This window comes from Paenibacillus antibioticophila, from assembly GCF_000455265.1.
Classification (GTDB): domain Bacteria; phylum Bacillota; class Bacilli; order Paenibacillales; family Paenibacillaceae; genus Fontibacillus; species Fontibacillus antibioticophila.
Window position 1 is genome coordinate 723,812 of the sequence record NZ_HG005139.1, and the last position, 101,319, is coordinate 825,130.

The 101,319-nt window shown below is 49.4% G+C and carries 96 protein-coding genes, 1 tRNA gene, 2 pseudogenes, 1 riboswitch and 1 other annotated feature; of the genes and pseudogenes, 73 read left to right on the forward strand and 26 right to left on the reverse strand.

The window, feature by feature from the left end; translation table 11 throughout:
• A partial coding sequence (locus TX85_RS27235) for a DegV family protein (protein ID WP_044477679.1) occupies positions 1-330 on the reverse strand: 330 nt, incomplete at its 3' end.
• A gap of 135 nt (positions 331-465) precedes the next feature.
• Here TX85_RS27235 and TX85_RS03125 point away from each other — a divergent pair.
• Positions 466-840 carry a DUF423 domain-containing protein gene (locus tag TX85_RS03125; RefSeq protein WP_044477680.1) on the forward strand — a complete coding sequence of 125 codons (375 nt, stop codon included), beginning with the start codon at positions 466-468 and terminating at the stop codon, positions 838-840.
• Positions 841-914: 74 nt separating this feature from the next.
• Here the strand turns inward: TX85_RS03125 and TX85_RS03130 are convergent, their stop codons facing one another.
• Positions 915-1,526 (reverse strand): hypothetical protein, encoded by a 612-nt coding sequence (locus TX85_RS03130; protein WP_044479762.1) that lies wholly within the window; start codon positions 1,524-1,526, stop codon positions 915-917.
• Positions 1,527-1,847: 321 nt separating this feature from the next.
• Between TX85_RS03130 and TX85_RS03135 the strand changes: the two genes are divergently transcribed.
• The 6 genes from TX85_RS03135 (at position 1,848) to sufB (ending at position 7,729) form a co-directional block, all read left to right on the forward strand.
• Positions 1,848-2,321: a Dps family protein gene (locus tag TX85_RS03135; protein ID WP_044479763.1), complete on the forward strand. Its 474-nt coding sequence runs from the start codon at positions 1,848-1,850 to the stop codon at positions 2,319-2,321.
• 245 nt (positions 2,322-2,566) lie between these two features.
• Positions 2,567-3,349: a Fe-S cluster assembly ATPase SufC gene (gene sufC, locus TX85_RS03140; RefSeq protein ID WP_044477681.1), complete on the forward strand. Its 783-nt coding sequence runs from the start codon at positions 2,567-2,569 to the stop codon at positions 3,347-3,349.
• A 20-nt stretch (positions 3,350-3,369) separates the two neighbouring features.
• Positions 3,370-4,671, forward strand: a complete 1,302-nt coding sequence (gene sufD, locus TX85_RS03145) for a Fe-S cluster assembly protein SufD (protein WP_044477682.1) — start codon at positions 3,370-3,372, stop codon at positions 4,669-4,671.
• Positions 4,668-5,882 carry a cysteine desulfurase gene (locus TX85_RS03150; RefSeq protein ID WP_044477683.1) on the forward strand — a complete coding sequence of 405 codons (1,215 nt, stop codon included), beginning with the start codon at positions 4,668-4,670 and terminating at the stop codon, positions 5,880-5,882. The genes sufD and TX85_RS03150 overlap by 4 nt, the downstream gene beginning before the upstream one ends.
• The gene (sufU, locus tag TX85_RS03155; RefSeq protein ID WP_044477684.1) at positions 5,882-6,304 is read left to right on the forward strand and encodes a Fe-S cluster assembly sulfur transfer protein SufU; all 423 of its coding nucleotides are present in this window, start codon (positions 5,882-5,884) and stop codon (positions 6,302-6,304) included. The genes TX85_RS03150 and sufU overlap by 1 nt, the downstream gene beginning before the upstream one ends.
• Before the next feature lie 27 nt (positions 6,305-6,331).
• A complete protein-coding gene (sufB, locus tag TX85_RS03160; RefSeq protein ID WP_044477685.1) occupies positions 6,332-7,729 on the forward strand; it encodes a Fe-S cluster assembly protein SufB in 1,398 nt (465 codons plus the stop codon).
• Between the two features lie 89 nt (positions 7,730-7,818).
• Here sufB and TX85_RS03165 read toward each other — a convergent pair whose 3' ends face one another.
• The gene (locus TX85_RS03165; protein ID WP_044477686.1) at positions 7,819-8,868 is read right to left on the reverse strand and encodes an HD-GYP domain-containing protein; all 1,050 of its coding nucleotides are present in this window, start codon (positions 8,866-8,868) and stop codon (positions 7,819-7,821) included.
• A gap of 260 nt (positions 8,869-9,128) precedes the next feature.
• Between TX85_RS03165 and TX85_RS03170 the strand changes: the two genes are divergently transcribed.
• From TX85_RS03170 to TX85_RS03230, 12 genes are all read left to right on the forward strand, one after another.
• Complete coding sequence (locus TX85_RS03170) at positions 9,129-10,574, forward strand: bifunctional metallophosphatase/5'-nucleotidase (protein ID WP_187375149.1); 1,446 nt, start codon at positions 9,129-9,131, stop codon at positions 10,572-10,574.
• 104 nt (positions 10,575-10,678) lie between these two features.
• Entirely contained in the window at positions 10,679-11,767 is a 1,089-nt protein-coding gene (locus TX85_RS03175; RefSeq protein ID WP_044477688.1) for an HD-GYP domain-containing protein, read from the forward strand.
• A gap of 93 nt (positions 11,768-11,860) precedes the next feature.
• On the forward strand, positions 11,861-12,997 hold the full coding sequence (yfkAB, locus tag TX85_RS03180; RefSeq protein WP_044479764.1) for a radical SAM/CxCxxxxC motif protein YfkAB: 1,137 nt from the start codon (positions 11,861-11,863) through the stop codon (positions 12,995-12,997).
• Positions 12,998-13,016: 19 nt separating this feature from the next.
• The gene (locus TX85_RS03185) at positions 13,017-14,390 is read left to right on the forward strand and encodes a hemolysin family protein (protein WP_044477689.1); all 1,374 of its coding nucleotides are present in this window, start codon (positions 13,017-13,019) and stop codon (positions 14,388-14,390) included.
• A 905-nt stretch (positions 14,391-15,295) separates the two neighbouring features.
• Positions 15,296-15,514 (forward strand): spore coat associated protein CotJA, encoded by a 219-nt coding sequence (locus TX85_RS25700; protein WP_071784154.1) that lies wholly within the window; start codon positions 15,296-15,298, stop codon positions 15,512-15,514.
• A gap of 3 nt (positions 15,515-15,517) precedes the next feature.
• Complete coding sequence (locus tag TX85_RS03195) at positions 15,518-15,793, forward strand: spore coat protein CotJB (RefSeq protein ID WP_044477691.1); 276 nt, start codon at positions 15,518-15,520, stop codon at positions 15,791-15,793.
• A 63-nt stretch (positions 15,794-15,856) separates the two neighbouring features.
• Positions 15,857-16,426 (forward strand): manganese catalase family protein, encoded by a 570-nt coding sequence (locus tag TX85_RS03200; RefSeq protein WP_044477692.1) that lies wholly within the window; start codon positions 15,857-15,859, stop codon positions 16,424-16,426.
• Positions 16,427-16,442: 16 nt separating this feature from the next.
• Positions 16,443-16,637 (forward strand): hypothetical protein, encoded by a 195-nt coding sequence (locus tag TX85_RS03205; RefSeq protein WP_044477693.1) that lies wholly within the window; start codon positions 16,443-16,445, stop codon positions 16,635-16,637.
• A gap of 341 nt (positions 16,638-16,978) precedes the next feature.
• Complete coding sequence (gene thiD / locus TX85_RS03210) at positions 16,979-17,794, forward strand: bifunctional hydroxymethylpyrimidine kinase/phosphomethylpyrimidine kinase (protein WP_044477694.1); 816 nt, start codon at positions 16,979-16,981, stop codon at positions 17,792-17,794.
• Positions 17,795-18,235: 441 nt separating this feature from the next.
• A riboswitch (cyclic di-AMP (ydaO/yuaA leader) is annotated at positions 18,236-18,448 on the forward strand.
• A gap of 132 nt (positions 18,449-18,580) precedes the next feature.
• Entirely contained in the window at positions 18,581-20,407 is a 1,827-nt protein-coding gene (locus tag TX85_RS03220) for an APC family permease (protein ID WP_044477696.1), read from the forward strand.
• Positions 20,408-20,424: 17 nt separating this feature from the next.
• Positions 20,425-20,970: a phosphodiesterase gene (yfcE, locus tag TX85_RS03225; protein ID WP_044477697.1), complete on the forward strand. Its 546-nt coding sequence runs from the start codon at positions 20,425-20,427 to the stop codon at positions 20,968-20,970.
• Between the two features lie 73 nt (positions 20,971-21,043).
• Positions 21,044-21,733 carry an HAD family hydrolase gene (locus TX85_RS03230; protein WP_044477698.1) on the forward strand — a complete coding sequence of 230 codons (690 nt, stop codon included), beginning with the start codon at positions 21,044-21,046 and terminating at the stop codon, positions 21,731-21,733.
• 26 nt (positions 21,734-21,759) lie between these two features.
• Here TX85_RS03230 and TX85_RS03235 read toward each other — a convergent pair whose 3' ends face one another.
• Genes TX85_RS03235 through TX85_RS03260 form a run of 6 tightly spaced genes read right to left on the reverse strand, consistent with a single transcriptional unit; the run spans position 21,760 to position 28,435 of the window.
• On the reverse strand, positions 21,760-22,869 hold the full coding sequence (locus TX85_RS03235) for a YheC/YheD family endospore coat-associated protein (RefSeq protein ID WP_044477699.1): 1,110 nt from the start codon (positions 22,867-22,869) through the stop codon (positions 21,760-21,762).
• Between the two features lie 3 nt (positions 22,870-22,872).
• Positions 22,873-23,397: an N-acetyltransferase gene (locus TX85_RS03240; RefSeq protein ID WP_044477700.1), complete on the reverse strand. Its 525-nt coding sequence runs from the start codon at positions 23,395-23,397 to the stop codon at positions 22,873-22,875.
• 20 nt (positions 23,398-23,417) lie between these two features.
• Entirely contained in the window at positions 23,418-24,533 is a 1,116-nt protein-coding gene (locus TX85_RS03245) for a YheC/YheD family endospore coat-associated protein (RefSeq protein WP_044477701.1), read from the reverse strand.
• On the reverse strand, positions 24,533-25,906 hold the full coding sequence (locus TX85_RS03250; protein ID WP_044477702.1) for a YheC/YheD family endospore coat-associated protein: 1,374 nt from the start codon (positions 25,904-25,906) through the stop codon (positions 24,533-24,535). The genes TX85_RS03245 and TX85_RS03250 overlap by 1 nt, the downstream gene beginning before the upstream one ends.
• 36 nt (positions 25,907-25,942) lie before the next feature.
• Positions 25,943-27,055 (reverse strand): YheC/YheD family endospore coat-associated protein, encoded by a 1,113-nt coding sequence (locus TX85_RS03255; protein WP_044477703.1) that lies wholly within the window; start codon positions 27,053-27,055, stop codon positions 25,943-25,945.
• 12 nt (positions 27,056-27,067) lie between these two features.
• Positions 27,068-28,435: a YheC/YheD family endospore coat-associated protein gene (locus tag TX85_RS03260; RefSeq protein ID WP_044477704.1), complete on the reverse strand. Its 1,368-nt coding sequence runs from the start codon at positions 28,433-28,435 to the stop codon at positions 27,068-27,070.
• Positions 28,436-28,587: 152 nt separating this feature from the next.
• Between TX85_RS03260 and TX85_RS03265 the strand changes: the two genes are divergently transcribed.
• From TX85_RS03265 to TX85_RS03280, 4 genes are all read left to right on the forward strand, one after another.
• Complete coding sequence (locus TX85_RS03265) at positions 28,588-29,751, forward strand: DUF445 family protein (RefSeq protein WP_044477705.1); 1,164 nt, start codon at positions 28,588-28,590, stop codon at positions 29,749-29,751.
• Positions 29,752-29,960: 209 nt separating this feature from the next.
• Positions 29,961-30,305, forward strand: coding sequence for a YlbF family regulator (locus tag TX85_RS03270; protein WP_044477706.1), 345 nt, complete (start codon positions 29,961-29,963; stop codon positions 30,303-30,305).
• A gap of 232 nt (positions 30,306-30,537) precedes the next feature.
• Positions 30,538-30,855 carry a hypothetical protein gene (locus tag TX85_RS03275; RefSeq protein WP_374705654.1) on the forward strand — a complete coding sequence of 106 codons (318 nt, stop codon included), beginning with the start codon at positions 30,538-30,540 and terminating at the stop codon, positions 30,853-30,855.
• Positions 30,856-31,027: 172 nt separating this feature from the next.
• Positions 31,028-32,365 carry a DRTGG domain-containing protein gene (locus tag TX85_RS03280; protein WP_044477707.1) on the forward strand — a complete coding sequence of 446 codons (1,338 nt, stop codon included), beginning with the start codon at positions 31,028-31,030 and terminating at the stop codon, positions 32,363-32,365.
• A gap of 9 nt (positions 32,366-32,374) precedes the next feature.
• On the opposite strand, the gene TX85_RS03285 is transcribed toward TX85_RS03280, so the two are convergent.
• The 3 genes from TX85_RS03285 to TX85_RS03295 form a co-directional block, all read right to left on the reverse strand.
• Positions 32,375-32,674 (reverse strand): YtpI family protein, encoded by a 300-nt coding sequence (locus TX85_RS03285; RefSeq protein ID WP_044477708.1) that lies wholly within the window; start codon positions 32,672-32,674, stop codon positions 32,375-32,377.
• Positions 32,675-32,814: 140 nt separating this feature from the next.
• Positions 32,815-33,324: a hypothetical protein gene (locus tag TX85_RS03290; RefSeq protein WP_044477709.1), complete on the reverse strand. Its 510-nt coding sequence runs from the start codon at positions 33,322-33,324 to the stop codon at positions 32,815-32,817.
• Complete coding sequence (locus TX85_RS03295; RefSeq protein WP_044477710.1) at positions 33,321-33,650, reverse strand: YtrH family sporulation protein; 330 nt, start codon at positions 33,648-33,650, stop codon at positions 33,321-33,323. Before TX85_RS03295 ends, TX85_RS03290 begins: the two co-directional genes overlap by 4 nt.
• Positions 33,651-33,816: 166 nt before the next feature.
• On the opposite strand from TX85_RS03295, the pseudogene TX85_RS03300 reads away from it, so the two are divergent.
• The 9 genes and pseudogenes from TX85_RS03300 to argS all read left to right on the forward strand — a co-directional run bounded on the left by TX85_RS03300 (position 33,817) and on the right by argS (position 45,022).
• Positions 33,817-37,423, forward strand: a pseudogene (locus TX85_RS03300) (DNA polymerase III subunit alpha).
• Positions 37,424-37,488: 65 nt separating this feature from the next.
• Positions 37,489-37,977 carry a phosphatidylglycerophosphatase A family protein gene (locus TX85_RS03305; protein ID WP_044477711.1) on the forward strand — a complete coding sequence of 163 codons (489 nt, stop codon included), beginning with the start codon at positions 37,489-37,491 and terminating at the stop codon, positions 37,975-37,977.
• A gap of 114 nt (positions 37,978-38,091) precedes the next feature.
• The gene (locus tag TX85_RS03310; RefSeq protein WP_044477712.1) at positions 38,092-38,280 is read left to right on the forward strand and encodes a hypothetical protein; all 189 of its coding nucleotides are present in this window, start codon (positions 38,092-38,094) and stop codon (positions 38,278-38,280) included.
• Positions 38,281-38,361: 81 nt separating this feature from the next.
• A complete protein-coding gene (accD, locus tag TX85_RS03315) occupies positions 38,362-39,255 on the forward strand; it encodes an acetyl-CoA carboxylase, carboxyltransferase subunit beta (protein ID WP_044477713.1) in 894 nt (297 codons plus the stop codon).
• A 1-nt stretch (position 39,256) separates the two neighbouring features.
• Positions 39,257-40,264 carry an acetyl-CoA carboxylase carboxyltransferase subunit alpha gene (locus tag TX85_RS03320; protein ID WP_044477714.1) on the forward strand — a complete coding sequence of 336 codons (1,008 nt, stop codon included), beginning with the start codon at positions 39,257-39,259 and terminating at the stop codon, positions 40,262-40,264.
• Positions 40,265-40,383: 119 nt separating this feature from the next.
• Entirely contained in the window at positions 40,384-41,805 is a 1,422-nt protein-coding gene (gene pyk / locus TX85_RS03325) for a pyruvate kinase (protein WP_044477715.1), read from the forward strand.
• A gap of 196 nt (positions 41,806-42,001) precedes the next feature.
• Positions 42,002-42,418 carry an acyl-CoA thioesterase gene (locus TX85_RS03330; RefSeq protein ID WP_044477716.1) on the forward strand — a complete coding sequence of 139 codons (417 nt, stop codon included), beginning with the start codon at positions 42,002-42,004 and terminating at the stop codon, positions 42,416-42,418.
• Between the two features lie 98 nt (positions 42,419-42,516).
• Positions 42,517-42,909: an FxsA family protein gene (locus TX85_RS03335; RefSeq protein ID WP_044477717.1), complete on the forward strand. Its 393-nt coding sequence runs from the start codon at positions 42,517-42,519 to the stop codon at positions 42,907-42,909.
• Positions 42,910-43,024: 115 nt separating this feature from the next.
• Positions 43,025-43,250 (forward strand) — a binding site (T-box leader).
• 44 nt (positions 43,251-43,294) lie between these two features.
• Positions 43,295-45,022, forward strand: a complete 1,728-nt coding sequence (gene argS / locus TX85_RS03340) for an arginine--tRNA ligase (RefSeq protein WP_044477718.1) — start codon at positions 43,295-43,297, stop codon at positions 45,020-45,022.
• Between the two features lie 18 nt (positions 45,023-45,040).
• Here argS and ytvI read toward each other — a convergent pair whose 3' ends face one another.
• A complete protein-coding gene (gene ytvI, locus TX85_RS03345) occupies positions 45,041-46,159 on the reverse strand; it encodes a sporulation integral membrane protein YtvI (RefSeq protein ID WP_044477719.1) in 1,119 nt (372 codons plus the stop codon).
• Positions 46,160-46,430: 271 nt separating this feature from the next.
• Here ytvI and TX85_RS03350 point away from each other — a divergent pair, with 271 nt between their 5' ends.
• From TX85_RS03350 to TX85_RS03365, 4 genes are all read left to right on the forward strand, one after another.
• Positions 46,431-47,543, forward strand: a complete 1,113-nt coding sequence (locus TX85_RS03350; protein ID WP_044477720.1) for a citrate/2-methylcitrate synthase — start codon at positions 46,431-46,433, stop codon at positions 47,541-47,543.
• A gap of 122 nt (positions 47,544-47,665) precedes the next feature.
• Entirely contained in the window at positions 47,666-48,961 is a 1,296-nt protein-coding gene (gene icd / locus TX85_RS03355; RefSeq protein ID WP_044477721.1) for an NADP-dependent isocitrate dehydrogenase, read from the forward strand.
• Between the two features lie 9 nt (positions 48,962-48,970).
• Positions 48,971-49,918, forward strand: a complete 948-nt coding sequence (mdh, locus tag TX85_RS03360) for a malate dehydrogenase (protein ID WP_044477722.1) — start codon at positions 48,971-48,973, stop codon at positions 49,916-49,918.
• A 132-nt stretch (positions 49,919-50,050) separates the two neighbouring features.
• A complete protein-coding gene (locus TX85_RS03365; RefSeq protein WP_044477723.1) occupies positions 50,051-50,482 on the forward strand; it encodes a hypothetical protein in 432 nt (143 codons plus the stop codon).
• An 89-nt stretch (positions 50,483-50,571) separates the two neighbouring features.
• Here TX85_RS03365 and TX85_RS03370 read toward each other — a convergent pair whose 3' ends face one another.
• A complete protein-coding gene (locus TX85_RS03370; protein ID WP_044477724.1) occupies positions 50,572-50,919 on the reverse strand; it encodes a helix-turn-helix domain-containing protein in 348 nt (115 codons plus the stop codon).
• 123 nt (positions 50,920-51,042) lie between these two features.
• Between TX85_RS03370 and TX85_RS03375 the strand changes: the two genes are divergently transcribed.
• The 12 genes from TX85_RS03375 to TX85_RS03430 all read left to right on the forward strand — a co-directional run bounded on the left by TX85_RS03375 (position 51,043) and on the right by TX85_RS03430 (position 65,022).
• A complete protein-coding gene (locus tag TX85_RS03375) occupies positions 51,043-51,927 on the forward strand; it encodes a glycosyltransferase (RefSeq protein WP_044477725.1) in 885 nt (294 codons plus the stop codon).
• A gap of 137 nt (positions 51,928-52,064) precedes the next feature.
• Entirely contained in the window at positions 52,065-52,934 is an 870-nt protein-coding gene (locus TX85_RS03380) for an SDR family oxidoreductase (protein ID WP_044477726.1), read from the forward strand.
• A 214-nt stretch (positions 52,935-53,148) separates the two neighbouring features.
• The gene (locus tag TX85_RS03385; RefSeq protein ID WP_044477727.1) at positions 53,149-54,723 is read left to right on the forward strand and encodes a fumarate hydratase; all 1,575 of its coding nucleotides are present in this window, start codon (positions 53,149-53,151) and stop codon (positions 54,721-54,723) included.
• Positions 54,724-54,727: 4 nt separating this feature from the next.
• Positions 54,728-56,536, forward strand: a complete 1,809-nt coding sequence (gene pnpS / locus TX85_RS03390; RefSeq protein WP_044477728.1) for a two-component system histidine kinase PnpS — start codon at positions 54,728-54,730, stop codon at positions 56,534-56,536.
• Between the two features lie 119 nt (positions 56,537-56,655).
• Complete coding sequence (locus tag TX85_RS03395) at positions 56,656-57,387, forward strand: response regulator transcription factor (RefSeq protein WP_044477729.1); 732 nt, start codon at positions 56,656-56,658, stop codon at positions 57,385-57,387.
• A gap of 114 nt (positions 57,388-57,501) precedes the next feature.
• Entirely contained in the window at positions 57,502-58,593 is a 1,092-nt protein-coding gene (locus TX85_RS03400; RefSeq protein WP_049894770.1) for a methyl-accepting chemotaxis protein, read from the forward strand.
• A 147-nt stretch (positions 58,594-58,740) separates the two neighbouring features.
• Positions 58,741-59,496 (forward strand): phosphate ABC transporter ATP-binding protein PstB, encoded by a 756-nt coding sequence (pstB, locus tag TX85_RS03405; RefSeq protein ID WP_044477730.1) that lies wholly within the window; start codon positions 58,741-58,743, stop codon positions 59,494-59,496.
• Positions 59,497-59,515: 19 nt separating this feature from the next.
• The gene (gene phoU / locus TX85_RS03410) at positions 59,516-60,175 is read left to right on the forward strand and encodes a phosphate signaling complex protein PhoU (protein ID WP_044477731.1); all 660 of its coding nucleotides are present in this window, start codon (positions 59,516-59,518) and stop codon (positions 60,173-60,175) included.
• Positions 60,176-60,314: 139 nt separating this feature from the next.
• Entirely contained in the window at positions 60,315-62,984 is a 2,670-nt protein-coding gene (polA, locus tag TX85_RS03415) for a DNA polymerase I (protein ID WP_044477732.1), read from the forward strand.
• A 42-nt stretch (positions 62,985-63,026) separates the two neighbouring features.
• The gene (gene mutM / locus TX85_RS03420; protein ID WP_044477733.1) at positions 63,027-63,863 is read left to right on the forward strand and encodes a DNA-formamidopyrimidine glycosylase; all 837 of its coding nucleotides are present in this window, start codon (positions 63,027-63,029) and stop codon (positions 63,861-63,863) included.
• A gap of 5 nt (positions 63,864-63,868) precedes the next feature.
• Positions 63,869-64,462, forward strand: a complete 594-nt coding sequence (gene coaE, locus TX85_RS03425) for a dephospho-CoA kinase (protein ID WP_044477734.1) — start codon at positions 63,869-63,871, stop codon at positions 64,460-64,462.
• Positions 64,459-65,022 carry a lytic transglycosylase domain-containing protein gene (locus TX85_RS03430; protein WP_044477735.1) on the forward strand — a complete coding sequence of 188 codons (564 nt, stop codon included), beginning with the start codon at positions 64,459-64,461 and terminating at the stop codon, positions 65,020-65,022. Before coaE ends, TX85_RS03430 begins: the two co-directional genes overlap by 4 nt.
• 82 nt (positions 65,023-65,104) lie before the next feature.
• On the opposite strand, the gene TX85_RS03435 is transcribed toward TX85_RS03430, so the two are convergent.
• Positions 65,105-65,323 (reverse strand): alpha/beta-type small acid-soluble spore protein, encoded by a 219-nt coding sequence (locus TX85_RS03435; protein WP_044477736.1) that lies wholly within the window; start codon positions 65,321-65,323, stop codon positions 65,105-65,107.
• Between the two features lie 101 nt (positions 65,324-65,424).
• Between TX85_RS03435 and nrdR the strand changes: the two genes are divergently transcribed.
• From nrdR to TX85_RS03470, 7 genes are all read left to right on the forward strand, one after another.
• Positions 65,425-65,895, forward strand: a complete 471-nt coding sequence (gene nrdR / locus TX85_RS03440; protein ID WP_044477737.1) for a transcriptional regulator NrdR — start codon at positions 65,425-65,427, stop codon at positions 65,893-65,895.
• Between the two features lie 29 nt (positions 65,896-65,924).
• Positions 65,925-66,134, forward strand: coding sequence for a hypothetical protein (locus tag TX85_RS03445; RefSeq protein WP_049894771.1), 210 nt, complete (start codon positions 65,925-65,927; stop codon positions 66,132-66,134).
• 225 nt (positions 66,135-66,359) lie between these two features.
• A complete protein-coding gene (locus TX85_RS03450) occupies positions 66,360-67,307 on the forward strand; it encodes a phosphate ABC transporter substrate-binding protein (RefSeq protein ID WP_392391808.1) in 948 nt (315 codons plus the stop codon).
• Positions 67,308-67,386: 79 nt separating this feature from the next.
• Positions 67,387-68,289, forward strand: coding sequence for a phosphate ABC transporter permease subunit PstC (gene pstC, locus TX85_RS03455; protein WP_044477739.1), 903 nt, complete (start codon positions 67,387-67,389; stop codon positions 68,287-68,289).
• Positions 68,286-69,173 (forward strand): phosphate ABC transporter permease PstA, encoded by an 888-nt coding sequence (gene pstA / locus TX85_RS03460; protein WP_044477740.1) that lies wholly within the window; start codon positions 68,286-68,288, stop codon positions 69,171-69,173. The genes pstC and pstA overlap by 4 nt, the downstream gene beginning before the upstream one ends.
• Positions 69,174-69,183: 10 nt before the next feature.
• Entirely contained in the window at positions 69,184-69,942 is a 759-nt protein-coding gene (gene pstB, locus TX85_RS03465) for a phosphate ABC transporter ATP-binding protein PstB (RefSeq protein WP_044477741.1), read from the forward strand.
• A 102-nt stretch (positions 69,943-70,044) separates the two neighbouring features.
• Positions 70,045-70,680 (forward strand): DedA family protein, encoded by a 636-nt coding sequence (locus TX85_RS03470; protein WP_044477742.1) that lies wholly within the window; start codon positions 70,045-70,047, stop codon positions 70,678-70,680.
• Positions 70,681-70,685: 5 nt separating this feature from the next.
• On the opposite strand, the gene TX85_RS03475 is transcribed toward TX85_RS03470, so the two are convergent.
• Complete coding sequence (locus TX85_RS03475) at positions 70,686-70,904, reverse strand: hypothetical protein (protein WP_049894772.1); 219 nt, start codon at positions 70,902-70,904, stop codon at positions 70,686-70,688.
• A 158-nt stretch (positions 70,905-71,062) separates the two neighbouring features.
• On the opposite strand from TX85_RS03475, the gene TX85_RS27240 reads away from it, so the two are divergent.
• Positions 71,063-71,167 carry a YjcZ family sporulation protein gene (locus TX85_RS27240; protein WP_212942489.1) on the forward strand — a complete coding sequence of 35 codons (105 nt, stop codon included), beginning with the start codon at positions 71,063-71,065 and terminating at the stop codon, positions 71,165-71,167.
• 366 nt (positions 71,168-71,533) lie between these two features.
• A complete protein-coding gene (locus TX85_RS03480; protein WP_044477743.1) occupies positions 71,534-72,883 on the forward strand; it encodes a lytic polysaccharide monooxygenase in 1,350 nt (449 codons plus the stop codon).
• Positions 72,884-73,067: 184 nt separating this feature from the next.
• On the opposite strand, the gene fabV is transcribed toward TX85_RS03480, so the two are convergent.
• Positions 73,068-74,261, reverse strand: a complete 1,194-nt coding sequence (gene fabV / locus TX85_RS03485; RefSeq protein ID WP_044477744.1) for an enoyl-ACP reductase FabV — start codon at positions 74,259-74,261, stop codon at positions 73,068-73,070.
• Positions 74,262-74,462: 201 nt separating this feature from the next.
• Between fabV and TX85_RS03490 the strand changes: the two genes are divergently transcribed.
• The 4 genes from TX85_RS03490 to TX85_RS03505 all read left to right on the forward strand — a co-directional run bounded on the left by TX85_RS03490 (position 74,463) and on the right by TX85_RS03505 (position 78,419).
• Positions 74,463-75,209, forward strand: a complete 747-nt coding sequence (locus TX85_RS03490; protein ID WP_044477745.1) for a DeoR/GlpR family DNA-binding transcription regulator — start codon at positions 74,463-74,465, stop codon at positions 75,207-75,209.
• A 2-nt stretch (positions 75,210-75,211) separates the two neighbouring features.
• On the forward strand, positions 75,212-76,123 hold the full coding sequence (gene pfkB, locus TX85_RS03495) for a 1-phosphofructokinase (protein WP_044477746.1): 912 nt from the start codon (positions 75,212-75,214) through the stop codon (positions 76,121-76,123).
• Positions 76,124-76,137: 14 nt separating this feature from the next.
• The gene (locus TX85_RS03500; RefSeq protein ID WP_044477747.1) at positions 76,138-78,183 is read left to right on the forward strand and encodes a PTS fructose transporter subunit IIABC; all 2,046 of its coding nucleotides are present in this window, start codon (positions 76,138-76,140) and stop codon (positions 78,181-78,183) included.
• A gap of 163 nt (positions 78,184-78,346) precedes the next feature.
• A tRNA-Ala gene (locus TX85_RS03505) sits at positions 78,347-78,419 on the forward strand.
• A gap of 317 nt (positions 78,420-78,736) precedes the next feature.
• Here the strand turns inward: TX85_RS03505 and TX85_RS03510 are convergent.
• A complete protein-coding gene (locus TX85_RS03510) occupies positions 78,737-79,447 on the reverse strand; it encodes a hypothetical protein (RefSeq protein ID WP_044477748.1) in 711 nt (236 codons plus the stop codon).
• Positions 79,448-79,974: 527 nt separating this feature from the next.
• On the opposite strand from TX85_RS03510, the gene TX85_RS03515 reads away from it, so the two are divergent.
• Complete coding sequence (locus TX85_RS03515) at positions 79,975-80,949, forward strand: NTTRR-F1 domain (protein WP_187375128.1); 975 nt, start codon at positions 79,975-79,977, stop codon at positions 80,947-80,949.
• Positions 80,950-81,270: 321 nt separating this feature from the next.
• Here the strand turns inward: TX85_RS03515 and TX85_RS26465 are convergent.
• Both TX85_RS26465 and TX85_RS03520 read right to left on the reverse strand, forming a co-directional pair.
• Positions 81,271-81,369, reverse strand: a pseudogene (locus TX85_RS26465) (IS5/IS1182 family transposase); the annotation flags it as partial.
• 20 nt (positions 81,370-81,389) lie between these two features.
• On the reverse strand, positions 81,390-82,055 hold the full coding sequence (locus TX85_RS03520; protein ID WP_044477749.1) for a Crp/Fnr family transcriptional regulator: 666 nt from the start codon (positions 82,053-82,055) through the stop codon (positions 81,390-81,392).
• Positions 82,056-82,167: 112 nt separating this feature from the next.
• On the opposite strand from TX85_RS03520, the gene TX85_RS03525 reads away from it, so the two are divergent.
• The 10 genes from TX85_RS03525 (at position 82,168) to TX85_RS03575 (ending at position 96,640) form a co-directional block, all read left to right on the forward strand.
• Positions 82,168-82,845 (forward strand): lactate utilization protein, encoded by a 678-nt coding sequence (locus TX85_RS03525; RefSeq protein WP_044477750.1) that lies wholly within the window; start codon positions 82,168-82,170, stop codon positions 82,843-82,845.
• Positions 82,846-83,807: 962 nt separating this feature from the next.
• Positions 83,808-87,704: an NTTRR-F1 domain gene (locus TX85_RS03530; RefSeq protein ID WP_044479770.1), complete on the forward strand. Its 3,897-nt coding sequence runs from the start codon at positions 83,808-83,810 to the stop codon at positions 87,702-87,704.
• 333 nt (positions 87,705-88,037) lie between these two features.
• The gene (locus TX85_RS03535; RefSeq protein WP_044477751.1) at positions 88,038-89,135 is read left to right on the forward strand and encodes a glycosyltransferase; all 1,098 of its coding nucleotides are present in this window, start codon (positions 88,038-88,040) and stop codon (positions 89,133-89,135) included.
• Positions 89,136-89,317: 182 nt separating this feature from the next.
• Entirely contained in the window at positions 89,318-91,990 is a 2,673-nt protein-coding gene (locus TX85_RS25200; RefSeq protein WP_049894774.1) for a MerR family transcriptional regulator, read from the forward strand.
• 49 nt (positions 91,991-92,039) lie between these two features.
• Complete coding sequence (locus TX85_RS03550) at positions 92,040-92,513, forward strand: GyrI-like domain-containing protein (RefSeq protein WP_044477754.1); 474 nt, start codon at positions 92,040-92,042, stop codon at positions 92,511-92,513.
• A 737-nt stretch (positions 92,514-93,250) separates the two neighbouring features.
• On the forward strand, positions 93,251-93,799 hold the full coding sequence (locus TX85_RS03555) for a hypothetical protein (RefSeq protein WP_233500595.1): 549 nt from the start codon (positions 93,251-93,253) through the stop codon (positions 93,797-93,799).
• Positions 93,800-93,942: 143 nt separating this feature from the next.
• Entirely contained in the window at positions 93,943-94,575 is a 633-nt protein-coding gene (hxlA, locus tag TX85_RS03560; RefSeq protein ID WP_044477755.1) for a 3-hexulose-6-phosphate synthase, read from the forward strand.
• Between the two features lie 5 nt (positions 94,576-94,580).
• Positions 94,581-95,144, forward strand: coding sequence for a 6-phospho-3-hexuloisomerase (gene hxlB, locus TX85_RS03565; protein WP_044477756.1), 564 nt, complete (start codon positions 94,581-94,583; stop codon positions 95,142-95,144).
• A 164-nt stretch (positions 95,145-95,308) separates the two neighbouring features.
• Positions 95,309-95,686, forward strand: coding sequence for a winged helix-turn-helix transcriptional regulator (locus tag TX85_RS03570; RefSeq protein ID WP_044477757.1), 378 nt, complete (start codon positions 95,309-95,311; stop codon positions 95,684-95,686).
• Between the two features lie 30 nt (positions 95,687-95,716).
• Positions 95,717-96,640 (forward strand): SDR family oxidoreductase, encoded by a 924-nt coding sequence (locus TX85_RS03575; protein ID WP_044479772.1) that lies wholly within the window; start codon positions 95,717-95,719, stop codon positions 96,638-96,640.
• Positions 96,641-96,727: 87 nt separating this feature from the next.
• Here TX85_RS03575 and TX85_RS03580 read toward each other — a convergent pair whose 3' ends face one another.
• Both TX85_RS03580 and TX85_RS03585 read right to left on the reverse strand, forming a co-directional pair.
• Positions 96,728-97,312 carry a winged helix-turn-helix transcriptional regulator gene (locus tag TX85_RS03580; protein ID WP_316244887.1) on the reverse strand — a complete coding sequence of 195 codons (585 nt, stop codon included), beginning with the start codon at positions 97,310-97,312 and terminating at the stop codon, positions 96,728-96,730.
• A complete protein-coding gene (locus TX85_RS03585; protein WP_044477759.1) occupies positions 97,288-97,650 on the reverse strand; it encodes a VOC family protein in 363 nt (120 codons plus the stop codon). The genes TX85_RS03580 and TX85_RS03585 overlap by 25 nt, the downstream gene beginning before the upstream one ends.
• 170 nt (positions 97,651-97,820) lie before the next feature.
• Between TX85_RS03585 and TX85_RS03590 the strand changes: the two genes are divergently transcribed.
• Positions 97,821-98,447 carry a GyrI-like domain-containing protein gene (locus TX85_RS03590; protein WP_044477760.1) on the forward strand — a complete coding sequence of 209 codons (627 nt, stop codon included), beginning with the start codon at positions 97,821-97,823 and terminating at the stop codon, positions 98,445-98,447.
• 6 nt (positions 98,448-98,453) lie between these two features.
• Here TX85_RS03590 and TX85_RS03595 read toward each other — a convergent pair whose 3' ends face one another.
• The 4 genes from TX85_RS03595 to TX85_RS27245 all read right to left on the reverse strand — a co-directional run.
• Positions 98,454-99,086, reverse strand: coding sequence for a hypothetical protein (locus TX85_RS03595; protein WP_044477761.1), 633 nt, complete (start codon positions 99,084-99,086; stop codon positions 98,454-98,456).
• On the reverse strand, positions 99,079-99,669 hold the full coding sequence (locus TX85_RS25205) for a TetR/AcrR family transcriptional regulator (protein WP_049894775.1): 591 nt from the start codon (positions 99,667-99,669) through the stop codon (positions 99,079-99,081). Before TX85_RS25205 ends, TX85_RS03595 begins: the two co-directional genes overlap by 8 nt.
• A 189-nt stretch (positions 99,670-99,858) precedes the next feature.
• Entirely contained in the window at positions 99,859-100,941 is a 1,083-nt protein-coding gene (locus tag TX85_RS03605; RefSeq protein WP_044477762.1) for a saccharopine dehydrogenase family protein, read from the reverse strand.
• 65 nt (positions 100,942-101,006) lie between these two features.
• Positions 101,007-101,319 (reverse strand): MarR family winged helix-turn-helix transcriptional regulator (locus tag TX85_RS27245; protein ID WP_044477763.1); only part of this gene is annotated, 313 nt, incomplete at its 5' end.

Sequence of the window (101,319 nt, forward strand, 5' to 3'; positions counted from 1 at the left end):
CCCTTCCGGGAATTCACCAGCCGCCAGCAGGGCATTCTGATAAGTCGAAGATAAATGCGAGGAAATACTCAGATAGACGACTTCTTCACCGCGTTCGATGTAAGGAGCAAACGCATCCATAAAATCCTTCGGTGACGGTGCAGTCGTCTTCGGCAGAGAACCTATGGCGTCAACCTTGCTATACAATTGCTCCGGATTGATGTCCAGTCCGTCCCTGTAGGTATGATCATCAAAAACAACATAGAGCGGAATAATGCCGATATGATGCTCGCTGGCCCAGCCTGCCGGCAAATCAGAGGTGCTGTCCGCAAAAATTTTGACTTTTGACATACGTCTCTCCTTGCTAACATATAATCCAAATTCTATTCTAACAAAAAAGAAACCGGTTTAACATCTTTAAAATTGTGTTAGAGTAAAAGGTGAATGCCAGAATCTCATACATATATTTAGGAGGTGCTTGAAAATATGGATCGGAAAATGGCGGCAATCGGTGCATTCCTCATGCTGCTCTCCGTCGCTCTCGGTGCCTTTGGCGCGCATGTGCTCGAGCCGATCATTGGAGCAGATGCAGTGGGAACTTTTGAGACCGGTGTACATTATCATATGATACACGGTATCGCGGTGATACTCGCAGCCGCAGCTTCGGGCCTGGGGGGAGACCACCATCGGCTGCGCTGGGCAGGCTGGTTATTCCTGATCGGAATCGTGCTTTTTTCCGGAAGCCTGTACCTTCTTTCAACGGCAGGGTGGAGCTGGCTAGGCCCGGTTACGCCGTTAGGCGGGGTAGCCTTCCTGGCAGGCTGGCTGATGCTTGCGCTTGGTGTGCTGAAGAAAAATTAATCAATAATAAGAATGCCCCGATATCCACATGGATGGAATATTGGGGCATTTCATATCTCGATACAATGAAGCTATTATTTGATATCGATAAAATCGATAATCTCATTTAATCTGAAGTTATACACGCGCTTCTCATCAACATGATATACATTGATTGTGGAAGTATCGGACATGTAATTCAAGATCCTGCAAGGAATGCTCATCCGTTCACCTTTCCGATGAACAAGCAGGCGGACCAGCCGATTTTCAATAATAAATTTTTGAATCCATAGTGTAAACTCTTCATTTTTGGCGAATTCGTCGAACGAGGTTTGCTTGCTGCTGTCCTGAGACAGCTCAGCCTTGACAGGATCGGAGCTTTTGCCGCTACTGGTTTTGGAGGAGGCATTAGCCTGTTCTTCATCTTTTGCTACATTCAATCTCTTGTACGATTTGGATATGATGGATTGCTTCTTCGTCGAGAGCAGGGATTCGATAATCGTTCCAAGCTCGATCCCTGAGTTGACTTTATAATCAATAATATGCCCGCTTTGATTGAGTGCCTGCAGCAGAAATTGCAGTGCTTTAGCGTTGGTCTCGCTGCGGACTAGAATTTCAACGTTGAACAAGAAGCCAAGATCTTCCTTTGTGCTTGCTGCCTTCGCTGTATTGCCTTCTTTTGAATTGTCATTCTTCTGATTTTCCATATTGCCCCCAGCATTCTTGATAGGTTTCGCATTCAATATCATAGCACCAGTGACAGGACATGCCTAGTCCTTCGACGATCAAATACAAAAAAATCAAGATGTTTCTTACTGTAAATAGTTTTGGGTGGATTACTCAACAATATTCGATTTGATTCAGCACCCTTCTTGCGATTTCATCTCAAGGATGTCGGATCGTATTTTTCTTTTCCAACGGAAATGGAGTATAATATTGACAAGGATACAGCTTGTTTAGGCTCAACCTTGTACGGGTATATTTACACTATTGAGCTCTTGATCATTATCGAAAGCGAGGGGTTTGAAATGGCTAAAGCCGATGCAAAATCTTCAAGCAAAACGAAACAATCAAGTCTGGAGCAAGTGCTTAATGAACAGGTGGCGAACCTGAATGTTCTTTATGTGAAGCTGCATAATTATCACTGGTATGTGAAGGGTGAGAACTTCTTCACCCTGCATGAGAAATTCGAAGAATTGTATAACGATGTTACTGAAAAAATGGACGCCGTTGCCGAGCGCTTGCTTACGATCAAGGGGAGTCCTTCGGCAACCCTTAAGGAATACCTGGAGCTTGCAACGATTCAGGAAGCAAGCGGTCAAGAAGACGCACGGACAATGGTGCAGCAGCTGATTGAAGATCTGGCTACTCTTTCAGAATCATTCCTTGAAGGGATTGAGCTTGCCGACAAGGAAGGCGATGAACCAACAGCAGACTTGCTGACTGGCTTCAAGGGCGACGTCGAAAAGCATATGTGGATGCTGAGATCTTATCTCGATTAACTGCAGAGTGAAGGACCTGAAGATGGCTTGGCCGATATGGTCAGGCCTCTTCTGTTAATCGACAAGATCCTCTGGGACTCTGTCTGGTTTCGTTGATTAAGCAGGTAAAGTAGGTTAGAATGTTATATGAGTAATTGATAATCAATGATAATCATCTAGAATTATTCTAATTTGATAATCATTATGTTATAATGGCATCAAATTGTAAAGGATAGCTCAAATGATGAATGAAGGGAGCAATAGGCATGGCAACGAGTTTTGTTGTAGAAGGATTGAAAGCAGAAATCGAGGGGAAAGAGATTCTGAAAGGGATCGACCTTGAAATAAAAGGTGGAGAGATTCATGCGATCATGGGGCCGAATGGAACAGGCAAGAGTACGCTGGCTTCTGCATTGATGGGTCATCCGAAGTATGAAGTAACCGATGGTAAGGTAACTATCGACGGTGAAGATGTGCTGGAGATGGGTGTCGATGAACGCGCATTGGCAGGATTATTCCTTGCTATGCAATATCCGAGCGAGATCGCGGGTGTAACCAATTCCGACTTCTTGCGCAGTGCGATCAATGCACGCCGCGGAGAAGGAAATGAAATTTCCCTGATCAAATTCATACGTCAAATGGAAACCAAGATGAAAGAGCTTGAGATCAATCCTGAGTTCGCTCATCGTTATTTGAATGAAGGCTTCTCCGGCGGGGAGAAGAAGCGGAACGAAATTCTTCAGATGATGATGCTTGATCCGAAGATCGTTATTCTTGACGAAATCGACTCCGGTCTTGATATCGATGCGCTCCGCATTGTTGCGAACGGTGTTAACGCCATGCGCAGCGAAGAACGCGGCTTCTTGATCATTACGCACTATCAACGTTTGCTTAACTATATTACTCCGGACTATGTCCATGTCATGATGCAAGGACGTATTGTGAAATCCGGCGGACCTGAACTTGCCGAACGTCTGGAACGTGACGGTTATGATTGGGTGAAGGAAGAACTCGGTATTGTGGATGAAACTGTAGGCCAAGAAGCCTAATCGGAAGGAGGAGAAGCAAAATGACGACACAAATCGTTCTTCCGGTCAATCCGGAACAACTGCGGAGCTCTTCTTCGGGCAGCGGTGAGCCGGCTTGGCTTACAGACAGCAGAGTAGATGCGCTGAAGCTTGCCGCCGATCTGGAATTGCCTACATTGGAAAAGACAAAGATTGAACGGTGGGACCTGAACCATTTTGGCTCATGGACCTCCTCCGCTCCCGCATTAAAGGAGCAGCTCCCGGAGCAGGTAGCATCATTCGTAAATCTGCAGGAGAACAGTAATTTGCTGGTTCAGCAAAATCATGCGATTGTATTTGCGCAGCTGAGCGCTGATTTAGCTGAAAAAGGCGTTATTTTTACAGACCTGCAGACAGCGGCGCGTGATCATGAAGATCTGGTGAAGCCCTATCTTCATTCGATCATTAAGCCGGAGGAGAACCGTCTAAGCGCTCTGCATAGCGCGCTTTGGAACGGCGGCGTATTCCTCTATGTACCCAAAAATGTGGAAGTCGATATTCCGCTGCAAAGTATTTTCCTGGTCGACAGTACAGAGACCGTATTCGCACCTCATGTGCTTATCGTGGCTGGGGAGAACAGCCGGGTAACTTACGTCGATAATTATATTTCCGGAGACTATAGCGAAAGCATTGTGCATAACGGTGCGGCTGAGGTCATCGCCAAGGATGGCGCCAAGGTGCAATTTGCAACGGTCCATCACCTGAATGCAACGACAACCGATTATACGATCCGCCGGGCTATGCTTGGAAACGATGCGAGCATCGAATGGATTGTAGGCGAAATGAATAGCGGGGACTCAGCCAGCGAGACCTTGACGATTCTGAAGGGCAATGGCTCGAATTCCGATGCGAAGGTCATTGCGGTTGGCTCCGGCTCCCAACGCTTGAACTATACCACCAAAGCAGTTCATTTTGGCAAAAGCTCGGAGAGTCAGATGATTACCCGTGCGGTCATGCGGGAGCAAGCTTCGGCCATCATCAACGGGATCACCAAGATCGAGAAGGGCGCAACCAAGGCGGATGGACAGCAGACTGAAAAAGTGCTGATGCTCAGCCCTAAAGCACGCGGGGATGCAAACCCGATCCTTCTCATTGACGAAGACGATGTAACGGCGGGGCACGCAGCATCGGTTGGACAGGTGAACCAGGAGCAGATTTATTACCTGATGTCGCGCGGTATTTCCCGTGAGCAGGCGGAACGCCTGATTATTTACGGCTTCCTGGCTCCGGTCGTATCGGATATTCCACTGGAGCAGCTGCAGCAGCAATTGCAGGGATTAGTGGAAAGGAAGTTAGGCCAATGAATGCGGAACTGATTAAATCCCAGTTTCCAATTTTGAATCAGGAAATAAACGGGCACCCGCTGGTCTATCTGGACAGCGCGGCAAGCTCCCAGAAGCCGAAGAAAGTACTTGAGGCTGTCCAAGCATATTATGAGCACGACAATGCCAATGTGCATCGCGGGGTTCATACGCTGGGCAGCCGGGCTACCGATGCTTATGAAGGGGCTAGAGAGCGTGTCGCCCGTTTTATTGGGGCGGCCAAGACGGAGGAGATTATTTTCATGCGCGGAACGACCACTGCGCTGAATCTGGTGGCCTCCTCCTATGGCCCGTCAGTGCTTGAAGCCGGAGATGAGATCGTAATCACTCCAATGGAGCACCACAGCAACCTGATTCCATGGCAGCAATTAGCCAAGCGAACTGGAGCTGTACTGAAATATATTCCGCTGCAGCCGGACGGTCATGTCGAGCTTGAGGATGTAGAGAAGGCTGTGACCTCCAAGACGAAGATTGTCTCAATGGCTTATGTGTCGAACGTGCTTGGCGTAGTGAACCCTGTCAAGGAGATTGCGGCTATTGTTCATCGCCACGGCGGTGTGATGGTCGTCGATGGCGCTCAAAGCACGCCTCATATGAAGGTGGACGTCCAGGATTTGGATTGTGATTTCTATGCCTTTTCCGGCCATAAAATGTGCGCGCCGACTGGAATTGGAGTACTATATGGAAAGAAGCATCTGCTGGAATCGATGGAGCCGATTGAATTCGGCGGCGAAATGATCGATGATGTCGGCCTCTATGATTCGACATGGAAGGAGCTGCCTTGGAAATTTGAAGGCGGGACGCCGATCATCGCCGGAGCGGTAGGTCTTGCCGCAGCTATCGATTTTCTGGAGGAAATCGGTCTGGATGAAATCCACCGTCATGAGACAAAGCTTGCTGCGTATGCCATCGGGCGATTGTCAGAGATTGATGGCTTGACGCTGTACGGTCCCCGGGAGCGTGAGGTTGGATTGCTGACATTCAATCTGCTCGACGTTCATCCGCACGATGTGGCTACTGTCCTTGATACGATGGGAATTGCAATCCGTGCAGGACATCATTGCTGCCAGCCCTTGATGCGTTGGCTGCAAGCAAGCTCAACGGCAAGAGCCAGCTTGTACATGTACAACACGGAGAAGGATATTGACCGGCTTGCGGAAGCTTTAATCCAAGCAAAGGAGTACTTCGCGTAATGCAACTGGATGATTTGTACCGCCGTGTTATTATGGATCATTATAAAAACCCGCGCAATCGCGGAAAGTTTGAAGAAGGAGCCTTGACAATCGATCTGAACAATCCGACCTGCGGGGACCGGATTTCGTTACAGCTTCAGGTTGAGGACCACGTCGTCAAGAACGCCAGATTCACAGGGGAAGGCTGCTCCATCAGCATGTCCTCAGCTTCGATGATGACAGAGGCGGTCAAGGGCCGTACTGTCGAAGAAGCATTGGAGCTGGCGGACCGGTTCTCTAGCTTAATGAAGGGCGAACCAGTTGAGTTTGATGATTATGAGGATATCGAAGCACTGTCAGGCGTGAATAAATTTCCGGCCCGGATCAAATGCGCCACCCTTGCGTGGAATGCACTCAAGAAGGGTATGGAACAGGAAAGCTAATCATTATTTTGAAGGAGGTAAGGCACCATGGCTAAAAAGGCCCCTGAGATGGAGGAGTATAAATATGGCTTCCGTGACGAACACAAGGCGGTGTTTCAAACCGGAAAAGGGTTGACCCGCGAAATCGTGACGGAGATTTCTCGCATCAAGAACGAACCGGAGTGGATGCTGAACTTCCGGCTGAAGTCCCTGGAGCAATTCGAAAAAATGCCGACACCGCGTTGGGGCGGGGATTTGGATGAGCTGGATTTCAATGATATTCAGTATTATGTAAGACCTTCCGAGAAGCAAGGCAAGACCTGGGAAGAGGTGCCTGCCGAGATCAAGGAGACCTTTGACAAACTGGGGATCCCGGAAGCGGAGCAGAAGTTCCTGGCCGGGGTATCCGCGCAGTATGAATCCGAGGTCGTCTATCACAGTATGCAGAAAAACCTGGAGGAGCAGGGCGTAATTTTCATGGATACGGATACGGCTCTGAGAGAGCATCCGGAGATTTTCCGCGAGTATTTCGCAACAGTTATCCCTCCTGCAGATAATAAATTCGCCGCACTGAACAGTGCCGTTTGGTCCGGAGGCAGCTTCATCTATGTGCCTAAGGGTGTTAAATGTGAAGTGCCGCTGCAAGCCTACTTCCGGATTAACTCCGAAAATATGGGACAATTCGAGCGCACATTGATCATCGCCGATGAGGACAGCTTCGTGCATTATGTAGAAGGCTGTACCGCTCCGATTTACAGCACGAACTCGCTGCACAGCGCGGTTGTAGAGATTATCTGCAAGAAGAACGCGCGTGTGCGCTACACGACGATCCAGAACTGGGCGCCGAACATTTACAACCTGGTTACCAAGCGTGCGGTTGCTGAAGAGAATGCGACGATGGAATGGGTTGATGGTAACATCGGCTCCAAGCTGACGATGAAGTATCCTGCTGTTATCCTGAAAGGACGCGGCGCGAAGGGCAGTGTGCTGTCCATCGCAGTAGCCGGTAAAGGCCAGCATCAGGATGCCGGAGCGAAGATGATTCACCTGGCGCCGGATACCACCTCCACGATCGTCTCCAAATCGATCAGTAAGCACGGTGGTAAGGTAACCTACCGCGGACTTGCTTCCTTCGGCCGTCAGGCGGAGGGTGCGAAATCCAACATCAAGTGCGATACGCTTATTCTGGATAACCAATCCACCTCCGATACGATTCCGTACAATGAAATCATGAATGATAACATTGTGCTGGAGCATGAAGCGACGGTATCCAAGGTGTCGGAGGAGCAGCTGTTCTATCTGATGAGCCGCGGGCTGTCCGAAGCAGAAGCAACCCAGATGATCGTCATGGGCTTCATCGAGCCGTTCACGAAAGAGCTACCAATGGAGTATGCGGTCGAAATGAATAGATTAATCAAATTTGAAATGGAGGGCTCTATCGGTTAATACCCGAATGCAGTCCGAAACTATAAAAAACGTGTCCTCCCCTTAACTCGACGGTTGAGATAAGCGGGGGACACGTTTTTATCATAGGACTACAGATACACTTCGGTAATCGCGATATCTCTCATCTTCGAGAGATCGACAAACCGGGAATCAGCCTTCACCAGCGGCCGGAAGAAGTCTGATTGATTGGTCATTACAATCGATCCGATCTCCCCGGAGCTGAGCAATACTTTCTTGCCGATAAAATTCGGTACTAGATGATTGATCAGAACTTGAGTCGGTTCCGGGCTAAGCTTGCCGAAGCTGAGCTCGTTAAGCTCTCTTAGCACCGTTAACAGTTCTTTCTTGGATTGATAGCTCCGGTTGGAGGTCATCGCTGAATATACGTCCGCAACCGCGGCGATCTTGGCAAAAGGGTGGATATCACTCCCGTGAAGACCTTTAGGGTAGCCTGAGCCGTCTTCCCGTTCGTGATGCTGCAAGGCGATGAGTGCCGAGAGCTCGTCTCCTGTAGAGTTCAGAATAATCTCATGACCGTAGGTGGTGTGAAGTTTAATCTCTTCAAATTCCTCCGGAGTAAGCTTGCCGGGCTTATGTAGAATGTCTTGCGGGATCTTGCATTTCCCGATATCGATCAAATAACCGGCTTTACCTGCCAGGTAAGCATCTTCTTGGGGGTAACCGAGCCAAATGGCAATATAATAAGAGAGCATTCCAACCTGAAGCGAATGATTATATGTATAGTTGTCGTTGTTGTCATTCAAGAGCAGCAAGAGTGAGACAACATCCTTCTGTGCAGCCAATTGATTAACGATAGGGTCGATTGTTCGATCCACCTGTTCGTTATCAAACGTTCCTTTGGTAAGCACATCCTCAAATAGCGATTCAAAGCTGTCAACGGCACTGTCAAAAAGCGCTTTCATTTTTTGGACCTGCGGTGGGAGTAATTCGGCCTTGGGAACTTGAACATTCACTTCATGCGGACGTATATCAATGTAATCAATGCCGTGCTGCATCAGTTTCACGATGGCTGAGCTGGATAATTCCTGATCTTTCTGGAGAATCAGGACGCCAAAATGATTGAAAACATCAGCTTCAAGCTGGTCGCCGGGTTGGATATCCATGATATGAACTCTCAAGGAAGATGACACCTCGTACTTTCCAATTTTCTTTATCATAACAGGGAGTTTCTGGATTTTCAATGAAATGTTCTTTTTAAAGGAATACCTTACATGTTTAGCCAAAGGAGAGAAGTATATAAATGCGAGTCTAAAAAATCTATAAAATAATTTATTCAAAAGACATTTTTTAAGTCTGAGGTATATAATATTTGTAGTATTCTGTAAATTGGCACTATGACAAAGTATGTTTTTTGCGACAACAAGGAGGAGTATTCATGCTGGAGGACTCGGAGCAGGATACATTACATATCGCTTATACGAATGACATTCACAGTCACTTCTCGGCGATGGAACGAATTGCTGAAATGGTGGAGCAACTGCGGGCGCAATACGGATCTTCATTGCTGTTGCTTGATATAGGGGACCATATGGACAGAGCAGCGGTGGAAACGGAAGGAACTTTGGGTCAAGCCAATGTAGACATGCTTAACCTGACGGGATATGACGCGATTACGATTGGTAATAATGAAGGTTTGACGTTTACTTTGGAAATGCTTCAGCAGGCCTATTCCGGTTTAATCTGTCCTGTTGTATGCGGTAATTTCCGGGAATATGCTACTGGCGAACCCCCGTCCTGGATGAATGAACGGCTTATTATTGAACGCGGAGGCATGAGGATCGGTCTAATCGGAGCTACGGCTGCTTACCCTCTTCTCTATAATCTGCTTGGCATTGAAGCCATGGACCCCATTGCAGCGATTGCTGCCGAAGTAAGACAAATGCGAAGCGAAGTGGACCTTATTATCGTGATGTCCCATCTGGGACTGCAGGTGGATGAAGAAATGGCGGCAAAGATTCCGGGGATCGATTTGATACTTGGCGGGCATACCCATCATTTGCTGGAGGTTCCGCTTGTTATCGGGGATACGACGATCTCTGCAGCAGGCAAATACGGACGGTATCTGGGGCTCATAACGATTACCCGGAGCAAGGCTACCGGAAAACCCGTTGTAACCGCAGGGCGTTGTATTCCCGTAAATGAGGGTGCCGGAAGTGAAGCTATCAGACAGGCGCTTGAAATTCATAGAGCGGCAGCAGACGAACGAATGAATACTGAGATTGCATATACGGACAGAAAGCTTGAATTGGATGAGAAGTATGAGTCGGAATCCCCGTTTGCTAATTTTCTCGCCCAGGCGGTCAGAAGACATACGGATACAGAAATTTCGTTGGTTAACAGCGGGCAACTGCTGGGGGAATTACCTCAGGGAGAGATTACATGGGGAATGCTGCATCAATTGTGTCCGTCTCCGATTAATCCTTGCCGCCTGCTCCTTACCGGGGAGGATATTCTATATACGCTGGAGCAGTCGCTGCTGCCGGAGTGGACTGGACGAGCCATTACGGGTTTTGGTTTTCGCGGAAAGGTACTGGGAGGAATTTGCGTTGATGGGATGGAGATTATATACGATCCGTCCAGGGCGCCTTACCAGCGGATCATTCAGGCTAGCATCCAGGGAGTTCCTCTTCGACAGGAGCAGACCTATACCGTAGGAACCTTGAGCATGTTTACCTTTGGCAATGGTTACGAGCGGATTAAAACGGGTAAAGACATCGTGTATATGCTTCCCGATTTTCTGCGGGATTTGCTTAGACATGAGCTTCAGATCCCGGGCGCCATCGAACAATGTCGATTAAATCGGTGGATACCGCTCGGAAAATAAATAAGTTCGTCGGATTTTATTTTAATACAGGATGATGTATTGTATAATTAATCGAATTTTTATTTTTACATTTTGTAATTTTGGAGAGACGGAAGTGGTTTTAGTTGCGCTTGTTACCAGTCAGTTCGTTACAACCCGGCATGCGCTTGGGAAAGAAGATATATAATGAAGAGGGAATTATCTTACTCTCGGAAAATGCAGAACTGAATGATGTAATTATTCGCCGAATGCAATTGCACGGGTTGGATTATGTTTATATCTCTGACCCTCGTACGGATGATGTTGTTGTTGAAGATATGATCGAGGAGAGTACGCGGCGCAAGGCTCTTCAGGATATTCGCGATACCTTCCGCAAGCTCTCGGAGCCTTCTGTCAAAGGGATGGTCTACCCTTATTTGGGGAAGACCTTTACCGGTTTGGTCGAAACTGTCATGGATGATCTTCGCGGCCGTGAGGATACCATGATTATGATGATGAACATCAATAGCATGGATCATTATTTGTTCCGCCATTCCCTGAATGTCTGTATCTATTCTTTAGTGCTTGGACTTGTGCAAGGATACACCAAGGATGAGCTTACCTTGCTAGGGCTAGGCGCTTTGCTTCATGATATCGGAAAGACAAAGATCCCTTTGTCTATATTGAATAAAACATCAGCTCTGACAGATGAAGAGTATAATGAAATCAAGAAGCATCCGGAATTGGGCTACAAGATTCTCAAGGATGAGCCCGGAATCTCTCTTAAATCTGCGCATTGTGCGTTTCAGCATCATGAGAGACTGAACGGGAGCGGTTATCCGCGCGGGCTGAGGGGCGACGAAATTTCGGACTTTGCCCGATTGATTGCGATTACGGATACCTATGATGCCATGACTACGCACCGGGTATATCGTTCCGCAATGCTTCCGCATGAGGCCCTCGAAGTACTGTATACAGGCTGTGGTACGCTGTACGAAAAATCAAAGCTGGAGCTTTTTCGGAATCATGTGGCTATTTATCCGCTTGGAATTACTGTGACCCTGAACACGGGAGAGACGGGAGTCGTGGTCAAAATTCATAACGAGTTTCCAAGCAGGCCTGTTGTTCGTATCCTGGCGGATGCGGACGGAGTAGAACTGAAGGCTCCTTATGATTTCGACTTGCTGGAAAGTATGACGACAATCATTAAAAAAGTTGATGAAATTGAGCTATAGTTTTATGCCGACGGATTCGCACTCTCTAAGGTGCGTTTCTTCTTTTTTTGGAGTATGAACTATTGGGGTAATGGAGGAGAATACAACATGAATATGAATCGATACGCAGGATTGGCAGCCGTTGATTCTGCAATCGGTCCCGGCCGAGACCCTTGGGATCCGATCCATTCATTAAGAGCCTATGGCAGGCACAAGCTTACCAGTGTAGAAATGACCGTAACCAATCTGTGCAATATGCGGTGTGAGCATTGTGCGGTTGGAGACAGTCTCGTGTTTAAAGAACCGGAGCATATTCCATTGGAGCTGATGCTGAATGCGCTGGATCAGGTTGAGCATTTGCAGACGATCAGCATTACGGGAGGAGAGCCTTCTTTCCGCCGAAAAACTGTGGAGGAGGTTATTCTTCCGCTTCTGAAATACGCCAAATCCAAGGGGATACGCTCACAAATGAATTCTAACCTGACGTTGGATTATGAGCGATATGAGCCGCTCCTGCCTTATCTTGATGTTATGCATATCTCATTCAATTACACGAGTGCCCGTGATTTTCATGAGGTGGGCTTTGCCCGGAACCCTCACCCTGTACATGAAGATGTCGCCTATAAAATGTATAATAAGATGATCGATAATACGCGCAAGCTAAGTGAAGCCGGGATGTTCATCTCGGCGGAGTCGATGATCAATTATCGCACCCATCGGAAGCTTCCGGAGATTCACCGACTCATTGTCGAGATGGGGTGTCAGCGGCATGAGGTACATCCTATGTATGCTGCTGATTTTGCGGAGAATCTGCCAAAGCTCAGCCTCGATGAAATTCGGTGCGCCATTACGGACTTGCTGGATGCAAGAGATCCGGAGCTGTGGATGCTGTTCGGTACCTTGCCTTTCTTCGCCTGCAATGACCAAGCATCCGATGCTGACCTGCTGAGAAGGCTCCGGACGGAGAAGAATGTTACGGTTCGCAACGATCCGGACGGACGCAATCGTGTCAATGTGAACATGTTTACGGGAGAGGTTTTTGTCACAGATTTCGCAGCGATTCCTTCCTTCGGCAACATTAAGGAGCGCCGGCTGGATGATATTTTCGATGACTGGCTTGACAAGCATCCGCTGAATCAACGGGTCAATTGCTATTGTGAGGCGGCTGGCTGCTGCGGGCCGAATCTTCTCGTTGCAGATATGTATTATAACAACGTAGATTTCAAGACACGCAAGGCGATTACTCTATAGAAAAGAGGTCCTCTTCAATATGCAATATGCCATAGCCAATGCTCATGCAGATTTCGAGATGGGGAGATTATTCCTCAACCTGCTAATCGTTTTTGTTCTGGTTATGCTAAATGGCTTTTTTGTAGCTGCCGAGTTCTCCCTTGTCAAAGTGCGCCAGTCCCGGCTGACACAGTTGGTGACGGAGGGGAATCGCAGGGCAGTGTATGCTTTGCGAGTCAATAAAAAGCTGGATGCCTACCTGTCAGCCACCCAGCTTGGCATTACTCTGGCTTCACTAGGACTTGGCTGGGTCGGCGAGCCTGCCGTATCCGAGCTGTTGATTGAGCCATTATTACATGAATTCGGCGTGAGTGATCCAACATTGATCTCTACGGTATCGGTTGCGCTGGGCTTTGCTATCATCACTTTTCTACATATTGTAATCGGCGAGCTTGCTCCAAAGTCTCTAGCGATCCAAAGGTCGGAGACGACTTCTTTGTGGCTATCCGCTCCGTTGCTTTATTTCTATAAGCTGTTCCTCCCGGTCATCTGGTTGCTTAATTCAGCCGCTAATGGCATTCTGCGGTTAATCGGGATTCAACCGGCCGGTGAGGGAGAAGCCGCACACTCCGAAGAAGAAATTCGGATTTTGATGGATCAGAGCGCTCGAAGCGGTGTCATAGATCAAGAGGAAATGAAGCTGATGGATAACATATTTGATTTCTCGGATATGCTGGCCCGGGAGGTTATGCTGCCAAGAACGGATATGGACTGCTTGTATACGAACCTGACCTGGGAAGAGAACTTGAAGATCGTATCGGATACCAAGCATTCCCGCTATCCGGTCGCAGTGGAGGACAAGGATCAGATTATCGGGTTCGTCCATATCACAGACCTGCTGCTTCCGGAGAATGGAAGACCGCTGAATCTGGCGGACATTGTCCGGCCCATTCTGAATGTGCCGGAATCCATGGAAGTTAGCCAAGTCCTTCGCCTGATGCAGAAGAAGCATTCCCAAGTAACGGTTGTCGTAGACGAATATGGGGGGACGGCCGGCCTTCTAACTGTCGAGGTTATTCTCGAAGAAATCGTCGGCAATCTCTACGATGAGTTCGATGTTGAACGTGAAGAGGTAGAAGTGATTGGGGAGGGGATTTATTCAGTCGATGGAAGAATGCTTCTTTCGGATGTGAATGAGCTTGCCCATATATCTATTGAAGATAATGAGGTGGATTCGATTGGCGGCTGGCTGTTCAAGGAGCTGGACGGAACACCTGCAAAAGGAAAGAAAAAGACTGTCGATGATGTGACACTGGAGGTAGCGGAGGCCGGACGCCTTCGGATTACCCGGGTAATAATTACGAAGAATCGAGCGGACGAGGAGTCCGGACAATCTTCAACGGATGAGGAATAACATAGCAAGCCTTCGGCATGTAAACAGCCGAAGGCTTGCTTTTTTATTAATGGCTCAAGCCAGTTGAGTTCGCTCAGCGTGCGAAACAGAAAACTAGCCACTATGCGGGCGGAGGAACAAAGGTTGAACCGACTGATGCGCTGTAACTGGCAATTCAAGCAACAATGAAAGGAACAACTGCAGTCAGCACGCAAGCAGCGCAATCGATACATCTGCTCAGGCTCAGAAGGGGAAATTCTCGGCCTAACGGACATTACGTCTCCTTAAAGACCACTATGGATAAAGTCAGAAATGTAACGACATTTTGGCTGCTAAGATAGGTGAGTTGCGTGAACCAGAGCCGTATGAACGTCCTAAATGCCAAAAATGTCCGTTACCCTTCAAAAATGTGCGAAAGAGCCGGCTAATAGTTCAAAATGTCCGTTAGCAGGTCCAAAATATTATATAAGCAAATCCAAAGAGGATACTCTTTTCTAGCGACCCAAAACTTCTGTACTCCAAATGCTGTAGGAGGTGCACTTATACCTTTGAAATTTGGAAATGCCGAGGTTTTAGTTGCACTTCTACGATTCATCGTCAAGGTGATCCAGAAATCAACCACCATGGGCTTTAATGAGCTGAAGCAACCAGCAAGCGCAAAATAGATGAACCTCCATTTTGCGTGTGAAATTTTCAGCCCGGTGACGGGTGAAGACGACTCACTCCTGAAGATAGGGGAACTGACGAAGGAAAGCCGTGTGCGGGAATATCCGTATGCACGGTTTGACGGAGAGTCCGGGGGAATAATCCGCCATCTTACTCTACCAGTAACGAAAGAAAATATTCCGATTCATTGGTTCAGTTTCTAGGCGAACATCATATGTTAAACAAGAGAAACGGAAAATGATGAGAAGGAGGTACTTCATTTGAGTCATCCCCAAGAACAGACGTGGGTTCCGTTCATTGGTCCCTTTGATCCTTGTCCTCCAATCCTATGCAAAACATATAGCACTCCGCCGCAGTTATTTATGACGTTTCAGCCACCTAATTTACCCCAGTTCAGCCCGGAGGAAGCATTGCGCCATGGCACGCTTTGGCCTGCGTTGTACAGTCCCTATGAATCCCGCTGGGGGAAAGGACGGTGAATTATGAATTCAACATCAAAGCCGCATTGTGATCCTGAATTTTATGAAATGCTGGAGAAGCTGCAGGCACTCGATTTTGCATTAGTGGAGTTGAACCTTTACCTGGATACCCATCCCGATGATTTGGCTGCGATTCAACAATTCAACCAGTTGACGCAGGAGCGGACCATTTTGGCGAATCAATTTCAAGTGCTGTATGGGCCTTTGCAAAATTTTGGCCGCGCCTATTCCAAATTCCCGTGGGAATGGTCGAAGGTCCCTTGGCCATGGCAGGTCTAGTCTGTGCAGCAGTGCGGGAAGCGCCATGCTGATCATCAGCCCAAAGGAGGTAATGAATAAGCGATGTGGGTATATGAGAAAAAATTGCAGTACCCGGTCCGCGTAGGAAAATGCGATATTCGCATGGCTAAATATCTGACCGAGCAATACGGAGGGGCTGATGGGGAACTGTCTGCGGCCCTGAGATACTTGAATCAGAGGTACACGATACCGGATAAAGTTATAGGGCTTCTGAATGACATAGGCACGGAGGAATTTGCCCATCTTGAGATGATTGCTACGATGATCTACAAGCTTACTAAGGATGCCACTGTAGAAGAGTTCGATGCGGCAGGCATGGGAGCCTACTATGTTAATCACGACAAGGCACTTTACTATCAGAACGCAGGAGGAGTCCCTTGGACAGCAACGTATATCCAAGCCAAGGGCGATCCGATTGCCGATCTGTATGAAGACATTGCAGCGGAGGAAAAGGCGCGGGCTACATATCAGTGGCTGATCGACATGACCGATGATGTCGACCTGCAGGACAGCCTAAAGTTTCTGCGGGAACGGGAAATCGTTCATTCGCTGCGCTTCCGTGAAGCCGTAGAAATATTGAAGGATAATCGGGATCAGAAGAAATTTTTCTAGAAATAGGGGATATGAGATGGCCAAAAATAAACGTGGAAAATCATTATGGACGCTTCCTTCCAGAGGCCGCGGCACCTGCCCGGTATGCGGAAGCACGCGAATCAAGCTGCTGTACACGAAGACAACCAGCTCAGGCCAGCCCTTGAAGGTGTGCAAGAAATGCTTCAACGCCACACAAGCGCGTATTGATGCGGCACAATCTGTGGTATGAATCCTTGAACTAATGAACGTACGCAGGGGCAACGTGTGAAGTGTTGTTACTCACTTCAGAACATTTCACACTTATGTCTTTTCTGTGAACCTTCTATTGTTCAACTTATATAATCAAAGAACAAGCGCCCCTCACGTATTGTGCGAGGGCGCTTATTCTGTTTTTCAAGATCATGCAACTGCTGAGTTGCATAAGAGTATCAATCTAGTATAACTGAACACGACTCAATCCAAATTGAAATAAATGAAAAATAATTCGTGAATTCATTGAAAATAATGCTACAATGGATTGCAGAATCAAGCTTAGCTATCGCTACGCTAATTGCAAAGGGGAGCATGACCATGAATAAAATTGTTAAGACTTTAACGATTGCCGGAAGTGATTCCAGCGGTGGTGCAGGAATACAGGCGGATCTGAAAACATTCGAGGAGTATGGCACCTACGGTTTCAGCGCCTTGACGACGATCGTAACCATGGATCCAGACCGGGACTGGCACCACAGTGTGTATCCGATAGAGGCGTCACTGGTGGCGGAGCAGCTCAAGACCGTGTTTGCTGGAGGCCCTGTTGACGCAATGAAGACAGGAATGCTGGGCAGCGTAGCTATTACTGAAGTCGTTAAAAGCTGCATCGAACAAAACAAGCAAAAAAATGTTGTGATTGATCCGGTAATGGTATGCAAAGGGGAAGATGAAGTACTCAACCCTGAGAGTGCAGATGCAATCCGGGATTTGTTGCTTCCGCTCGCTACGGTTGTTACGCCAAATTTGTTCGAGGCAGGCGTGCTGTCCGGCAAAGGAAGACTGGTTAATCTCAATGATATGAGGGAAGCTGCCAAGCTTATCCATAATCGTGGCGCTGCGAATGTTGTCATTAAGGGCGGAAAGGCACTTGAAGGCGACAAAGCGATCGATCTGTTCTATGATGGCACAGAATATGTCATATTCGAGACAGAAAAGATCGAGCCAGCTCATAATCATGGGGCGGGTTGCACATTTGCCGCAGGCGTTACAGGCGGGCTTGCTCAGGGGTTGCCCGTAAAAGAGGCGGTTGCTAAAGCCAAGGATTTTGTCACGGCGGCGATTAGAGCAGGTTATGCATTCAATGAATATGTCGGACCGGTATTCCACGGCGGGTACCGTCTGAATCAAAAATAATATCTTGATTTTTAGAGGGTGTCCCCAAATTCTGTATACCCTTAATAACAAAATAGAGTGATATTTATATAGAAACCAAGGAGTATAGCGGCCTTCTCTCGCTTGACTCCTTGGTTTCTTGTGTTTATTGCGGCTTTTTTGATCAAATGGGGAGCGAGGGGAAGCCGCCCGCCAATAATTTTAGTGCTTATCGGCAATTGTTTCGCAACGCACGGTGTAACCTCACATTGAAAAAGGGGCCCGATCATCTACGTCTTTGAGACACCCTCTTTCTTCTGTTTCCATAGAAAAACGAATCAAATGCAGGATAAACCGAGATAATAAAAGCGCCATAATCAAGTAAGCGCTTCCCTGATTAAAAAGTAATTAAATCTGAATTTTCATGTCATTTTCAAGGATTTACATTATCAGGCCATAGGAGTAATATCACTCTTGGATTCGATATCTGATTCGCTGAATTTCCTCGTCACGGCGGGGAAAACGGGGGAACCGAATGCGCCTTGAGCAGGATGGTTTTTATTCTGGCAAGGTGCGTGGGGTGAATCCGCGGAAGCTATCAACCGGAGATTTAATGTACGGCAGGCAACCGCGGAGGGGTGACTCTCACTACCCTAATCCGACAGCTAACCTCGTAAGCGTTGTTCGAGAGAGGATGATACTGTGACCAGTTCATAATGGCCGCAGAGGTTCTTTCCTCTGCGGTTTTTTTGCTGCGTAAATACAAGACCAACCGGACGATCAGCCTCAATCCGAGATCCTATTCTAATTCTTGGTGGTGTTGCATCTATGTTTACATTGTTCAAACGTGTCTTAATCGGTCAGCCTTTAAAATCAAAAGACCTTGGTGAGCAGAAGCTGAATAAGACGAAGGCTCTTGCAATCCTGTCCTCTGATGCGCTCTCTTCCGTAGCGTATGGACCGGAACAGATTCTGCTGGTATTGATGGCCTTGGGGGCGGTGGCATACTGGTTATCTATTCCGATTGCGGTTGGCATTTTGGTGTTGCTTGTTGCGCTCGTACTGTCTTATAGACAAATTATCTTCGCTTATCCTCATGGCGGCGGGGCCTATGTAGTATCTAAAGAGAATCTTGGAGTCAATTCCGGTCTTCTTGCGGGGGGCTCTTTGCTTGTCGATTATATTTTGACTGTCGCTGTAAGTATTTCGGCGGGTACGGATGCGATTACTTCAGCATTTCCATCCCTGCACGGGTATAATGTTCTGATCGCGTGCCTCTTGGTCGTACTAATCACGATTTTGAATCTTCGGGGGCTTACCGAGTCCGCTTCGGTGCTGGCCTATCCGGTATATTTGTTCGTCGCTATTTTGTTTCTAACAATCGCAGTCGGTCTCTATAAGGTGCTGACAGGCCAGATTTCTCCGGAGCTTCACACATCCTTTGGCACGCCGATAGCCGGACTTAGTCTATTCCTGCTGCTAAGGGCGTTTGCTTCAGGCAGTTCTGCCTTGACGGGAGTAGAGGCGATCTCGAACGCTATTCCAAACTTCAAGTCTCCGGCTCCGAGCAATGCGGCCAAGACACTTGCTGCTATGGGGATTTTACTGGCCATCCTTTTTTCGGGAATTGTATTTCTAGCTTATTACTACGGGATCTCTCCAAAGGCAGAGGAGACGGTTGTATCCCAGATTGCCTCTGCTACTTTTGGGCGGGGACTCATGTATTATATTATTCAAGGGATTACGGCGATGATTCTGGTTCTTGCAGCTAACACGGGGTATTCGGCTTTTCCGCTGTTGGCAGTTAATCTGGCAAAAGACAAATACATCGCCAGAATGTTCACGGTAAGAGGAGACAGACTGGGCTATTCGAATGGAATTCTGTTTCTTGCAACCGCGTCGATCCTGCTGATTATTATGTTTAAAGGCCAAACCGAGCATCTGATTCCGCTCTATGCGGTAGGTGTGTTTATTCCGTTTACCTTGGCTCAAACCGGCATGCTTGTGAAATGGCTCCGCGAGAAGCCTGCGGGCTGGAGAGTCAAGCTGACGATTAATGCCGTCGGGGCTGCCATCAGCTTTCTTGTTATGATAATATTTTTCATCACCAAGTTTCCACAGGTATGGCCGGTGCTGATTTTTCTGCCGCTCATCGTCCTGTTCTTCCGCAGTATTCATAAGCATTATGAGGATGTCGGGGACCAGCTTCGGATCAGCTCCTGTGAGCCTCATAAACCGATTGAGGGGAATGTGTTCATTATTCCGGTTGCAGGGATTACGCATGTGGTAGAGAATACACTGAATTATGCAAAATCGCTCCATCCGGATCAAATCATTGCGGTATACGTTGCCTTTGATAAGGAAAGCGAAAAAGGGTTTGAAGAAAAATGGAGCCACTGGCAGCCTGATGTTCGCCTTGTGACGCTATACTCCCAATATCGAAGCATTATCCAGCCGTTAACCAAGTTTGTCGATACTGTGGAATACAAGGCCAAGGAGTCGAACTTTCAGGTTACAGTTCTGATCCCGCAGTTTATTCCGAAGAAACGATGGCATAATGCGCTTCACAATCAGTCCAGCTTGTTGATTCGGGCGTTCCTGTTGTATCGGAGAGACCTGATTGTAACGACGGTTCCATATCATTTCAAAAAGTAAACAAGGAGTTATTGAAAATGAAATTCATGTTTATTTCCGATATCCATGGTTCGCTATATTGGCTGAATAAGGCGCTTGAGCAGGTAGAGCTTGAGAAGCCCGACCGGATCATTTTGCTTGGAGATTATATGTATCACGGCCCGCGGAACCCGTTGCCGGAGCAATATGCCCCGGCACAGGTAGCTGATCGTCTCAATCAGTATAAGGACCGGATTCTTGCGCTGCGGGGTAATTGCGATGCTGAGGTGGACCAGATGCTGCTGCAATTTCCGATGATGGGCGATCATGTACAGATCTATGATCAAGGGCGGCGGATTTTTGCTTCTCACGGTCATATTCACAGCATGGACAATCTGCCTTCTCTCGAAGCAGGCAGCATCTTTATTCAGGGACACACGCATATTCCTGTAGCAGAGGAGCGGGAAGGCATATATTTGCTTAACCCAGGCTCTATCTCACTTCCCAAGGAGCAATGGCCTCATTCCTACGGTTTGATGGACGCTGATGTATTTAAGGTGCTGGACTTTAATGGGAATATCCTCAAACGGATTTCCCTGAACTGAAATAATTCCGTTGAGACATCCCCTCAAACAAGGTATCATGGATGAAGAAATATCGACCGGAGGGATTATGGGAATGACAATTCAGCCAGGGCTGCCAAAGCCGGAAGCGATTATCTTTGATATGGATGGAACTTTGTTTAAGACGGAAACCTTGCTCATACCGGTGCATCATCAGGTGTTTGAGCAGTTAAGGCTGGAGAAGCTCTATGAAGGAGCGACGCCCCCTGAGGAGCTCATGCTTAGTTGTCTCGGAATGCTGCTGGAGGATATTTGGAAAAAGGTGATTCCGGATAGTAGCGAGGCGGTTCATCGACGGGCTGATGAACTACTGCTTGAATTTGAGCTTGCCGGCTTAAAGACTCATCCAACCGAGCTCTATCCAGGCGTGGCCGATACATTAACCAGGCTCAAACAGCGGGGAGTTCGGTTGTTTGTTGCGAGCAATGGTCTTGAGCATTACGTAAATGGCGTTGCGGAAGCCCATGGCATAGCGGATTTATTTGAAGGCTTGTACAGTGCCGGCCAATATCAGACGGCATCCAAGACCGAACTGGTCAAGCTGCTGCTGGACCGCCATGGTGTGGACCGGGCATGGATGGTTGGAGACCGTTCGTCCGATGTGGAGGCAGGCAAGCAAAATCACCAGACGGTGATTGGCTGCGCCTACGCCGGCTTTGGTCATGAACATGAGTTGGAGGGATCCGATATTTTGATCTCATCCTTTGAAGAATTGCTTGAGTTGTATGAGCAGTCTCATCTATAGCAGAGAGTTCGAATAAGCCGCTCCCTTCAAGAAGAAGAAGGGGCGGCTTTTCTGTTATATAACCACAAGGCGTACTCCAACGGCTTGATAATAGCTCGCCGGTAAGCCTCCTTATCCCCGGTTTGCATGAATACCTCTCGGGCCGGTTTGGGATTGACCTCGAGAATATAGACGCTGCCGCTTCGGTCTATCGCCAAGTCGAGAGCAAGCTCACAGATGGCACCGATGGATGATTCCAGATATTCCGCGACCTCCAGGCTCAGCTTTTCTGCAGTCCGTCTGATCTGGCTCCGCTTTTCATCGGAATGGCCGGAATGGCTTAGTAATCTGTTCATGGGGATGGCTCTGCCTCCGCCATGTAAATTGGAGGTGACGCTTCGTGCAGGCCCGACTCTTCCTGCTCCCCCGGTAACCTCCCACTGACCTTCACCGTTTTTCTGTACCAGCATCCGGTAATCATGCACCTTCCCGTCAGGCAGCTTAATATGAATAGCTTGCTGGGCAATGAAGCGGCTGCTGCCCTTCCAGTTGTGCAGCAAGGACCCAAGTCGCGAGATAGGTAGCTTTTGTGCAGGAATAATGGACCGGTTTTGCCGGCGTCCCTGAACAAGCACCATGTTATTCTCCAGCCGCTCCAGTCTTAAAATGCCGCGTCCGCCGGTACCGTTAATCGGCTTGACATAAATCGAGGAGTGCTTGTGAAGGAGCCTTACAGGATCGGAGCTGTTCTGGAACAAAACCGTCTCCGGCAAGTAGGAGCGGAAGGAGGCCTTTCTCGAGAGTAATTGATAAATCGTCCATTTATCCCGTAGCGGTCGGTTCAGGAATCTTAAATGCCCGTAACGATGCCTGAACTGTTTGAGTTGTTCGAATCTTTTACTTCGCTGAATGCGGCAGCGGTCATAGATAAGGTCGGGAAATTCGCGCCATTTTCGGGACCAGGTTCTTGTTCCGGGATCATAGATGAGTGCATGAATCATAGATTTCTTTCCATGAATATCCATAGGAGTAAATACGTATACATCTAGCCCAAGCTTGGCGCCCTCTATAATCATTTTCTGATAGACATGTCTTTCCTCAAGCCTTTTCTTGTCATTTAAATATAAAGTCAGAATTCCCAGAACCGGCTGAGACATCTGTTAATCACCTACTTTATCGGGTTTGTGCAGGCTATAGGGGGATAAATAAGTGCTATCCGCATCTGTCGCCAGTTTTCCGCAGCATTCGAGAAGTGTTTTGCCGCTAGCGGACCGTATAATCCGGGTGACCGACAATCCGGCATTCAGACACATCTGCAAGCCCGCCGGGTTATCCGGGGCAACAAGGCAGGTAACCTCGCCCAAGCGGGCAAGCTGACGAGAGAGCAGTGAGGAACCGATTCCACGGTTCCGATAGAACGGGTTTACAACGACAATGCTAACCCCCCTGCCTTGATTTGTAAGGCAGGAGAGTCCTGCGAGCAGAGGCCCCTCCTCTGTACGAATAAGGGCGAACAGGAGAGAGGAGCCTGGCGCTAGGAGCTTGCTCTGGGACAGCTTCATCAGTTGATAATAGCTTTCGGCGGGTAATCTTCCTCGGGTATATCTCTGGACAAAGGACAGAAGCTGACCATGCTCAAGTTCCCAGTTCCTCCCTTCTTCAGGCTGCCATTCCTTGATCAGCATGAGATACCTCGTTTCCGGGATTATAACTTCCCTTGTCTGTATAAATAGTGGCTGTATTGAAATACACGCTCCAATGACTTCTTGCGGATATGGGGTTCATCAAATTTCATCGGCTTGGCATTGGCCTCAAAAAACCAGATTTTCCCCTCCGTATCGATTCCCAAATCCATCGACATCTCTCCAAGCTGATTTCTGGAAGCCTTCTCGATCTGTTTGGCGATGAGTACGGCGCTTGATTTTAGCCGATTCATAAGATAGCCTGTCGTCTCTTGACCGAATGAGGGAATGAGCAGCTTCTCCGGATCCTCGACACTGCCTCCTTGGGGAACGTGGGTGGTAATCCGGTGATAGCCAGCCAAGCGTGCGCCTATGCCTGTGACGAGCCAGGTACCTTTCCCGTTCTTCTGCACTAGCGTACGAATGTCGAACTGTCGTCCGTTATAAGAGGCAAGCTCGATACCCTGCTGAACAATATACGGTGTCTTCTCGGTTTCCCGCTTGATCCTTTTCCAGAGCAGTGTGAGCTTGCCGGTTCTGTATACAATGTTACGCTGCTTGACACCTTGAATCGTAAGGCGGTAGGGCTTCGTCTCACTCTCATCGATCTGAAGCAGCATAATCCCTTTCCCGGCTTTTCCACTCTCAGGCTTCAGATAGAGACTGCGATATTGCAACAGCATCTCTTCCAGCGATTGCGGCGAGCGCAGCCGTCTAGTTCTCGGCACCAAGGTACGGGTGCTGTGATTTTTTTTGAGCCAATCGAACAGCACCCATTTATTAAAGAAGAAAGGATTGAACAAATGAATGTTGGCATGTTTTAGACAGGCAGCTATTTTTTTTCGCACGGAGGGTCTTTTCTCATCCTCGCGTTGCGGGATCCGGTTGTAGATTACCTGAGGAAGCGGGAACCACTGCCGCTTCCATTCCTTTTCTTCCGGGCTGTATGCGTATCCCTTGACCCGGTTTGCTGATAGCTTTAGGTCCTTGACAGTCAATACATAGACCGGAAAATCCAATTCTCTGCCTGTACGGAGAATATCCCGGAAGTTGGCCCGGTTGCCGCGGAATTGCTCCGCCTTGTCTTCTATCGTCAGCACCGCCACGACAGGCTTCTGATCACCTGAAACCTGGTTCATCAGGCTTCCCTCCTCCGAAATTTACTGAGGTATAAACAATGCTCGAGGATGTGCTCGACCGATGCTCTCCCTTCAGCCCGGAGGGAGGGGTGCTTGAAGATAGATCTTCCCGGCTTGGCGTTCGCTTCGAACATCCAGATTTTTTCTTCCTTGCCGATCCCGATATCAAACCCGATCTCGCCTATCAGGTGCTGGTGGTGAATCTCAATGGCTTCGGCCAAGGTAATCGCAACTGATTTGGCATTCCTCAGTACTTCCTCCGCCCTTGAGCCGAAGGCGCGGTTAAGCGCTTGTTCGGGAGTCAGCAGCGATCCCCCGTTTTTCAAATGAGTTGTGACGCTGCCCTTACCTGCCTTCTTAGCCCCGATCCCGACGACGACCCATTGATTACGCCCATTCTTGTGCATATGGAAACGGAAATCAATCGGGCAGCTATCGATTTCGATCAACCTGATTCCTTGCTGAGCCACATAACCCTGAAGCGCTCGGCCATGTCTTGATTGCAGGGTTCGCATCAGACTGGGAAAGCTGCTGAAGCGAAGGAGCACATTTCTTCCTTGCTTCCGGTATCTGGCATAGTAGCCGCTCTTGCTCTGCTTCGATAACCGGTAAATTCCGTTGCCCAAGCTTCCGTTATTCGGCTTATAGTAAATCAGGGAATGCCTGTCGAGCAGGTCCCGAATCTGCTCCGGCGACGGGTTCATAACGGACTCCGGAACATACCGGTTAACGATCTGATCCTTCTCCAGCATGCGGTATACATCAGATTTATTGAAGAAGCTCCAATTAAAGAATGGAATCCGGCGCCTGATGAATCGTTCACGCAATTGGGTGATCGAACTGGTTACTTCCGCACGGCGGCTGGGAAGCCGGTTATATACAACATCAGGGAGAGGCACTCTCTTGCGGACGAAATTTCCGGCCTCATTCAGGAAAAAACCATTCACAGATTCATCGTCCCAGTTAATATCTCTTGGAGTAAACGCAAAAATATAAGATCGCTTGCTGCCATAACGCAGCAGTTGCCTGATGAATCCGGTTCGGGAGCCGAAGGGGCTGCTTGCCGAGGAGGTAGGACCGTCGGAGAGAACGCCGATAAGCGGTCCGATCTGAACTTCTCCCTCCTGAAGGCTGCGAAGAAAGACGCTGCCGGCCTTCGGAATCCGCATCTCCCTGCGAATCCCGGATGCGAGATACAGATGCTTCCCCGGTTTGTTAATCGGCTTGATTACTGCGGGAACCCGCTCACCGCCAAACTTGAGATGAACCGATTTTTTTCCCGACAGCTTCAAGTTTTTCATCAAGGATCCGGACACGTAGACGACCCTTTGGGGCTGCTGCGTGAAATGGACGTTGCAAAAAGTCAAACTCATGAATTTTTCCTCCTAAAAAAGTCTTACGTGCCTTATTCAAGGTTTGCTCAGCAGCAAATAACGGGCATATAAAATCGGATTTTCGATGCTCTTCCTGGCGCTGGCGGCATCCCCGATCCGGAAGAAGGAAGAACGGCCAGGCTTCGAATTGGTCTCCAGCACCCAGACATTCCCCGCCCGGTCGACTCCAAAATCGATGCCTAGTTCAGCCAGCCGGCCAAAGCGGGATTCCAGACAGACCGGGATCTTCCCGGATAACTTACGAACCGTGTCCGCAATACGGCTTCCCGGACCCATACCGAATTCGGAGCGAAGGAACGACTCCGCCTGCAATGGGGTTCCCCCTCCGTGCAGATTTGAGGTGAGCGACTCTCTGGCACCGATTCTGGCCGCCATTCCGGTGAGTTCCCAGCAGCCTCTGGCATTTTTCTGCATCAAAGCACGAATATCAAACGGCTCTCTGCCTGAAGTTACAAGCTCCAGATAGGATTGCATAATATAGGGGCGATTCGCGATAAAGGAATGAATCCAGTTCAGGCCCTCTTGACGGGATTGAAACTTCCTGTGAAGAATCTGATTCTGCCCGTCCCGCCCGGTTAACAAAAGCTTTTCCGAGACGGATGGGCTGATAACATGCAAGGTTCGTTTTCCATGCGTCCCATGCTGAGGCTTGAGGAAAGCTTCTCCTTGATGGGAATCGAGCCATTGCTCCAGTTGACTTTTCGTACGGTATGGCAAAGTATCGGGCAAATGCGGAACCAGCTCAGGACATTGCAGCAAGGCCTGATGAACATTCCACTTTCCCGAGAGCCCGCGGGTCAGATAACTGAATTGATGAACCTCAGCAAGCCGTTTCAAAGCGATGCGCTTGCGATGAAGTGTTCTTCGGTCATACGAAAAACAACGATCATATACGATATCAGGCGGAGCATATACCCCTTGCCGCCAGCTTCCGTTCTCGAAGCCGAATCCCCGGATCGAGAATTTGTCAGCACTAACCGAAGAGGGGGTGAACACAAAGACCTTCATCCCGCAGCGATGACCGGTCAGACACAGCTTTCTGCAATAATCCGATTCTGAGAAGGGAAGCATCCCGTCCGCTTCACGCACCAGAACCCCGACCATACCGCGTGCCCGTTTATTGATCATTCTAAGCACCTCCTAGAAGCCGGACAGATAGCGGGTATATTCAACCACTTGCTTGACGGACGGACGAATCTTACCGACCCCGATAGGGGTATTGTCGTTCTTGGATGGTTTTGAATTGACTTCCAGCAGCCAGATATGTCCCGTGTTGTCCACTGCCAGATCTATACCGAGCTCGCCAAAGTGGGCAGGGATCTGATGGTCGACAGCGTCTGCGATATACAAGGCGGCCTTGCGCAGCTTTAAAGGAATTTTCCCTTTCAAATTGGTGGGCAGCGACGACTTGAACACGGCTTCTTTAACAGTGCTCAAGGATCCGCCGCGAGCCAGGTTGGAGACGAAATGATGGCCTCCTGCTGTTCTGGCAACTATAGAAGTGACATTCCAGTTTCCGGACAAATTTTTCTGAACCAGGGCGCGGAAATCAATCGGTCTGCGATCTGCTTCAATGAGAGAAAGCCCCTGCTGGATTTGATAACGGGTAGCTTTCATTTTTCCGGATAATGAGGTATACAGCTTGGCGAGACTGGGATAAGCCTGCCGCCGGGTTCCCCCTACCTGGGCAGTCTGGGTCTGGAAGGCTCCTCCTTCCAGCCGCGATACTCGAATGATTCCTTTCCCAAGGCTGCCTTTAATCGGCTTCAAAAACACAACAGGATGCTTGGCGCACATGGCCTTGAGCGTTTGCAGACCCTGGAAGGCATAGGACTCCGGCAAGTATTTTGAAATACTGGGGTCTCTGGAGAGCGCATCGAATACTTCTGTCTTATCCAGAAACTTCTCATTAAAAAAGTGGCTGCCATAGCGGGATTTTACTTCCTTCAGGAAATGCTGTACGCTAGGTTTATTCTCCAGCTTTCTTGAGGTTAGACGATTGTAAAATACATCGGCCGCAGGCACTTGGGACTTCTTCCATCCGTCTCCATAGACCCAGGCGGACACGCTGGATGAGTTGGCTCCGATCTGGTCCGTCGTGAAGAAGTACACGTATACGCCCTGGAGTTGACAGGCATTGACGAGTTCCTTGCAGAACATCGTAATAGGACCAAAGGGACGCTCCGGTGAATCCGGGTAGTCTTTGCTGATCAGCACACCAAGAAGCGGCCCGAATTGCAGGGTTGTCGAATGAGGACGATAAGTCAGCCGCAGCGAAGCGCGGGGCTGAACTCCCATTTGAGCGGCAAGCTGCTGACTGATTCGTATTCCGTCAAACTTAGACAACGGCACGACTCTGACAGTTTGCCGCAGCGATCCGAATACCAGCTGCATGCGATGATGAACCGGTATTCGCCATTGCTTGATCAACTGATCACCGAGTACAACATAGTCGCTTTCAAGTAGGTTTGGACTCATGATTTGGATTTTCAACTTTTTGGAGGGCATGAAGCGAATCTCCTTCCAAGCCTGGGGCTTGATGGTCTTGGATACAATTAGTTCATCTGCATAAGCGCATGTAATGCATCATATGAGAACCCGGAACCCTTGGTGATTACCCATGGGCCATTTGCCGGGCAGCACGAAGGAGGTAATTCAAGGTGGACGACTGGCTGTATGTGCTCGTGACGTTAGTTGTCTCCGGATTTGTAGGCGGAATCACTAACCATTACGCGATTAAAATGTTGTTTCATCCCCGAAGACCCGTATATATTGGCAAGTGGCATGTCCCCTTCACGCCTGGACTGATCCCTAAAAGAAGGGATGATATCGCAAAATCCCTGGGGAAGGTCGTTGCTGAATACCTGGTCACACCCGAAGGAGTTCAAGAGTTTCTGGTGCGGCCTTCCTTTCGAGCGCAAGCTGAGGAACGAATCAAGCAAGCGTTCTTCCAGCTAGCCGATAGCCAATCGACGGTCCGGGAAATATTGCTGCGGTGGATGACAGAGGATCGATGGGAATCGCTCAAGCTGGAAATGTCCGATGCAGGAAGATCAGCTGCTAACCGGGCATTGAGAGCAATATGGGAAAAGCAAGACTTGGGCTCCCGTCAACTAAAGGCTGTTGTACCGGGATGGACGGAGGAGAACCGCCAGCGTTGGAGCGAGAAGGCAGCTGAGATCGTAATTCGTTCACTTGAGGATGAGCTGCTGTCATCAGCGGGTCAGAAGCTGCTGACGAAGCTTGCCGGTGAACTGGTGGACAAAACAGGCGGATTTCTCGGCGCGATGGCAGCAATCTTCGTGGATGAGGATAAGCTGGTACGCAAGCTGACACCGGTGCTTCTGCGAACCCTTCACGGAAAAGAGCTGGAAGGTCAACTGGTTGGCATGATCCGTGATAAGCTGGAGCAATTCGGTGAACAGCAGATTGGTGAGCTGCTGGAGCTTATCGTGGAGCAGGAACCGTTAGACTGGCTGAAGGAACAAAGTGAACGGCTGCCGGTGGAATCTTGGATTCGCTCGATTGAACAGCTCGAGGTGGGACAACTGATCGCTCCTTGGAAGGAAAAGGCCGATAGATGGATTCCGTCTATTACCGGGAAGGCCATTGAACTGATTGGCGGACTCCTCCCTGCTGCTTTTCAAGCGATCCGGCTTCCGTCCCTGGTGCAGGAACAGGTTGAGAAGTTCCCGATCGAGCGATTGGAGGAAATCATTCTTAGCTTATCCGGCAAGGAATTCAGAGCCATTACGTGGCTTGGTGTGCTTCTGGGCGGGATGATAGGTCTGATTCAGGCGCTGTTCATTATTTGGACGAGGTAAGGACTAACTAAGAATTAGGAACTAAATATGTTGAACTATAAAATTTCGTAGAAAGGGCATGAGTGTGAAGTGTTAAAAGCTTTCTGTAAGAAAGCTACTTCGGAAGCATAAAGCGTAAGCGATCGTAAGAACACTTCACATGTTGCCCTCAGAACGTAAAATTCAGTAGTTCAACTTATATAAAGAACAATTTGAGAGGATGAACTTTAATGAATATTTATGACAAGGCAAATGAATTGGCGAAGGCACTGCGTGAGAGCAAGGAAGTTGAGGATGTTGAGTCAGCCATGAAGCTGGTAGAGGCGGATCCGGAAAGCAAGAGGATGCTGGATGATTTTCGCAACCGGCAAAATGAGCTTCAACAGATGATGATGGCGGGTAATATGCCCTCCCAAGAAGAGATGGAGACGATGGAGAAGCGATTTGAGGTGCTCAGCATGAACCTTGGGATTCGCAGACTGTTTGAAGCCGAGCGCCGGCTGAGTGTGGCGATTCAAGACATCAATAAGATCATTACCGACAGCCTCCAGCATTTATACGGAACCCAAATGTAATATTGCGAGTTCAAAAAGTCAGGTTTTTAGCACCGAGAAGGTTGTGAGAACCCGAAGAAGGAGGAACGGAGTGTAGGAGAACCCTACATGTGTACCGGACTTCTAGGGTGAACGCAAGATTCGAAGTCGAATCAACCTCTTGGAACACTTCGTGATCAAAAGATGACTTTTTGAACCACCTCTAATATTCATATTATCAAAGCATCCTTCATAGAGTAGAAATATAGATTCGATGAAGAAGGAGCTGCTGTTCAATATGAAGACGGTAAAGAAGCCGAATAAACTCAAGCATTTCATGTATCTGATTATCGCGCTTGCTATGCTGGTATATGCCTTGCCGATGATATCCTTCGAGCCGGGAGCCGGCTGGATTTCCGCCTTTGGCGCTGTATGGGCGTTATTTGCTTTCCTGGTCATCGGAGCGCATCTGCATTTTATTCTTGGCGTCAACGAAGAGAAGCAGCAAAAGCTTGAGGAGGTACGCCGCGCCAAGTACCGGGAATGGGAGAGCAAATGGCTGAAGGAAGGCAAACAGAAGCAAGGCATGTGAGCGCAAACGAGGATGAAAAAGACGGACCCGGAATAAGCGGGCCCGTTTTTTTATTACTTGGTGCCGCTTGATCAGACAGCTTCGAGGGTGACAAGAACTGCCTTGGCTGAGTATTCGATTATAGTGTATATTAGATACAGAGTGGTACAGAATCCGACGGGGGGTATAACAGTTGGAGGGACATGAAGAAAGTGTAACGAAGCACGAGCAGCTTCTACAGCATATTGAGGGACTTAAGATTGGAACCAAAATTTCCGTGCGTAAGCTGGCCAAGAGTCTGGGGGTCAGTGAAGGAACAGCCTATCGGGCCGTGAAAGAGGCGGAAAATCTGGGGATTGTGATTACGAAGGAACGGATTGGAACGGTTCGTGTCGAGAAGAAGCCGCGCAATATTTCGGACCAATTGACCTTCGGGGATGTTGTCGAAATCGTGGAAGGACATGTGCTTGGCGGAGCGGAAGGACTGGACAAGACGTTGTATAAGTATGTCATCGGCGCGATGAAGATCGACGCGATGGCCCGCTATATCGATGCAGGAAGCCTGTTAATTGTCGGGAACCGTGAGAATGCCCATGCCCTGGCGCTTGAACAAGGCGCAGGCGTGCTGATTACCGGAGGCTTTGGTACGAGCCGGGAGGTCAAGGCACAGGCAGACAGCTTGTCCCTGCCGATCATTTCCTCGCGTCACGATACGTTTACAGTCGCATCGATGATTAACCGGGCGATTTTTGACCGACTGATCAAGAAAAAGATTATGCTGGTAGAAGATATTGTGGCGAGCAAGCCGAAGGTGAACATGCTGAAGGTAACGAGCAATATTTCTGATTTTGATCAGCTGTCTATAGAGACAGGCCAATATCATTTTCCTGTCGTTGATGAATGGAACCGGGTGATCGGGATTATCAGCCGCAAAAATGTGGAAGAGCTGAGCGGAGACCAGAGCATCGAAAAATGCCTGACCCGCCATCCGATTACGGTCGGCCTTCAGACTTCGCTGGCATCGGCTGCCCAAATCATGGTGTGGGAAGGCATTGATTTCCTGCCGGTCGTGGACAGAAACCGGAAGCTGATCTCTTCCATTACCCGGCGCGAAGTGCTTCAGGCCATGCGTGACGCGCGCAATCAGCCGCAGATGGGCGAGACGTTCGAGCATTTAATGTGGAATGGGTTTGCCGAAGAACGTGATGAAGACGGGCGTCTATTCTTTCACGGGGTGATCACCCCTCAAATGGCAACCGATCTAGGCACCATTTCCCATGGTGTATTAACCTCGTTGATGACGCATGCAGGCTTGAGTACGGCCAAGGATATCAGCGGCGGGGGAGATTATGTAGTGGATAACCTGACCACGTACTTTGTCCGTCCGGTCCAGATCGAGAACCCGGTCATGATCCGTCCGCTAGTTCTTGAGATGACGCGGAAAACCTGCAAGCTGGAAATTGTGATGACCTATCAAGAGCATCTGATCTCCAAGGTGGTAATGACGCTTCAATCCATCGACCATGCCTAGACGGCGCGATTAATCCGCCCGTTGTCTGGAGATCAGCCCGTAATTGCGGAAGCCGGCAAAAAGGTTGAATGCGCCAAGCACCATGAATAAAGCACCCACAATAACCCGTACCGTGGAGCCGCTGAACATGAACATTTGGATCAAGGAAAGCACGATGAGCATGAAGCCCATGCTGATGTTCATCTTTGCCTGGGACATGCCGCGAACCCTCGGGTCCCGGGAACGGCGCGACTTCACGCTGAACACAATGGAGCAGATGCTGGATACAAACAGAATGGCATACAGAACATATAACAGGCTCTCAATCATGATAAAGGTCACCGCTCCTTCGCTTAGAGATTGTTCAAACAGTCAACTTTTGATCTTGAATGAGCACTTCCTATTTTTTTTGTTTGGCAAATGTGATCTTTATCATTGTAACATGGATTTTGGATGTCGTCGCGGGCCGTTTAGCTCTTGATATAAGGACGGATATCCACCCAGATTTGAAGCACGCCTTCACTGACGAGCATCGTCTTGACCTGAATGCTGTACTCCTTCTCACGAACCGTGTATACTTTCCGGTTCAGCAGTGTTCGCGCCATCTTGGCATCGGAATCGATCTCGAAGATGCTTCTGCCCCGAAGCACCTCCAGCTCTTCGTGAAGCTGCTGAACCACTTCCTTCACCGCAAGCGCATCCAGCGGAGGATCACGTTCCTCAACCCGAACCTTGATCTCCTTGACTACGGTCGAACGGTTTTGATATTTCTTCAAGGTCTTATTATCCTCTTCTGACTGATAAAGCTGGATTTGCAAATCCTTGTTCTCAAGCCACAATTGATTATAGCTCTGCTGAAATACAAGATTATAAATGATGCTTCCAGCCACCATGCCCAGAACAAACACTGAGAACAGCTGCATAAATCGCCTGAAGCCTCGAAGGGATTCCCGTGAGGACAGCTTGCGCTCTTCGCTCATCCCCGCCCCCCTCCACACATCCATCTTACCAGTTCGGACCCGATATGAGCTCCCATAAAGGCAGAGAGTAAAAAGAGGATCTGCTTGATTGCCGGGGAGATATTTCCGTCAAAGAAATTGCTCTCGATCACCCGCATGGGATCGATCGTGCCTCCCACAGCAGCAGCGAGTGCCCAAATCTTGATTCGTCCGGCGATATCCAGCATCGTCTGGGTAGGGGGCTGCAAGGAAACGACGGCTCCAATTCCTCCTATCAAGGCTCCTCCAAGCACGATACCGAACGCAACAAAAAAATCCATAATGGCTTTTGTTAGAAATGTGCTCATTTGTTCATGACGCTCCTCTCCATTTTTACATCCGCAGCTGTTTGTCTATACCATTCTATGGGCACTTGTCCGCATTCTATGATAGAATAATTTAAAAGGGAACAAATGTTTCTCCCTGGGCAATATGAGGGGGACTTATTACGGTCTGGCGAAAGGTTGGGAAGGCATGAACAGCAATCCATTCGTTCATCTGCATGTACACAGTGAATATAGCTTGCTTGACGGCGCAGCCCGTCTTGAAGAGCTGGTGGAAAAGGCTGCGGGATTAGGCATGAGCTCGCTGGCTCTGACCGACCACGGTGTCATGTATGGAGCCATTCCATTTTATAAATTGTGCAAGGCTAACGGGATCAAGCCGATTATCGGCTGCGAGATGTACTTTACAGCCGGTTCGCGCAAAGAGCGGGGGAGCCGGAAGGATCAGCCAATTCACCACTTGATCTTGTTGGCCAAGAATGAGGAGGGTTATCGGAATCTGATGCGGCTCTGCTCCATTGGGCATCTGGAGGGATTCCATTATAAGCCGCGCATCGACTGGGAGGTGCTGGAGCGGCATCACGAGGGACTTGTCTGTCTCAGCGCTTGCCTGGGCGGCGAGGTGCCGCAGCATCTGCTGCATGGACGGCCCGGCGAGGCCAAGCGCGCCGCTCTCCGGTACAAAGAAGTATTCGGCGAGGATTTCTATCTTGAATTGCAGGATCACAGTATGCCGGAGCAGAAAAAGGTGAACCCGCTGCTTATTGAACTGGCTGCAGAGATCGGGGTACAGCTTGTCGCCACAAATGATGTCCATTATTTGGAGCGGGAAGATGCCAAGATGCAGGATGTGCTTATCTGCATTGGAACGGGAAAGAACATTGAGGATGAAGAGCGGTTCCAGATCGGTACAGAGCAGCTCTATATGAAGAGCGGTGAACAAATGGCCGCACTCTTCCCTCATGTTCCCGAAGCCATTGCAAATACCGCAGTGATTGCGGACAAGTGTAATCTGGAGCTGGAGTTCGGCCGGCACATCCTGCCTGCCTTTCGGCCGATACCGGAAGGAATGGATGCAGGGACGTATCTTGCGGAGCTATGCCGCCAGGGGCTGGAATCCCGGTACCGAGGGCAGGAGATTTGGGAGAACGAAGACGGCAGGAGAAAATTGCAGGAGCGGCTCGGCTACGAGCTGGGCGTCATTGCCAGCATGGGCTTCTCCGATTATTTCCTTATCGTATGGGATTTTATTGCTTATGCACATTCCAGAGGAATCGCTACCGGGCCGGGCCGGGGATCCTCCGCAGGCAGCCTGGTGGCTTATGTATTGAAGATAACCGACGTAGATCCGATGAAATACAAGCTGTTGTTCGAGCGCTTCCTGAATCCAGAGCGGGTAACGATGCCGGATATCGATATTGACTTCAGCGATGAGCGCCGGGATGAGGTTATCGCTTACGTCGCCGAGAAATACGGCTCCGAGCATGTCGCGCAGATTATTACCTTTGGAACGATGGCGGCCCGTGCGGCGGTCCGGGATGTCGGGCGGGCGATGAATGTGCCTTTTGCCGAGGTGGACAAGGTTGCCAAGCTGATTCCTGGAAATCTGGGGATTACGATCGAGCGGGCATTGGAGATCAGCTCGGATTTGAAGCAGCTGTATGAGACCCAGGTAAGAGTGAAGGGACTGCTCGATATGGCCCGCAAGGTGGAGGGGATGCCCCGGCATGCTTCGACGCATGCTGCGGGCGTCGTAATCTCGCGTGATCCGTTGACCGATGCGGTTCCCCTGCAGGCGGGCAGTGAAGGAACGGCGCTGACTCAGTACTCGATGGAGCATCTGGAGTCGGTCGGCTTGCTGAAGATGGATTTTCTCGGATTAAGGACATTGTCTATCATCGAGCGCTGCAGCAACTGGATTGCCGAACAGACGGGTCAAGCCCCGGATTTCCGCGAAGTAGCGGATGATGATCCGCTGACGTATGAGATTCTCGGCCATGGCGAGACGACGGGCGTATTCCAGATGGAATCGGCGGGAATCCGGCGGGTGCTTCGGGATCTTAAGCCGACGGTCTTTGAAGATGTGATCTCGGTCGTAGCCTTGTACCGGCCTGGACCGATGGAATTTATTCCGAAGTTCATCTCCGCCAAGCATGGGGAGACGGCAGTGGACTATCCCCATCCTGATCTGGAACCGATTCTGCGGGATACTTACGGAATCATCGTTTATCAGGAGCAAATCATGCAGATTGCTTCCAAGATGGCAGGCTTCTCGCTGGGGGAAGCGGATTTGCTGCGGCGCGCCGTCTCCAAGAAGAAGCGCGAGGTGCTGGATCAGGAGCGCAGCCACTTTGTGGCCGGAAGCGTGAAGCTGGGATACCGCGAAGAGGATGCCCATGCGGTCTACGACATGATTGTCAGATTCGCCAATTACGGCTTCCCACGCGCCCATGCGGCAGCCTATGGTGTGCTTGCATTCCAGACGGCTTACCTGAAGGCGCATTATCCTGTGCATTTTATGGCCTCCATGCTGACGGCCGTGATGGGAAGTCACCGCAAGGTGGCTGAATATATTGTCGAATGCCGTAGAATGGGAATTACCGTGCTGGCCCCCGGATGTAAATGAGAGTAGTGTTCTGTTCACCCCGCTGGATGGCGTGATCCGGTTTGGCCTGGCTGCCATCAAGAATGTCGGCACCCAGGCGATGGAGAGCATTCTTCAGGAGCGGAAGGAACGGCCCTTCGACAGCTTGCTCGATTTCTGCCGCCGCGTGGATCTTCGCGTCTGCAACAAGCGGGTGATCGAGTCGTTGATTCAGGGGGGAGCGTTCGACGCGCTCCCAGGACACCGGGCTCAACTGCTCGCAATGCTTGATGAGACGGTGGAGGCGGCTGTAAAGTGGCGGAAGGAACGTGAAGATCTGCAGATCCAGCTGTTTGATTTTGTGGAGACGCCCCATTGGGAGATCGACTACCCGGAGGTTCAGCGCTTGTCGAGTGCGGAACAGCTGGAATTGGAGCGGGAGCTGCTCGGCCTGTATCTCTCGGGACATCCTCTGGATGATTACGAGCAGGCACTGGAGCAGGAAGGCATTGACAAGCTGATGGAGCTGGAGGAGGCGCCGGATGAGAAGAAGACGGTGGTCGCCGGTATGGTCGTCTCGATCAAGGCGATTACAACCAAGCAGGGCAAGGCGATGGCCTTCATGGAGCTGGAGGACCAGATCGAGCGCTGCGAGGTCGTGCTCTTCCCTGAGGTGTGGCGGCGTTCTTCGCGCCACATCAGCAAGGGGGCTCTGCTTGCGCTCCGCGCCACCGTCCAGCAGCAGGACGAAGGCTTCAAGCTGCTGGCCGATGAGGTGGCGCCGCTAAGCGCGCAGAGCCTGCAGGAGCTGCGGCGCGGCCTCGCCAGAGGCGGGCGCGCCGCAGCGGATGGGCGTGCGGGGCGCACAGCTCCCGCACGCAAGAGCCCTGCTGCGCCGCCGTCCGGCGCAGCGCAGCAGGCACCGCCTTCGGGCGCCGCCGCGGACAAACCGGCGGCGCCCGAAGGCGAGCCGAAGACGTCTGCAGGGCAGCGCGTCTTCGTGAAGATCACGGCGGCGGCGGAGAACGCCCGCCTGCTGGAGCAGCTTAAGGCGCTGCTCGAACAGCACAACGGTCCTGTGCCGACCGTGCTGTTCTACGAGCGGACAGGCAAGCTGCTCGAGTTAAGTGAACGCTACCGCATCCGTCCATCGCCGGAGCTGTTTCGCGAGATGGAGACCGTGCTCGGTCCAAATACGGTGCGCATACGATAGAATTTCAGAGCACATTTCGGCATCCCTCCGCATACACTTAGGAACACGAACGGAGGGATGCTTCTATGTCATATCAGCTTGCAGAGAGTTGGTTGCTGCGCCGCGGAATTACCCTGGAGCAGATTGCGGATATCGTCTACGATCTGCAGCTTCCATATCATGAAGGACTACAGCCGGAGGCTTGTCTGGAGAGTGTCAAGGCCGTTTTGCAAAAGCGGGAGGTACAGTATACGCTGTTCACGGGCGTCGCCCTGGACGAGTTGGCGGAGCAGAATCTGTTGCCGGAACCGCTGCAGTCTATTCTAAATGCCGATGAAGCACTGTACGGGGTGGATGAGACGATGGCCCTCGGCATCACAAGCGTATTCGGCATGATCGGTCTGACCAGCTTCGGCTATCTGGACAAGGTAAAGCCGAAGGTGATCGGTACGCTGAATAACACGCAGGGACATATCCATGTCTTCCTTGATGATCTGGTCGCCGGACTGGCAGCAGCCGCTTCGGCAAGAATCGCGCATAAAGACGACAACGCTGCGACATATTTTGCAAATTAATCCAGTCCCTTACTCACAGGCACCATGCGCTCTTTGTTGCGGTAATTTTGACAATTGTGTTATCATTACTCTATTATTGGGCTCAACAATATTGTAGGGGGCTTGGAAGAGGACATGTGGACTGTAATGTACATTGCGCCTACCGCGAAGATTGCGGACATGATCAAGACGAGACTCACCGAAGAAGGCTTTCTTGTCCAAACCCGTCCTGTCAATTTATCCAAACAGCAGTTTGAGATTCTTGTACCGTCAGGTGAACTCGAAGAGGTTCAGGAAGTGCTTAATAACATATTGCATCCATAAGAGGCAAGGAAATCATGAAGACCCGGTTTCCTTGTCTTGCTGCGATGTGGCGAAATATGGAATGCTGAAGAGGTGGAGTTGTTGTTTAAAGACTTGTTCCAGAAGAAAAGAAAATACGCGACCATTCCTTCAGAACGATTGGGAAGCGATCCGCTGCCGGCGGAAGGAGACCGCCCCAAGCGGGAGATCCCGGAAGGTCTGATGAACAAATGCAGCCGCTGCGGCAGCATTCAATACAGTAAAGAGCTGGAGAAGAACCTGAAAGTTTGCTCCTCCTGCGGACATCATATGCGGCTGAATGCAATGGAGCGAATCCGGATGACGGTCGATGAAGGCAGCTTCATTGAGTATGATGAGGATCTTGTATCCGTGGATCCGCTGAGCTTTCCTGGCTATGCCAGCAAGCTGGAGCAGCAGAAGATGAAATCGGGCCTGCGGGAAGCTGTAGTGACCGGCGAAGGACTTGTTGGCGGCTTTCCGGCAGTGATGGCGGTGATGAGCTTTGACTTTTTCTCCGGAAGCATGGGCTCCGTGGTTGGAGAGAAAATCACCCGCGCTATCGAAACGGCTACAGAGAAGCGCCTGCCGCTTGTCATCTTCTCGACCTCGGGGGGCGCACGCATGCAGGAGAGTATCCTAAGTCTCATGCAGATGGCGAAGACGAGCGCCGCGCTTGCACGGCTGGACGAGCAGGGAGGCTTGTTTATCTCGGTCATTACCGATCCGACGACCGGAGGGGTATCGGCCAGCTTTGCTATGCTCGGTGATATTATAATGGCTGAACCGGGAGCCGTATTCGGGTTCGCCGGACGGATTGTCATTGAGCAGACGATTCGCCAGAAGCTGCCGGATGATTTTCAGACAGCAGAATTCAATCTTCAGCACGGGCAACTGGATATGGTCGTTCATCGGAAAGAGATGAGGGCAACCTTGTCCAAGCTGCTGGAAATGCATACTCCGAAAGGAGGAGTGTAGAATGGCTGTGGAAATGCCTTTTGAAGCGCCTCTCGCTCAATTAAGGGAGAAGATTCGGGAACTGGAGCAGTTTGGTCAAGAGAAGGGAATTGACTTCAGCGAGGAAATTGCTCGCCTGGAAGAGAGATACAAGGAGCTGGAGGAGGAAATCTACAGCAATATCTCCCCTTCCCAAAAAATGCATCTGGCCCGCCACCATCAGCGCCCGACATCCCTGGATCTGATCGGGCTGATCTTTGAGGATTATATGGAGCTCCATGGAGACCGCCTGTTCGGAGATGATCTGGCTGTGGTCGGAGGCCTTGCTAAATTGGACGGTGTTCCGGTTACTGTGCTTGGGCAACAGCGGGGGAAGGATACGAAGGATAATATCGCCCGCTTCTTCGGCAGCGCCCATCCTGAGGGCTTCCGCAAGGCGCTCAGATTAATGCGCCAGGCGGACAAGTTTGGACGTCCGATCATCACGTTTATCGATACCAAAGGTGCTTATCCGGGCATTACTGCGGAGGAGAGAGGGCAGTCGGAAGCGATCGCCCGCAATCTGCTGGAAATGGCTAAACTTCGCGTGCCCGTAATCTGTGTGGTCATCGGGGAAGGCGGGAGCGGCGGCGCGCTTGCTCTCGGAGTCGGCAATCGGGTTCTGATGCTGGAGAATGCGATTTATTCGGTAATCTCTCCGAATGGCGCGGCATCTATTCTCTGGAAGGATGCATCCAAGGCTGACCAGGCTGCCGAAGCGATGAAAATTACAGCACAGGATCTGCTCGAAATGGAAGTGATCGAGGAAATTGTGCCTGAGCCTAGGGGCGGTGCTCATCGAGATTACGAGGAAGCAGCGGCAGCTATTAAGGAGCGCCTGCTGCGTCACTTGGAGGAGCTGTCTGCGCTTCATCCGGATGAGCTTGTAGAGGACCGCTACCGGAAGTTCCGTAAGATCGGCGAATTTGAAGAGCAAAGAAAAACGGCTGAAATGCCGATAATAGATACTGTAACGGCAAGCAATGACTAATATACGGCAAAGACTGTTACAATATGAGAAACTTCCTATACAAATGTAGGTTTTTGTAGTAAATTTAGTTGTTGGAAAAGATGTTATAGAGAGAAAAATTTAATACGGAGGAAACCCAAATGCGCAAAACAAAAATCGTATGTACTATCGGTCCTTCTAGTGAATCGTTAGAGAACATCAAGAAGCTGATTATGGCCGGAATGAACGTCGCTCGCCTTAACTTCTCCCACGGAGATTATGAGGAGCATGGCGGCCGGATCAAGACGATCCGCCAGGCGAGTGCTGAGCTGGGGAAATCAATCGCCATACTGTTGGACACAAAAGGTCCTGAAATCCGCACAGGCAAGCTGAAAGTAGAGCCGATCGAGCTTGAGCAAGACGAACTTATCACTTTGACTACTGAAGAGATTCTTGGTGACAAAGACCGTATCTCCATTACCTATTCGGATCTCCCGAATGATGTTGAAGTAGGTTCGACAATCCTGATCGACGACGGTCTGATTGGGCTGACTGTTCTGGATATTCAAGGAACCGAAATCAAGTGCCGTATCGTAAACGGCGGTACGATCAAGAGTAAAAAAGGCGTAAATGTACCCGGCGTTAACATTTCCCTGCCAGGCATCACCGAGAAAGATGCTAACGATATCAAGTTTGGGATCGAGCAAGGCGTCGATTTTATTGCCGCTTCCTTCGTTCGTAAAGCTAGCGATGTACTTGAAATTCGTGAACTTCTTGAGAAGAACAACGCCACTCAAATTCACATCATCTCCAAAATTGAGAACCAGCAGGGTGTAGACAACCTGGATGAAATCCTGGAGGTTTCCGATGGCCTTATGGTTGCTCGCGGCGACCTTGGTGTTGAAATTCCTGCTGAAGATGTGCCGTTGGCCCAAAAACGCATGATTGAGAAATGTAACCGTGTCGGCAAGCCAGTTATCACGGCTACGCAGATGCTCGACTCGATGCAACGCAACCCGCGTCCTACACGCGCTGAAGCGAGTGACGTGGCTAATGCGATCTTTGACGGAACGGATGCGATCATGCTGTCCGGCGAGACGGCTGCAGGGAAATACCCTGTTGAATCCGTTCTGACGATGTCCCGTATTGCTGAGAAGGCAGAATCCGCACTGGAATACCGCGAGATTTTCATTAAGCAAAGCAATGCGCAACAAACAACTGTAACCGAAGCGATCAGCCAATCCGTAGCCAATTCGGCACTGGAATTGAACGCGAAGGCAATCATTTCTTCGACGGAAACCGGCTATACTGCCCGTATGGTATCGAAGTATCGTCCGAAGGCGCCGATTATTGCGGTTACTACCGAAGAATCAACCATGCGTCGTCTTGCACTGAACTGGGGTGTTACTCCGGTTAAGGGCCAGATCGCAACCTCTACGGATGAAATGTTCGATTATGCAATGAAGGGCGGATTGGATTCCGGCCTGGTTAAAGAAGGAGATCTGGTTGTCATTACAGCTGGTATTCCGCTTGGACGTTCCGGTTCGACCAACCTGGTTAAGATCGGTCAAATCCGTAAATAATTGCTGCTATTACAATCAAAGCAATGGGAAGCCTGGCAACAGGCTATCCCGTTGCTTTTTTACTCTGAATAAGTTAAACGTAGAGACATTGGTGAGATAGGACATAAGTATGAAGTATCCATACGTTTGTCCCCCCTAGAATGGAGTCATTAGTTCAACTCATAATAGGAGTATAATAAACAAGAGGAGTAGCGTGATGTATATTAGTGAGCTTGCGATTAAACCGAAGTATTTTGAGTTTGATATGATGGGAATTATATACCATGCTCACTATCTGGGCTGGTTTGAGGCTGGGCGAACGAAGCTGATCGAGGACTTGGGATTGAATTATATTCACATGGAACAGGCCGGATACATATCCCCGGTGCAGGAGATGAAGGTGGAATACAGAAAAGGAATCCGCTATGGGGATGAGGTGCTTCTTCGCACCTGGATCAAGGAGAACGGTGGCGTGAAGACCGTGTACAGCTATGAAGTGCTGAATGGACAGGACGAATTGTGTGTACAAGGAACCTCTGTCCATTATGTGGTCAGACGCGAGGATTTCAAGCCTGTTCAATTCAAAAAGATATTTCCCGACTGGTATGCCAGATTTGCGGAGGCCAGTGAGTAAATTTTGATTATCGGGAATCAACAAGGTACAATACTCCTTAAGGCGATATTCAGTGCCGAAACTTGAATGCATGCAAGATGCTGGAAAAGGAGTTAACTATGCGGAAATGGATAGCCTTGCTGATCGTTATTGTTCCGGTCGTTGAGTTTTGGGGATACGCATTCGTTGCGGACAGACTTGGACTTGGGAAGACGATCTTTCTGACGTTGGCTACCTCGGTCATTGGCGGTTTGATGATGCAGTTTGAAGGAAGAAAGGTAATGGCCGACGCGAAATCGCAGATTAACGGCGGTCAGGTTCCCGGTAAAATGGCGATTGACGGGATGTGCGTCTTTGCCGGCGGGATCATGCTGTTGCTTCCGGGATTTGTAACGGATGTGCTCGGATTTATTCTGGTATTTCCATTAACACGTCCGCTCTGCCGCGCACTGCTGATGAAATGGATCGGGAAGAAGCTGAAGGATGGTACGATTACCTTTTATCGTCGTTGACTTATTGATCATCATCGTTTATAAATATAAACACGTGAATTTTCATAATCTAAGTTCAAAAAGTTAGCTGAATTACTTCGTGATCAAAAGATGACTTTTTGAACAACCTATATAAGCAATATCGAGGAACGGGACAGTAGCTGATCTATAGTCTATTCAAGCGAGCCGGGAGGGTGGAAGCCGGTATAGACTGGGTAAGCGAAACGGGCCCGGGAGATGGTTTACCGAACGAATCCCTCAAGTAGGTAAATCCGGCACTGGCCGTTATCCAGCAGAGTGACCGGAGCGGTTGTCCGGTACTTAGAGTGGCACCGCGGGAACTTAAGTCTCTCGTCTCTTTTTAGAGGCGAGGGCTTTTTTTATTTTAGGAGAGGGTGAAATCTGAATGAAAAAGCTGCAAAGGGCTGTGGCTGACAAACTGCATGATTGGCTTGAAGGAATCGAGGCGGAAGAACTACTGAAGCTGATGGAAGTTCCCTCAGATGCTTCAAAGGGGGATCTCTCGCTGCCTTGCTTCAAGTTAAGCAAGAAGCTGCGCAAGGCTCCTCAGGAGATCGCCGGTCAACTGGCAAATGCAATCAATGGTTCTCTGGATTCGCAATCGGGAATCGCCCATGCTGAATCGTTGTCGGGTTACCTGAACATTTACTTGGATCCCAAGGTGATCACACCGGGTATTTTGCGGGATATATTGGAGGCTGACGAAGGATACGGCTCCCATCAGGAGGGGAGCGGGAAGACGATCGTTGTTGACTTCTCTTCTCCTAACGTAGCAAAACCGTTTCATGTTGGACATTTGCGTTCAACAGTAATTGGCGGTGCGCTCGTCCGCATTTTCAAATTCATGGGTTATGAGTGCATCGGCATTAATCATCTGGGGGACTGGGGGACCCAATTCGGCAAGCTTGTTGTCGCCTATCGTCTGTGGGGAGATCTGGGAAGGCTGGAGCAGGGGGCTATTGACGAGTTGCTTAGCCTGTATGTCAGATTCCATGAAGAAGCAGAGCGCCGTCCTGAACTGGAAGCTGAGGCGAGAGCGGTCTTTGCCCGAATGGAGCAGGGAGATGCAGAGATGCTGGAGCAATGGAAGTGGTTCGTTGAGCTCAGCCTGTCTGAATTCAACCGGATTTATGAGCTGATGGGGATCTCATTCGATCATATTACGGGAGAGAGCTTTTACAATGACAAGATGGACCGGGTCATTACCGAGCTGCAGGAGCGGGAACTTCTGGAAGAGGATCAGGGGGCGATGCTCGTCCGGTTGGATGATTATAATATGTCTCCGGCATTAATGCTGAAGCAAGACGGCAGCTCGCTTTACCACACGCGTGATGTCGCAGCGGCTTTATATCGTAAGGATACGTATCATTTTCATCAAGCCGTATATGTAACGGATTATTCGCAAAGCCTGCATTTCCGCCAATGGTTCAAGGTTGTGGAGCTTATGGGTTATCCGTGGGCAGATCAACTGGTGCATGTTCCGTTTGGCCGCGTCAGTCTGGAGGGGACAGGCTTTTCTACACGTAAAGGGAATATTGTGAAGCTGGAGGATCTGCTTCAGCAGACAATTGCCAAGGTACGGGAAATTATTGAGGAAAAGAATCCGGGGCTGGAGTGCAAGGATGAGGTGGCAAGACAAGTCGGAGTAGGGGCAGTGATCTTTAATGATCTTAGCTCGAACCGGATTAAGGACATTGTATTTAATTGGGAGCAGGCGCTTAGCTTTGAAGGCGAGACAGGGCCGTATGTGCAGTACACATACGCACGCATCTGCAGTCTGCTTCGAAAGGGGAGAGAGGTATCGGAGATTTTCTCGCAGAGCAACTCGATCGAAGAACTCTACTTGCCCGAGTCCGAGGAATATGCCCTGGTGAAGCAGCTATCTCTGTTTCCTCAATCGGTAGAGTCGGCTGCAGCAAAAATGGAGCCTTCAATCCTATCTCGTTACCTTGTAGATACTGCGCAAGCCTTTAACCGGTTCTACCATCATTGTCCAGTCATGGATGCTGAGCGGAAGCTGCGCGATTCGAGGCTGCTTCTGACGGAAGGCGTGCGTATTACCCTGAATAACGGCCTGAAGCTGATCGGGCTTGAAGCGCCTGAACGAATGTAATCTCCGCTGTTGTCCTGTTTAACGCAGCTTGCCTTCCATAATATAATTTCGAAGATCGCGCAGGAGGCCGGCACGACTCATCGCGCCAAGCAGGATCAGGGCTGCCGGTCCTGCAACCAGACCGAGGAAGCCGAACAGCTTCAAGCCGACAAACATGGAGATCATGGTCGGCAGCGGATCCAGTCCAACGCTGCTGGCCAGAATCTTAGGTTCAATGATCTGCCTTGCGATAATGATGACTCCGTACAACACAGCAAGACCGATGGCGAGGGAGGTGTCTCCTGTCATGAAGCAGTAAAGCAACCAGGGCAGCATGATCGTTCCTACGCCCAGGTAGGGGAGCAGATCGACGAATCCGATCAGGATGGCGTAAGTAAAAGCGGAATTGACGCCGAGCAGGAGCAGTCCGATCAGGACGATGAAGGCGGTCACGGATATGAGCACCAATTGCGCCTGGAAATAACCGGACAGGGCTTGCTGGAGATCCAGCCATACCTCGCGAAAGCTTTTTCGAAACCGTTCCGGAATCGCTTTTGCAAGCCAGATCATGTTTCTGGTCCACTGATTACTGATGAAGAAGGCTGCGGTTAAAATAACAACGAGCAGAATGCCCATGCTGGGCAGCGAGGTCAGCAATTGCAGGATCCCGCCCAGCAATCCATTCAGAAGCCGGGTGATTGCCGATCCGACCGACTGAGCGGTTTGATCGATATTATTATGAATTGTCGTCTCATATCCGGGGTTGTTCGCAATAAATCGGTTGATCTCATTGATAATGTTATGAATGCCTTCGCTCTGCGTCCAATCCACGAACCAACTCTTCCACCGCATAAGATGTCCATCGAGCGATTCGGCGAGGATGAGCAATTCCTCGACCATTCGGGTAACCGCAGCTGCAAGAACGATTCCTCCGCTTACGGCATAAATCAAAAGCGCCCCTGTAACGGCCAGCCAACGGGGTAATCTGAGAGTTATCTGCAGCCATCGGACCAGCGGATTAATCAGATAGGCAATCAGCCAAGCAATCAGAAACGGATAAAGGATAGGGAGCAGCCAGATAAATCCGCCAACGAGAAGGATGATACATAAAGTAACCCAGGTGCCGCGCAGGATGCGCTTTGACATGATGTGATCCATCGTATTTCATCTCCTTCCGTTTGTTGGTGGGGACGGGCTCCTGTTCACATTTTATTTTCTTTATAAGTTATATATTCCGAAACAAATTTTATGTCGAAATGTGACATTAATCATTGCGCCGAGAAAGCGATTACAAAATTTATTTATCTAGGTGATAAAATCATTTGATGATCGGAATGGGGAGTAACGTGTTCCCACGCTTTTAGAAATCCAGTATGATAAATTTAACATGTTACCAAGACAGTGATCCTCTAAAAGGAGAGATGTTCAAATGACGGCTACCAAAGGATTGGAAGGGATTGTAGCAGCAACCTCCTCCATCAGTTCGATCCATGACGGTGTGCTTGCCTACCGCGGTATTAATATTGACGATCTGGCCGAAAAAGCAAGCTATGAAGAGGCGGCTTATTTGTTGTGGTACGGCAAGCTTCCCAATCGTGATCAGCTCTCTGAGCTGCAGGAGCAATTGAATCGGTACGCTCCGGTTCCGGACGCTGTACTGGCACAGATGAAGCTGTATCCTGCCGAGGCGAACACCATGGCAGTCTTGCGAACCTCCGTATCTGCTCTGGCGTTATACGATGAGCAAGCTAACGATAATTCCCGGGAAAGCAATCAATTGAAGGCTATTAAGCTGCAGGCCCAACTGCCGACGCTGATCGCCGCCTTCGCCAGAATTCGTGAAGGAAAAGAACCGATTGCTCCAAAGCAGGGTGTCTCTCTCTCTTATAATTTCCTGTATATGCTATCCGGTGAGGAGCCTGACCCGGTGGCGGTAAAAGCGCTTGATCAGGCCCTGGTTCTCCATGCCGATCATGAGCTGAATGCTTCAACCTTCTCCGCGCGAGTTACCATCGCCACATTGTCGGATATCTACTCCGGTGTTACTTCAGCGATTGGAACCTTGAAGGGGCCTTTGCATGGAGGAGCCAACGAAGCGGTTATGCAAATGCTGAGCGAGATCGGGACGCTTGATCAGGTAGAACCTTATATTCAGAAGAAGCTTGCCAATAAGGAAAAGATCATGGGATTTGGTCATCGGGTCTACAAGAATGGTGATCCTCGTGCGAAGCATCTTCAAAGGATGTCCCGTCAATTGGGATTGATGAAGGGTGATACTACCCTGTATGATATCTCCGTGAGAGTGGAGGAGCTTGTCACATCCCAAAAGGGATTGAAGCCCAATGTCGACTTTTATTCGGCATCGGTCTATACCATGTTAGGTATTCCACGGGATTTGTTCACACCGATTTTTGCAATCAGCCGCCTGTCCGGCTGGACTGCTCATGTGCTTGAACAGCTGGATGACAACCGCATTATCCGTCCGCGAGCCGAATATACGGGGGCGACAAATCAGCAGTACATTCCGATTGATTTGCGCTAGGAAGAGAACAACCCGGGAAACCGGGTTGTCATTGTGATAAAATAAAATTTGAAGTGAATGAAGGCTGTTTTCTTGAACAACTTCAGGTATTACCAAATTCATATGAGGAGGAAACCATAGACATGCTGCAATTAGAAAAGTTTGACCTTCCGACGGAAGGCGAGAAGATCGTAATCGAGGACGGCAAGCTGAAGGTGCCGAATCAACCGGTTATCCCCTTCATTGAGGGAGACGGAACAGGAAGAGATATCTGGAAGGCGTCGAAGCGGGTGCTGGATGCAGCGGTGGAGAAGGCATACCGCGGCGAGAAAAAAATCGCCTGGTATGAGGTGTTTGCAGGAGAGAAGGCCTTTAATACATACGGAGAATGGCTTCCGAATGATACGCTCGAAGCGATCCGTGAATACATTGTGGCGATCAAGGGACCGCTGACTACTCCGATCGGCGGAGGAATCCGATCATTGAACGTGGCGCTCCGTCAGGAGCTGGACCTGTATGTATGTCTGCGTCCGGTTCGATACTTTGATGGTGTTCCGTCGCCGGTCAAGCGTCCCGAGCTTGTGGACATGGTTATTTTCCGTGAAAATACGGAGGATATCTACGCGGGAATTGAATATAAGGAAGGCTCTGAGGAAGTCAAGAAGGTGCTTGCTTTCCTGCAAAATGAGATGGGCGTGAAGAAGATTCGCTTCCCAGAGACATCCGGGATCGGGATAAAGCCGGTATCGGAGGAAGGCTCCAAGCGCCTCGTTCGTGCAGCGGTGGAATATGCAATCAAGCATAACCGCAAGAGCGTGACTTTGGTGCATAAAGGAAACATCATGAAGTTCACCGAGGGTGCATTCAAGAACTGGGGTTATGAGGTTGCCGAGGAGGAATTCGGCGACAAGGTATTTACCTGGGCCGAATATGACCGTATCAAGGAACAATCCGGAGCGGACGCGGCGAATCAGGCTCAGAAGGAAGCACAGGACGCAGGCAAGATTATTATCAAGGATGCTATTGCCGATATTGCGCTCCAGCAGGTGCTTACCCGTCCGACCGATTTTGACGTCATTGCTACGCTCAATCTGAACGGCGATTATCTGTCTGATGCGCTGGCTGCACAGGTTGGAGGAATCGGGATTGCACCGGGTGCGAATATCAACTATGTGACCGGCCATGCGATCTTTGAGGCTACCCATGGCACGGCTCCGAAATATGCAGATCTGGATGTAGTCAATCCGGGCTCCGTGATTCTGTCCGGCGTCATGCTGCTTGAGCACCTGGGGTGGCAGGAAGCTGCCGACTTGATCTATAAGGGACTGGAGACTTCCATTAACAACAAGACGGTTACCTATGATTTTGCCCGCCTGATGGAAGGCGCAACAGAAGTGAAATGCTCCGAATTTGCGGATCATGTTATAAAAAATATGTAGGAGGTCTTCATGAAACGGAAGAAAATTACGGTGGTAGGCGCCGGATTTACAGGAGCGACCACAGCCCTGATGCTGGCCCAAAGAGAACTAGGAGACGTTGTTCTGCTTGATATTCCCCAATTGGAGAACCCGACAAAGGGCAAGGCGCTCGATATGCTGGAGGCCAGTCCGGTACAAGGCTTTGACAGTCAAATTATCGGAACATCCTCTTACGAGGATGCTGCGGATTCTGACATCGTGATTATTACTGCAGGGATTGCCCGCAAGCCAGGCATGAGCCGGGATGATCTGGTTCATACCAATGCGGGAATTGTAACTTCCGTTTGTGAAAATGTTAAGAAGTATTGCCCGGATTCCATCGTGATTATCCTTAGCAACCCGGTGGATGCCATGACTTATGCCGCTTATCAGGCACTTGGATTCCCCAAGAGCCGAGTCATCGGCCAGTCCGGTGTACTGGATACAGCCCGCTACTGTACATTCATAGCCCAAGAGCTGAATGTCTCGGTGGAGGATGTACGAGGCTTCGTGCTGGGCGGCCATGGGGATGACATGGTGCCTCTGGTCCGGTATTCCAGTGTTGGCGGCATTCCGATCGATACCTTGATTTCCAAGGAGAGAATCGAGGAAATTGTTCAGCGGACACGGGTTGGCGGCGGCGAGATTGTCAATCTGCTTGGCAACGGCAGCGCCTATTATGCTCCTGCAGCATCGCTGGTTCAGATGACGGAAGCGATCCTGAAGGACAAGAAGCGCATCCTGCCGGTGATTGCTCTGCTTGAAGGGGAATACGGCTATGATGGTCTGTTCCTTGGGGTTCCGGTCACACTTGGCGGAGCCGGAATTGAGAAGGTATTCGAGCTTGAGCTCACATCCGAGGAGAAGGCGGCATTGGATAAATCTGCTGACTCGGTACGTGCAGTGATTGCTGTTGTCGAGAGCAAAGCAGGCGCTTAATAGGATTTGGGATAGGAGAGGCTTTCTCCAAGATTTCAGGATCTTGAGAGAAGGCTTCTTCTTTCTTTTATAGGTAGAAAAAGCTATAATAGATTATAATAAATCTAATTAGCGATGAAAGGTGGATATGAAATGAACTTTGCATTTGTGGCAGTCATGTTCTTGCATATTCTTGGCACACTCGCACTCGGATTCTACGTACTCCTGCCTCTTGTGTTAGGAAAGGTCGGCAAGCTATCTCTGGCGGCACAGGAAGGAACGGTATCCGCTGTTAAAACCCTGAATACATACGCCCAAATCGCGTTGGTGCTTCAGCTGCTTACGGGCGGGTACTTGATGACATTCCGCGACTATTCCGTAACTTGGATGGTTATTGTGATCGTCCTCTTCCTGGCGATCGGGGCCCTTAGCGGAATGATGGGCAAGCCGCTTCGCGTTGCGATTGATGGAATTCGTTCGAAGAAAGGATTCCAGGAAGTCGCCGGCAAGCTGCGTGTATTCAGTAGTCTGTTGTGCGTATGCGTGCTGCTGATCGCTTTCTTTATGGTTTACCGCGCCATTTAAGTTTAAGTTAACGAATCACAAAGCGACACCAGAAACAGGAAAGAGGCTGAACGAAGCGTCAATCATTTGACGTAAGTTCAGCCTCTTTGTTATTCAGATGGGTTCGTATTCATTTCGTCCAGGTGTGCAAACATCATCTTCAGAATATCCAGGGCCAGCTGTTTTTCCTTTGGGGTCCGGTCGAGCATAATCTGACGGATCTGGTTCATGAATTGGTCGTCACTGATGGCGATAGAATCATGGAGCAGGTAGTCCACCGTTACGCCAAGCTGATTAGCCAGCTTAACCAAGGTGTCAAGGGAAAGGCTCCGTTCTCCTCTTTCAATTTGTCCGATATAGGCATCAGAAACCTCGACTTTTTCAGCGAGTTTTTCCTGAGTCCAATTCATTTTGTGGCGTTCTTCCCGAAGTCTTTTGCCTAGTGCATTGTAGTTCATAGTTCCCCTCCTATATTTACCATAGATAGAATAGCAGGCAAAGATAATAAACTAATTGTTTTGTTTTTATTTACTGACAGCATTAATTGGTTTATTATGGAATTGATAGAAAGGGGAAGAGGTATGACTTTGAACTGTAATATTTCAATTATTTTTACAGTGAAGAACGCTGGAATTGGCTTATACATGACCATGGAATCACTCAAGGTGACGCGGACGCATCTCCCTTATGAAGTCATTATTGTAGACGAGGGCTCGATCGACGGCTGCTGTGATTTTCTAATGTATTATCATTTTCCAAGCCCTCTGAAATTATTAAAGGGTCGGCCGGGGATTCCGTCCCGCAATCTGGCAGCCGCCCATGCCTCAGGGCAGGTTATTATATTCTGCAACTCCAGTTTGTACTTTGAGGATGATTGCCTCGAGCTGTTATCCAGAAGAATTATGGACGAAGAAGTCGAAGCTCAGTCTCCCCGGATAACCATACAGGCGCATGCGGGCAGCAGCAAGGGTCTGGAGGGCTGCGGAGGGATTCTTGATTCCTTCTCCATGTATCCGCTGCTTTACGAGGGAAGCGATGAATTATGCTGGCTGTCGCCGGATTGCTGGGCTGTGAATCTTATGTGCTTCCGTGATCTGGGAGGCGTTGAGGAAGGGTTCAGCAGCAAGGAGCTGGAGACGGCTGAATTTTCGATAAGGTTATGGTTGTCCGGCGGCAGCTGCAGAATACAGGAGGAAGCAACCTTGACTGCGGTCTACAGGCCTAATTTTTCCTATGAGACGGAAAGCTATCGCTGGGAGGATGATCTGCTGCTGCTATCCCATTTGCATTTATCTGATGAGAACATCCATAAGTGCCGGCAGCTGGTGCTGCAGTGTTCAGGCCCGGAGGTATTGCAGCATGAGAGAGAGATTGTAAGGATGGCTGCTTCGTCTCGCTATAAATATGCGTCCCGTCGTAAGCGAGAGGACTCCTGGCTGTTTAACCGATTCAAAGTGGGCGTATAACCGTTCTGTTGTTTGGTTTGCGGGCTGCGGTGGTAATGTACATTTTGAAACGGAATGCACGATAAGCATAAGATTTGCGTGCAGGCCCATCCTAAGAGGTGGATTTCAAAATTGTACGATGAAAGGAGATTACATCGATGTCAGGAAACGGACAGACCAAACAAACGTTGCCTCCTCAACATCAAGACAGACAGCCCGGAATTGAATCTAAAATGAATCCTCAGCCCGAATATGAGGGTAATTATCTTGCAGCCGGCAAGCTTCGCCAAAAGGTTGCGCTGATTACGGGCGGAGACAGCGGAATCGGAAGAGCCGTTGCGGTTGCCTATGCCAAAGAAGGGGCTGACGTAGCCATTGTATACCTGAATGAGCATAGCGATGCCGAGAAGACCAAAGCAGAGGTCGAGCAGGAAGGGCGTAAATGTATTCTGATTCCAGGAGATGTCGGGGAAGAGAGCTTTGCGGCTAAAGCAGTCAAACAAACGGTGGAGGAGCTTGGAGGACTGGATATTCTGGTGAACAATGCGGCGGAACAGCATCCCCAGCCGGGGATTGAAGACATTACCGCAGACCAATTGGAGCGGACGTTCCGGACCAATATTTTCTCCATGTTCTATTTTGTAAAAGCTGCATTGCCTCATCTGAGCAAGGGCAGTGCCGTTATCAACACCGCATCGGTTACAGCGTATCGGGGGAACCCGTCCCTGATCGATTACTCTTCAACCAAGGGGGCGATTGTCAGCTTCACACGGGCCCTATCCATGAATATTGTAGGAAAGACAGGAATCCGTGTAAATGCGGTCGCACCAGGTCCTATCTGGACACCTCTGATCCCCTCGACATTTGATGCGGACCAGGTCTCCAAGTTCGGAGGGGACACGCCAATGCAGCGTCCGGGACAACCTGAAGAGCTGGCTCCGGCTTATGTATATCTTGCTTGCGATGATTCCTCTTACATGAGCGGTCAGGTGCTGCATATCAATGGCGGAGAGATAGTTAACGGATAAGGGGCAGTTCATACAGCCGACTGTTTGGAGACGTACTTGAATATATGCAGCACAAGCTCTCTGCCGGAATGGGATTGGTCCCATGAAAATCGGGCGGAGGGCTTTTTTCATCCTTTAACTTCTTTGAAATTTGTATATTATTTGAACATTCATTTCGTTACCATGATATTATTAAATTGCATGTAATCAAGATGTGAGAGGAGATCTTTGGCATATGGGTAAATATGAAGAAAGTGTGTATCGGTTAATTGTAGAAACCTCCACCAACCTGCCCGGAGATGTGCGGAGAGCGGTTCAGGAAGGCAAAAACAAGGAAAATCGGGGAACGAGAGCCGGACTTGCTCTATCGACGATTGCTGATAATATTACCATGGCCGAGGAGCAGGTATCTCCAATTTGTCAGGATACCGGGATGCCGGCATTCCTGATACATACACCGGTTTTGGTTAATCAGCTTGAACTGAAGCGGGATATTAAGGCGGCCATTAATCGGGCAACGAAGGAAGGCAAGCTGCGTCCGAACTCGGTAGATTCCTTAACCGGGGAGAACAGCGGCGATAACCTGGGGCCTGGCACACCGGTGTTTCATTTTGAACAATGGGAAGAGGATTATATTGATTTGCGGCTGATCCTGAAAGGGGGCGGCTGTGAAAATAAAAATATTCAATACAGCCTTCCGGCAGAGCTGGAGGGGCTGGGGAAAGCCGGACGGGACCTGGACGGAGTACGCAAATGCATCCTCCATGCGATCTATCAGGCCCAGGGACAGGGCTGCAGCGCCGGTTTTATCGGGGTGGGGATTGGAGGCGACCGCACCACGGGCTATGAGCTGGCAAAGCAGCAGCTGTTCCGTATGGTGGATGATGTGAACCCTCATCCGGATCTGGCCCGGCTGGAGGAATATATTATGGAGACAGGGAACCAGCTCGGCATTGGCACGATGGGCTTTGGCGGCGAAGTGACCCTGCTGGGCTGCAAGATCGGCGCAGCAAACCGGCTTCCGGCAAGCTTTTTCGTCTCCGTGGCCTATAACTGCTGGGCATTCCGCCGTCAAGGCATCAAGCTGTCGCCGGAGACCGGAGAGCTGCTCGCTTGGTTGTATCCGGAAGGAAGCGGGTTCGGAATGGACCAAGAGGATGACGCATCGTTACGGCAAGCAGAGGACAATGCGGAAGTGCAAGCACCTCCTTCTGGTGAAACTGCGCAGGGAACCCGCGAGATTTATTTGCAGACCCCGATTACCGAGGAGCAGATACGCGCTTTGCGGGTAGGAGATGTGGTCATCATTCAAGGAGAGATGCATACCGGCAGGGACGCTCTTCATAAATACTTGATCGATCATGATGCGCCGGTTGATCTGAATGGAGCGGTTATTTATCATTGCGGTCCGGTCATGCTGAAGGATGAAGAGGGCTGGCATGTCAAGGCCGCCGGTCCGACAACAAGTATTCGCGAAGAGCCCTACCAGGGAGATATTATCAAGAAGTTCGGCATTCGCGCCGTGATCGGCAAGGGTGGTATGGGGAAGCGCACTTTGGCAGCTCTTCAGGAGCACGGGGCGGTCTATTTGAATGCGATTGGCGGAGCAGCCCAGTACTACGCCAAGTGCTTTAAAAAAGTAAACGGCGTGGACTTTATGGAATTTGGCATCCCGGAAGCGATGTGGCATCTCGAGGTGGAAGGCTTTGCAGCTATAGTCACTATGGATTCGCATGGGAATAGTCTTCACGCCGGCGTAGAGCAGGCATCCCTGGAGAAGCTATCGATGTTTAAGGAAGCGGTGTTCTAATAAAATGAGGACTTTTCGCAGACGGCTTACACTGATCATGATGAGCCTGGTCGGCATTTCGATGCTGGCAGCCGGAGTAACGATGGCTCAGGTCTATAAGGACTCTCATATACGCGCATTAAAGGAAAATATGGCCCGGGAAATTTTACTGCTGGAGAGCACCTTTGATTTCTTGCCGATGGACAGCGCTGAGGCATCCGATTATTACACGGCAAAAGCCCGTGAATTGGAGGACGTAACCGATTCACGGGTAACCTTCATTATGCGGGATGGAACGGTCGTCGGGGATTCCGAGATGACTTCCGCGGAAATGGATAATCATGCTCATCGGGAAGAAATTGAATCCTCGGTAAGGGATAAGATCGGCAGCGCAATCCGCTACAGTGAGACTATTGGCGAGGATATGCTCTACGTGGCACATGGGGTTACTTCAGCGAACGGGAACTTCGACGGGTTTATCCGGCTGTCTATGAGTCTGGCTGCGGTAGGGCAGGAAATGAATAAAGGCTGGTACTACATGGGCGGAGGGCTAATGATTTTGTTCCTGGTTGCGGCCTTCGTCAGCTTCCGGGTAGCGGCAGGATTGACCCGGCCTCTGGAGAAAATAACTCGTGTGGCGAACCGGATATCACGGCTGGAATATGATGCGCGAGTGGATCTGTACCGACGGGATGAGATCGGACAGCTTGGAGCCGCCATTAATGGGATGGCCGACAGCCTTCAGCAGCAGCTAAAGGTCATTCGCGATAATGAGGAATTAATGGAAAGCGTCCTTGCGAATATGACCGGGGGCATCATCATGATCGACAGCTCTGGCAATATTGCCCTGCTTAATCGGGTAGCAGAGAAGATCATGCATGTGAGCTCTGATCAGATTCAAGGGAAATCGTATCAGGTCTTGAAGCGGAATTACGAGCTGCTTAAGTTTGTAGAAGAAGGAATTACACGTCAGGAATTTCTTCGCGAGGAACGAACGATCTACAATCCGGAGGAGCGGATTCTTCAGCTGGACGCGGTTCCGATGTTCGAGGATGACGACAGCTATAAAGGATTGCTGGTGCATTTGCAGGATGTTACGGAAATTCGCCGGCTGGAGCGGATGCGCAGTGAATTTGTTGCCAATGTATCCCATGAATTGAAGACCCCGATTGCTGCGGTCAAAGGTTTTGCCGAGACGCTGCTTGCGGGCGGGGTGGCGGATAAGGAGACGGAGCGATCCTTCCTTCAGATTATTCATGATGAAGGAGAACGCTTGAATCGCTTGATCGGTGACATTCTGGAGCTGTCGAAGATTGAATCCAAGCGCGCACCGCTCGAATATGCGCCTGTGCATCTTAAGGACTTGTTCGACAATATTATTGAAATGCTGGGCTCTTCGGCTGCTAAGAAGCATATCAGTCTCAACCATTACATTCCCGAGCATTTATTTATGGAGGGAGACGAGGACCGGCTTCGGCAGATTTTCGTTAATCTGCTGTCAAACGCGATCAGCTACACGCAAGAGGGCGGGAAGGTCAGAATTGATTGCGAAATCACGGGGACGCCGGATGAGGAAAAGATCACAATTACCATTAACGATACCGGAATCGGAATCCCTAAAAAGGACCTGCCGCGAATATTCGAGCGCTTCTACCGTGTAGATAAGGCTCGCTCGCGCAGCTCAGGCGGTACGGGGTTAGGCCTTTCTATCGTCAAGCATCTTGTTGAGCTGCATCGGGGTACAATACGGGTAGAAAGTAAAATCGGGGAAGGGTCTTCGTTCATCCTGGAGCTTCCGATTATGCAGCATACCTCAGAGGCGGGCTCAATTTGATGAACTTGGATCGTTGTTGAGCATTTTACACCCCGTTAACAATTCCGTGATATGCTTGGCATGTTCAGCGCTTTGTCTATGACGAAGCGACAGGTTGAATAAAAGAAGGGGGAAACAGCGTGACTCAACGATTGTTGGTCATTGAAGACGAACCGACACTGTCGAGGCTGCTATCTTATAACTTAAGCAGTGAGGGCTTTGAGGTTATTGTCGCTGATCATGGTCAAATTGGCTATGATACCGCGAAGAGTCAGGAGTTCGATCTGATTCTGCTTGATTTGATGCTTCCGGGGATGAACGGGATCGAGATTTTGTCCAAGCTTCGCGGGGAGGGCAGCAAGACGCCGGTCATCATTCTGACGGCAAAAAATGCGGAGGAAGAGGTCGTGCAGGGGTTAAAGGCCGGGGCCGATGATTACATTACGAAGCCCTTCGGTGTTGCAGAGCTGTTGGCCAGAGTAACGGCGGTCCTTCGGCGCACAAGCGGCGGGCATGAAGATCGGGAGCCTTCCCTGGAAGAACGGGAGGATGCCCAGATTACGCTGGGACCGTTATCCATCTATCCTGAGAAATACGAAGTCACACTGAACGGGGAAGCTATCGTGCTCAGACCTAAGGAGTTTGAAGTGTTGCTCTATCTGGCGCGGAAGCCTGGAGTCGTTATGACTCGGGATGACCTGATGAACGCCGTTTGGGGCTTTGATTATATCGGAGGACAGCGTACCGTCGATGTTCATGTCAGCTCGCTGCGTAAGAAGCTGGAGCTGGATCCGGGATCGGTATATATCGATTCAATTCGGGGAGTGGGATACAAGCTAGTTGTGAACAAAAAGAAAACCGCCCATCATTGAGACCCATTGATGGACGGTTTTTCACTTTTTTCAGCCAGGGACTTTATTCTCCGCTAACAATTGTCGACTATCCTCTGAAAAGAGAGTGTATTCCGTACATAGGGAGTGGTGGTCATGGCAAGCCTGACTGTTATGGAGAGACCTGCGGCCTTGGTGAATGTGGCTGATTTTAGCAGGAACGTTCCAGTAATACGCGGAGATCGAAAGTGCAGCGATGTGCTCGGCATGTTCAAGCAGGATTCCGAGCTTCCGTGCCTCGTCATTTGTGACCAAGGGGAACGCCCTCGCGGTCTTGTTATGAGGGATTATTTCTATCGGCATCTTACAGGCAGATTTGCGCCGGATTTATTCTATGAGCGTCCTGTACGTGATTTTGCCCAACCGGAGTATGCGGTATATGAAATATCCACGCCCCCAGGAGAGCTGTTGGATCATGCGCTTCATCGGACCGGGCATTTGTTCTACGACAGTTTGATTTTAACGCAGGACGGGAATTACTATGGGGTAATGACACTGCAGGATTTGATGCTTCTCTCGAGAAAATTACAACAGGAAGCCGAGGCTGAACGGCAAAACACGCTGCAACGGAGCGTTACGCTGGTTGAAGATATCGGAAGAACCGTCGTTCAGGCCTCTGAGGCTTCAGAAAGAAGCCTGGAGGAAACGCAGCAAATGTCGAGGCTTGCATTGGAAGGTCGAGAAGAACTGGAAGAGGTCACTGAAGCGTTTAATCGTGTGAAAAAAGTCACATTATCTCAACAAAACCAAGTGGATGAGTTGTCTTCCTGCTCACAGGATATTTCTCGAATCGCAGCGCAAATTCGTGAACTTGCAGAACTGAGCGGCATTCTGGCTCTCAATGCTTCGATTGAAGCCTCGCGGGCAGGAGAGCATGGACACGGATTCGCAGTCGTGGCAGAGGAAGTACACCGGCTTGCTAAAGAGACCAAGCAATTGTCGGGAAATATTGAAGAGACCCTGGACAGGGTAGGCGAGCTTGTAAAGGCGACGGATCAATCGATGCGCGTCACCAGTGGGGAATTGGAGCAGAGTCAGACCCATGTTGTCCAGGCGGGCGATACCTTTGGGCAACTGGTTGAATCGGTGCGGAGAACCGGGCGAACAGGCCGGGAGTCTGCGTCAGCCACGATTCAAGCGCTCAAGATGACAGAGATGGTGAATAAAGAGCTCACTGCATTGTCGTGAAATTTTACACTGCGTTAACATTTAGGCTCATCCCGCTTTACATAGCTTATGTAAAATCAATATGAAACAATCGAACCAAGCATCGGTACAGGTCCCAATGACAATTGAGGCCTTGCTTCGCATGTAACTTCTTATGGTGGTGAAGGCATGTCAACAATCATCCGAATCAATAACTTGAAACTGTATTACGATCAATTCCTCGCCTTGAAGGACGTATCACTGGATATTCCCGAGAAGGCAATTACTGCGTTCATCGGACCATCGGGATGCGGGAAGTCAACCCTTCTCCGGACCTTGAACCGAATGAACGATATGATCCCTGCCACGCGGATTGAGGGTTCTGTTCAAATTGCCGGTTCCGAGGTGTATGGTGAGGATGTTCAAGTGGAAATCTTGCGCAAGCAGGTCGGTATGGTGTTCCAGCAGCCGAATCCGTTTCCGAAATCAATATATGATAATGTCGCCTACGGACCTAGGCTTCATGGCTCTCCTGGCAAGGCGGAGCTTGATGAACTGGTGGAGCAAAGCTTGCGCCAGGCAGCATTATGGGATGAAGTGAAGGACTTCCTGAAGCGCTCGGCGCTGGGCCTGTCCGGCGGGCAGCAGCAGAGATTGTGCATCGCTCGCGCCATTGCAGTGCAGCCCCAAATTCTGCTGATGGATGAGGCGACTTCCGCACTTGATCCGATCTCTACGCTAAAGATTGAGGAATTAGTTCAGGAGTTGAAGAGTAAGTATACTATTGTGATGGTTACGCATAACATGCATCAAGCTGCCCGCATTTCGGACCGCACGGTATTTTTCCTGAATGGAGAAATTATTGAGGCGGACGATACGCGCAAGCTGTTCTCAACTCCATCGGATTCGCGCACAGAAGATTACATTTCCGGACGATTCGGATAACCTAAGGAGGCAGCTGTACATGATACAAAGAAAAGATTTCGATCAAAGCCTGGAGGAATTGCGGCAGCTGCTGCTGAAGATGGGCAAGCATGTAGAGAACACTTTGAGCGAGTCGATCTCTGCCCTTCAAAATCTGGATGAGCCTAAAGCTCGAGCCATTATCGAGAAGGATATCGAGTTGAACGAAATGGAAGAAGAAGTTATGGATCTGGGAGAACGGCTTATTGTGACACAGCAGCCGGTCGCGAAGGACCTGCGGCGGATTATCGTCGCTTTTAAAATCTCGAGTGATCTGGAACGCATGGGAGACCTGGCAATTGATATATCCAAGGTAACCTTGCGCCTGAAGGGTGAAGCCTTAATCAAGCCTTTGGTCGACATTCCCAAGATGGCCGAATTGGCCAATGAGATGGTTCAGGAGTCCTTGCAGTCTTATCTTGACGAGAACACGGATCTTGCTTATAAGATGGCCAAGGATGACGACGAGATTGACCATTTGTACAGCCAGATCATTCGCGATCTGTACACGTATATGACAGCGCATCCGGAGTCCTTGCATCAGGCAATCCACCTTACTTTGGTAGGACGTTATATTGAGCGGATTGCTGATCATGCGACGAATATCGGAGAGAGCACGGTTTATCTGGTGACTGGGCATCGCCCGGACTTGAACGTATAAACGGGATACAAAATTTGGAATAACCCCTCACGGCTTGCTGTGGCGGGTTATTCTTTTTTTGCTTATGCTATTTGTTTTTGGCAAAAGGGAACCATGTGTTAGAATAGAACGAGGAGTATGCTGAAGGAGAAGGTGTCACATGGATAAATTGATTCTGATTGACGGCAATAGTGTTATTTACCGCGCTTTTTTTGCGATGCCGCCGCTTACCAATTCCAGCGGTCTGCATACGAATGCTGTATACGGCTTCACTAATATGATGCTTCGGCTCATTCAAGAACAGAAGCCAACACACCTTCTGGTTGCCTTTGATGCAGGCAAACAGACCTTTCGGCATGAAGGCTATCAGGAATATAAAGGCGGCCGGGAGAAGACGCCGCCGGAGCTTTCAGAGCAATTTCCGTTATTGCGGGAGCTGCTGGAGAGCTTTGGCATTTCCTGGTTTGAGCTTGCGGGCTATGAGGCGGACGATATCATCGGTACGCTGAGCCGGCTGGGCGAGGAATCAGGACTTGAAGTGCTGGTTGTCACCGGTGATAAGGACATGCTTCAGGTTGTAAGCGACAAGGTCACGGTAGCATTGACCCGTAAGGGCATTAGCGAGGTCGAGCCTTATGGCCCGAAGGAAATTGAAGAGAAATACGGATTGACTCCGTTGCAAATTATTGATTTGAAAGGTCTGATGGGCGATGCGTCAGACAATATTCCCGGCGTTCCCGGGATTGGCGAGAAGACAGCGCTGAAGCTTCTCCATCAATTTGGTTCTGTGGAGGAAGTGCTTGCTCGTACCGATGAATTAAAAGGCAAGATGAAAGAAAACCTGGTCAATCATGCGGATGATGCGGTCATGAGCAAACGGCTTGCGACGATTCACCGCGAAGTGCCGATCGATCGGGCTTGGGATACGATGACGTTCAACGGCTTTAAGGAAGAGACCGCTGTTCCTATGCTACGTAAGCTGGAGTTTAAGTCGCTTCTTGAACGATTGAATTTCAGCGGCAGCGAAGGCGATGGGCAAGCGGATGGAACAGCAGCTGAGGCCTCGCAAGTGCAAGTGAATGTTACAATCGTGGAGTCTGCTTCCTTGAAGGAACTTGAAGCGGTCTTGCCTGAAATCGCGGGGTTGCACGTAGAAAGCCGCGGGGACAATCCTCATCAGGCAGAGCTTCTCGGCATGGTGCTCTCAACCAAAGAGCGGCATTTCTTTCTGCAGCCCGAGGTGTTGAAGAGCGAAGAAGCGGAAGCGGTTCGGGCATGGCTGGCGGATGAGCAAGCTCCGAAGCGGGGTTATGATCTGCATCGCGCAGACTTGACCTTGTTCTGGCACGGAATTCCGTTTGCCGGAGCAGAATTCGATATCCAGTTGGCAGCGTATCTGCTTGATCCGACCGAGAGTGATCAGACGCTAAGCGCATTGTCTGCCAAATACAATCTGGCCCCCTTGCCGTCCGATGATGAAGTGCTGGGCAAGGGAGCGAAGTTCAAGGTGCCGGATCTGGAGATTTTCAGCACTCATCTGGCTCGTAAGAGTGCGGCGGCGATTAGCATCGTGCCGGAGCAGCGAGCTGCGCTAGAACAGAATGAGATGCACAAGCTCTTCTATGAACTGGAGATGCCGCTGTCACGTATCCTGGCGGATATGGAGAAGCAGGGCGTGGCCGTTGACCGGGAAAGCCTCATGCAGTTGGGGCAAGAGTTTGAAGCTCAGATCGCGAAGCTGGTATCGCAAATTTATGAGATTGCAGGCATCGAGTTCAATCTGAACTCACCGAAGCAGCTAGGGGAAATTCTGTTCGACAAGCTGGGACTTCCTGTGATCAAGAAGACGAAGACGGGATATTCAACCGATGCTGAGGTGCTGGAGAAGCTGGCACCGTATCATGAAATTGTCCAGTATATCTTGGAATACCGGCAGCTTGCGAAGCTGCAATCGACTTATGTAGAAGGGCTTCTTAAGGAAATTCGCAGTGAGACGGGGAAGGTGCATACCTATTTCCGTCAGACCATTGCAGCAACCGGACGTCTGAGCAGCCAGTTCCCGAATTTGCAGAATATTCCGATTCGGATGGAAGAAGGGCGGAAGATCCGCAAAGTATTTGTCCCTTCCGAGGAAGGCTGGTATATTCTCGGCGCCGATTATTCGCAGATTGAATTGCGGGTGCTTGCGCATATTTCGGGGGATAAAGGCTTGCAGGAAGCATTTCTCCATGACATGGACATTCATACCAAGACGGCAATGGATGTGTTCGGGGTATCCTCGGACCAGGTTGATGCCAATATGAGACGTTCCGCCAAAGCGGTTAATTTCGGGATTGTCTACGGAATCAGTGATTACGGCCTGTCACAAAACCTGAACATTACCCGGAAAGAAGCAGCCCGGTTCATCGATCAATATTTCGATGCCTTCCAGGGTGTCCGGAAGTATATGGATGATATTGTCCGGGATGCCAAGCGGGATGGTTATGTGAAGACCCTGCTGGAGCGTAGACGATATCTGCCTGAAATTAACGCATCGAACTTCAATCTTCGCTCGTTTGCTGAGCGAACAGCCATGAACACGCCTATCCAGGGGACGGCGGCCGATATTATCAAGCTGGCGATGGTGCTGATGGATACAGCCCTTAGCAGCCATGGCTTGAAGAGCCGAATGCTCCTTCAGGTGCATGACGAACTTGTCTTTGAGGTGCCGCCCGAGGAGCTGGAGCTGATGAGCAAGCTGGTCCCCGAGACGATGGAGAAGGCGCTGAAGCTATCCGTGCCGCTTAAGGCTGAAGTAAGCAGCGGGTGGAACTGGTATGAAGCAAAGTGAGAAATGTGATGTTTTTCTAACCATAGATAAGAGGTGAATGAAATGCCGGAATTGCCGGAGGTCGAGACAGTCAGACGAACCCTGGCAGGGTTAATAGTCGGCAGAACGATTGAGAGGGTCTCGGTGCATCTACCGCGAATTATTCAGCGGCCCGATGATGTCCGGGTGTTCGAAATGGAGCTTGCAGGCAGCAAGATCGAGGATGTGGGACGCAGAGGGAAGTTCCTCTTGATCCGAATGGACAACCTCGTTCTGGTATCTCATCTGAGAATGGAAGGGCGCTATGGTCTGTATCAGAGCGGTGATCCGGTCGAAAAGCACACCCATGTCATCTTTCATTTTACCGACGGGATGGAACTCAGATATAAGGACGTACGTCAATTCGGAACCATGCATTTGTTTGCGCCAGGACAGGAGCTGATCAGCAAGCCGTTGGCCAAGCTGGGATTGGAGCCGCTGGATGAAGCCTTTACCTTTGAAGCCTTTTGCCATGTAATTGCAGGGAGAACAACGAAGATAAAGCCGGCTCTGCTAAATCAGGAATACATTGTAGGCTTGGGCAATATTTATGTGGATGAGGCATTGTTTCGGGCAGGTATTTATCCACAGCTTCAGGCGAACCATTTAAGTACGGAGCAGCTCCGGAGGTTATATGAGGCCATCTTGGCCACCTTATCGGAAGCCGTGCTTGCCGGAGGGTCTTCCATTAAATCCTATGTGAACGGACAAGGAGAGATGGGGATGTTCCAGCACAGTCTGAATGTGTATGGAAGACAGGGGCAGCCCTGTCCTGCTTGCGGACAACCTATCGAGAAGATTACGCTGGCCGGGCGGGGAACCCATTACTGCCCGGAATGCCAGCCTGCGGGAATGGAGTGAATGCTGTGAATATCGGACTTACGGGGGGCATTGCCACCGGCAAGAGTACCGTCTCACAAATGCTCGTTGCACGCGGCGCTGCATTGATTGATGCGGATGTGGTAGCCAGAAGAATTATGGAGCCCGGTCATCCTGTACTTGCAAAAGTTGTTGAAAGGTTTGGCGAAACCGTATTGCTGGCGGATGGCCAGTTAAATCGCAAACGGCTTGGAGAGATTGTGTTCTCGGACCCCGTGGAGCGGAAAGCGCTTGAGGACATTACGCACCCGGCGATTCGCAGGGAGATGAAGGCGGAGCTGGAAGCCCTGGAGCAGGAAAACCCCGAACGTCTGGTGGTTGCCGATATCCCCTTGCTTTATGAGTCGGGACTTGAGAATTTGTACGAGAAGATTATGGTGGTCTATGTACCGAGGTCTCTCCAGTTGGAGCGTCTCATGCAACGGGATGCGTTGACGGTGCAAGAAGCAGAGCTAAGGCTTGCTGCACAGATGGATATCGAGGAGAAGAGAAGACGAGCGGATATTTTGATTGATAATAGCCAGAGTTATGAAGAGACCGAGAGTCAAATCGATGATTTCTGGCGGAGCCGGGTTTTATGAGGTGGCTGAGAAAAAAGAGAGTTCTGTTGATGCTGTTGTTAGGCTTTATCGTGATCCTGTTCTTTAATTCTTCTTGGTTGGCCTTATTCTATCCGATCTATTATAAGGAAGAAATCCGGACGCATGCAGCAACTTATGGACTGGACCCCCTGATTGTAGCTGCGATTATTAAGGTAGAGACGAACTATAAGCCGGGGGCGGAATCCCCAAAGGGAGCGCTTGGCATTATGCAGATCATGCCGGATACAGCGGATTGGGTTGTACAGAAGGCTAAGATGGATGAAGTGGAATTGAGCAGGGTGAAAGAAGAAAGCGGCTTGAATATACAGATTGGAACTTGGTACCTGGATTGGTTGGGCGATCAATTTGATGGCAATATGATTGCTATGATTGCCGCCTATAACGCCGGTCCGACGAATGTGAAGAATTGGCTCAAAAGCGGCCGTTGGGACGGCAAGCTGGAGACTGCGAAGAATATTCCGTTTGGTGAGACAAGGCACTATGTGCAGCGGGTTGCACATTATTACGAGCAATATTCAAGGATCTATTCGGATTTTTGAGCTGGGAAGTTTAAAAAAAGGAAGCACCAGAAGGCATTCGCCATCTGTGCTTCCCTGCTCGTTCAGAAGTTATATTTGTCCGTTATTTAAATTGACCTGCCAATTGTTGTTCGGCCAGAGTCACCAGACGTTTTGTAATATAACCACCGATCGAACCGTTTTCGTAAGAGGTCAAGTTACCAGCGTAACCGTCTTGCGGGAAAGCAATGCCCAGCTCTTGAGCAACCTCATATTTCATTTGCTCCAGCGCTCCGGAAGCTTGCTTCACCACCAGGTTATTAGATGAATTGTTTTGGGCCATGTTGTTGTTCACCTCCTTGAGTTGGTAACAGTATTATGCTCGGCAAGCGTGAAGTTCATTACTGAATCTGACAGTTATATATTGGAAAGGAGTAGAAGACCTTGAAATGTCCTTATTGCGACTACCTTGGAACGAAGGTGCTGGATTCCCGCCCGGCCAATGAAAATCGCTCGATTCGCCGGCGACGTGAATGTGAGAAGTGCAATCGTCGCTTTACTACCTTTGAAATGGTCGAAGAAATGCCGCTTATTGTGATTAAGAAGGACGGCAGTCGGGAAGAATTTAGCAGGGAGAAGATGCTGCGCGGCCTGATCCGGGCTTGCGAGAAGCGTCCGGTCTCGGTGGAACAATTGGAGTCGATTGTATCGGAGGTCGAGCGCTCCATGCGTCAATCTGCGAATGCTGAAGTAGAGAGCCGCGGGATCGGAGAGCTGGTCATGGAGCAGCTCTATCCGGTAGACGAAGTGGCTTATGTTCGTTTTGCATCTGTGTACAGACAGTTCAAGGACATCAATATGTTCATGAAGGAACTAAAGGGCCTGCTGTCTAAGAATACGGATGATGAGTCCTGAGCATTAATGTAATGAGGTGAGTAATCGACATGAAGGAAGATCCCGCTTCCATCTTGAAATCGTTAACACCGGCAGGCCTCGCTATTGGCTTCTTGGCGGGGACCACCCTGGGCAGCAGCTTGTCTTTCCTGATGGAGTGGCAGCCAAGCCGGCTTGTTCTGACTGTAACCCTCTTAGGGTTGACAGGAGCCGTTCTTGGCTTGGGAGCCGCCGCCTGCATAAGACGCAGTATCACTTAGCAGTATAGATTTTATAATCACAAAAAAAGGATTTGACCGAACCCGTTCTCGGTCAAATCCTTTTTTGCATTCAGCTACAGTTCAACCTGATATGAAAGTTGAAGCAAAAACATCACGGAATGATGTATGAATTTTTTACATTGCGTTAACATAACCAATACACGACCTTTATACTTGCTTCTTATAATCGATATTGTACAAACAAATAAGGGGGAAACCTGAATCATGAAGAAAAGTTTGATGTTGGTTATGACGATTTTATTGACTGTAACACTTGCAGCATGTGGACAAGGCTCGAACAACACAGCTTCGAATACGCCTGATACGTCGTCCAATACCGGCAGCACAAATAATACAGCAAATGAAGCACCTGAACAAACAGAAGAATTGAGCGGCTCCATTCTTGCAGTAGGCTCTTCCGCACTGCAACCGCTTGTTGATGAAGCTTCCAAGAAGTTTATGGATCTGAATTCTAAAGTATCGATTCAAGTCCAAGGCGGCGGCAGCGGTACTGGCTTGACACAAGTCTCCGGCGGCCAAGCAGATATCGGTAACTCCGACGTATTTGCAGAAGAGAAGCTTGAAGCCGGACCGGCTGCAGAGCTGGTTGACCATCAAGTAGCTGTAGTAGCTATGGCGGCAGTTGTTAATCCTGCAGTAGGCGTGGATAACCTGACCAAAGATCAATTGGTTAAAATCTTCACGGGTGAAGTGAAGAACTGGAGTGAAGTCGGTGGTGCAGATCAAGCGATCCAAATCGTAAACAGACCATCCAGCTCCGGTACGCGTGCTACTTTTGAAAAATATGCATTGGGTACAAAGACAGAAGATCTTGAAGGCTCCATCCAAGAGGATTCCTCGGGCACCGTAAAAAAGCTGGTTGCTGAAACTCCTGGCGCGATCGGTTACCTGGCTCTTTCTTACCTGGATGATTCCGTTAAGACTGTGAAATATGAAGGCGTTGAAGCAAATGAAGAGAATGTAACAAATGGCAGCTATCTGGTGTGGGCATACGAGCACATGTACACAAAAGGTGAGCCGACCGGAGCTGTCAAGGCGTTCCTCGACTTCATGGTTTCCGAAGCAGTTCATGAGGATATCGTCGAACTTGGCTACATTCCGATTTCGAATATGCAAGTAACTCGTGATGTTGACGGCAACATCACCAAATAAATAATTGCCTACAACAACATAAGGCCAGCAAAGAGGCGAGCATTCGCCTCTTTCTGTGCTGAACAAAGGGAGAGGTACTATGGCTCGTTCCAACGATAGCCGCAGAGTGAAACAGCATATCATCGAAGAATGGATAGGGAAAATTCTGACTTCCTTGTGTATCGTTCTATTAGTCGTGACCATTTTTTCTATGGTCTATTTTGTTGCGACTAAGGGACTGAGCTCATTTTTCAAGAATGGAGTCAGCCTGGCTGAGATGCTCGGGGGGACATCATGGAAGCCGGAAGGAGAACCGCCGATGTTCGGTGCCCTGCCGTTCATATTCGGTTCCTTTGCGACTTCTATGCTTGCAGCGCTAATCTCTGCTCCGCTGAGTATCTGCGGGGCTCTGTTCATGGTGGAAATTATGCCGAAGCTGGGGAAAAAGGTGCTCCAGCCAGCAATTGAACTACTCGCCGGGATTCCTTCCGTTGTCTATGGATTCGTCGGACTGAGTGTCATTGTCCCCTTTTACCGGAATATATTTCCGGGACAAGGTCTCGGGATTTTGGCAGGTGCTTCCGTATTGTCTGTCATGATTCTGCCTACGATGACTTCGATTGCTACAGACGCGCTTCGGGCTCTGCCATCTGGTCTGAAGGAAGGCTCCTACGCGCTTGGCGCAACCCGGTGGCAGACGCTTTCGCGAACGGTCATTCCCACTACGCTTCCTGCCTTGATGACAGGAGTCGTGCTTGGAATGGCACGTGCATTCGGCGAGGCGCTCGCTGTGCAGATGGTTATCGGGAACGCGCCGCATATTCCGAATTCCTTGTTCCAATCCACCTCCACACTTACCAGTGTAATCACACTAAGCATGGGGAACACGGTTATGGGTACGATTCAGAACAATGTCCTGTGGACGCTTGCTCTGATTCTGCTGCTGATGACCTTCGTCTTCGTCTTCGTTGTACGTTGGCTTGAAAGGAGAGCAATTCGATGAGTGCGAAAACAGTAGACAAAATTGCAACAGGAGTCATCATATTATTTGCTGGCATCATTGTTCTCATTATGGTGGGCTTGCTAGGATTTATATTGGTACGAGGACTTGGTCATATCAGCTTTGACTTCCTGACTTCTCCGCCAGAGACGATCCGTGAAGGCGGAGGAATCGGGCCGCAGTTGTTCAATTCCTTATTCTTGTTGGTGCTGACACTGATTATTACGGTTCCGCTCGGTTTAGGCGCCGGCATCTATATGAGTCAATATGCCAAGCCGGGAAGGGTGACAGACTCGATTCGCCTGATTGTTGAAGTGCTCTCTTCCTTCCCGTCGATCGTTGTAGGTTTGTTTGGTCTCCTTGTCTTTGTAAATACGTTTGGCTTCGGATTCTCCTTGTTCTCCGGTGCGTTAGCCCTGACGGTCTTTAACCTGCCATTGATGGTGCGCATTACCGAGCAAGGCTTGGCAAGTGTTCCGCTGGCACAGAAGGAAGCCAGTCTGGCCCTGGGGTTGTCCAAATGGAAAACGATCCGGTCGGTTATGCTTCCGATTGCTCTCCCTGTTATTCTGACGGGAACCATTCTGGCCGCCGGACGTGTGTTTGGCGAAGCGGCAGCCCTGTTATTTACGGCCGGGATGAGCAGCCCGCGTCTTGACTTTACCGACTGGAATCCGTTCAGCCCGATGTCTCCCCTGAATCCGTTCCGCCCTGCCGAGACGCTGGCTGTTCATATCTGGAAGGTCAACTCGGAAGGGCTCGCCCCTGATGCGCCTGAAATTGCAGCCGGTGCTTCAGCCGTACTGATTCTGACGGTTCTGTTGTTTAACCTGTTGGCCCGCTTTGTCGGACGTCAGCTCCAAAAGAAATTTACGGCATCGAGATAGGAGGATACCCATGCGTAATATTGTTATGTCTACGAAGGATTTAAATGTATTTTATGGAGAAAAGCATGCGGTTAAAAGCCTCTCGCTTGACTTTGCAACCAAGGAAGTCACAGCGCTTATCGGGCCTTCGGGCTGCGGGAAGTCTACATTTCTGCGCAGTCTGAACCGGATGAACGACTTGATTGCGGATGCGCGAATCACCGGAGAGATCCGGATTGGGGATGAGGATATTAACCATCCCAAGACAGACGTGGTCCTGCTGCGCCAAAAGATCGGCATGGTGTGGCAAAGACCGAATCCTTTTCATAAATCGATCTATGAAAATATTGCCTTCGGCCCGCGTTACCACGGGATCCGAGACAAAAGGAAGCTGGATGAGATCGTGGAAAGCTCTCTGCGCAAGGCTGCGCTCTGGGAGGAAACCAAGGACCGTTTGAACCGTTCGGCATTATCGCTCTCGGGGGGACAACAGCAACGATTGTGCATTGCGAGATCCATCGCTGTAAGTCCGGACATCATCCTGATGGATGAGCCCGCTTCCGCCCTGGACCCGGTATCCAGCGCCAAAGTCGAGGAATTGATTGCCGAACTGAAGCAGGAGTATTGTATTGTTATCGTCACCCATAATATGCAGCAAGCAGCCAGGGTGTCGGATTATACCGCTTTCTTTCTGATGGGAGAGATGGTGGAGTATGGGGCAACAGATCAAATTTTCACCAATCCTGAAGATAAGCGAACCCATGATTATATTTCGGGCAGGTTCGGTTAAGCTCATTTTTCCATTAGGAATTTGGAACATGGATGAAATTGGAGTAATATAGGGATGGTGCTTGTACGCACCATATCCCATACATAACAGGAGACGTCATCCATGAACATACTGGAGTGGATTGAGGAGATGTTCCGCAGCTACGGCTATTTTGTACTGTTGTGCGGGCTTCCTCTGGATTTTATCGCTCTTCCAATCCCGCCGGGACAAACGACACTCACCTATACCGGTTATTTGGCTTTTAAGGGAACGCTTGAATTGCTGCCGGCTATCCTGGTTGCTTATGCAGGATCAGTTATAGGTATAACGGTTACCTATCTGATTGGACATCATGTAGGCGCACCGCTGGTTCAGCAATACGGAAAATGGTTCTTGATCAAGCCGTCTCACCTGGAGCGAACGCGGAGAACATATGATAAATACGGAAATAAAATGCTGTTTATCAGCTTCTTCATTCCGGGAGTCAGACAGCTCTTCGGTTATTTTGTAGGAATAATAAAGATTCCCTACAGAACCTTTGCTTTGTATGCTTACCCCGGAGCCCTGATTTGGGTCACTGCCTTTATCGGCATTGGCTACATCTTTGGAGAGCAATGGCATTTGGTTATACGTCTGGTCGAGAAGTATCTGGCCTTCTTCTTTGGGGGAGTGTTCATCTTGATCGTGCTTTTACTGGCGATGAGATGGAGAAAGTGGAAGCGATGGCAGTTGCGCAGAACCGAGGTCGACAAGAAATGAGCGAATTAAGTGAAAAAGTCAGTTAATGCGCTCTGCCCTTTATTTGCGCCTGCTTCCTGTTGTAATTTAATGAGCGATAGAAACGAAAAAAATTCGCCCAGCGTAGTAAGACCGGCTGCGATGATTGCAAGATCATCGGCGGACAAGTCACTAAGGACAATTTCTTTGTTTTTTCCTGGGCTATTATTCGTGCTTCTGATACCTGCCTTTTTTCTGCCGGCCAAATGTACCACCCGCTTAAGATCATCTTGTTCTATGATGTATGTTATGCTCGCCGGAGAGGGATGCAATGGGCAGGCCTGAAATATAGGCACCCCCGTGCCGTGACAATTAGTTAGGGCCCTTAATATGATACCCTATACTGATGTGAGGAGGGGAAAGCATGTCGGGATGCAATGAAGTTGGCGTTGGAGGCCTTTGGACATCTACAGGTGTAATTCTTGTGTTGTTTATCCTGCTGGTGATTATCTCCAGAACATTCGTATAACTTTAAGAATTTGCATGCAAGAGAGCGCTGCTAACGGCAGTGCTCTTTGCTATTTCATTATATTGTCAAAAGACATAGAGATTCTGATAAATAACAACAATATATTACATTTAACAATGATTCCCTATTTCTTTTCACACAAAAGACACAGAGGTCGTTATAATGAATGTTGAGGGGGAATTTACTTTTTATTCCTATATATCGCACTATTTCCACTTTTATTTGCAGCAAATAACCTTCGATCCTATCCCTTAAGTGATTAAGAAGAGGAGGTGAGCACAAAAGCAGATCCAGTTTAATTGGACAAGCAGGGAGTATTTCGTTCAGGTGATGTTCGTTTTCAAAAAAATGAAGGAGGGATTTCTAATGATTGAAGCTCGTTATACCCGTTCATTGTATTTGAAGGCACTTGGTTCACTCGGAGTTCTCCTCTTTGCATGTATCTGTATGTTTGTGCTTGCCGAGAAGGCATCCGCACATGGATATGTTGAATCCCCAGCGAGTCGGGCTTACTTATGCAAGCTGGGTCAGAACAGTGATTGCGGCGCTGTGATATATGAACCTCAGAGTCTGGAGGCACCGAAGGGATTCCCTGCTGCCGGTCCGGCAGATGGCAAGATTGCCAGTGCTGGCGGAATATTCCCTAAGCTCGACGAACAATCGTCAAGTCGCTGGACCAAGGTTAACATGACTGCTGGCCAGAATACATTCACCTGGACTTTAACCGCTCCCCATGCTACTTCAAGCTGGAAATACTATATCACGAAGCCCGGCTGGAACCCGAATGCACCATTAACGCGCGATTCATTCGACTTGACGCCGTTCCACTCCGTCAATTATGGAGGAGTTCAGCCTCCGTATACGTACTCGGACACGATGAATGTGCCTGCTCGGACAGGCTACCATGTTATCCTGGCGGTATGGGAAATTGCGGATACAGCAAATGCCTTCTACAATGTCATTGATGTAAACTTTGGAGGAAGCAACCCCGTGGATAATCAGGCTCCGACAGCACCAGGGAACCTGACCTATTCTAACGTGACCTCGACGACAGCAACCCTCTCCTGGTCGGCTGCGACGGATAATGTCGGTGTGACTGGTTACCGGATCTACCGGGGAACTACTCAGATCGGCTCGGTATCGAGCTCGGTTCTTAGCTATACGGCAACCGGGCTCAGTCCGGCAACAGCTTATACCTTCCAGGTCAAAGCCATTGATGCAGCGGGGAATCTGTCCGCCGGCAGTAATACAGTCAGCTTGACGACCGGCACGGCGGCCCCGGATACGCAAGCACCGTCTGCTCCTGGTAATCTCCATGTGATGGGGACGCCTACGGCTTCCAGTGTGCAGCTGATGTGGAATGCGGCTACAGATAATGTAGGGGTGACCGGTTATAAGGTGTACCGCGGAGCCAATCTTGTCGCGACTTTATCCGGCACGACAACTTCATACACTGTAACTGGCTTATCCGCGAATACAACATATTCCTTCACAGTTAAAGCGATAGATGCAGCAGGTAATGAATCAGCGGCAAGCAATCCGGTCAGCGCCACAACGGCTTCTGCATCCAGCGCCCAACCATGGGCCGCGGGAGTAGCCTATGCGGTTGGAGATCTTGTCAGCTACAATGGCAGCACCTATGAATGCCGCCAGGCGCATACTTCATTGACAGGCTGGGAGCCTAACGTTGTTCCCGCCCTCTGGCTGCTGAAATAAGGAGTAGGGCTGTCCCAAAAGCCTCCAGCGAAAATCTAAAATACGCTAGGAAACAGACGAGAACATGTTTGCGATCGCTGTCGTTCGCTGATTTCAAACAGGAAGAGGCCTCCCAAAAGCTTACGGGAGGCCTGTTTGCATTAAGAGACTCCTATTGCATAGAATTTCTTGCTTTCCGTTGTCATTAAGATATTACATTTCGTACTGCAACCTCAGGATCACAATCCGCTTCATAATCCACGCCATCTGTCTCAAAGCCGAATAATTGGAAGAATTCCTTGCGGAAGCCTTCAAGGTCCGTAAGCTGAAATACATTACTTGTCTCCAGCTCTGCCCAAATGCGGCTTACCTCTTCTTGGATATCTTCCCGCATTTCCCAATCATCCAGGCGAATCCGCTCCAGTGAATCAACAGGCACCGATCCGTCTGTGTAGAGACGCTCTGTGAATAAGCGAACCATCTGCTCGATCGTGCCTTCGTGAAGACCATGCTCCTTCATCGTCTTGTATAAGACCGACATATATAACGGCACTACCGGAATTGCGGAGCTGGATTGCGTGACGAGTGCTTTGGTCACTGCGACATAGGCGCCGCCTCCACCGGCAGACAGCTGCTCGTGAAGCTCTCTGGCGGTTTGCTCCAAATGATCCTTAGCTTTGCCGATGGTGCCTTCGCGGTAAATAGGCTGAGTGATCTGAGAGCCGATGTAGGAGAAGGCTATCGTAACAGCATGCGGAGCCAGGACCTTGGCATCATTAAGGACCTTAATCCAATCCTGCCAGTCCTCGCCGCCCATCACTTTTACCGTGTGTTCAATTTCTTGCTCCGATGCAGGGTCAAGCGTAACCAGGCTGACTTCTCCTGTATGGAAATTAACAGTCTTGTTCGTGTAGCTCTGCCCTATCGGCTTCAGCACAGAGGTGTAGGTTTCTTCTGTCTTGGGATCGTACCGGCGGGCAGTGGCAACACTGTAAATGATCAAATCCACCTGTCCCAATTCCCGGGCAATGACTTCGGCGGTCTTCTGTTTGGTCTCGGGGGTGAATGCATCTCCAGTCACGCTGAAGGAACGAAGTCCTGCGGCATGGGCAGCTTCCTCAAAGGCTGCTGAATGATACCATCCGGCGGACGCCGTCCGTGAACCGCTTGCTGTGCTTGGGCGGTATACGCCGATGGTATTGGCCCCTGCGCCAAAAGCGGCCACAATCCTGGAGGCTAGGCCGTATCCGGTTGAGGCGCCGATGACAAGAACATTTTTTGGGCCGGAAATTCTTGGACGCTGTTGTACATACTCGATTTGCTGCTGCACCTGACGGGCACATCCCTCCGGATGCGCAGTCGTACAAATAAATCCCCGGGTACGTGGTTTTATTATCATATAGAAGGTCGATCCTTTCTTTACCTGATGGAAGCTATTTCAAATTTGGAGAATCCTTGTTCTATTGTAACATGCCTTTTAAGTGAGCAATAGAGTTCAGAAAACGTTCGAATTCGTTAGAACGATTTTGATTATTTGTGATTGATTTTGAACGAATATATGTTAAGATATAGATCGAATGATGGGGTTGGAGGGAATGTCATGCTGACAGAAGAGCGTTATGCGATAATTATAGAGCGCTTGCAACAGCGGGGAATTGTTAAGCTTCAGGAGCTGGTAGAGCTGCTTGGGACATCGGAATCGACCGTTCGTCGTGATCTTGTTGACCTGGAGGAGCAAGGGATGTTGCGGCGAATTCATGACGGGGCAGCACTCCCGAAGGATAACCGTCAGGAGCCCGGAATGAATGAAAAAACATTCAAAAACATTCAAGAAAAGGACTTGATTGCTCGTCGGGCGGCCAGACAGCTTCGTGATGGCGATTGTATTTTTCTAGATGCGGGTACTACTACTTTAAAGATGATTTCCTATATAGAAGCGGAGCAGGTGACGGTGGTTACAAACGGGTTATCCCATGTGGAGGCGCTCGTGGGTAAGAACATTCGCAGTTATTTGCTGGGCGGGATGATGAAGATGCATACCAAGGCCGTGATCGGAAGTATGGCTATGCAAAATATGGAGCAGTTCCGGTTTGATAAATGCTTTTTGGGAGCCAATGGGGTGGATGCCCAAATGGGGTATACTACACCTGATCCGGAGGAAGCGCTCATTAAGCGCAGGGCGAAGGAGCTGTCGGGAGCAGCCTTTATTCTTGCAGATTCCAGCAAGCTTGGCGAGGTGCTGTTTGCCCGGATGTTCGATCTTGAGGATGCTTATCTCATTACAGACGCTGTTCCGGATGCGTTAAGGGAATCATTAACTCACAAAACTAAAATAATTGAGGGATAGTCATGATCTATACAGTTACACTGAACCCGTCTATTGATTACATCGTTCATGTGGATGGACTACAGCTGGGAGAACTGAACCGCATGCAGAGCGATCTTAAGCTCCCCGGGGGCAAGGGGATCAATGTATCGCGCATCCTTAGCAGGCTTGGTGTGGAAAATACGGCACTAGGCTTTTTAGGCGGTTTTACAGGAGATTTTCTCAAGGAAACCCTGGCCTCGGAGAACATCACGACAGATTTTGTTCAGGTTACAGGGGATACCCGGATTAATATCAAGCTCAAGCATGGGGAAGAGACCGAAATAAACGGTCAGGGTCCAACGATTACTCCCGAGGAGGCGGATGAGCTGTGCCGGAAATTGGATTCACTCGCTGCCGGCGATATTGTCGTGCTGTCCGGAAGCGTACCTTCTTCACTGGGAGGTATGTACTATGACCGGCTGATTGAAGCTTGCGGCAGAATAGGCGTTCGTTTTGTACTGGATACAACGGGAGAAGCGATGCTGCGGGGTGTCTCGCACAGGCCCCTATTGATCAAGCCGAACCATCATGAACTGGCTGAGCTGTTCAATGTTGAAATCAACTCGATCGATCAAATTATCTATTACGGCAAAAAGCTGCAGGAGCAGGGTGCCGAGCATGTTCTCGTCTCGATGGCGGGAGATGGCGCGGTCCTGATTACTAAAGAGGGAGTCTACCGCTCTAATGTTCCTCAAGGGACTGTCCGCAATTCGGTCGGTGCCGGGGATTCGATGATCGCAGGATTTGTGGGAGCATGGGCTCAAGGCGGAGATGTTATGGAAGCATTTGCTACAGGGGTTGCGTGCGGAAGCGCCACGGCATTCTCTGATGACTTGGCGGAGACAGAACTGATTCATAAGCTGCGCAAGCAAGTTGAAATCAAATTTGTTTAGGAGGGGTAAGCCGAATGAAAATCACGGATCTGATGCTCAAAGAGACGATGATCATGAATCTGCAGGCAACAACGAAGGAAGCGGCATTGAATGAGTTGATTGCGAGTCTGTCAGCCAGCGGCCGGATCAATGATGCTGTGGAATTCAAGCAGGCGATATTGAGACGGGAGGGCGAATCAAGCACCGGAATTGGCGGCGGAATTGCGATGCCGCATGCCAAGACGAAGGCGGTTAATGAGGCAACGGTCGTCTTTGCGAAGAGTGCCCAAGGCGTTGATTTTGAGGCCCTGGATGGGGAGCCCGCGTACCTGTTCTTCATGATTGCAGCGCCGGATGGTGCGGGAAATACACATATGCGGACCTTGGCTTCGCTTTCCCGGCTATTGATCGACAGTGACTTTATCCAGCAACTGATGAACACATCGTCACCGGAAGAAGTAACCCGATTGTTCGATGAAAGACAGCGTGCAGAGGAAGCAGCGAAGGCAGTGAAAGAAAAGGCAAAGCTTGAGGCGGAAGCACACAATGCAGGAGATACGCCGGCCACGGTTGCGGGTGCGACCCAAGTAACCGGCACGGCCAAAGCAGTCGGCGATGCTGCGACTGTGATATCTACAGATGCGGATCGTGATAGTGGTGATCATGGTGAAGAACCGTTCGTCATTGCCGTGACGGCATGTCCGACGGGGATCGCCCATACGTTCATGGCAGAGGATGCCTTGAAGAAGAAGGCCAAAGAAATGGGTGTGAATATCCGTGTAGAGACGAATGGTTCTGAAGGCGCAGGCAATGTACTGACCGCCGAGGAGATTCGCCGGGCGAAGGGGGTTATCGTCGCCGCTGACAAGAAGGTAGACATGGACCGCTTTGATGGAAAGCCGGTGCTCCAACGTCCGGTCAGTGACGGAATCCGCAAGCCGGAGGAGTTAATCCGTAAAGCCGTGAACGGTGAAGCTCCAATTTACCGGAGTGCAGGAGCAGGCGGTCAAGCTGAAGCGGATAAAGATGGGAAGACCAGTGTGGGCAGCAAAATCTACAAGGATCTGATGAACGGTGTCTCCCATATGCTTCCATTTGTAGTTGGCGGCGGGATTCTACTGGCCTTATCCTTCCTGTTCGAGCAGGTTCTGGGAAGTGATCATCCGCTGGTTACGCTGCTGATGGCGATCGGCGGAGGCGATGGTGCGTTTCATTTCCTGATTCCGGTGCTCGCAGGCTTTATTGCCATGAGTATCGGCGATCGTCCGGCGCTCATGCCGGGGATGGTCGGCGGCCTGATGGCGGTAGGCGCCAATGCGGGCTTCCTTGGCGGTCTGGCGGCGGGCTTCCTTGCCGGTTATGTCGTCATTGGTTTGAGAAAAGTGTTTGCAGGTCTGCCTAAAACGCTGGAAGGCTTGAAGCCGATCCTGCTCTATCCGATCTTCGGCCTGTTGGTTACGGGTGCGATTATGCATTATCTGTTCGGGCCATTCTTCAGCTGGATTAATGAGGGCATGATCAACGCACTAAATAATCTTGGCACAGGCAATATGGTGTTGCTGGGCGTGCTGCTTGGCGGTATGATGGCGATCGATATGGGCGGACCGTTCAATAAGGCCGCGTATACCTTCGCAATCGGTGTCTTCACTTCCAGCGGCAACACGAATGGCATGATGATGGCAGCCGTTATGGCCGGAGGGATGGTTCCTCCGCTTGCGATTGCCCTGGCCACGACATTGTTCAAGAACAAGTTCACCGCCCAGGAGCGCCAGTCCGGCTTGACGAACTATGTGCTTGGCTTCTCCTTTATTACAGAGGGAGCCATTCCGTTCGCCGCTGCCGATCCGCTGCGGGTATTGACGACAAGCATTATCGGCGCAGGGATAGCCGGCGGATTGACCCAATGGTGGGGAATCAATATTCCGGCTCCGCATGGCGGTATTTTCGTAGCGGCCCTGGCGAACCATGCCCTGCTGTTCCTGCTCGCAGTGATCATTGGTGCGGTAATATCCGGCTTGGCGTTCGGATTGTGGAAGCGACCGCTGGTAGGCGCGGAGAAACTGGCTGCACCGGGAAAATAATTTGAAGGATGTACGATAGAACTGCCGATGGTAAAAGCGTGAGGAGACGCTGTCTGTCGGCAGTTTTTTTACACATTTGCACTTACACATTTGCTTCTTGACAAGTTATGAAGGATTTTATATACTCAAAGGGTCGCTATGAAACCAGCGTTAACTAAATTAGGGGGCCTTAGCTCAGCTGGGAGAGCGCATCGCTGGCAGCGATGAGGTCAGGGGTTCGATCCCCCTAGGCTCCATATTCAATGAAAATCCCGATCCGAATGGATCGGGATTTTTCGTTTTAATGATTGCTATAACGGGGACCCAAACCGGAGTCCGAACGAGAATCCGAACGGGGACCTAAACCCAAGGTATGCCAGCTCCCCACTTTTCCTAACGGACATTATATCTCCTTAGCAGCCATTCTTTCATTCAAAAAAGTTCTAACGGACATTTTGTCATCTTAGGAGCAACTATCGGTAGAAAAAAAGCTCGTTGAGCATCCTAAAGGCAGAAAATGTCCGTTATCGATCAAAGTATCATATTAGTGTGTTCTAACATTCCAAAATGTCCGTTAGAGGAACAAGTGTGGCGGAAGCTGCCAGGTACGGTACCTTTGCTTGTCATCAACAACAGTCAGCCAGTGTTTATCTACAAGTTGCTGTAGAATGCGCCTTGCATGCTTCTCTGAACGTTGGAGATGGGAAGCGAGTTCTTTAGCAGTGAATGGCCGTAGAAGCCGCCTCGCATAACGTATAGTCTCATTTTCAGTCCAATCTAAGGAGTGCGAAGCGGGAAAAGAGGTAAACTTGCCAACAAAGGAGAGAACAAGCTGTTTACAAAGGGAAGGATCTTCCTTGATGGACAAGTAAGCGATAGGTAGGAATAACCAATCGTCAAGGCTTAACATAGCTTGCTTCATACATAAGTCTTTAAATCGCCAAGCTTCGATATCTCTTGCATGCGAACTGAACCCATGAATTTCGATACATCCTTTCGCGTCGGCAGGCATATACGCAAGATCGAGGTAACGGTGCCGATTGTTCAGATCCCGCACCTCCCATTCCGCATGCAAATCATTGAAGTTCCCGATGGCCGGATACCATATCCTTCTAAGAAACTCCACGGTTCCGTGACCTAGCCCTTTCCCAAGCAACTCTCGCCTTCTAGGATTCGATTCATAAGCGGTCTGTTCAGAAATCCATTCTTCAAATTCAATTTCAAAATTTATAATTTTATCCTCCTCTCTGTGAAACAAAAATACCGCTTTGATTGATGAAACCATGTGGTTTCATTAATCAAAGCGGCATGTACTTCACACCGATAATTCTCTTTCAAATTAACATAATCTGTACTATTGATCAAGAGGTCGGGCCTTTTAGGTTTGTCAGTGAAGCAGGCTAAAGGTGGGGATCGCATCATTGGCAGTGGAGTGGTCAGGGGTTTGTCCCTAAGCTCCACAACTTGGTATGACTGCTCACCCGCCTTTGCAATTGCAAAAATCGGTTTGTACATAAGGCACCCGAGTCACTCATCAGGCAGTTCAAAACACTTTAAGAACCCTACGAAATGGCAGAAGCGGTCGTTAATTATCATTGCTTGATGGGCAAGGATGACGGAAAAAGGTCATATAATCAATGTCGCAGGGATTCTAATGGAATGCAATCGACATCGTTTGTTTCATTAACCGTCAAGCACTGATTTTTAGATGAGTCTTTAAAAAAATGCACAGTTATCAGTTACTAACTGCGGAGACACATTTGACTTTAGTTTCATAAGATGTACAAGTCTCCCAATTTTATTGGAGTAATTATGACGGAGGTGAAAGATTTAGTGAATTTAATCAATCTTGTAGTTAACGGTCAATTTGACACTGGGACCGTAACCCCATGGTTCTCACAAGCTGCAACAATTAACGAAACATATAGCCACTCGGGATTTTTCAGTGCACAGTTATCAGGAGGGCCTACCAACTCTTTTCTCTCACAGTTTTTTACCATTCAGGAAGGAGAAAATCTAGAAGTCATTTATTCACTATCCAAGTTCGGTGCGCTGCCTAGCCCATTGGTTAGTGTATCCGTTGCTTTCTATGATGCGGCAATAAACTTCCTTGGAATGGGGTTAATCGCTATCAACTATAGTGGTCGAATTCCAGACGTAACATCTGAACAATGGCTGGAGTTGTATAACATTACTACTCCTGCTCCACAGGGAACTACGCAAGCACTTATTACAATCAGCGTGATCCCTCAAGCAGGAGCAGCTGATATCCTGGTCGATGATATTGGAGTCCTTCTGTTTAACGGCATCAGTGGACCTACAGGGCCAACTGGACCAACTGGACTTACAGGACCTAAAGGACCAACAGGACCAACCGGCGTAACTGGAGCCACTGGAGCCACTGGAGCCACTGGAGCCACTGGTGTAACTGGAGTAACTGGGGCAACAGGAGCCACTGGTGCAACAGGCCCGACGGGTGACATTTCGGCAATCGAAATTATTCCTACCGCAAACCGGTACTTTTATTTCCCACCTACAGATCTGGACTTATCCTCCTCTGTTACAATTCCTGCGGGGGAGTTCAGCGATGATGATGGAAACAGCGTTACCGAATTTTCTGGACTAGGCACAAACAGCTTTAATAATCTATTCATTAACGGTCTCGTGCAACCAGGCAATGCGTACAACGTAAGTCCCGACATGTTGTTCTTTCCTGCACAAAGCGGCACCATATTTGCCGGTACGCCGATCATTATTGAGACTGTACAATTTAATGTTCAAGTGTAAAATGGAATTCCCCGTTCCTTTGCCTTTACTACTTCCGAATCTACCACATACACTATTTTTAGGTAGGGAGGTGAGGAACCATGCCAATCGTAACCCTATATCAAAATAGTCTGAGATTCGCATCCACCTTTGATGCAGGGACAGGAACGGGGGCAACATGCTTTGTAAGAGCAGGCTAGTTTGTTCATAACGGGTCGCTAATCGGCGGGAATGCTTCACTTCTGCGGGATCCGCCAAGACTTCTTTTCGTTAGCTCCATCTGGCACAGCATCTCGTATCCGTTTACCGAGTCGTGGCATTGGCCACCAGTCACCTCAAAGCGCAGAGGATTGCCCAAAGCATCACATCCGCATGAATTTTGGTCGTCAATCCGCCGCGGGAACGCCCAATTGCTTGCTGAAGGCCCCCCTTCTTTCTCCCGTTCCATGCTTAATATTTTTCTACTGCTTTTGCAATAGCTTAAATTCGTTCCTATAAAAGTCAATCAAGCCGTCCCGCTTCATCCATGCAAGCTCTCTGGATAAAGCACTTCGATCTACATTTAAGTACTCGGCCATCGCTTCTCTATCAAAAGGAATAGTAAAAGTTTCTGTTCCAGTTTCACGCATAACTTTTGTTAAATAAGTTAAGACCTTATCCCGAATAGTAGGCATAATCAGACAATCATTTCGATCATGCAGTTCTAACGCTCGTTCTGCAATACTATCAAAAAGATTGCCAAGTAATTGTTCGTGTGCCATACATAACTTCGTACAACGGCTCAATATGCTTTTGATAGGAATAAACAGAACCTCAAGCGGTTCTATTGCCTGTACTGACATAGGGCATCTTCTTCCACGGCTAGCCGCTGTTAAAACTGCGGTATATCCACCCGGATAATGGAGGGATACAATAATTTGTTTTCCCGCAACGCTTAATTTCGTACTTTGAGCGCTGCCCTGCAATATGATGCCGACATCATCAACTAAATCGCCCTCACGGACAACCATCTCATCTTTTGCATATTCTTTCCGTGTGGCCGATAGGCATTTAAGCATTTGGGGAATATCATTTGGAGAAATCCCCGAAAATAAACGTGATTGACATAGGGAATCTAAGTTGTTCATGAGAGACTCCTCGTTGCACATGCAACATACTTTTTCTTTTTACCATACTATATTAATCATAAATACACAAAAAGTTAGTCACCTTTTCTGATGTCAGAATGGAGGAAAGACAATGCAAAAGAAAGAAACTGCAATAAAAGCGAGAAATCGACTTTTAGCCTCAAAGGTTATTAAAAATCTGCAAAGCAGAAAGTTTGAGGCTTATTACTGTGATAACGCCATAGAAGCTGTAGAAAAGGCACTATTATTTATTCCGGAACATTCTTCGGTATCATGGGGTGGGTCAGTTACGCTTGAGGAAATCGGGCTTCTTAATCGAGTGCGTCAAGGCAGCTATATAATCACTGATCGTGATAAAGCACAATCAATGGAGGAACGTTATGACCTCATGCGCCAAGCTCTTTTGTGCGACACCTATTTAACGAGCTTTAACGCCGTTAGCGAAGATGGCATATTGGTCAATATAGACAGTGTGGGCAATCGAACAGCGGCGATTACCTTTGGACCGAAAAGTGTTGTTGCTATCGTTGGGATGAATAAGGTTTGCAAGACCGCTGAAGACGCAGTTATAAGAGCCAGAACATATGCGGCCCCCATTAATGCATACCGCTGTTCGTGTTCGTCCAGCCCATTTTTACATTCGCCGCAAAAAACGCCCTGCTTGATCAATGGTGCTTGCGGAGATTGTAAAACAGATGATTGTATCTGTTCTTACATCGTCCAAACAAGAATGTGTAAACCGGCCGGGAGAATAAAGATTATCCTCGTTGGCGAATCTTTGGGATTTTGAATAAGGATTATAGTTTAATAGCTGCCAAACGACATATAAAAAAGCCCCCATTGCAAGGCGAGTGTGGTGTGAGGGTAGTTTTGGAACAATGAAAAGAAACTACGCAATGACTGAAGTGAGGCTAGGGGAAATGACCCCTAGCCTCACTTTGTCAACAGTCCCTTGAATAAGGTTTTTTGTTTATTGATTATAGTCTCTAAATCGAAATTGGGAACGAATATTGAGCAAGTGTACTATTGTGATTTTTGTATGGACAGCAGAAGCGGACTAAACCACTTATAGAACAATCTTCGATTGGTAGCCCACATAGTGACCCAGCCCATCCAAAACGTGACAATTTAATCCCTTCCCTCTCTAAAATAAAAAATACCGCTTTGATTGATGAAACCATGTGGTTTCATTAATCAAAGCGGCATGTGTTTCACACCGATAATTCTCTTTCAGATTAACAAAATCTGTACTATTGATCAAGAGGTTGGTTTTTTTGAGATCACAGTTTTCTAACGGCTAAGTCTGTCGAAATAATCGCACGAGCAGAACTTATCACTGGCAGCGATGAGGTCAGGGATTCGATCCTCGTAGGCGCCACAACTTGGTATGACTGCTCACCCGCCTTTGCAATTTCCAAACTTGGTTTGACCGGTGCTGAACATAAGGCGTTCAAATCACTCTTCAGGCAGTTCAAACACTTTAAGAACCCTACGAACCTGGCAAGAAGAGGTCGGCAATTATCATTGCTGTTAATGGGCAAGTGTGACGGAAGAAGGTCATATAATCAAAGCCATTATAATGTAGGGATCCTGATGGCATGTAATCGACATCATTTGTTTCATTAATCCTCAAGCACTGATTTTTAGATGGAGTCTTAAAAAATATACTGTTATCAGTTACTTACAGCGGAGACACATTTGACTTTAACTACATATGATGTACAAGTCTCTGATTTCATTGGAGTAATTATGATGGAGGTGAAAGATTTAGTGAATTTAATCAATCTTGTAGTTAACGGTCAATTTGAGACTGGGACCTTAACTCCATGGTTCTCACAAGCTGCAACAATTAACGCAACATATAGCCACTCGGGATTTTTCAGTGCACAGTTATCAGGAGGGCCTACGAACTCTTTTCTCTCACAGTTTTTTACTATTCAGGAAGGAGAAAATCTAGGTGTCATTTATTCACTATCCAAAATCGGTGCGCTGCCTAGCCCATTGGTTAGTGTATCCGTTGCATTCTATGATGCGGCAATAAACTTCCTTGGGATGGGGTTAATCGCTATCAACTATAGTGGTCGAATTCCAGACATAACATCTGAACAATGGCTGGAGTTGTATAACATTACTACCCCTGCTCCACAGGGAACTACGCAAGCACTTATTACAATCAGCGTGATACCTCAAGCAGGAGCAGCTGATATCTTGGTCGATGATATTGGAGTCCTTCTATTTAACGGCATCAGTGGACCTACAGGACCAACTGGACCTACAGGACCTACAGGACCTACAGGCGTAACTGGTGCGACTGGAGCGACCGGAGCAACAGGCGTGACTGGAGCGACTGGAGTAACTGGAGCCACAGGAGCGACTGGAGTAACTGGCGTGACTGGAGCGACCGGAGCAACTGGTGTGACTGGAGCCACTGGAGCAACTGGTGTAACTGGAGCAACTGGCGTGACTGGAGCCACAGGTGCGACTGGTGCAACTGGTGTGACTGGAGCAACAGGAGCGACTGGAGTAACTGGAGCCACAGGAGCGACTGGCGTGACTGGAGCGACAGGCGTAACTGGAGCGACTGGAGCAACTGGTGTGACTGGAGCCACCGGAGCAACAGGAGCAACAGGAGCAACAGGAGTAACTGGTGCGACTGGCGTGACTGGAGCGACTGGTGTAACTGGAGCAACTGGTGCAACTGGAGCGACCGGAGCAACTGGAGCGACCGGAGCAACTGGTGTGACTGGTGTGACTGGTGCAACTGGAGCAACTGGAGCAACTGGAGCAACTGGAGCAACTGGAGCAACTGGAGCGACTGGAGCAACTGGTGTGACTGGAGCAACTGGAGCGACCGGAGCAACTGGTGTGACAGGAGCAACAGGAGCAACAGGAGCGACTGGAGTAACTGGAGCAACAGGAGTAACTGGAGCGACTGGAGTAACTGGAGCCACAGGAGCGACTGGAGCCATCGGAGCAACAGGAGTGACCGGAGCCACTGGGGTGACAGGAGCAATCGGAGCCACCGGAGCAACAGGAGCAACTGGTGCAACAGGAGCAACTGGTGCAACTGGTGCAACTGGAGCGACTGGAGTAACTGGAGCAACTGGTGCGACTGGCGTGACTGGAGCCACCGGAGCAACTGGAGCAACTGGTGCAACAGGAGCAACTGGTGTGACTGGAGCCACCGGAGCAACAGGAGCAACAGGAGTAACTGGTGCGACTGGCGTGACTGGAGCGACCGGAGCAACTGGAGCGACCGGAGCAACTGGTGTGACTGGTGCAACTGGAGCAACAGGAGCAACTGGAGCAACTGGTGCGACTGGAGCCACCGGAGCAACTGGTGTGACTGGTGCAACTGGAGCGACCGGAGCAACTGGTGCCACCGGAGCAACTGGAGCGACCGGAGCAACTGGAGCGACTGGAGCAGCAGGCGTGACTGGAGCCACCGGAGCAACAGGAGCAACAGGAGTAACTGGTGCGACTGGCGTGACTGGAGCGACAGGCGTAACTGGAGCGACTGGTGTGACTGGAGCAACAGGAGCGAATGGAGTAACTGGAGCGACTGGTGTAACTGGAGCGACTGGAGCAACTGGAGTGACAGGCGTGACCGGAGCAACAGGAGCCACCGGAGCAACTGGTGCAACTGGTGCAACTGGCGTGACTGGAGCCACCGGAGCAACTGGAGCAACTGGTGCAACAGGAGCAACTGGTGCGACTGGCGTGACTGGAGCGACAGGCGTAACTGGAGCGACTGGAGCAACTGGTGTGACTGGAGCCACCGGAGCAACAGGAGCAACAGGCGTAACTGGAGCGACTGGAGCAACTGGAGTAACTGGAGCCACCGGAGCAACAGGAGCACCAGGAGTAACTGGTGCGACTGGCGTGACTGGAGCGACTGGTGTAACTGGAGCAACTGGAGCGACCGGAGCAACAGGAGCCACCGGTGCAACTGGAGCAACTGGTGCGACTGGAGCCACCGGAGCAACTGGTGTGACTGGTGCAACTGGAGCGTCCGGAGCAACTGGTGCCACAGGAGCAACTGGAGCGACTGGAGTAACTGGAGCGACCGGAGCAACTGGAGCGACCGGAGCAACTGGTGTGACTGGAGCGACAGGCGTAACTGGAGCAACTGGTGTAACAGGAGCGACTGGTGTAACTGGAGCAACTGGAGCCACAGGAGCAACAGGAGCAACTGGCGTGACTGGAGCCACAGGAGCGACTGGAGCAACTGGCGTGACCGGTGCAACTGGAGCCACAGGAGCAACAGGAGCAACTGGCGTAACTGGAGTAACTGGAGCAACTGGAGTAACTGGAGCAACTGGAGCGACTGGAGTAACTGGAGCAACAGGAGCGACTGGAGCCACCGGAGCGACTGGAGCGACTGGAGCCACCGGAGCGACTGGAGCGACTGGAGCCACCGGAGCGACTGGAGCCACTGGCGTGACCGGTGCAACAGGAGCAACAGGAGCCACAGGAGCAACAGGAGCAACAGGAGCCACAGGAGCCACTGGCGTAACTGGAGTAACTGGAGTAACTGGAGCAACTGGAGCAACTGGAGCAACTGGAGCAACAGGAGCGACTGGAGCCACCGGAGCAACAGGAGTGACCGGAGCCACTGGGGTGACAGGAGCAACCGGAGCCACCGGAGCAACAGGAGCCACTGGAGCCACTGGAGCAACAGGAGCAACAGGAGCAACTGGAGTAACTGGAGCAACAGGAGTAACTGGAGCGACAGGAGCTACGGGTGTAACAGGAGCCACAGGAGCGACAGGCGCCACAGGAGCCACAGGAGCGACTGGAGCAACTGGAGCCACCGGAGCAACAGGAGCCACCGGAGCAACAGGAGCAACTGGAGCAACAGGAGCAACTGGTGCCACAGGTGCAACAGGAGTAACTGGAGCAACTGGAGCAACAGGAGCAACTGGTGCAACTGGAGCAACTGGCGTGACTGGAGCGACCGGAGCCACTGGAGCGACTGGAGTAACTGGAGCCACTGGTGTGACTGGAGCCACCGGAGCAACAGGCGTAACTGGAGCAACCGGGGCAACCGGAGCAACAGGCGTGACCGGAGCAACTGGAGCGACCGGAGCCACCGGAGCAACTGGCGCGACTGGAGCCACCGGAGCAACAGGAGCCACCGGAGCAACAGGAGCAACAGGAGCAACCGGAGCAACAGGAGCAACAGGAGTAACAGGAGTAACTGGAGCAACTGGAGCAACTGGAGCAACTGGAGCGACTGGAGCAACTGGAGTAACTGGTGCGACTGGCGTGACTGGAGCCACAGGTGCAACAGGAGCAACAGGAGTAACTGGAGCAACTGGTGCAACTGGAGCCACCGGAGCAACTGGAGCGACCGGAGTAACTGGTGCAACAGGAGCGACCGGAGCCACTGGAGCCACAGGAGCCACTGGAGCAACAGGAGCCACTGGAGCAACAGGAGCAACAGGAGCAACAGGCGTAACAGGAGCGACTGGAGCCACTGGAGCAACAGGAGCCACCGGAGCAACAGGGGCAACTGGTGTAACAGGAGCAACAGGTGTGACAGGAGCCACCGGAGTCACAGGAGCAACAGGAGCCACAGGAGCAACTGGCGCTACCGGCGCTACTGGAGCAACTGGTCCTACTGGTCCTACAGGGCCGACTGGGTAACAGGTTTCTAAGAACAGTTGAACCAGGGAATTGCTTCAGATTCTTTATCCAACATCTCTAGTGGACTGCAACGGCGGAAGATATTATGAACTTCACAACATGACTTTATTTTGAATGGTACACATGTGGTTTCCAGACCATATAATACAGCACTGCAGAATGCATCTACGTTTCGTCGTCCAATTACAGATGTATTTCGATATATCGATATACCAGACTGACCTAAGTGTTATCTTGTTCTTCTCTTGGCTTCTTCGGAGAATACTTCCTCTTCGGGAGTATTCTCCTCTTCCTTCTCCTCTCTTATTATCTTTAATGAAGGGAACAACTCTCATGATTACCATAAGCCTTTGTATGATCGTAAAGAACGAAGAAGAAGTTCTTGCTCGCTGTCTGGACTCTGCCAAAGATATTGTCGATGAAATTAACATTATTGATACGGGCTCAACAGACCGTACGATAGAAATCGCCAAACAATATACGGACCGAGTTTTTCACTTTCCGTGGACTGGCAGCTTCTCGGAAGCGAGAAATCATGCTTTTACTTATGCAACGAAAGAGTACATTCTATATTTGGATGCTGATGACGTTATTCTTGAGGGAGACCGACAAGCATTTCTCGAGCTTAAAGAAACATTAGATCCAGCCGTGGATTCCGTCTCTATGTTTTACAATGCGGGCATGGATGAATTCGGAAACGTCACGCTTCGTTATCGCCGTAACCGTTTGGTTAAAACAGCTAAAAATTTTCAATGGCGCGGAGAGGTACACAATTATTTGGAAGTGAGCGGTTATGTTATCAACTCAGACGTGGCTATCACCCATAAGAAGACGGAGCACAAAGTCGGAAGAAACTTGAAAATTTACGAAACCAAGATCGCCCGAGGCGATACCTTCAGCGCACGAGACTATTTTTACTATGGAAATGAATTGAGGGAGAATGGTCATTACGAAAAAGCCATTGAGAGCTATGAGGAAAATTTGAAGCTTAGAGAAGGATGGGTCGAGGATAAAATCAACGCATGCATCAATATGGCAGATTGCTATCGTTTTCTCGGAAATATGCAGCAAGAATTTGCCTCATTGTGCCGCTCCTTCGATTACAGTAAACCCAGAGCTGAAGTAGCAAGCCGGCTTGGATATTATTTTTATCGGAAAAATGACTATCATACAGCTATTTTCTGGTATGACTTGGCCACAAAGCTGCCTGCCGATACGAATCAGTGGAGCTTCAGTTTTCCTGCCTACTGGACCTGGTACCCGCATCTTCATATGAGCGTTTGTTATTACCGTCTAGGTCTATTTAAGGAATCATACCTTCATAACGAAGAGGCCAGGAAATATAGACCTGATGACAAAAGTATTGTTCATAACAAAAAGCTGCTTGAGGAGAAGCTGAATATCACGGATGAACAGGAACAACTTTTATAACTAAAGCTAAACCGAATCTGTTGTAAATGATTTATAGGGAGGTTCTCTTTTCAACAAGAAAAGGGCTCCCTTTTTTATTTATCTAATTGCTCAAAATACGTTCATTAATTGAGAGTACGAGGCATTGAAATTGACGTTAGGTCAACTGATATAATCATAGCAAAACGAGACGGAGGGTTGTTATGAATCTAGTGAAAATAACTGAAGTCACGGAAAAATTCGGCATATCCTCAAGAACACTCAGATATTACGAACAAGTAGGCTTGCTGAAAAGCGATCGTCCGCCCTTTGAGAAGCACCGTTTTTATGACAGTGAAAATATCAATCGGCTGCAGCAGATTTTGGTGCTGCGGAAAATGCAAATTTCCATCAAGGATATTCTGCGGATTTACGAAAATCAGGACATGGAGACTTTAGTGCAAAGCTTTGTTAAGCGCATGGAGGAAATTGATGACGAAATCAGCACGCTATCCCAATTAAAAGCCTTTGTCAGCGACTTTCTGAATGCCATGACTGCCCATGGAATCACCCATATTTCTGCTCTGCCCTTACTCTATGAGAAGGCGCAAAAAGAGCTTCTCTCCGCTTCCAAGCAGGATCTGTCAATGGAAACCTTGAACACCATTTCGGATAAGCTGGCAAAGCCGCTGGAGATGGATATTGTGACATTGCCGCCAATGCTTATGATTACATCTATAAGAACGGACAGCAGGAAATCGGAAATAGAGAGCTTTTGGGACTGGTTTTCCGCCAATCAAATCCCCTTTGGTAAGCCGGGAAGCCGCACGATGTTTGAGTTTCAGAGCGGTGAGGATATTGTTATTATGCAGAAGCTTCCTGGCCAAATCTCTGACATGGAAAAGTGTAACGAATCAACAAAGGCATTCCCATTTGAATACAGAGAGTTTACGGGTGGCATGTTTGCGGTTTCGTCCACTTATGCAGATGAAGACTTGGGGGCCTTACAGTATCGGATGCTGCAAAGCTTTGACGATAACCCAAGCTTTGAGGTGGACTTTCTTCATAATGGCAGCTTACGTCATGAAGCGTTGATCGAGGCCGTGTTTTCCCCTGAAAACAATCGGGAGCGGATAAATATTTATGTCCCTGTACGACAGCGCAAGCCTAATTTTGTGGACTATCCTGAGTTTGAAATTACAGAGAGTATCACTTATGAAGAAATCGAAAGAGCTAACCCGATTCTGCAGGAATATGGTATTGATTTTCACAAAATCACGCCGATTTATGATCCCCATTTTACGGTTCTGGAGAATGGCGAGGCTGAATTTATCGCATGGATTTCCGAAAGGAAGCTGGATACCAATGTGGCCGTGAGACTCCCGTTTCGGGTTGACATGGAATTTTTGGCGGAGGAAGAGAGTGAAGAATACCTTTGGGGAACAACCGAGGGTAGCCTCTGGTTCTCCCACGGAGGTTGCACCTACACCATGAATGCCGAAAATTATGCCGATAAAGCTTTAAAGAAACATGCGCTTTCTTTTCAGCAGCCTGTTCTAGGGAATGCATTTTCCTATCCGGAAATCGGGAATATTCCCCATGACCGCTATAACAAGCTGACGTGGGTTGTGGGTGAAAAGCATTTTGCGGTCATTTTGAACGGCGAAGTCCGCTTTTGCGGCGTTAGCTTCCCTTATATGAATATGGACCTACACTTACATACACCGGAGACGATAATAATTGGTACAAACGGGCAGGGGAAAAAGCGGTTCCGCTCGATCAAAATTTCACAGCTGAAAACCTCAGCGAAAACAAATACAACGCAGGGGGCATTGAAAATGAATGTGAAGCAGAGTAATAACACACTGCCTAATTTAAGGCAGATCGTTCATCCCGAATACGGTCAGAATTATTGGTTCAACGGCTGTGCGAGCTACCTGATGGAATGTCTGGATGAACGGGATTTCGACTATTGGTTTTTTGCGGGGCTAACCGGGGAGAACTTCACGCAGATTTATTCGAAGAACTACTTTCGGGGTAGCGGCGTAGTGGATTACCGCCTGAGTGAAAAAGGGAACCATCACGTTATTGAAGAAATTTTTGAAAAATGTGGGTATGCGAGCACCTTTGTTCCGCTGAAGCAAATCCTGTCCAACCGTGAAATGTATGTGCAAATGCTCATGGCGTATATTGACAAGGGAATACCCATCATTCTAAATGATTATGGCAACAATCCGCATAACCGTTTTGGCTGGGGGGTGCTGGTAGGGTATGCTGATTACGGCAAAACCTTGCTCTATATGGGCGGCGACGGAACGGTGCCTGATTCCATATCCGTGGAAGATTTATTGCCAAAGGGATATGTAGAGCAGGACGATCATTGCCATGGCTGGCTATTTATCGGTGAAAAACAGGAAAGCAAAGACTTGGCTGGAATCTATCGGGAGCGGATATTATCTCTGCCTCAGCTGCTCACTTATGAAGGCGAGAACTATTGCTTTGGAGTAAAAGCATTTCATGCATGGGCAGATCACATTGAAAAAGGTTATTTCGAGAAAATTACGCCGGAAGAATTCGACAACTGGGGGATGCACACGGTTTACGTTTGCTGTCTTGCCACCAACAGCGGCGGTTGCAAGGGCTTTTTAGATAAGGCGCTTGCCTTGGATCCAAATATGACATTTATTAGCAGTATTGTTGAGCTTTATCGCAAAACAGGCCACTACTGGAATGATGACAACGGTACGGATTTAGAGGCTTTGGGCGGAGGCTTTAATGTTACCCTAGAGGCATTGCAGAATAAAAGCAAACGTAAGAAGATTGCTGACAAGCTAAGGGCTTTTGCGGATTGTATGGATGGGGTTTCGGCTTTAATTGAGCAGTTTAAGGCAAAATGACATGAAAAAGAAAAAATTTAAATCAAGCACTTATTAAGGAGGACTTTTTATGAATTTCAGAATCATTTCACTGCCTCCATTCAAGGCGGTAACATCAGGATTAGACAAGGTTGGTGATTTTTCCGATGATGGGATTTTGAGAAGCTTTGACAAGTTTTTTTCAAGCGTGACACCTAAACCGAGCGAGAGCTTTATGCCCAGGGACTTCCTTTATTACGATGAAGAACAGCAGGGAATGGTTTGGCTTTGGGCATTAACGGAAAACGGAGAAACAGGTGGCTTTGAAACCATGGATTTCGACGGCGGGCTGTACATCACCTTTGCTTATCCTGACCGTGACGGGCAGGCACATGACAAGCTACAAAAGGAAGTGCTCGATTACGTTGGAAATTCTGATTTTCTTGAGCTTGATATCCGGCCGAATCACTATTCCATGGGGCATATCATTACGCCGAAGGCTGTTATGGAAGCACAGGGCTGGGGGCAGATGGAGGTGTTTATTCCTGTAAAGATTAGTAGCTAAATGCCGGCACGGGGAGAGGGAAAACTCGGCTGCCTCAAAATGGAGGACATAGGATGAATTCGTTCCAAGCCCCAAGCAGATTACTGGATAAGAACCATCGTCCCACTATAACGGCTGTCTTTATATCCCGGATTGGGATGGCGATCTGGTAGTGCTCTCAAAGGATTGGACGGGTGAGGTAAGCGGGTATGGGAGTTTGGTGCGGAATTTCGTATAAAGAGCGGGCGGGGCGATCAGATACTGCGGTATTTGGGTGGACGAACGGATATTTGTATGGAATTTCGTATAAAGATCTGCTTGTGCGGTTGCTATGAGGGCATTTGTACGAAATGTCGTATAAAAAATCCTGTATGGAGGGTAAAATCGGAAATTTTGTACGAAATATCATATAAACAGCAGTAATTTAGACGCCGACACGTGACTTTTATACGGAAAAACGTACAAATCCCCGCTGCTCATCTTTTTCTTGAAATTGGAACGGGAATGACATACTATAATTATTAAATCTAGATATGACTGGCGAAGCACGCCCGGTATTCCTTTAGTGATAAAGGATGACCGGGTATTTTTTTGAGCAAAAATGGGGAATTGAGGTGAAAAAGTTGAGTTTTCAGGTTGAGCACGATCAGTGGATTGAAAGTCATTTAGCCAGGCGGCAAGGAGATCGAAAAGATGCGCTGAGGAGAGGGCATGGTTATGGGAACTGTTTATTTGCAGAAAAAGTTTGGTGGCCGCTTATGGGACACTTTAATGGCTTGCATCCCGAATACGAGGTGAAGGATTGGAGGGGACGGTCTTATTACACGGATTTCATGTGGAAATTGGGTGAGTACTTTTTCGTGTTCGAGATTATGGATTACGGTTCGCATGGGCAGGATCGGACGAAATATCGCATGGATTTGAATCGTGGACTCTATCTGCAATCGCAAGGTTTTCATTATATTGAGATTTCATTGGATGAGCTGAAGGAAAACCCTTTATTCATTGTAGCTATGCTTCGCGGTATATTGACGCCATATTTGGTTGCGCCGACGGGACAAGAAGGGGGCGTTCTCCGTAAATTCGGGAGAATTGAGCGGCAACTGATGCGTCTGGCCATTCGTCACCATCGGATGATTCGCCCTGCGAAAGCCGCCAGAGAGCTGGAGCTTCACAAGGAAACGGTCATCAAGTATTGTCGGCTCCTTGTAGATAAAGGGAAATTCCGTGCGGTGCCCTCCGGGGCTACAGGTCGGGTTTACCAATATGAATATTTAGGCTCAACGCAAAGTCCTGATTTAATCTGAAAGGGACGGCGTATAGCGTATAAATGTCCAGAGATATCATTAGTATCCTCCAGGTAACTACCCCACTTCAAAGTGCGTACTTCCGGCTCGTAGCATTCATCTTTACAATAAGGTCAATTGAATGACTTAGGAGGCTACTAACTATGAAATTGCAGCTGGCATTGGATCTTGTAAATATACCGGATGGAATTGCACTTGTGAAAGAGGTTGAGTCCTACGTGGACATTGTTGAAATCGGTACGCCGATTGTAATTAATGAAGGCTTGCACGCAGTAAAGGCGATGAAGGATGCCTTTCCTCATCTGGAGGTGCTGGCCGATCTGAAGATTATGGATGCCGGCGGGTACGAAATCATGAAGGCAGCCGAGGCGGGTGCGGATCTGGTAACCGTACTGGGCGTATCCAATGATATGACGATCAAGGGTGCAGTGGAAGAAGCCAAAAAGCAGAACAAAAAGATTTTGGTGGACATGATCAACGTGGCGGATCTTGAGAAGCGGGCGCGTGAAGTCGATGCGCTCGGCGTTGATTATATTTGCGTACACACCGGATATGATCAACAAGCGGTTGGAGAGAACCCATTCGAAGATCTGCTGACGATCAAACGTGCCGTGACAAATGCCAAGACTGCGGTTGCAGGCGGGATCAAGCTTGAGACCTTGCCTGAGGTAATTAAAGCTGCCCCCGATCTTGTTATCGTTGGCGGCGGCATTACCGGCGCCGAGGATAAAGCGGCAGTGGCGTCCGAAATTCAACGCTTGATCAAGCAAGGCTAAGCAGCATGAGCAGCACACATTATGCCACCGAAATTCTGAAGGAGCTGGAACGGACGCTTACTCGTATTAGCAATACGGACCTAGAGGCGATGGCAGGGCTTATGCTCCGATCAGAAAAGGTGTTTATTGCCGGGGCTGGCCGATCCGGACTCATGGGAAAAGCATTTGCCATGCGTTTGATGCATATCGGACGGCAGGTCTATGTGGTGGGCGAGACCGTGACGCCTGGAATTGGCCCGAATGATCTGCTGCTGCTATGCTCCGGGTCCGGAGAGACGGGAAGCCTGGCATTGATGGCAGAGAAGGCTGTTAGGATCGGGGCAAGGGTTGGACTGATTACCATCAAGCCGGAATCCACCATCGGACGACTGGCAGAAGCTATTGTTCAGGTTCCGGCATCAGCCAAGGAGGACACAGCTGCAAGCGGAGCGGCGATCACAATTCAGCCGATGGGTTCTCTGTTTGAGCAAGGACTTCTGCTCTGTCTGGATGCTTTGGTATTAACACTGATGGATATAGAAGGCATTACGGGGGCAGATATGTTTGGCCGGCATGCCAATCTGGAATAAGAAGCTATAAGATCGGAGCTCCTGGGCGAACAGGACTCCGGTCTTTTTTCATTGCTGTTTATTGAATGGAACGTAAGATGCGGGTTTTGCACTAGTCCATCACTGTAGTAAAATAAATATACATTTGAGTCTGAAAATGAATAAACGAGAGGAGGTTCTGATGCATGGCCTCTGAAGTGAAAGAACGAATCAATCTACAGGAAATCAACTGTGAAAAAGAACTGACTCTTGCTGTGATTGGCGGCAAATGGAAGCTGATTATACTATGGCATCTTGGTCTGGAAGGAACCAAACGATTCAGCGAGCTGAAGAGACAAATCCCTCATATTACACAAAAGATGTTGACGAACCAGCTCCGCGAGCTGGAGGAAGACCAATTACTGGAGCGGAAGGTGTATGCCGAGGTACCGCCGCGTGTAGAATATTCGCTTACAGAATATGGTCAGAGCTTAATGCCTTTGTTGAAGGCGATGTATGACTGGGGTAAGGAATACGGAGAAAATGTCATTTGGAATTCGAATCAAGAAGCAGGAACCCAATAAGGGGAATGGGGCGAAGGGATGTGCGGGGAGATGGAGGATTTCAAAGCGGAGGCCACTGGGACGGAATCATTTGTGAGCAAGGACCGCATTGCTGTAGTAACAGGGGCAAGCGGCGGGATGGGGCGGGCAACAGCGGCTCTGCTCGCAGCCGAGCATGGCATGAAGGTTCTGTTATTAGTTCGGGATGCCAAGCGGGGCCAGGCAGCAGTCGATGAGGTGAATCGCCGAAGCGGTCGCAACGATGCGGAGATGGTATTGGGAGATTTGGCTTCCTTTGCTAGTATTCGTGCGGCGGCAGCCGAAATTGCGGAACGGGTCGATCATATCGACGTCCTTGTCAATAACGCGGGAGTGGTTACGATCAAGCGGGAAGTGACGGAGGATGGCTTCGAAAGGCAGCTTGGGGTTAATCACCTGGGTCATTTTCTGCTGACAGGGCTGCTGATGCCCCTCCTATTGCGCAGCACCGCAGGACGAATCGTTGTAGTCTCCTCCGGCGCCCACAAGATTGGGCGAATGAATTATGAAGATCCAGGCATGAACAGAGGCTTTAAAACCTGGAATGCCTATGGTCGCTCCAAGCTGGCGAATATCTGGTTTACCCGCGAACTGGCAGCCCGGCTGGCCGCGACGAAGGTAACGGTGAACGCCCTGCATCCGGGTGCCGTCTCGACTGACATCGGCGTCAATCGCCAAACCGGGTTCGGCAAAATGGTGCACAAGCTGCTGCGTCCCTTTTTCCTTTCTCCGGAGGAAGGCTCCTCTACGGCCATATTCCTTGCCACTGCTCCGGAGCTGGCGGAGCAATCCGGCGGTTATTATTATCGCAAGAAGCGGATTTCTCCGTCCACGCGAGCGGAGGACTCCAGTGAAGCATCACGGTTCTGGGCATGGAGCGAACAGGCGACTGGATTTCAATGGGTGGGATTTGAAAGGGAGCATACCGAACATTGATTAAATGAATTCAGCATCATATCCCAGTAAAAACAAGCGCACATGGCCTATCATGTGCGCTTGTTCGACTGTTACCTTTAACGAGATCTACACGATGGAATCCAGGTTGTCAGCCAGCCGATGAATGGGTCTTTTCGCTGGCTGCTGCAAATGGTACAGAAATGAAGGGCGCGGCTGAGCTATTAATTGCTTGTCCACCGCCCCTAGCTCATGCAGATTACCCAATCGTGCAGATAACATGCTCGGCGTCACCTGCTGCAAAGCCTGACGGATATCTTGAAAGTGCTCATGTTTGTAATGCAGCGCGAGCAAAACGGGCATATTCCAGGCTTTAGCCGACAATCTGCCGTATCCCAGCTCAAGCTCGGCTGCTTGGAGCATCAGAGCTGCCTCCCGGAACAGCCGGCCCTTTTCTGTCAGCACATATTCGGGCAGCGCGGGATGACGCCGCTCATAGGGCGATAGATGCCGGAGCAGACCGCTTTCCGTCATCCGCTTCAGATTGTCGCTTAAACGTCCCGGAGATATTTGCAAATGATGCTGTATCGGGGTGAAACGGCCCCTGCATTTCTCCAGTGATACTAGAATAGGCACCGTCCATTGTCCCGAGAGCTCTTGCGAGAGCTGAAGAACTTGACCTTGCGTACTCAGAGCGGACTCAATTCCTCGGATAACATCAGGCTGTGTCCGTCAGGATCCACAAAAGTCGCCAGCTTTGCCATATCGGGTACGGTCTCTGTCTCACCGATGAAGGTTACGCCCTTTTGCTCCAAGGATCGTCTGGAGGTCTCAATATCATAAACCTCAAATACGGTGGATGATGTGGAAGGAATAACCTCTTCTGCCTCGGAGAATCCGATAATACAATCCTTCGTAGTCGTATTTACCATAGCCATTCCAGAGTCAGCATCATGAAAGACAAGCTCGAATCCCAATAGCTCCTTGTAAAAGTGGATTGTGTCTTTCAAGCTCTTCACGCTGTACCATATGGTTACGCCTGGTTTAAACATAGAGCACCTCCAATAGATTAATACCGATAGTATATCAAGTATTATTTCGGTAGTAAATGATTCGTACCTAAAATGGTCCAGGGATTTTCATTAATATGAAAAAGGCCTCGGTAAATGTCATATTTAGGGTGATATACTGAGGCTAACATGATATTAGGGGGTTATATCCATTGAATCGTAAAGTGGATTTCAAGAAGGATTTCAAGCAGCTGTATCTGCCGAAGTCGTCTCCAGAGATTATACAAGTTCCGAACATGAATTTTATAATGGTGGAGGGCTCCGGAGACCCAAACGGAGAGGAGTTCTCTAGGGCGGTTGAGGCTTTGTACAGCTTATGCTATGCCGTAAGGATGTCATACAAAAGCAAGGATGTGCCGGAGGGTTACTACGAATATACTGTTTTTCCGATGGAGGGGGTCTGGGATTTAGTGGATCGAACCAAACCCTCAACGGACAAAAGCAACTACAAATACACATTGATGATACGCCAACCGGATTTTTTGACGGAGCAAGGATTTCAGCGGTTTCTGGAACAGGTAAAAGGGAAAAAGCCCAATCCGTTTCTGGAGACCGTCCGTTTTGAGTCCATGGAAGAAGGTCTATGCTGTCAAATGCTGCATATTGGCAGTTACGACGGTGAGCCGGCGAGCTTTGCCCGAATGGAAGCCTTTTGTGCAGAGAATGGTTACAGCCGCACTAGTAAACTGCATCGGGAAATCTATTTGTCCGACCCTCGAAAGACAAAGCCGGAGAAGCTAAAAACGGTGTTAAGATTCCATGCTGAAAAGAGCAGATGAGCGGTATCAGGCTTTTGCAGAAGCAAGGGGGTTGCTTTCTCGTTTACGACTCCGGAAATAAAGAGTAGACAGCGCCATTACCGGGGCGAAATAGATGCACCAAAAGATAAGAGCGATTACACCAGACATATCAGATTCGCCGCCTTGCTTAAACACGTTAAACATCGGAAGAAGCACGCAAACCGGGAAAAATGCCCCATGGATAAGGAACATATATTTCATCACCCGCTCTTTTCCAGTTTGTGCACGGATGGTTAGGCCGATGAGAAAGGTGGATAATGCCATTAACCCGTACCCCATGATGTCGAATCCGAACACCCAGCTGCCAGGCGTAAAGGTGATTGCTTCGATGACCGCCGGACTTGCAGACTGATGGGCAACGGTCGTCAATTGCGAATAATACACGAAGTTCGTAAAAACCGAATAAATAACTGCAATCGCCACGCCTCCCAGAGCAACTCCTTTCTTATCTTCTTCCGCTTCCTGAGCGAATGCGCAGGCCAGCAACACATAGGCCCAGCCTAGCAACAGGCATACGAAATAGCTAAGCCCACCGTTAAAAGTAACAAGTCCAATCAAAAATAGAATCGTACAACCTCCGGCGATGATGGATGAATAAAAACCTAGCTGTTTATTCATTGGAATCTGTCCCCTCCCATTTCATATAGTTCATGATGACATCTATGAACCGGTCTCTTTGAACCTTGTCGTCAAACTGGTATCCGAATAGCTCTTCACTTAGTTCCCTTCTCAGAAAAACAGCCTGCAGGACCGAGGTTATCATAAACATCAGCAAGGTTTTGTCCTTGTCCGGAAAATTCACGTCTTTTAGGGATAGGCCAAATCCTTTCACGGTTTGCATTGTATTATCGAATGTTTTCGGTGTTTTAAAATCGCCAAGAATAGAGATTCGTGCGACGGATGGATTACCCGCTAAGAAATCGGCAACCGATTTTACCACGTTTTTTAGTTGCTCAATGCGATTCAAATTCCCGTTCATATCTGGCTTGAATTTGGATATGACCTCGCCGATAATTTGCTGAACAGAAACCTCGATCAGATTGTCTTTGGTTTGAAAGTGATAATTGATCAATCCTATTCCTACATTGGATCTTTCGGCGATGGTTCTTACGGTCAGTTCTTCGGTATTCCCGCCGCTTTCTTGAATCAATTCTATAGTTGCATCAACAATTGCTTTTTTAGCATCATTTCTTGGGACCATCATGTCCTCCTAACTGAACAATGATTTGAACGTTGTTCAGTGATTAATATAGCAAAACTTCCCTCATTTGTCTATGCAAAAATAACCATTTCAATCGCCTAAATATCATGCGCCTTATAATGAGAAATCTCTGGCTCAGGATGAATGTTAACCGATTTGCTGTCAGCCGGGTGATAGTGTCGGTCCCTTCTATGTTCTGACCGTGACCTGAGACGACATGTCCGCAATGTCGGCCAAGTCCTGTTCGAAGGATTCATAGCGGAACAATTGCTCAATGTGGAACACGCCCGGTTCCATTTCGACGGCATAGAGCTTCCTTGCCAGCAAGACAGCTACCCGTGCCGTGATCGCCGCCTCTTCAGTGCCCTGCAGAAAGCATTCCGCATGGGCAGGCAGGCCTTTCAATTCACCGTAGGCATCAATTTTGAGTGCGAACAGGGGATTGCCGAGCTTCATAGCACTGAACAGGCTGACAGCCCCATTCCGGATCCAACCCACGTTTAGCATGTTGAGGATTCCAATACGTTTTAAGACGCTCATAAACCAGGTAAGAAAGGTATGATCGAAGCAGAGCCGGGTTGAAACGTCAGGCACTTGCACAGTCCTAGGTAGAATATGCTGGTCGGCAAAATTAAAACGATATGCTGTACGACGTCCCAAATTACCGCCGAAGTCGGTTTTTCGCCCATCTGTTAAGCTGGAGTGCGGCAGGCTTTTTCCTTGCGTTATCGTATGAAAGTCTCTACGCAGATTATCTATTGTCCATTCAATGGCTGCTTTGCCATGGGAATCGCCTAATCCAAGCATGAGGGAGATGTTGATATTGTCCGTCTTATCCAAGAGCCTGGCAGCCTGAAGAGACAATAGGTTTGTTAAACCCGGGGCAAGTCCGACGCTCAGGATGGCTGTTGCGCCGTTTGCAGCTGCTAGTGGATGAAGCCGCTCGACTTGAGACAGAAACCGATAGTCGGCAGATACATCTATATACCGTATCCCCTGCTTCAGGCACACTTCGACGAATGCCGTATTTTGCTGGTCCAGGCACATAATTACTAGCTTAACTCCAGCCAGCAATTGCTCGTCCGGTACTTCGCGTATATCGATTTGCATCGGTTGAACCCGTCCATCTGTGGCCTGGCTGAAGGCATCTGCCCGGGAGAGTGTTTTACCGGCTGCATAGACCTTGCCCGGATAGCTCTTCGCAAGCACTTGGCATATGCCTTGTCCGACATGTCCATATCCGCCAATGACGACAATTTGGTCTCTTAACATGATGATTCCTCCAATGACTTAACTTTTGATTTAGTTTAATATCTAAACTAAATATCCAAAAAAAATTACTTGTCTAACATGCGGTTTAATATATTTATACTTTTTTCGAACACTTCAATTTCTTGTTCTGTCAACTGTGAGCGAAGCTGGTTATAAAAGGAGTTACGTCCCGCTTCATGGGCTAGATAAGCCTCCTTTCCCATGTCGGTGAGTGACAGGAGGGAGCTTCTTGAATCGGTGGGATGCGGAGAGCGCAGGACTAATGATTTCGACTCCAGCCGATCAACCAGTTGGGTGATTGCTCCCTTGGTTACGCCAAGACGTGCAGCCAATTCACTCATGAGGATGGCTCCATCATAGCCGATGGCATCAATAGTA

What these genes read in the sequence shown, in the direction of transcription:
- TX85_RS25205 (WP_049894775.1), bottom strand. Translation starts at nt 99,669, where the DNA reads ATGGTCCCAAGAAATGATGCTAAAAAAGCAATTGTTGATGCAACTATA.
- TX85_RS03555 (WP_233500595.1), top strand. Translation starts at nt 93,251, where the DNA reads ATGGGACACTTTAATGGCTTGCATCCCGAATACGAGGTGAAGGATTGG.
- pstA (WP_044477740.1), top strand. Translation starts at nt 68,286, where the DNA reads ATGAGTGCGAAAACAGTAGACAAAATTGCAACAGGAGTCATCATATTA.
- TX85_RS03515 (WP_187375128.1), top strand. Translation starts at nt 79,975, where the DNA reads ATGACGGAGGTGAAAGATTTAGTGAATTTAATCAATCTTGTAGTTAAC.
- TX85_RS03295 (WP_044477710.1), bottom strand. Translation starts at nt 33,650, where the DNA reads ATGAGCACATTTCTAACAAAAGCCATTATGGATTTTTTTGTTGCGTTC.
- sufC (WP_044477681.1), top strand. Translation starts at nt 2,567, where the DNA reads ATGGCAACGAGTTTTGTTGTAGAAGGATTGAAAGCAGAAATCGAGGGG.
- TX85_RS03605 (WP_044477762.1), bottom strand. Translation starts at nt 100,941, where the DNA reads ATGTTAAGAGACCAAATTGTCGTCATTGGCGGATATGGACATGTCGGA.
- TX85_RS03305 (WP_044477711.1), top strand. Translation starts at nt 37,489, where the DNA reads ATGTCATATCAGCTTGCAGAGAGTTGGTTGCTGCGCCGCGGAATTACC.
- phoU (WP_044477731.1), top strand. Translation starts at nt 59,516, where the DNA reads ATGATACAAAGAAAAGATTTCGATCAAAGCCTGGAGGAATTGCGGCAG.
- TX85_RS03400 (WP_049894770.1), top strand. Translation starts at nt 57,502, where the DNA reads ATGGCAAGCCTGACTGTTATGGAGAGACCTGCGGCCTTGGTGAATGTG.
- TX85_RS03530 (WP_044479770.1), top strand. Translation starts at nt 83,808, where the DNA reads ATGGAGGTGAAAGATTTAGTGAATTTAATCAATCTTGTAGTTAACGGT.
- TX85_RS03520 (WP_044477749.1), bottom strand. Translation starts at nt 82,055, where the DNA reads ATGAACAACTTAGATTCCCTATGTCAATCACGTTTATTTTCGGGGATT.
- TX85_RS03350 (WP_044477720.1), top strand. Translation starts at nt 46,431, where the DNA reads ATGACGGCTACCAAAGGATTGGAAGGGATTGTAGCAGCAACCTCCTCC.
- fabV (WP_044477744.1), bottom strand. Translation starts at nt 74,261, where the DNA reads ATGATAATAAAACCACGTACCCGGGGATTTATTTGTACGACTGCGCAT.
- TX85_RS03135 (WP_044479763.1), top strand. Translation starts at nt 1,848, where the DNA reads ATGGCTAAAGCCGATGCAAAATCTTCAAGCAAAACGAAACAATCAAGT.
- pyk (WP_044477715.1), top strand. Translation starts at nt 40,384, where the DNA reads ATGCGCAAAACAAAAATCGTATGTACTATCGGTCCTTCTAGTGAATCG.
- mdh (WP_044477722.1), top strand. Translation starts at nt 48,971, where the DNA reads ATGAAACGGAAGAAAATTACGGTGGTAGGCGCCGGATTTACAGGAGCG.
- TX85_RS03185 (WP_044477689.1), top strand. Translation starts at nt 13,017, where the DNA reads ATGCAATATGCCATAGCCAATGCTCATGCAGATTTCGAGATGGGGAGA.
- pstB (WP_044477741.1), top strand. Translation starts at nt 69,184, where the DNA reads ATGCGTAATATTGTTATGTCTACGAAGGATTTAAATGTATTTTATGGA.
- TX85_RS03385 (WP_044477727.1), top strand. Translation starts at nt 53,149, where the DNA reads ATGGGTAAATATGAAGAAAGTGTGTATCGGTTAATTGTAGAAACCTCC.
- TX85_RS03235 (WP_044477699.1), bottom strand. Translation starts at nt 22,869, where the DNA reads ATGTCTCAGCCGGTTCTGGGAATTCTGACTTTATATTTAAATGACAAG.
- hxlA (WP_044477755.1), top strand. Translation starts at nt 93,943, where the DNA reads ATGAAATTGCAGCTGGCATTGGATCTTGTAAATATACCGGATGGAATT.
- icd (WP_044477721.1), top strand. Translation starts at nt 47,666, where the DNA reads ATGCTGCAATTAGAAAAGTTTGACCTTCCGACGGAAGGCGAGAAGATC.
- TX85_RS03230 (WP_044477698.1), top strand. Translation starts at nt 21,044, where the DNA reads ATGACAATTCAGCCAGGGCTGCCAAAGCCGGAAGCGATTATCTTTGAT.
- TX85_RS03195 (WP_044477691.1), top strand. Translation starts at nt 15,518, where the DNA reads ATGAATTCAACATCAAAGCCGCATTGTGATCCTGAATTTTATGAAATG.
- TX85_RS03370 (WP_044477724.1), bottom strand. Translation starts at nt 50,919, where the DNA reads ATGAACTACAATGCACTAGGCAAAAGACTTCGGGAAGAACGCCACAAA.
- TX85_RS03205 (WP_044477693.1), top strand. Translation starts at nt 16,443, where the DNA reads ATGGCCAAAAATAAACGTGGAAAATCATTATGGACGCTTCCTTCCAGA.
- TX85_RS03245 (WP_044477701.1), bottom strand. Translation starts at nt 24,533, where the DNA reads ATGAACCAGGTTTCAGGTGATCAGAAGCCTGTCGTGGCGGTGCTGACG.
- TX85_RS03240 (WP_044477700.1), bottom strand. Translation starts at nt 23,397, where the DNA reads ATGCTGATCAAGGAATGGCAGCCTGAAGAAGGGAGGAACTGGGAACTT.
- TX85_RS03525 (WP_044477750.1), top strand. Translation starts at nt 82,168, where the DNA reads ATGCAAAAGAAAGAAACTGCAATAAAAGCGAGAAATCGACTTTTAGCC.
- TX85_RS03380 (WP_044477726.1), top strand. Translation starts at nt 52,065, where the DNA reads ATGTCAGGAAACGGACAGACCAAACAAACGTTGCCTCCTCAACATCAA.
- TX85_RS03130 (WP_044479762.1), bottom strand. Translation starts at nt 1,526, where the DNA reads ATGGAAAATCAGAAGAATGACAATTCAAAAGAAGGCAATACAGCGAAG.
- pfkB (WP_044477746.1), top strand. Translation starts at nt 75,212, where the DNA reads ATGATCTATACAGTTACACTGAACCCGTCTATTGATTACATCGTTCAT.
- TX85_RS03375 (WP_044477725.1), top strand. Translation starts at nt 51,043, where the DNA reads ATGACTTTGAACTGTAATATTTCAATTATTTTTACAGTGAAGAACGCT.
- TX85_RS03335 (WP_044477717.1), top strand. Translation starts at nt 42,517, where the DNA reads ATGCGGAAATGGATAGCCTTGCTGATCGTTATTGTTCCGGTCGTTGAG.
- TX85_RS03255 (WP_044477703.1), bottom strand. Translation starts at nt 27,055, where the DNA reads ATGATCAATAAACGGGCACGCGGTATGGTCGGGGTTCTGGTGCGTGAA.
- TX85_RS03535 (WP_044477751.1), top strand. Translation starts at nt 88,038, where the DNA reads ATGATTACCATAAGCCTTTGTATGATCGTAAAGAACGAAGAAGAAGTT.
- hxlB (WP_044477756.1), top strand. Translation starts at nt 94,581, where the DNA reads ATGAGCAGCACACATTATGCCACCGAAATTCTGAAGGAGCTGGAACGG.
- TX85_RS03430 (WP_044477735.1), top strand. Translation starts at nt 64,459, where the DNA reads ATGAGGTGGCTGAGAAAAAAGAGAGTTCTGTTGATGCTGTTGTTAGGC.
- TX85_RS03595 (WP_044477761.1), bottom strand. Translation starts at nt 99,086, where the DNA reads ATGAATAAACAGCTAGGTTTTTATTCATCCATCATCGCCGGAGGTTGT.
- TX85_RS03490 (WP_044477745.1), top strand. Translation starts at nt 74,463, where the DNA reads ATGCTGACAGAAGAGCGTTATGCGATAATTATAGAGCGCTTGCAACAG.
- mutM (WP_044477733.1), top strand. Translation starts at nt 63,027, where the DNA reads ATGCCGGAATTGCCGGAGGTCGAGACAGTCAGACGAACCCTGGCAGGG.
- TX85_RS03125 (WP_044477680.1), top strand. Translation starts at nt 466, where the DNA reads ATGGATCGGAAAATGGCGGCAATCGGTGCATTCCTCATGCTGCTCTCC.
- TX85_RS03550 (WP_044477754.1), top strand. Translation starts at nt 92,040, where the DNA reads ATGAATTTCAGAATCATTTCACTGCCTCCATTCAAGGCGGTAACATCA.
- TX85_RS03150 (WP_044477683.1), top strand. Translation starts at nt 4,668, where the DNA reads ATGAATGCGGAACTGATTAAATCCCAGTTTCCAATTTTGAATCAGGAA.
- TX85_RS03585 (WP_044477759.1), bottom strand. Translation starts at nt 97,650, where the DNA reads ATGTTTAAACCAGGCGTAACCATATGGTACAGCGTGAAGAGCTTGAAA.
- pstC (WP_044477739.1), top strand. Translation starts at nt 67,387, where the DNA reads ATGGCTCGTTCCAACGATAGCCGCAGAGTGAAACAGCATATCATCGAA.
- TX85_RS25200 (WP_049894774.1), top strand. Translation starts at nt 89,318, where the DNA reads ATGAATCTAGTGAAAATAACTGAAGTCACGGAAAAATTCGGCATATCC.
- ytvI (WP_044477719.1), bottom strand. Translation starts at nt 46,159, where the DNA reads ATGGATCACATCATGTCAAAGCGCATCCTGCGCGGCACCTGGGTTACT.
- TX85_RS03290 (WP_044477709.1), bottom strand. Translation starts at nt 33,324, where the DNA reads ATGAGCGAAGAGCGCAAGCTGTCCTCACGGGAATCCCTTCGAGGCTTC.
- TX85_RS03285 (WP_044477708.1), bottom strand. Translation starts at nt 32,674, where the DNA reads ATGATTGAGAGCCTGTTATATGTTCTGTATGCCATTCTGTTTGTATCC.
- TX85_RS03500 (WP_044477747.1), top strand. Translation starts at nt 76,138, where the DNA reads ATGAAAATCACGGATCTGATGCTCAAAGAGACGATGATCATGAATCTG.
- TX85_RS27240 (WP_212942489.1), top strand. Translation starts at nt 71,063, where the DNA reads ATGTCGGGATGCAATGAAGTTGGCGTTGGAGGCCTTTGGACATCTACA.
- TX85_RS03365 (WP_044477723.1), top strand. Translation starts at nt 50,051, where the DNA reads ATGAACTTTGCATTTGTGGCAGTCATGTTCTTGCATATTCTTGGCACA.
- TX85_RS03435 (WP_044477736.1), bottom strand. Translation starts at nt 65,323, where the DNA reads ATGGCCCAAAACAATTCATCTAATAACCTGGTGGTGAAGCAAGCTTCC.
- TX85_RS03450 (WP_392391808.1), top strand. Translation starts at nt 66,360, where the DNA reads ATGAAGAAAAGTTTGATGTTGGTTATGACGATTTTATTGACTGTAACA.
- TX85_RS03320 (WP_044477714.1), top strand. Translation starts at nt 39,257, where the DNA reads ATGGCTGTGGAAATGCCTTTTGAAGCGCCTCTCGCTCAATTAAGGGAG.
- sufD (WP_044477682.1), top strand. Translation starts at nt 3,370, where the DNA reads ATGACGACACAAATCGTTCTTCCGGTCAATCCGGAACAACTGCGGAGC.
- TX85_RS03220 (WP_044477696.1), top strand. Translation starts at nt 18,581, where the DNA reads ATGTTTACATTGTTCAAACGTGTCTTAATCGGTCAGCCTTTAAAATCA.
- TX85_RS03445 (WP_049894771.1), top strand. Translation starts at nt 65,925, where the DNA reads ATGAAGGAAGATCCCGCTTCCATCTTGAAATCGTTAACACCGGCAGGC.
- TX85_RS03260 (WP_044477704.1), bottom strand. Translation starts at nt 28,435, where the DNA reads ATGCCCTCCAAAAAGTTGAAAATCCAAATCATGAGTCCAAACCTACTT.
- pstB (WP_044477730.1), top strand. Translation starts at nt 58,741, where the DNA reads ATGTCAACAATCATCCGAATCAATAACTTGAAACTGTATTACGATCAA.
- TX85_RS03200 (WP_044477692.1), top strand. Translation starts at nt 15,857, where the DNA reads ATGTGGGTATATGAGAAAAAATTGCAGTACCCGGTCCGCGTAGGAAAA.
- pnpS (WP_044477728.1), top strand. Translation starts at nt 54,728, where the DNA reads ATGAGGACTTTTCGCAGACGGCTTACACTGATCATGATGAGCCTGGTC.
- TX85_RS03310 (WP_044477712.1), top strand. Translation starts at nt 38,092, where the DNA reads ATGTGGACTGTAATGTACATTGCGCCTACCGCGAAGATTGCGGACATG.
- TX85_RS03330 (WP_044477716.1), top strand. Translation starts at nt 42,002, where the DNA reads ATGTATATTAGTGAGCTTGCGATTAAACCGAAGTATTTTGAGTTTGAT.
- TX85_RS03480 (WP_044477743.1), top strand. Translation starts at nt 71,534, where the DNA reads ATGATTGAAGCTCGTTATACCCGTTCATTGTATTTGAAGGCACTTGGT.
- yfkAB (WP_044479764.1), top strand. Translation starts at nt 11,861, where the DNA reads ATGAATCGATACGCAGGATTGGCAGCCGTTGATTCTGCAATCGGTCCC.
- argS (WP_044477718.1), top strand. Translation starts at nt 43,295, where the DNA reads ATGAAAAAGCTGCAAAGGGCTGTGGCTGACAAACTGCATGATTGGCTT.
- TX85_RS03470 (WP_044477742.1), top strand. Translation starts at nt 70,045, where the DNA reads ATGAACATACTGGAGTGGATTGAGGAGATGTTCCGCAGCTACGGCTAT.
- sufU (WP_044477684.1), top strand. Translation starts at nt 5,882, where the DNA reads ATGCAACTGGATGATTTGTACCGCCGTGTTATTATGGATCATTATAAA.
- TX85_RS03510 (WP_044477748.1), bottom strand. Translation starts at nt 79,447, where the DNA reads ATGGTTTCATCAATCAAAGCGGTATTTTTGTTTCACAGAGAGGAGGAT.
- yfcE (WP_044477697.1), top strand. Translation starts at nt 20,425, where the DNA reads ATGAAATTCATGTTTATTTCCGATATCCATGGTTCGCTATATTGGCTG.
- TX85_RS03275 (WP_374705654.1), top strand. Translation starts at nt 30,538, where the DNA reads ATGAAGAAGGAGCTGCTGTTCAATATGAAGACGGTAAAGAAGCCGAAT.
- thiD (WP_044477694.1), top strand. Translation starts at nt 16,979, where the DNA reads ATGAATAAAATTGTTAAGACTTTAACGATTGCCGGAAGTGATTCCAGC.
- TX85_RS03570 (WP_044477757.1), top strand. Translation starts at nt 95,309, where the DNA reads ATGGCCTCTGAAGTGAAAGAACGAATCAATCTACAGGAAATCAACTGT.
- TX85_RS03575 (WP_044479772.1), top strand. Translation starts at nt 95,717, where the DNA reads ATGGAGGATTTCAAAGCGGAGGCCACTGGGACGGAATCATTTGTGAGC.
- polA (WP_044477732.1), top strand. Translation starts at nt 60,315, where the DNA reads ATGGATAAATTGATTCTGATTGACGGCAATAGTGTTATTTACCGCGCT.
- TX85_RS03270 (WP_044477706.1), top strand. Translation starts at nt 29,961, where the DNA reads ATGAATATTTATGACAAGGCAAATGAATTGGCGAAGGCACTGCGTGAG.
- TX85_RS03250 (WP_044477702.1), bottom strand. Translation starts at nt 25,906, where the DNA reads ATGAGTTTGACTTTTTGCAACGTCCATTTCACGCAGCAGCCCCAAAGG.
- sufB (WP_044477685.1), top strand. Translation starts at nt 6,332, where the DNA reads ATGGCTAAAAAGGCCCCTGAGATGGAGGAGTATAAATATGGCTTCCGT.